Here is a 115,343-nt window from a genome sequence, read left to right on the forward strand (position 1 = left end):
CGGATTGAATTAGAAAATCAGATTGATTATGATGAATCGCAAATTAACGCTCTTAAAATGGCAATGAAATCATCGGTCTTTTTACTGACTGGTGGTCCTGGAACCGGAAAAACCACGATTATTAAGGGGATTTTATCTCTATATGCAAAAATAAATGACTTATCACTATCAATTAAGGATTATGATGAATCACCATACCCATTCTTATTAGCAGCGCCCACTGGACGTGCAGCCAAACGGATGCGAGAAACCACTGGTGCAGAAGCTAGCACGATTCATAAGTTATTAGGCCTTAACATTAATAACGAATCGCAGGATGATGATTTTGAAAGTCGTGAAGTCACTGGACAAATTTTAATTATTGATGAAATGTCAATGGTTGACACCTATTTATTTAGGACGCTAATTAAAGCGATTCCAGAGCATATGAAAGTGATTTTGGTTGGCGATCGAGATCAGTTACCTTCCGTTGGGCCTGGTCAAGTATTTAGTGACCTTCTGGAATCTCAGACATTACCTAGCTTAGAGTTAAATACCATTCACAGGCAAGATGATAAGTCTACAATTATTGAATTAGCACATGAAATCAAAAATGGTCGGTTACCAAGTGATTTTACCACTAATCAATCTGATCGCAGTTTTATTGAGTGCAATGCAAAACAAGTGCAATCAGTAATTAAGCAGGTAATTGGGCGTGCACATCAACGGGGATTTAAGTCGACTGAATTACAGGTGTTAGCACCGATGTATAAGGGCCCCATCGGCGTTAATAACTTAAACCAAATTGTCCAAGCAATTATGAATCCAAAGACCAGTCCGGATCAAAAGGAAGTAACGTTTAGGGATGTTAATTATCGAATTGGTGACAAAGTCTTACAACTAGTTAATAGTCCTGAAAATAACGTATTTAATGGTGATATTGGTTTAATTACTAGTATTATTACTGATGGTAAAAATAGTAGTCATGATAAGTTGGTGGTAGCATTTGATGATGCAGAAGTTACCTATCAAAGACGTGACTGGATCCAAATTACCCTGGCTTATTGTACAACCATTCATAAAGCCCAGGGAAGTGAATTTAAGATGGTTTTATTGCCAATTGTTCCGCAATATACAAGAATGTTAAGAAGGAATTTATTATATACAGCAATTACCCGAGCATCTAAATTACTGGTATTAGCAGGCGATATTAATTCGTTCAAACGATGTGTTCAAGATCCAGGAACTAGAAGAAATACTAGTTTAGCTGAACGCCTAATAGTGATAATTAAAGGGAGTCAACATGACCCAATTAGTAATCATCATGAAACTAAAGTTAATGAACAAGCAGATCGAAACAATCTAGATGTTAATAATGGGCAACTCCATAAAAACAATCAATCTGAACAGATGGTTTTGACGAACGAATTATTAAATAGTCATTCTATTGATCCAATGATTGGTATGACAGGAATTAGTCCAGATCAATTTAACTAATGATTGAAAAAATAAGTCGTGTGTTATATGATTATACTTGTTTATAATAAGTAATAAGGGATGAGAATACATGGATAAATTGAGTAATCGAATCAAGACGATTGCAATTAGTTTGACTATTCCATTAACGGCTGTTTTATTAACTGCTTGTGGTCAAAATAACTCAACTAATAACAATAGAACGACTTTAAACTTAAGTTATTCTACTCCGATTTCCACAATGGATAATTCAAAGGCAAACGATTCTGCTAGTTTGACAATGTTGAATCATACTGGGGATGGGTTGTATCGTAATGGCAAGAATGGTGAATCAATTCCTGCATTGGCAGTTAAGAAAACCGTTTCTAAGGATGGTTTAACTTATACATTTGATTTACGGAAGAATGTTGAATGGAGTGACGGAACCAAGGTCACTGCAAAGGACTTTGTTTATGCTTGGCGAAGGACAGCTAATCCAAAGACAGCAGCTCAGTATGGATATCTGTATAGTCAAATTCATAACTACAAGGCAATTCAAAGTGGTAAGTTAAATCCGGATTCATTAGGCGTTAAGGCAGATGGCGACTATAAGTTAGTGGTTAAGTTAGATAAACCAGTCCCTTACTTTACTAAGTTACTAGCCTTTCCTGTCTTTTTCCCACAGGAACAAAAAGTGGTTGAAAAATATGGAAGTAAGTATGGGACGAATAGTTCCACGATTACTTCTGATGGTCCATTTATATTAAAGGATTGGAATGGGACTGGAGATACCTGGAAATTAGTTAAAAATAATCGTTACTGGGATAAGAAGAATGTCCATTTAAAGGATATTAATATTCAAGTTAGCACTGATCCATCGACAACTTTGAAGTTATTCCAACAAAATAAATTGGATTCAACTCCATTGAATGGGACCCAGGTTGCTAACTATCGTCATAATAAGGCATTTAGATCATATATCGGTGGTTCTACCGTTTACATGCTAACGAATGAGAAAAAGCTTAGTATCTTTAAGAATGCTGATGCTAGAAGGGCGCTTTCACTAGCAATCAACCGAAAGAATTTGGTATCAAACGTATTACGGGATGGTTCCATTACACCAGCTGGATTTATTCCAAGTGTTTTAAATGATTTTAAGATCAAGGGCACAAATGAGAACTTTAAACAGGCTGCTGCATATCCACAGGGAGTTGCTTACGACCTACCAAAGGCGAAGGAACTATGGAAGCAAGCCCTTGCGCAAAGTGGTAAGAAGAAGCTAACCGTTAATTTAATGACTGATGATGATTACACTACAAAACAGGTTGCTGAGTTTTTACAAGCTCAACTACAGAAGTTACCTGGATTAAAGGTTAATTTAAATAACATCCCTAATAAAGTCCGGATGAGTCGTCAAGATAGTGGTAATTTTGATATTGTCCTTACTAAATGGGGAGCTGATTTCAATGACCCAACTAACTTCTTAGATTTACTGACATCTGATAGTACCTTTAACTTTGGTAAGTGGAGTAACTCAGAATATGATCAATTAATGAACAAGGCTAATAATCAAGATGCTAATAATCCTAAGCAACGGGCTTATGATATGGCAAATGCTGAAAAGATTCTAATGAAGGATCAAGGAGTTATTCCGGTGTACGAACCCGCTACTACTGAATTATGGAATCCAAACGTTAAGGGATACGTCTGGAGTCCAACTGGAATGAGTCGTAACTGGAAGGGAATTTCAATTAAATAGTTACTAAATTAAGGATTGTCAAACTGGCAGTCCTTTTTTAGTTTGAATTTCTTGACTGGTTTTATAAACCACCTTATCATTTATTTAGATAATTTAATTTCAAACTAGGAGTGAGTTTATGTATAAAGCAAGCGATAATCGTTACGATAATGTTCATGTAAGAAGAGCTGGTAATTCTGGACTACAGTTACCTGCATTATCATTTGGAATGTGGCATAGTTTTGGTGATGATGCTAATTTTAAAGATAGTGAAGCAGCAATGTTAGCTGCTTTTGATCGGGGCATTTTTAGTTTTGATTTGGCTAATAACTATGGACCAGGATCAGGTGCTGCTGAAAGAATGTTTGGGCAGGTCTATCGGGCAGATTTAAAACCATATCGAGATGAATTAATCATTACTACTAAAGCTGGTTATCATATGTGGCCAGGAGTATATGGTTCATTTTCATCTAAAAAAACGTTAGTTGCTGCTCTCGACCGTAGTTTAAAGCGGATGGGTCTTGACTACGTTGATATTTACTATAGCCATCGTTTTGACCCAAATACGAGCCTTGAGGAAACTGCTGAAGCGCTTGATGGAATCGTTAGAGCAGGAAAGGCACTATACATCGGAATCTCTAATTACTATAGTAAAGAGGAACAAGAAATTATGAAGTACTTTAAAGAACTTCATACTCCATTTGTAGTTAATCAAATGTCTTATAATCTTCTTAACCGTGAAATTGAAAACGATGGGACAATTGATGCACTTAGCAATGCTCAAAAGGGATTAGTTGCTTACGGTCCACTTGCCGAAGGATTACTAACTGATAAATACTTGAATGGCATTCCGGATTCGATTCACTTGCATAGCACGAATAACTTTTTAGTTAAAAATGGGACTGAAAGTGCCGTGAAGCGAATTAATGCTTTAAATGAAATTGCTAAAAATAGAAATCAAAGTTTAGCTCAAATGAGTTTAGCATGGTTATTAAATAATCCTAATGTTACTAGTGTAATTACTGGGGTATCTAAGATTAATCACTTGGAATCAAATTTAAAGGCATTGGATAATCTTTCATTTACTGCTGACGAATTAACAGCAATTGATAAAATTACTAAATAAAAAGATAATATTTGTATTATTACTTTCAAAGAACAGCGAATAGCTGTTCTTTTTTTATAAAACTCAAGTTTTTTACAATTCAATGCGTTATAATGGATAAATGTGTCTTATATACATGAAATCGAATAATTATAAATAATGATTAAGGAGCGATGTTATAATGCCACAGGGGCATAAGTTAAGTCTGCTTGAATTAGTCGGATTAGTGATTGGGGCGATTATCGGTGGCGGAGTTTTCAATATTATGCATGATATTGCAGTGGGAGCTGGTCCTGGTGCTGTCATCATTGGATGGATCATTACAGCAGTTGGAATGCTTTCGTTAGCGTTTACTTTTCAAAATCTTACTCAACAGCGTTCGGACTTAGATGCAGGAGTCTTTAGTTATGCAGAGGCTGGTTTTGGTAAGTATATGGGATTTAATTCTGCCTGGGGATATTGGCTTTCTACTCTTTTAGGAACCGTTGGTTATGCAACGCTATTAATGAGTGCAGTGGCTTATTTTTTACCAATTTTTGGAAACGGTCAAAATATTTGGTCCATTTTAGTGGCATCCGTAGTACTATGGGGATGCCATTTTATGATTTTACGAGGAATTGAATCTGCATCATTTATTAACGTGATTATTACAATTGCTAAGTTGATTCCTATTTTTTTATTTATTTTAATTATGATTATTTCATTTCGTTTAAACATTTTTACTGCTGATTTTTGGTTCACTAATAATGAACATTTTGAATTAAATGATGTTTTATCCCAGGTGAGAAGTACAATGCTAGTAACCGTTTGGGTTTTTATTGGCATTGAGGGCGCAGTGGTGTTTTCAAGTCGGGCTAAGAAACGTTCTGACGTTGGGAAAGCAACTGTTTTAGGACTTTCCATTGTGATTTTAATTTATATGTTGATTACGTTGCTTTCATTTGGAGTTATGAAACAATCAGGATTATCACATCTAAGTCAACCGGCAATGGCTGCATTATTAGAAAAAGTGGTTGGAAAGTGGGGAGCGATTGTGGTTAACTTGGGATTGATTATTTCTGTTGCTGGAGCATGGCTATCATTTACCATGTTTGCTGGTCAATTGCCATATGAAGCGGCCAAAGTGGGCACCTTTCCTAAATTTTTTACTAGGGATAATCAAAATGGGGCGCCAGTTAATTCACTGATAGTTACCAACGTCGTAGTTCAATTGTTTATGTTTACATTCTTATTTACTAGTAGTGCGTATAACTTATTTTATTCAATTGCTAGTTCGGCAATTTTGATTCCGTATGCTTTCTCTGCTTTTTACCAATTGAAGTATTCGATCCAAACCGATCGAAGTCCAAAGCAAATTAAAAATATAATCATTGGTGTAGTAGCTAGTGTTTATACTTGCTGGTTATTATTTTCTGCTGGAATTCATTTTATTCTTTTAATTTCGATTTTGTTTATGTTTGGAATTCCCGTTTTTTACTACTTACAAAAATATGATAATCATCATTCACACATATTCAAATGGTATGAAAAAATAATTGCACTGGCAATTTTAATTTTAGGGATCTACTCATTGTTGGGATTGTTTTTAGGATACACTAGTTTCTCTTATTAAGGAGTGATGTTAAATGAAAAAAGAAGTAAGACAAGCTGCAATCGAAAGAATTATTAATCAGTTTCCAATTTCAAAACAAGAACAGCTGATGCATAAATTGAAGGAAGCTGGCATTAACGCTACTCAAGCTACCATTTCAAGAGACATTAGAGAAATGAATATTATTAAGCAACAAGATGGTGATAAATGGCGGTATATGGTCTATAAAAATGATAATCCAAATGAATTAGCCCATTTATATGAATTAATTGAAGATTCAGTAACATCAGCAGAACAGATTCAATTTATTAATATTGTTCATACCATTCCCAGTTATGCTAATAATTTAGCTGCGGTAATTGATGATTTAAAATTAGATAGTATTTCTGGGACGGTTGCCGGTCATGACACTGTCGTTATTTTTTCTGCTAATAATAATTATGCTGAGTCTGTCAATAAGATGTTTATGGACCATTTGAACATCGAGCTTTAAATAAAATGAATTAAAACTATTAACAAACTTATGAATTAGTGTTATATTACCCTTACGCGACAATTTAAGTAACGAATTAATTAATAAATTAAATAATTGTTAGGAGTGTTCACGGTGAGTAATAGATTTGAACTTTTGGTAGAATATAGACAGGCATTCAGGGAATTAGAGAATCTTAAAAATAGCGAGGCAGCAAATGCTAAATTGCTATCAAATGGTCATAATACTATTACGATCGAACCTGAATACGGTAACAAAATGAAGACGCTAACTAAAAAATGTAATACATTGAAAATGATTTTAGCAGCAATGGATGCTTCTGAAGATTAATAAAACCCCTTAGGTATCAGTTAAATGACACCTAAGGGGTTTTTAAATTATTTAATGAATTTAAATGTTGTAATACCAAAATTGGCATTATAAAAATGACCACCAAGTTCTTCATTATCAATATTACCGTATTCAAGTGATGGAATACTAATCTTTAAATTATTACATTCAAATGAGTGCATAAATTTGAGCTTAGAACGTTTTCCAAGAAACATTAAAAGGATGCCCCAGGTAACTAGCAATATATTTTTATTTTCCATTATCATAACGTTTAGTGCTGATTTAGAAATACTGGCATTGGGCATTATTTTTTTATTATTATCGAAATAAGGACCGTTATAAATAGCAAGCCAGACAACCCTTGTAAAATGAGATTTTTCACCGTTAACTGATATGGATAGGGGAAATTCATGGATTGCGTATAAATTGACTAAAATCCGCCAAAAACGTCTAATTCTTTTGAAGTGATTCTGGAACCATTTCCAATGAAATCTAGATTTACTGCTTAGTAAATTGGATTCAAAACCAATTCCCATATTATTTAGAAAATAATGGTAGCGTTCATTAAAGTTATTGAAATAATAACCTATGTTAATTGAATTAACCTGAGTGCTATTTAAAATTTGTTGTAACGCTGCCTGCCAATTTTTAGGGATCTTCATTTCTATTGCAAAATTATTATTTTTACCAGCTGGAATCAAAGCAATTGGCAAATCAATTAATTTATGATTATTTAAAATAGCATTTTTTTGTCCACTAATGACCTGATTCAGCGTTCCATCACCACCAATTACCAACAAAACGTTGTTAAACTGTTTGTCATTAGAATAATCCTTAGTGTACTGTTCAGTAATCAACCTTGCATGATTATGATATTCAGTTATTCTATATTGATAATTAATATTGTTAGCATCTAAGGTATTTTTAATTAGTTGCCAAACATCCGCACTTTTACCATCATTAGCAGTGGGGTTAATAATTATCAGGTATCTGGCTTGCAATGGGTTTACGCTCCTTTATAAGTTATTTAAATCGATTATCTAAAAAAGCGAATTCATTCAGGAATTCGCTTTTCATTAGTGCTTGTTCATAATTAACATTGGTAAGATCAATGGGTGACGCTCAGTTTTGTTAAATAAGAATCTTTGCAAATCATTAATAATTGCACTTCTAATGGTTGCTTCAGTAGCATGTTTATTATGCATGGCTCTGCGAATTGTTCTAAATACTAGTTTTCGTCCTTCATCCAATAGTTTTCCAGACTCACGCATGTAAACAAAACCACGCGATAATAAATCTGGACCGGATTGAATTTCTTGCTTACTTAAATTAATGGTAGCAACAACAACAACAAGACCTTCTTCTGAAAGAATCTGACGATCATGAAGAACTACGTTACCAATATCACCAATTCCATTCCCATCAATATAAACATCACCAGCTGTAAAATGTCCAGCAATTCTAGCTGTATCCTTAGTAAGTGCTAGTACATCACCGTTAGCCATAATAAAACTATTTTTAAGTGGAACTCCACACTGTTCGGCTAGTTCAGTATGAATCTTTAACATCCGGTATTCACCATGAATAGGCATGAAGAATTTTGGTTTCATTAAACGTAACATTAACTTTTGTTCTTCTTGACCACCATGACCAGAGGTATGAATATTATTTACTTTACCATGAATTACTTTAGCTCCCGCTTCTTCTAATTCATTAATAACTTTATTAACACTCACTGTATTTCCAGGAATTGGGTTACTTGAAAATACGACCGTATCATTAGGCTGAATTGAAATTTGACGGTGGGTTCCATTGGCAATTCTTGATAGGGCTGCCATTGGTTCACCTTGTGATCCAGTACATAAAATCAATGTCTTATTTGCTGGTAGTGAAGAAAGTCCAGATGCATCAACAAATGCATCGTCAGGAATATCTAAATAACCTAATTCACGACCGTTTACGATTGCAGCTTCCATACTTCTTCCAAACACAGCAATCTTTCGATTATGAGCAAGTGCAGTATCACAGGCAGTCTTAATTCTGGAAATATTAGAAGCAAAAGTAGCGAAAATAATACGACCCTCAACTTCATCAAAGATATGACGAACAGATTTACCAACCCATTTTTCAGATTTGGTCCAAACGGGTCTTTCTGCATTAGTACTATCTGACATCAAACAAAGGACGCCTTCTTCACCTAACCGGGCCATCTCATGAAGACCAGGTGGCTGGTTGGTAACTGGAGTTAAGTCAAACTTATAATCACCAGTTTGGACAATTACACCAGAAGGCGTATGAACAGCAATCCCTAACGTATCAGGGATTGAGTGGGTCGTCCTAAAGAAAGTCACACTTGTTTTTCTAAATTTAAGGACTGAATTTTCATCAATTCTGTGCATTTCTGCACTTCTTAATAATCCATGTTCTTCTAGTTTATTCTTAATTAAAGCTAGCGCTAATGGTCCGGCATAAATTGGAACGTTTAAATCTCTTAATAAATACGGAACCCCACCAATATGATCCTCATGTCCGTGGGTAATTACTAGTGCCTTGATTTTATCGCGGTTTTCTATTAAGTAATTGTAATCTGGAATTACATAATCAACGCCCAAAAGATCATCTTCTGGAAATTTAATTCCTGCATCTATTAAAATAATTTCATCTTGGAATTGTACCCCGTAGGTATTCTTACCAATTTCGCCTAAACCACCAACGCCATAAATAGCTGTTTCGTTATTTTTGACGTTTAATTTCTTCATTATTTTTCAAACTCCGTAATCTTAAAATCAGGGCTCTTCTTTTCGTATTCAAGATGATTACCCTCTAGTGGTTCAACATATTCAATATTATAGTCCTTGACGGATTCAACCATTGATCTGGCTTCAACTTCTGTATTAGCCTCAACGTAAAGACTCTTAGTGGTTTCCCGTCTAGGAGTCCGTTTAACAGAATCTTGATATAAAACTTTAAAAATCATCCTTTGTAAGTCTCCTTTATTATTTTATGTAACTCTTTTGCATCGATCACGTGCAATCTGCACTAAGTTAATATAATTTTAGCATATTCAAAATAATAAGTATAGTATAGCCACATATAATTGAATGCATGTTAAAATTAAATTAACTAATTGGTGAGGGGGAATGATTAGGATTGTTTTGGGAAGCATTTTTAGGTATCATCATTGCAATTATAATTTATAATTTAATTCATCGCATTTTTGTAGTTAATCCCACTAAAAAAACACAGTTACTTGCTGAAAATCATTGTAAACAAATTTTGAATGATTTTTTAACGTCACTTTCTAAGGATAATGATAACTATAATCTTTCAATTGTTAATTCAAAAGTACTATCGGATGTTTGGGGGCGGGGAATTCAGGTCTTTGAATTCCAAATTGCAGTTGATGAACAAGATGTTACTAAGAAATTATCATTTTTAAAGCAAAATTTGAAGTTAATGTTCGAAGACCGTAATTCAGATCCTAAAATTAATGATCATCAAATTAAGATTACTGATCTATGGCAGTACGATCGATTTATTCACATTGAAATTGCCTATTTAGCAAATCAATCCACCCGTGAATACATTAATGACCTTGAAAGATTAACTGAATAAAAAAGACGCAGCATCTGCTGACGTCTACTTATTAACCAATGAATATTTCATCTTCAGAACGAGAAAATGGATTATCTTTGTCAATATGATCATAAAATAGTGTTCCATGAAGGTGATCAATTTCGTGTTGACAAACGATTGCAGGATAGTTTTTAAGTCTAACTTGATGCTCATTGCCATCTACGTCTTGATATTTAAGGGTAATTCTAGCTGAACGTGGTACGTATCCTGCAATATCTTTATCAACTGATAGACATCCTTCACCCTCGGTCAACGCGCATCTTTGAACTGCATTTGAAATAATTACCGGATTAATGATAACATCCTTAAAAATTGGATTATCAGGATCTTCTTCATTCGGAACTAGGACGGATGCCATCATTTCACTAACGCCAACTTGTGGAGCAGCTAGGCCGACTCCGGCACGTAGATGATACTTTTTGCACAGTTCATCGTTTTGGCTGACTTCCAAGTATTCCATTAGGTTATGAGCTAACTTTCGATCTTCATCGCTTAGTGGAAACTTAACTTTTTGAGCTTGCTTTCTTAGAACGGGATCTCCGTCTCTTACAATATTCTCCATTAAAAACAAAATAATTCCCTCCAAATCTTTACGTTTAATTTTAGCACATTTTCGTTTTTTAGTAATATAAATTAAGGAGTCTTTTGATTTATGAAGCCAAATTATCAATATCCGCTTTTTGAAGAGTGGAACCGTGATGAGTTAGTCAAGGTTTTTAAACTATACCAGTTAGTAGAAGATGCATATGAACTTAACAGTGGAACTAACTGTCAATCACTACTAGCTGCATATAATGACTTTAAAAAAATTATTCCAGCTAAGGGGGAACAGCGGACTCTTGAGCGGGAGTTTGAACATAATTCTGGATATAATATTTTTAAATGTGTCAAGGCGGCTCAAAATTCTAATAGAAAAATGTTTAAAATGAATAAGTAATTTTTGACTAGTGAAGTGATTTAAGTTACTATTAATAATGATAATTAAGATGGTACTATTATGCTGTGACTAATTTAGTTACAGTTTTTGTTATGGATTAATGCAAAACGACTTTTTTAAAACCGGTTTTTGTATTATACTGAATAGTATTACGTATATCTGTTACAATACTAATTTTTATTAGTGTGAAGGGAAGGAATAACTTGAAAACAAGAGACAACATTCGCAATATCGCTATTATTGCCCACGTTGACCACGGTAAAACTACGTTAGTTAACGAATTGCTAAAACAATCAGATACATTGGACCAACATACAGAAATTGGCGATCGTGCCATGGATACCAACGATATTGAAAAGGAACGTGGAATCACGATTCTTTCAAAGAATACTGCCGTTAAGTATGGTGACAAGCAAATCAATATCTTGGATACTCCAGGACATGCCGATTTCGGTGGTGAAGTTGAACGTATCATGCGGATGGTTGATGGTGTTCTTTTAGTTGTTGATGCATTTGAAGGAACGATGCCACAAACTCGTTTCGTTTTGAAAAAAGCACTAGAACAACATTTAACTCCAATCGTTGTTATTAACAAGGTTGACCGTGAAGGAGCTCGTCCTGCAGAAGTAGTTGACGAAGTTTTGGACCTTTTCATTGAACTAGGTGCAGATGAAGACCAACTTGAATTCCCAGTTCTATATGCTTCTGCAATGAATGGAACTTCAAGCTACAGTGATGATCTTGCATCACAAGAACACACTATGAAGCCAGTTTTTGATACCATTATCAAAACGATTCCAGCTCCAATTGATAACTCAGATGAACCATTACAATTCCAAGTTGCAATGCTTGATTATGATGATTTCTTGGGTCGAATTGGTGTTGGTCGAGTTTTCCGTGGTAAGATTAAAGTTGGGGATAACGTTACCGTTATGAAACTTGATGGTTCTACTCAAAACTTCCGGGTTACTAAGTTAATGGGATTCCTTGGATTAAATAAGGTTGATATTGATGAAGCTGAAGCAGGGGACTTGATTGCTGTTTCAGGGATGGAAGACATTAATGTTGGTGAAACCGTTGTTGATCCATCTAAAAAGGAACCGCTTCCAGTATTGAGAATTGATGAACCAACCCTTCAAATGACTTTTGGTTCTAATACTTCACCATTTGTGGGTAAAGATGGTGACTTCGTTACTGCTCGTCAATTGCTTGAAAGATTACAACGTGAATTGCACACTGATGTTTCCCTCCGGGTTGAAGACACTGGTGAACCAGGTTCATGGACTGTTTCAGGTCGTGGTGAATTACATTTATCCATTCTAGTTGAAACACTTAGACGTGAAGGATACGAATTACAAGTTTCCCGTCCAAAGGTTATTCTTCGTGAATTTGATGGTGAAATGTGTGAACCATTTGAATCTGTTCAAATTGATACGCCAGAAGAATATTCTGGATCAATTATCGATACCTTATCACAACGTAAGGGAACTATGGAAAATATGGAAAACACTGGAAACGGTCAACAACGTTTGACTTTCTTAGTTCCATCACGTGGTTTAATCGGATATCCAACTGAATTTCTTTCAATTACTCGTGGATACGGAATTATGAACCACAGTTTCTCCAAATACCTTCCAGTTATCAAGAAGTGGAACCCAGGTCGTAAGAACGGAGCGTTAGTTTCAATCAACGCTGGTAAGACTACTACCTACGCAATCATGGGAATTGAAAGTCGGGGGACTATCTTTGTTGATCCAGGAACTGAAGTATACGAAGGAATGATTGTTGGTAAAAATAGTCGTGATAATGATATTTCAGTTAATATCACTAAGGGTAAGAAGTTAACCAACGTTCGTGCTTCTGGTTCTGATGATATGGCTAAAATTAAAGAACCTGATCATTTAACGCTTGAAGAATCATTGGAATTCTTAAATGACGATGAACTTTGTGAAGTAACTCCTCATTTTGTTCGCCTTCGTAAGAAGACATTAAACACTAAGCAACGTGAAAAAGAAGCTAAGGTTGCTCGTCATAACTAATCATTAATTAAAAGGGTGGAGAATTTAATTCTTCATCCTTTTTTTAATCTCATTAATTGACAATAATAATGTATGATATAATTAATTTAATTACTAATTTTTGGAGCCTGATTTGAAATGAATTTAAAAAGTATATCTAGAAACGTAGATTATTACCTTTTAATCCCATACACCATTTTGTGTATATTAGGAATTATTATGGTCTTTTCTGCCAGTTCTAATATTGAAATGCAAAATGGTGGTAGTGCCATTAGTTATTTATTTAAACAAACTTCATATGTTTTTTTTGGAGTAGCAATTTTGTTAATTATATTTAGATTCAAAAACGGCTGGCTTAAGAATAAAAAGCTTTTAAATATTGTTGGAATTCTGTTTATTCTAATTTTTATCTATCTACGATATTTTGGAACTTCCATTAATGGTTCTCCTGGTTGGCTTAATATTCATGGATTTGGAATTCAACCAGCAGAGTTTGTTAAATTTTATTTTATTCTAAGATTCGCTAGGGTTTTGGGTGATGATGAGCAAAGACCCGATGTCTTTGATGGTTGGGGGACCTTTTTTAAGTCTCATTTAAAGTCAATGATTATTTTTATCTTTATTGTGGTGATGATTTTTCTGTTACCAGATTTAGGTGGGGCATTAATCAATGTAACCATCGTTGTGATCATGTTATTAGCATCTGGAATTAGTTATAAGCGATCATATCGATGGTTAGCTGGATTTCTTGCCATAGCGTTTGGCCTTTTATATTTTTTGGCTTATGGCCCTTTTCAGTCCTCTAATTTTATGAAAAGTAGCTACATGCTCCAAAGAGTGGTGGCTTTTGCTAACCCCTTTTCCCATGCTAATGGGGTCGGGCAGCAACTAGTGAATTCATACTACGCAATTAGTAACGGTGGATTCTTTGGGACCGGGATTGGAAACAGTATTCAAAAAACGGGGTATCTCCCAGAACCAAATACTGATTTTATCATGGCGATTATTGCAGAGGAACTGGGTTTAATTGGCGTTATTTTAATTATGGTTCTCCTGTTAGTATTAATATTAAGAATTATTGTAATTGGAATTCGCGATCGAAGTAACTACAATGCTTTAATTTGTTATGGAACTGCTACTTATATGGTAGTTCAATCTTACTTTAACGTTGGTGGAGTAATTGGAATTCTCCCGATTACTGGGGTAACATTTCCGTTTATTAGTTATGGGGGTTCCAGTATGTTTACACTATGTTTATGTTTAGGAATGGTGTTAAAAATTAGCTATAAACAAAATGAACGAAAGCTTGCAAATAAATAATTTAAGCTTGTGAAGGGTGACTATTAATTTTGAATGTTAAGAATCGAATTGGTTTAATCGTTTATGTCTATTCTGCGAAACAATCTCGTTTTTTAAAGAAGTATGGTATTTTAGATTATGTTTCTAAACGGATGCATTATGCAATTATTTACGTAGATGCTGATTTAGCTGATGATAAGGTTGCTGAATTAAAAAAGTTAAAATCAGTACGAAATGTAGAAAAATCGCCATTAATGGATCTCTCAACAAGTTTTGCAAACAACCAAAGTTTAGATGATGATGATGAATAGGGTGGTTCAATTTGAGAGTAATATCAGGTAAATTTGGGAAACGGTCATTAAGGGCCGTTCCGGGTCGACTAACTCGTCCAACTACTGATAAGGTAAAAGAATCTCTATTTAATATGATTGGGCCTTATTTTGATGGTGGAAATTTTTTGGACTTATTTGCTGGTTCTGGAGGAGTTGCGATTGAAGCTGTTTCACGTGGGTTTAATAGTGCAACTTTAGTTGATAAACAATATGCTGCAATTAAAACAATTAACGAAAATATTAAATTAACTCGCGAACCAGAGCGGTTTAATGTTTATAAAATGACTGCTGAAAGTGCATTGAATAAGCTTTCTAAAAACAGCATTTCTTTTGATATGGTTTTTTTGGATCCGCCTTACAAACAAGCTAAAATGATTAATGATTTAGCTAACCTTTCGAAATTAAAATTATTAAATCCAGGTGCATTAGTAATTTGTGAAACGGATAATAACACCGTTTTAGCTGATGATGTTCCAAATTATCAGTTAATTCGACAAAAGGAATATGGTTTAACGGTAGTTTCAATCTATAAATTTATGGAGGATGATTAATTGTGACTAAGGCTGTTTTTCCAGGTAGCTTTGATCCACTGACAAATGGTCATTTAGATATTATTAATCGGGCAAGTCGACTATTTGATCATTTAGTGGTGGTAGTTGGATATAATAATCAAAAAAAATCATGGATCGATGTTAATAAAAGAGTTGATCTAATTCAACGTTCAGTAGATAGGTTAACAAATGTATCCGTATTATCTACTACTGGATTAATTGTTGATTTAATGGAACAAATTGATGCGCAAGTAATTATCCGAGGGGTCCGTAATACTAATGATTTTGATGCAGAAAAATCACTTGCTAATTTTAACCGTCAATTAGGTAGTGATATCGATACGGTTTTAATCCCGACTACAACAAATTTTGAATCATTATCATCAACAAGGGTTCGTGAATTATACCATTTTAAAAAATCAGTAAAAAATTATGTTCCCCAACCAGTATTCGACTTTATAAATGAAAAGCGGGGATTGGATGAAAAATAAGAAAAAGCACCGTTACTTAAAATATGGAATATTAATTGGGGTGGTGCTGTTAATTGCAGCCTGCTTTTTGTTGCCAATTCCTCGATTTATTGAGGGTCCGGGTGGTGCTGATAATTTAAAACCAATTGTTAAAATTAAGGGCCATGCTGATAATAAGGGCGGAGAATTTATGCTAACTTCAGTAGGAATTGGTCAAGCGACCCCAGCCTCATATGTGTATGCTAAATTAAATCCGTACTACTCAATTGAAAAAATTCAAGATGTAACCGGCGGTCAGGATAATGCAACTTATGATCGATTACAGAATTTTTATATGCAAAGCGCAATTAATGAAGCAATTTATACCGCATATCATGCAGCACATCAGGATGTAACTAAGAAATATCGTGGGATTTATATTATTGATGTTTTAAACACTTCTAAGTTTAAAAATGTAATCCATGTTGGTGATACAATTGTAAGGGTGAATGGCCATCGCTTCAATTCAGCATTAGGGTACCAAAATTATATTCGAAAACAAAAAGTGGGAGCCCCACTTAAAATTGGTTATTACCATAATTCAAAATATAAAGAAGTTACTAAACCATTAACTAAATTGCCAAATACCAATCAACCTGGGATTGGAATTACTTTGACTGATAATTTAAAAGTAACGACTAAAATTCCAATTAAGGTTAATCCTGGTCAAATTGGAGGGCCATCTGGTGGTTTAATGTTTTCATTGCAAATTTATAGTCAACTAACTGGTAAGGATATCAGAAAAGGCCGTAAAATTGCTGGGACTGGAACCATTAATGCGGATGGATCAGTGGGTGAAATCGGTGGAATTGATAAGAAAATCATCGCTGCAAAGCGACAGGGAGCTACGATTTTCTTAGCTCCGTATGTGAAACCCACTAGGGCAGTTAAATCAATTGAGCCAGATCATTTAACTAACTATGAATTAGCAGTTAAAACAGCTAAGCGTTATGCACCTAATATGAAGGTAATTCCAGTTACTTCATTTAAAGATGCACTATCTAAATTGAAATAATTTAAAAACTAAGTAATTACAATAATTGCTTAGTTTTTTTCGTATTTAGTAATTAGATAGGAGGGTAGCAGATGAATAGGATGAAAGAGCTAATTGATAGCTATCGTTATTACATTATCGGTGGATGTGGCATAGTTGTGGTTATTTTAATCATTTTTTTATTAGTTGGAAATGGTGATAACAAAACACCAGAGACCAATCAATTTGAAAGTAGTTTTAATTCTGGAATTGAGAATAGTAATAGTACTAATACTGAATCTACATCAGTAGTTAGTGTTAGTTCATCAGCTAGTTCTGATGGGAAATTAGTCGTTGATATTAAGGGGGCCGTTAAACATCCTGGTATTTACAAGGTAGATGTTGATACACGGGTATCTAATTTAGTTGACTTAGCAGGTGGATTTAGTAAATCAGCTGATCACAAAAATGTTAATTTAGCACAGCGACTAAATGATCAACAAGTTATATATATTCCCATAAAAGGCGAGGTTAAGGGTAACCGACACCTAAATCAATCAATGGATTCCAATATAAGTAATGGGCAAAGCCAGCTGGATTCGAGTAGTAATTCTGGTGATAATAATGGTAAAATTAATATTAATACTGCAGATAAAGAACAATTACAAACAATAAATGGAATTGGTGAAAAGAAGGCAGAAAATATTATTAGTTATCGTCAAGAAAAGGGCAATTTTAAAAGTATCGATGATATTAAGAATACCGATGGAATTGGCGATAAAATGTTTGAAAACATTAAGAATAGCATTACTGTTTAGTGTTTATAGATAAGGAGGAATTTTCATGGCTAAGAAGCGAATTCCATGGGATCAATACTTTATGTTACAAGCTGTGCTAATATCTACTAGAAGTACCTGTAACCGACTATCAGTTGGGGCTAGTTTGGTTCGTGATAAGCGAATTATCGCTGGCGGATATAATGGATCGGTTGCGGGGGATGCCCATTGTACTGATGATGGTTGTTATATGGTCGATGGTCACTGTTTACGGACCATTCATGCTGAAATGAATGCAATCTTACAATGTGCTAAATTTGGCGAGCCTACTGATGGTGCTGAAATTTATGTAACTGATTTTCCCTGCTTACAATGTACGAAAATGTTATTGCAAGCTGGAATCGTTAAAATTAATTACTTGCGTAACTATAATAATGATGACTATGCAATGCATTTAATTAAATTAAAACAAATTGCGCTACAACAAGTTGAATTAGATCAACAAACTTTATCGATGTTACCATTTAATACCTATTTATCTGATAAATAATTTTAAAGAACAGTCTAATATTTATTGCGCTCTTATGGCTTTCCATTAGCGTTATTTTTTTCGGTAATTTAATTCTAGGCATTTTACTATGTGCCTATGTTTCGTTAAGAATCATTTGTCTTGGGGAGCTAAGGGTAATTTTAATTGCAATTATCTCCTCAACCTTATTTATATTGATTTGCACTTTAAACGTCCGTCAAGGAAATCAAAATCAGCTGGTCGTTGATGGACAACGAGTGGTTACCCTAAGGGTTCAACCGGATCAAATAACGATTCAACCTGACTATTATTATGGGAAGGCAACTATTTGGGGGTCTAAAAAACAGGTTTTATTCTCAGGATCGATTAATGAATCATCACTGCTTCACCATGGAGAGGCCAGTAAGCAATCTTTTTTGATGGTAGTTAATGCTGAAATTAAAGAAATTGATTCCGCAACGAACCGAAATCAATTTGATGCTCGTCGTTATTATGCGGTCCAAGGGATTCAAAATTCCATCAAAATTAAAAAAATTATTAATATTACTGATGCCCCTAATTTTAACCTAGTTGATGCAATTCATTCATTTCGATTTGGCCTAATTAATTATGCGGAAAAATTACCTAAACCACTTAATTTATACGCTTTAAGTTTAATTATTGGTGAAATGAATGCAGATGTTTATGATGAAATTGTTGGAATTAAGCAGCTGGGGTTAATTCATTTATTTAGCATCTCTGGATTGCATGTTTATTATTTTATTAGTATCTTGGAGCGAATCTTGATTTACTTAAGATTACGACGTGAGCATTATCAAATTTTAATTATGTTCATTTTGCCTCTTTATTTCATATTTTCGGGTTCCTCTGTGGGGCTATTACGTGCGGTATTAATGGTTGAATCGGGACTGATTGCTAGATATTTTAAATTAAGAGTTGCTGGAATTGATATTTGGAGCATTGCATTGATAATTAATTTAATACTAGTTCCTCAGATGACAATTCAATTTGGAAGCCAATTAAGTTATGCACTTTCGTTTGGATTGATTTTTACTAATAAAATGGGCTTTTTTAAGCAAACGGTTTTAATGAATATGCTGAGTATTCCATTTGTAATTTTTCATGTTTATGAGTGGCATATTTTAACCTTTATGGCAAACTTATTAATTTTACCATTATTTTCAATTATTATTTTCCCGGTAGTAATTATTGGAATGGCTGTCTTTCCCTTTATGCCACTTTTATCTATTTGGCTTGCTCAATTTTTATCTATTTTTGATTTAGTGGTTAATTGGATGGGTGCGCTCCCTGGAAATGTTTTATTTGGTAAACCACCGGTTTTAATTAGTGCTATATTATTTATTTTAACGTTAATATTAGTAAATAAACCGAATGTTAAATCATGGACAATCTTAATTAGTGTTTACTTATTTACATTTCTAATGATTCATTTTCCTATTACTGGTGAGGTGTCCTATTTTGATGTTGGACAGGGCGATAGTTTTTTGATTAGATCACCATTTAATAGATCAATTAATTTAATTGATACTGGTGGTAAGGTGATTTTCGGTAAACAACAAGTTCAAACTAAATTTAACGCTGAAAAGACATCAATTAATTACTTAAAGAGTATTGGAATTAATAGAATCGATAATCTATTTATTACCCATCAAGATGCTGATCATTGTGGGGATCTACCTGCTTTTTTGACTAAAATGAAGGTTAATAATTTGGTTATTCCAATCGGGATGCAGAATAATCGAAATTTTATGGCTAAAATTAGTGGTAAAATGGGTAAAACTAAGTTATTGTTAGCAAGTTCTGGAATGGAGTTTGCTAATCGAACAATTAAGGTATACCATCCGTTTGATTCTGGAATGGGGGCAAATGAAGATTCACTAGTTCTTGGTAGTAAGATTAATAATATTAATTGGATATTTACCGGAGACCTTGATCAAAATGGTGAAAAACAAGTTATTAGTAAATATCCGGAATTAAGGGCTGATGTTTTAAAAGCAGGTCATCATGGAAGTAAAACCTCGAGTGCTCCTGAATTCTTAAATCAATTGAGTCCAAAGGTTGCAATTATTTCCGCTGGTCGAAATAATCGGTATGGACATCCTAATTCTGACGTAATTAAATTATTTAACCAAAAACGAATTAAGATTTATAATACCCAAATTGACGGGATGATTTCATATCATTACGGTGGATTTAATGGTGGCGAATTTAAAACTTATATGGAGAGGTGAGCAAGTGAATTATTATGAAATAAGTGATCAAGTTAAAAATAGGAATCTAAAATCACTGTATTTAATTACTGGCAAGCAGGAGTATTTGATTGACCAACTAAAAAATCAATTTATTAATGTAATCCCAAAGGACGAACGAACAATGAATTTTGCAAGTTACGATATGGAAACCACTCCACTGGATGATGCAATGAATGATGCAATGTCTGCACCTTTTTTTGGTGAACACCGGTTGGTGATTATAAATAATCCATTATTTTTAACTGGTGAAAAAAGTAAAAATAAGATCGATCATGATATTGATTCTCTTTTAAAATACATTCAAAAACCAATGCCTTCAACTATTTTAGTGATAATTGCTCCTTATGAAAAATTAGATGCTAGAAAAAAGATTGTTAAACAATTAAAAAAAGCTGCTGTTCAAGTAGATTTACAGTCAGTAAATGAATTTGAAACTAAGCAATATGTAAATACTTTTTTAAATCAACATGGATATCAAATTGATTCGCGTGTTATGGACCAATTAATTCAAAGAACTGATGGTCAATTATCTGCTATTATGAGTGATTTACCTAAGGTGATGATATATTGCCATCAAGATAAACAAATAACTACTAATGCAGTTAATAGTCTGGTGACTAAGACTTTAAATCAAAATATTTTTACCCTTGTTGATATGGTATTAAGAAAACAAACAACATATGCGGTAAGTCTATATCAAGAACTAATAATGGAGGGCCAGTCCTCCATTCAAATCAATGCTGTTTTATTAGGTCAATTTAGATTATTATTGCAGGTATTGGTGCTTAGTAAATATGGATATAGTCAGGGAAAATTGGCAAGTGCACTAAAAGTACACCCATTTCGGGTTAAATTAGCGATGCAAACGATTCGTAAATATCATTTTACAGAGTTAAAACGTGCCTTTTTAGGATTAAGTGATATTGAAAAACAGTTAAAAAGTACTAATGAATCACCAGAACTACTTTTTGAAATGTTTATGTTAAAATTTGCATAATAAAAATGGGTTTTGATATAATATGGATCCTATTAAATAAACAGACCATAATAAGAGTTTTTACTTATTATGGCCTGTTTTACTTTGTGAAATATAAAAAATGATTCCAGGCAGAAGAGATTATTATTCTTCTACTCAGAACCATTGATTTTAAGGAGTTATGCTGTAATTCCTTAAAATAAAAAGCCCAGTCATGAGCTGAGCTTTTTATTACTTATTAAAAAGTCTAGTAAGACGAGACTTATCACGACTAGCCTTGTTAGCTTTGATTAAACCTTTTGATTTAACGTGGTCAATCTTGCTAATGGCAGCCTTGAAAGTTTCTTCAAGATTATCAGAACCAGTTGCTTGAGCTTTTTCAAACTTCTTGATAGCATTTCTCATTGCACTCTTTTGAACAATGTTTTCTTTTTCTGCTTTTTCATTAGTCTTAACACGCTTGATAGCGGATTTAATTACTGGCATGATTTCACCTCCAAATACGAAGTAATTGTCCATAATTCAACACTTTTTTATTATACATACTCATTATCCCAATTGCAATAGAATTAGATAAATCAGGGCTAATGATACAATTAAATAAAAAAATGGTTGAATAAAGTGTGATTATTTAGTATTATGTATAGGTAAAACAATTTTAACCTTAACTTAGTTTTCCACCGTCTCACTGGTGATTACTCAGTAATAGGTGTTTATAAATGAAAGGTGGGATTTTTTATGGCTCTTACACAAGAACATAAAAACGAAATTATCAAGAAATATGCTCGTCACGAAGGTGACACTGGTTCAGCAGAAGTACAAATCGCGGTTTTAACTGCTGATATTAATGAAATTAATAATCACATGAAAGCACACAAAAAAGACTTTCATTCACAACGTGGATTAATGAAAAAAATCGGGCATCGTCGTAATCTAATTGCTTATTTACGTAATAAGGATGTACAACGTTACCGTGAATTAATTAACAGCCTTGGCCTACGTCGTTAATACTGTTAAGAGGCGGATTGCATTAATGCAGTCCGCTTTTTTAATACATAATAATCCGTTCAGTTTTAAAGTATGATAAAATAATTCATAGATATTATGAACGTGATTAAAAAAGAAATAATTTCTGAGGTGAACTATGAAGGAAAAGGTAAAAATTATTCCACTTGGTGGGGTAAGAGAAGATGGTGAAAATTTGTACGCCGTTGATATTAATGACGGTATTTATGTGCTTGACTGTGGATTAAAGTATCCTGAAAATGAAATGTTAGGAATTGATTTTGTGATTCCTGATATGACCTATTTAAGGGAAAATCGTGATCGTATCGTAGGGGTCTTTTTAACTCATGGACATGCTGATGCAATTGGTGCATTACCATACTTCTTAGCTGATTTTGATGTTCCAGTTTTTGGTTCTGAGTTAACGATTGCTTTGGCAAAATTGTTAGTTAAGGATAATAAGGGAAGCAGTAAGTTCAATAATTTTAATGTCATTAATGAAGACAGTGAGATTATTTTTGATGATGCTACGGTTACATTTTTCAAAACGACCCACTCAATTCCTGAATCAATGGGAATTGTTCTTGATACTAAATTTGGTAAAATTGTCTATACTGGTGATTTTAAATTTGATCAAACTGCATCTGAGGACTATCAAACTGACTATGCAACCCTAGGTGATATTGGTCGTAGTGGTGTATTAGCATTATTAAGTGATTCTTCTAATGCTGAAAATCCAAATCAAAGTACGAATGAGCGCAAAATTGCTAATTACATTGATAGTACCTTTGCATACAACGATAGTAGAATTATTGTTGCTTGTGCCGCTTACAATATTTTACGAATTCAGCAGGTGTTTAATGCTGCTGCCAAAAGTGATCGTAAGGTATTTTTAACTAATCAAAATTTAGAGAAAATTGTCAATACAGCCATGAAATTAAAAAAGCTGCATCTTCCTAAAAAGGATTTATTGATTTCAAAAGTTTCTGAATTAGATAAATTGGATCCATCTGAAACTGTAATCTTACAAACTGGTAAGATGGGTGAACCAATCAAGGCATTGCAAAGAATGACTAGTAAACAATCTAATAATAATCCAATCAGCATTAAAAAGGGTGATTTAGTATTAATCGCAACTACTCCTGCACCCGCAATGGAAACAAATGTTGCTAGAACTCGTGATATGATTTATAAGGCCGATGCTGAAGTCAAAATGATTTCAGACGATATTAAGTCTTCGGGAGATGCTAGTCAAGAAGATTTACAGTTTATGTTAAATGTTCTTAAACCCAAGTATTTAATTCCAGTTCAGGGTGAGTACCGGATGCTAGAAGCGCATGCTGGTGTTGCTGAGGAAGTTGGTTTCCCAGAAAAGAATATTTTCATTCCAGCCAAGGGAGACGTTTTGGAATACGATGGCAATAAGATGATCAGGGCTAATGGTGTCGATGCCGGTGACGTCATGATTGATGGAATTGGTGTTGGTGATATTGGAAACATTGTCCTACGTGATCGTAAGGTATTATCAGAAGATGGTATTTTTGTGGTTGTAGTTACAATTAATAGAAAGAAAAAGACTGTAATTGCACAACCAAAGATTACTTCACGTGGGTTTATCTATGTTAAGGCTAATAAGTCACTTATGAACGAAGCTTCTAAGATTGTTTATGATGCTGTTCAGTACAATTTAGATAATAAGGAATTTGATTGGGGACACTTGAAACAAGACGTCCGTGATAAATTAAGCTCATTCTTATTTGATAAGACCAAGCGGCGTCCAGTTATTTTACCGGTCATTATGGAAGTTCATCAACATCATAAGGGACATAAAGGTAGTAAAAGAGGAACCAGTCCGAAGGGTAATAACTAAAAGGTGGAATTATTAGTTGGATAATCAAAGCCTGTGGCAATCAATTTATCAAAACTTGGATGCGCATCATTATTTATTAGCAATTAATGATTTAAAAAAAATTTATAAAGATGATCCGTCTTTAAAAGTAAATCAAATTTTGGTGAAAACGCTATTTAATAATGGAGATTATCTTGCTGCTAAGGAGTATTTACTAGAACGAATTAATGATTACCAAAATTCTGAAGAAGATTTTAAATTAATGATTAATATTTTTAAATTTAATCATAATTTTGTTCAGGCGCAAATTATAATTAATTCAATCAGAAACAAGTCGTTTAAATTAGATGTGCAAAATGATTTTAATCATTTTCAAGCTGACTATAAATCTGAAAATGATGAGCTGATTAATAAATTGGAAAATGATTTATTTCATATTGGTGGTAAAAAATTATCAAATCAGCAAATAATTATTACTGAATCAATGAATTTACCAGTCAGTAATTACTTTGATGGTGCTCAGGGAGCATTATTAGACCCATTTTTATATCCGGCAATTCGATTTAACATATTAGATATTCTTCGGGAGTTACAGATTAATCAATCCATTAACATTAAGTGGATTGATAAAAAAGCTCATTCGATTAATCCCATTGATTTATTACCACTTGCTAAAACTAAAAGCGCAGTAAACATTTTTTCGATTATTAATAGCATGTTTGGACAGCAATCACCGATTGTTTTTCAAAATATGCTAAAAACATTCAGTCTTTTCTTGGCTTACTTATATCCATTTAACGATGATGTTATTACTGATTATAGTCGATGGGTTGAAGTCGCTTATCAATTGCAAATCGGAAACCAGATTGATCTTCATCACTGTGATGAAGATTATCGATTAATATATGAATGGCAGTTAAGACTATTAAAGATGGTTGATTCAATAAAATAACTTGACAATTCATTGAAAAATTGATTTAATCTAAATTGTCGAAATATTTATTTATGTGTTTACAAACAACAATGGAATAGATATAATATTATAGGATATTCTTCTTGAGAGCGATACAACTTTGTATTTTTGAGAAGATGTAGTATAATAATACTAAAAGATGTATCGTGGTTTCGCGATACTAGTCTTTCGAAAATAACAGGAGGTTTCATTAATGGCAAAAGAACATTATGAAAGAACAAAACCCCATGTAAATATTGGTACTATTGGCCATATTGATCATGGTAAGACTACTTTAACTGCAGCTATCACTAAGGTTTTAGCTGACAGAGGTTTGGCAAAGGCAGAAGATTACGCTGATATCGATGCTGCGCCTGAAGAACGTGAACGTGGTATCACGATCAACACTGCTCACGTTGAATACGAAACTGAAAAGCGTCACTATGCTCACGTTGATGCTCCAGGACATGCTGATTACATTAAGAACATGATTACTGGTGCTGCTCAAATGGATGGTGCTATCTTGGTTGTTGCTGCAACTGATGGTCCTATGCCACAAACTCGTGAACACATCCTTCTTGCTCGCCAAGTTGGTGTTGAATACATCGTTGTATTCTTAAACAAGACTGATTTAGTTGATGATGACGAATTAGTTGACTTGGTTGAAATGGAAGTTCGTGAATTACTTTCAGAATACGATTACCCTGGTGATGATATTCCTGTTGTTCGTGGTTCAGCTCTTAAAGCTTTACAAGGTGACGAAGAACAAGAAAAAGTTATCTTGAAGTTAATGGACATCGTTGACGAATACATTCCAACTCCAGAACGTGATGACAGCAAGCCATTCTTAATGCCTGTTGAAGATGTATTCTCAATCACTGGTCGTGGTACTGTTGCTTCCGGTCGTATCGATCGTGGTAAGATTGGTGTTGGTGACCCTGTTGAAATCGTTGGTCTTACTGACGAAGCATTGAAGTCTACTGTTACTGGACTTGAAATGTTCCGTAAGACTCTTGACGAAGGGGAAGCCGGAGATAACGTTGGGGTATTACTTCGTGGTGTTGACCGTGACCAAGTTGTTCGTGGACAAGTTTTAGCTGCTCCAGGTTCAATTAAGACTCACAAGAAGTTTACTGGTCAAGTTTATATCTTGAGTAAAGAAGAAGGTGGACGTCATACTCCATTCTTCTCAAACTACCGTCCACAATTCTACTTCCATACTACCGATGTTACTGGTGTTATCGAACTAGAAGATGGTGTTGAAATGGTTATGCCTGGTGATAACGTTACTTTCCACGTTGATTTAACTAAGCCAGTTGCCATTGAAAACGGTACTAAGTTTACCATCCGTGAAGGTGGACATACTGTTGGTGCCGGTGTTGTTTCTGATATTGATGACTAATTTTTAGATAATAACACTAAAAAGTTCGGAGCTTTTGCTTCGAGCTTTTTTTTTACAAATGATTAATATTCAAATTCATTTAGATGCTTTAATTGCTTGATTTTAGCTAAGATGGTATACTTTTAGATGTAGTTATTAAGGACTTACTAATTATTTTAATTAGTATTTTAACGAAGTTACTTGATCAACAATCAAGTAAATTAATTTAATAATAAATTTTCATGTCGGAGGGAATAGAATGTCTGCAAAATGGGAAAAGAAAGGTACTAATGATGGAGAATTAACTTTCGAAATTGGTACTGATAAAATTAAGGAAGGTTTAGATAAGGCTTTCCAAAAGAACAAGAAGAACGTTAATATCCCGGGATTTCGTAAGGGTAAAGTTTCACGTCAAATTTTTAATGAAATGTATGGTGAAGAATCACTATACCAAGATGCTTTAAACATTTTACTTCCAGAAGCTTACAGCAATGCCGTTGAAGAAGCTGGAATTGAACCCGTTGCTCAACCACAAGTTGACGTTGAATCACTTGAAAAGGGTAAGCCTTGGGTATTAAAAGCAGTTGTTACTGTAAAGCCAGAAGTTAAACTTGGTGAATACAAGGGAATTTCAGTTGAAAAACAAAATACTCGTGTATACAAGAAGGATATTGATGAATCAATCGAAAAGAAGCGTCAATCACAAGCTGAATTGGTTCTTAAAGAAGACAAGCCAGCTGCAGAAGGCGATACAGTAATTATTGACTTTGATGGTTATGTTGACGGTAAGCAATTTGATGGTGGAAAAGCTAATAATTACTCTCTAGAATTAGGTTCACATTCATTCATCGATAACTTTGAAGACCAATTAGTTGGTCATAAAGCTGGAGACGACGTTGATGTTAATGTTACCTTCCCTGATGATTACCAAGCTAAGGAATTAGAAGGTAAGAAGGCTACCTTTAAGGTTAAGATTCATGAAGTTAAGGAAAAGCAATTACCAAAACTTGATGATGAATTTGCTAAGGATGTTGACGAAGATGTTGATAGCTTAGACGAATTAAAGGAAAAGGTAAAGGCTCAACTTAAGGATGAAAAGGAAACTGAAGCTAAAAACAACGTTGAAGATGAAGCAATTAGCGGCGCCGTTGATAATGCTGAAGTAAAAGAAATCCCTCAAGCAATGATTGATGAAGATACTGAACGTCAAATGGATCAATACCTTGCTAATATGCAACAACAAGGGATTAATGCTCAAATGTATTTCCAACTTACTGGAACTAGTAAGGAAGACCTTAAGAAGCAATTTGCTGATGGCGCTAGTCGTCGAGTAAAAACTAACTTGGTTCTTGAAGCGATTGTTGAAGCTGAAAACATTAAGCCAACTGAAGATGAAGTTAAAGAAGAAGTTGCTACTTTAGCTAAACAATATGGTATGAAAGAGTCTGCAATTAAGAGTGCATTATCAGAAGATATGCTTAAACATGATATTGCAATCCAAAGTGCTGTTAAATTAATTACTGATAGCGCAAAGCAAGATAAGCCTGCTAGCAAGACAAGTGATAGTGAAAAATAATATTTCTTGATAAAAAACCAGTTGGCATTGATTGCTAACTGGTTTTTTATTTCAAGCTAATTATTTCAACTGTGCAATAAATTATGATATAGTGTTGAAACTGATGTTTATAAATTAATGATGTGAGGTGGATTCATTTGTTTGATGATGATAATAAGGGACCAGTAATTTGTTCTTTCTGTGGTAAGTCACAGGATCAAGTTCAAAAAATTGTTGCTGGACCTGGTGTTTATATTTGTAATGAATGTATCGATTTATGTAAACAGATAGTTGACGAAGAATTATCACAAGATAAAAAGAGTGAGGGAATTAAATCGCTTACTCCAGTGGAAATTGTTGATAAACTAAATGAGTATGTAATTGGTCAAAGTGAAGCTAAGAAAACGTTAGCAGTTGCGGTTTACAACCATTACAAGCGGATTAAGAGTATGGCTGAAACTAAACCTGGTGATACCGAACTTCAAAAGAGTAATATTGCTATGATTGGGCCTACTGGTTCAGGGAAAACTTATTTAGCCCAAACCCTCGCCCGTATTTTGAATGTGCCATTTGCAATTGCAGATGCTACAACCCTTACCCAAGCTGGGTATGTTGGTGAAGATGTTGAAAACATTCTTTTAAAGTTATTGCAAAATGCTGACTTTGATGTTGATAGAGCCCAAAAGGGAATTATTTACATTGATGAAATTGATAAGATCGCTAAGAAATCTGAGAATGTTTCAATTACTCGTGATGTATCTGGTGAAGGGGTTCAACAATCCTTACTAAAAATTCTTGAAGGAACAATTGCTAACGTTCCACCAAAGGGTGGCCGTAAAAATCCACAACAAGAGTTTATTCAAGTTGATACCACTAATATTTTGTTTATCGTGGGTGGAGCCTTTGATGGAATTGAAAACATCGTAAAGGATCGACTAGGTAAGAAGACAATTGGATTTGGTTCTGATGATAGTGAACTTGCTGATTTAGATGATAATGACATTATGCAACATGTGATTACCAAAGACCTGCTTAAATTTGGATTAATTCCTGAATTTATTGGTCGGTTACCAATTCTAACTGCATTAAATAAGTTAACTGAATCTGACTTAGTTCGGGTTTTAACTGAACCTAAGAATGCATTGGTAAAACAATACCAAAAGCTACTTGAACTAGATGGGGTTAAGTTGGAATTTAATGAAGATGCACTGAAGGCAATGGCTAAATTAGCAATTGATCGTGATACTGGAGCTCGTGGATTGCGTTCAATTATTGAAGATGTCATGGAAAACATTATGTATGAAGTCCCAAGTCGTAATGATGTTGACGAGGTTATCGTAAATAAAGATTCAGTTACTGAGCATTCAGAGCCAAAGCTAGTATTAAAGAAGGAAAAAGAATCTAAATAAGCTAAAAAGCAGGTGCATACCTGCTTTTTTAAGGAGAAGTACTATGGATGTTCATAACGTAAATCTGTTAATTAGTGCCGTAAATCCAGCTCAATATCCAAAGACAGGATATCCTGAAATTGCATTAGTTGGTCGTTCAAATGTTGGAAAATCATCTTTAACGAATGTATTGATTAATCGTAAAAATTATGCTCATACTTCTAATCAACCTGGTAAAACCCAAACGCTTAATTTCTATGAGGTGGAAGATTCAATTTACTTTGTGGATGTTCCTGGATATGGATATGCACGAGTTTCTAAATCTGAGCGTGAAAAATGGGGAACCATGATTGAGACCTACTTAACTCAGCGGCAACAATTAAAGGGAGTAATTCTTTTGATTGATGGGAGGCATGATTTAACCCAAGATGATCGTCAAATGGCTGAATGGCTAGATTATTTTGACGTTCCACGGTTAGTGGTCGCTACTAAAATGGATAAAATTTCTAGTAGTAAATGGAATAAACAATCTAGTATGATTCATAAGGCAATTAAAGTCGATGATAATGATTTAATTATGTTTTCAGCTAAAACCAAACATGGTAAAGATCAGATTTGGCAATGGATTGAAAATCAAATTAACTAAAAAAATAGCTCTCACTTGTGAGGGCTATTAATGTGTTTATTTATTGGTCTTGTCTTGTGATAAAATTTTATTTTTGTTGTTTGCCTTATCCTTGCTTTTCTTTTCTGCTTTTTTCATAAATTTATCGCGGTCGTTATCTTTAGGATCCATTTGGGCAAACTTTCCGAACATTTTATCAAGATCATTTTGCATGTTAATTTTTAATCCCATCATTACATCTCCTGCCTTTATTTTCTTTTATAATAGCAGAAAGTTGATTATTTGTCATATTAAGGGAGTGATGAATTGGCTACTGAACATATTGAAAATAAATTAAAATTGTTACCGGATTTACCTGGTTGTTACCTGATGAAAGATAAAAATGGGCACATCATTTACGTTGGAAAGGCCAAAAATTTAAAAAACCGAGTGCGTTCTTATTTTAAAAGTAGTCATACGGGGAAAACTGCTAAGTTAGTCGCTACCATTAGGGATTTTGAAACCATTATTACCTCTACTGATAAAGAAGCATTTTTGCTTGAAATTACTTTAATTCAAAAGCACCGCCCATATTTTAACATCCAATTAAAACAGGGAAATAACGGGTATCCATATATTAAAATTACAAATGAACGTGACCCGAGACTGTTAATCGTTAATAATGTTAAAAATGATGGTGGCTATTATTTTGGCCCGTATCCAAATGTTTATGCTGCTGATGAAACGCTTAATTTTTTACAGAAAATGTATCCGTTAAGACGTTGTAATGGTTTTCAACATCGCCCCTGCCTTTATTACCACATGGGACAATGCTTAGGAGCATGTTTTAAAACGGTACCTAAGGCAACGTATGATTCTCAAATTAAAAAGATTAAATCCTTTTTGAATGGGAACGTTTCAGTTGCTAAAAAAACAATTACTAAGAAGATGCACCAAGCTGCTAATAATTTAGAATTTGAACGAGCAGCTGATTTAAGGGATCAGTTAAAGTACATTGAAGTTACTGTTGAAAAACAGAAAATCATTTCTAAAGATACTACACCACGCGATATTTTTAATTTTTATTTCAATAAAGGTTGGATTTCCATTCAAGTTTTTTTTATTCGGCAAGCTCGTTTAATGAAAAGAATTAAACGGGTATTCCCAGTCGTCAATTCTGCCGAAGAGGAAATGACTAGTTTTATTGTACAGTTTTATCAACAGCGTGACCAACCACTACCAAAGGAGATTTTAGTTCCTTCGGTATTGCCAAAGGATGTTTTGAGTAAGGTTTTAGATGTCAGCGTCAGAACCCCTCAACGTGGTCAGAAACGTGACCTATTAGAAATGGCTGGTAAAAATGCTAAGTTGGTTTTAGATGAGAAGTTTCGACTGATTGAATTAAATCAAATTAAAACAACTGGAGCAATGAATGATTTAATGGATTGCTTAAGATTACCGCATGGACATCGAATTGAAGCGTTCGATCATTCCCATATTCAGGGAGCAGACTTAGTTTCTGCAATGGTTGTTTTTGAGGATGGACATCCCAATCGGAAATTATATCGTAAATATAAGTTAACAACTGTTGATCACGCTGATGAGACTGCTAGTACTAAGGAAGTAATTAGAAGACGTTATTCACGGCTATTAAAAGAACATTCTGAGTTACCTGACCTTATATTAATGGATGGTGGTGTAATTCAAATGAACGCTGTTAAGGACGTATTAGTTAATGAATTAGGTCTATCAATTCCAGTTGCAGGAATGGTTAAAAATGATAAGCATAAGACCGCTGATTTATTATTTGGTGATTCTGATCAACCATTGAATTTAGATCCCAAGAGTCAGGCTTTTTATTTGGTTCAACGAGTTCAAGATGAAGTTCACCGATTTGCAATTAGCTTTCATCGACAGGTGCATACCAAGCATTCATTAAGTTCCAGACTTGATGGCATTAAGGGTGTTGGTCCTAAGACCCGTAATAAATTACTTCGCCACTTTGGTTCAATGAAACATATTGAAGATGCAAGCACTAGTGAAATTGAATCACTGGGAATTTCTAGTACGGTTGCTCAGACGATTAAGTTCAGTCTTAATAAAAGTGGCGCTGAATCCAATAAAAATTAGCCATCAGCATTAAGTTATAATATAATTAAATATACAATTAATAATGATTAGGAGAAATAAATTGTTTGTAGATCAAGTTAAAATTAAAGTCCAAGCTGGTAAGGGCGGCGACGGTGTTGTTGGTTGGCGTCGTGAAAAATACGTTCCAAACGGAGGCCCCGCTGGTGGTGATGGTGGCCATGGTGGCGACATTGTTTTTCAGGTAGATAGTGGAATGAGTACGTTAATGGATTTTCATTACAGTCAAAAATTCAAGGCTGCAAATGGCAATAATGGTGGTAGCAAAAAAATGACCGGAAGAAGTGGTGATGATTTAATCGTTAACGTTCCGGAAGGGACTAGTGTTTATAATGATGACACTAATCAATTAATTTGTGACCTTGTTAATCCTGGCGACAGCTTTATTGTAGCTAACGGTGGTCGTGGTGGTCGTGGAAACGTTCATTTTGCCACTGCGAAAAATTCAGCTCCAGAAATTGCTGAAAATGGTGAGCCGGGTGAAGCGTTTTCAGTACGACTGGAATTGAAATTACTTGCCGATGTTGGATTGGTTGGGTTTCCATCAGTTGGAAAATCCACCTTACTTGCGGCTGTTACTAGCTCTAAACCCAAGGTTGCCGATTACCACTTTACTACGTTAGTCCCTAATTTAGGGATGGTGCAGTTAAACGACGGGCGTGACTTTGTGATCGCCGATCTACCTGGGTTGATTGAAGGGGCCTCCACTGGAACTGGATTAGGATTTCAGTTTTTGCGTCACGTTGAACGGACTCGGGTAATATTACACTTAGTTGATATGAGTGGATTAGAGGGTCGTGATCCATTTGTTGATTATCAAAAAATTAATCAGGAATTAGCTAAATACGATGAAAATTTATTACTACGTCCGCAAATCATTGTGGCTACTAAAATGGATATGCCTGATTCAGATGATAATTTAAAGCGATTTACTGATCAAGTGAATTCAGAGGATAATAAGCATCAAATCATTCCAATTTCATCAGTAACGCATAGCGGATTAACTAAGTTAATTGGTGCAACCGCTGACTTACTTGAACAGACCCCTAGATTTCCAATTACTGATGTTGAGGATGTGGTTTCGATTACAAATGATGCTGATGAGGCACCATTTAAGATTGTTCATGAAGAAGATGGTAGCTGGACGTTATCTGGTGCCAGATTAGAAAAACTATTCTTAATGACTGATACGACTCATGAGCAGTCGATGCTTAGATTTGCTCGTCAATTGCGTGGAATGGGTGTTGACGATGCACTACGGGAAAGTGGGGCTAAGAATGGTGATACGGTAAATCTCTTAGACTTCTCATTTACCTACGAAGATTAGGGGAATTTAATATGCAAAATGAAAACCCTAATCAGTCAAAAAGACGTTATATTACTGGATTAGATGGAATTCGTGCAATCGCCGTATTTGCGGTAATTATTTATCACCTCCTCCCATTTAGCATTAAGGGAGGATACTTAGGGGTTTCAATCTTTTTTACCGTTTCTGGTTATTTAATTACTGATTTATTAATGCAGGAATGGGGACGCAGTGGGCATATTGATATTGTTGGTTTCTATTATCGTAGAATGCGAAGGTTATACCCAGCTCTTTTTGCAATGGTAATTGGTACTGGAACCTATATTACACTTTTTCAACAAACACTATTAAAGAACCTTGGGGTTTCGATTTGGACCAACTTGTTATATGTTTATAACTGGTGGGAAATTACTCACGGCCAAAGTTACTTTGATCGTTTCCAGGGTGAGTCACCGTTTACTCATTTATGGTCATTATCAATTGAAGCCCAATATTACCTAGTGTGGCCGCTCTTATTGCTTCTTTTACTAAGGGGGCTTAAAAAACGGGCTAAAATTTTTTGTTTATTGTTTGCGATTTCAATTGCTTCATCAATTTGGATGACAATTGTTTACCACCACGTTAACAATATCAATCGAATTTATTATGGAACTGATACTAGGATGTTTTCCATTCTATTCGGGGTTTCACTGGCAATTATTTGGCCATCTAATAAATTAAAACATCATCTAAGCAATGGATTAAAACAATTATTGAATGTGATTGGAATCGCTTCTATGGTTGGAATCATATGGTTATTATTTACCCTTTCTGGGCAAGCTGCTGCTACCTATAATTGGGGGATGTTGGTAATTACTTTATTAACAGTGCTCTTAATTGCTACTTGTGTTCATCCTGGAGCAAGTATTAATCACCTTTTAACGAACCCTGTTTTTAGGTGGATGGGAACCCGAAGTTATGGAATTTACCTTTATCAATTTCCAGTAATGATTTTCTATGAAATGCGTGTAATGTCGATTGGACAGGCTCCATTTTTAAATGCATTAATTGAAATTGCAATTATTTTAATAATTAGTGAAATTTCCTATCGATATGTAGAGCTTCCAATCCGTCGTTTTGATTTTAAGCGATTGAAAATTAATATAATTGAATTTTTTAAATTAAAGTCACGGTTTGGCTTTAAGCGACTATTGTTGATTCCAGTCATTTTAATGATGATAGTTTGTGGATATGGATCGGTGCACGGGAATGCTAGTTCTGATGATACTAATGCTTTGAAACAAGATATTACTAATAATCAAAAGGAAGTTCAAAGAAATAACCATAAGTTACTCAAAAAAAAGATTAGGAAAAACATTGCTAAGCCGACCAAGCCGTCTAAAATGACTACCGCTGATCGTAAAATTGCAAAAAAATATAATTTAAATGCTAATCAATTATTAGCAGCAAAGCAATATCCAGTTACCGTAGTGGGTGATTCAGTAATGGCGGATGCATCTACTGATTTACAGCTGGTTTTTCCAAACGCCTATATTTCTGCCCAAGTGGGTCGCCAAATTTGGCAAACGCCGGCGGTGATTGATCAGTTGAAAAATGATAATTTATTGGCACCAAATGTATTGTTAAATCTTGGGACCAATAGTCCGATGAATCCAGGTCAATTAAATCAAGTAATTAATGCAATTGGTCCTAATCATCAAATCTATTGGGTGAACGTTCATGTTCCCACTAGATATTGGGAAGAACAGGTAAATAGGGTAATTGCCGGTGCGGGTAAGAAATATCCTAATTTTCACGTAATTGATTGGTATGCAACTAGTAAGAATAAAAACAACTGGTTTTGGAATGACCACGTTCATCCAAATCCAACTGGAAATGTGCATTACGTTAGCTTAATTGCTAAAACCATTTTTTATAAAAGCGCTTAGGAATCCTCCTAAGCCTTTTTTACGTGAAATTCAAATTAAATGATGATATCAATATGTTACAATATAAATATTGCGATTTTGATAGATAAAGAGGAAATAATATGCAAATTGAATTTTTAGGAACTGGTTCTGGAGTCCCAGGAAAGTTTAGAAATGTATCTTGTACAGCGTTACGTTTACTTGATGAATGTAATTCTGTGTGGTTATTCGATGTTGGAGAAGGAACCCAACAACAAATTTTACGATCTAATTTAAAGCCACGTAAAATCAACAAAATTTTTATTACTCATCTTCATGGTGATCACATATTTGGATTGCCTGGTTTATTGAGTAGCCGTTCGTTTCAGGGCGGTAATACTCCTTTAACAATTTATGGACCTAAGGGGATTAAGGATTTTGTTCAAGTAAGTCTGGGGGTCTCTAAAACTAAATTGTCATATAAGATTATTTATCAAGAATTAACTACCCCTGGCAAAATATTTGAGGATCCAAAATTTACAGTCTATATGAATACTTTGGACCATCAAATCGAATCATTTGGTTACCGGGTCGAAGAACATGATCATCCAGGAGAATTAATGGTTGATAAGTTAAAGGCAGCTAAGATTCCATCTGGACCAATTTATGGTAGGATTAAAGCAGGTGAAAGCGTTCAATTAGATGATGGACGTGTAATTAATGGTGCTGACTTTATTGGTAAGGCTCAAAAGGGTCGTGTAGTTGCAATCTTAGGTGATACTAGAAAGAATCCTAATTCACTTTCGTTGGCTAAAAATGCTGATGTTTTAGTTCATGAAAGTACTTTTTCTAAGGATGAGGCTGGATTAGCCAGGAATTATTACCACTCTACAAATGCTCAAGCTGCTATTTTAGCTAAAAAAGCCAATGTTCATAAGCTGTTATTAACGCATATTTCATCTAGATACACTGGTAAAATGGCTAATGTTTTACAAAAGCAGGCCCGTGCTATCTTTAAAAATACTTCCGTTGTGAGGGACTTTGACGTTGTTGATGTTCCATTTGATAAAAACCAAACTGTATAGGATGATGATTAATAATGAAAAAACAAGTAAAAATGATTTTGATAGTTCTTTTGATTTTAATAATTGTAGTGTTCGCACTATTGAACATTCAATCTGTTGCAATTAACTTTGGGTTTGGTACCCTTAAATTACCAATGATCGTAATGTTGGTATTATGGATTTTAATCGGTGCTTTAATTAGCTTTTTAATGACTACGACATCATCAGTTACCAAGGGACGTGATTTCAAAAAACTTAATAAGCAGTATGATAGTAAGGTTAACCAACTTGAATCACAGGTTTCGACGTTACAATCAAGACTTAAGGATGCTCAAAAAAACACTCAAGTTGAAAATAAATTAGCTAACCAAGTGCAATCTAGTGACAATAAGGATGATCAAACCAAATAATAAAGAGGGATTAGATGATTGATTCAAAATACGAATGGCAACTCGTAGATTCTAACCAAGACCTAAGCTCAATTCAAGAACTTTCAACCCAGCTCAATTTAAATCCAATTGCATTGAAAATTCTTTTTCAAAGGGGAATTAAAACTACCTCTCAAATTAGAGCATTTTTAAACCCAGATCCAAATGATTTAGCGGATCCATTTCTATTTCATGATATGGATAAGGGGGTTGCTCGAATTACAGAAGCGGTCGAAAATGGAGAACAAATTACCGTTTATGGTGATTATGATGCCGATGGATTAACCAGTACTGCAATTATGTATGAAACCCTCACCGAAATGGGTGCGAATGTTGATTATTACATTCCAAATCGATTTAATGATGGCTATGGTCCAAATGTGGATGCGTTTTCCAGAATAATTGATGGGGGAACCACTTTAATTGTAACCGTTGATAACGGGGTAACTGGTTTCGAGCCCGTTACATTTGCTAATCAACATAATTGTGATGTGATTATTACTGATCATCATGAAATTCCAGAACAGGGTGTACCGGATGCATATGCAGTGATTCATGCTAGATATCCAGGTGCAGAGTACCCATTTGGTTACTTTTCTGGAGCAGGGGTTGCCTTTAAGGTTGCGACTGCACTATTAGATGAACTTCCACAGGAGTGCTTAGATTTAGTTACCATTGGAACGGTTGCTGACTTAGTTTCGTTAACTGGTGAAAATCGGATTTTAACCAAATTTGGTTGTCAAGCAATTCAAAATACCCAACGGCCTGGTCTAATTAAGCTATTGGAATTAGCTAGTTTAACTAATAAACCAATTAATGAACACAGTATTGGATTTGGGATTGCCCCTCGTTTAAATGCGCTTGGAAGAATGGGGGATGCTAACGCGGGGGTCGAATTATTAACGACCTTAGATGATGAACAGGCTAACGAATTATCACAGCAGACGGAGTTGTTAAACAAACAACGCCGGAAGTTAGTATCTGACATATTTAAGGCCGCATGTGAACAGGTCGATCATAATCATCAAGATGCGAAAAAAACACTGGTCGTAGCTGGTCCTAATTGGCATGAAGGAGTAGTTGGGATTGTTGCTAGTCGGCTAGTTGATAAGTACCATAAGCCAACGTTAGTGCTGAACATAGATCCTAAAACGGGGATTGCAAAGGGATCTGGCCGTAGTATTGAAGGATTTAATCTATTTAAAGCATTACAACCAGCCCGTGATGAAATGCTTAAGTTTGGTGGCCACGACATGGCCGTTGGATTATCAGTGAAGAAATCATTAATTGAACGGGTTGCATCAATATTAGAAAACAATTTTAAAGCACCGGTAGCGGGTAAAACGGCCAAACCAAACTTGATGGTTGACGCTAAAATTGATGTTGACCAAATTGATAAATCACTATCTGATTCGCTAACTCAAATGGCACCATTTGGAACTGATAATTCTCAGCCACTGTTTGAAGTTACTCCTAAAATGGTAAATAATGTCCAAACGATGGGCAATCGCAATGCCCACCTACGATTTACGATTAATGGTGAACAGCATCGAATCAATGCAGTGGCGTTTAGTAAGGGTAATCTGCTTTCTTCAATTCAAGCGACTCCGAATGCAATTGAAATGGTGGGAACGATTGAGGTTAATACTTGGAATAACCGAACTTCATTACAAATGATGGTTAAAGATTTAAAGTCAGATGGAATTGAGATTTTAGATCGCCGAACTAAACAGTTAAATCAACGCATGTTTAAAACTGAGGGAACTTATGTATTCTTTAATCGAAAACTACTTAATAAGTTAACTCCTTATATTAATGAAAAAAGTAATATAATTTGGTATAATGACTTGTCGACAGAAATTGATTCTGACGTGGTGACAATTGTTGATTGTCCCGATACAATTGATGATTTAAAACGGGTTGCGCATTTTATTGGTAACAGTAAGGTGGTTCTATACTTATTTAAGCCTCATTATATCTATTCCAGTGGACTGCCTACTAGAAGTCAATTTGGCCAATTGTTTAGAATCCTTGGGAGCCTTGCTCCGTTCAATATTAATCAACAATTACCATTGGTTGTTCAAAAATTGGGCCTTGATCGTAATTTAACTATTTTTATGATTAAGGTATTTCAAGAATTGAAATTCGTCCAAATTGATAATGGGCTGTTACAGATGAATCCAAATCCTAAAAAACAAGATTTGATATCAGCTAATTCGTATCATAATCGTCAAATTCAATTGGAATCAGAAAAACAATTACTATTACCAAATTCTGCCACTTTAGTTACACTATTTAATAGCTTATTAAGGTTATAAGTAACGAAAGGAAGATATTAATGGCATTAGATTTAAATGACTATATTGCTTCTTATAAAGATTTTCCTGAGAAGGGAATTATGTTTCGTGATATTTCACCGCTACTTGAAGATGGTCAAGCCTACAAGCAAGCAACTGATGAAATTGTTAACTATGCACGGGAACGCAAAGTAGATATGGTCGTCGGCCCTGAGGCACGGGGATTTATCGTTGGTTGTCCAGTAGCATATGACTTGGGAATTGGGTTCGCACCTGCTCGTAAGAAGGGGAAATTACCTGGCAAGACGGTTAAAGCATCTTATGGCTTAGAATATGGTGAATCATCACTATATCTTCATGAAGGAGCAGTGAAGCCTGGTCAACGGGTATTGGTCACTGATGATTTATTAGCAACTGGTGGAACCATTAGTGCAACGATTGAATTAGTCGAAGATCTTGGTGGCATCGTCGTTGGAACTGCGTTCCTAATTGAACTTGCTGATTTACATGGTCGTGATAAGATTAAGGGCTATGATATGCTAAGTTTGATGAAATATTAATAATTAGTGGTAATGGTGTTTACAATTTTTTATAGAATTGATATAATACCATTATGCGCTTTTGGAGAGTTGGCAGAGCGGTAATGCATCGGACTCGAAATCCGACGAACCGATTAATCTCGGCGGGCAGGTTCGACTCCTGTACTCTCCTTCTTAAAAACATGTCCGTTATGGGCATGTTTTTTTAGTTTGTTTTAATTATTATTAATTGCTGAATTAAAGAGATTACATTTGTGATATGGTAGTGATAGTTTAATTTTATAGAATGGGGTTTTAGTATGAATGTTGGAATTGATGCAATTAGTTTTTACACTCCTGAAATGTACTTATCAATGGAAGAATTAGCTTTAGCACGGGATGAAGATCCTAATAAGTATTTAATCGGAATTGGGCAGCAACAACAATCAGTAATTCCAAATACTCAAGATGTGGTTACGATGGCTGCCAATGCCGCTGATGGGATTATTAATGATGATAACCGTGAACACATTGATTTGGTAATTTTTGGAACTGAAACGGGAGTTGATAATTCTAAATCAGCAGCAATTTATTTACAAAATTTATTAGGACTTAACCCTAATACACGTGCTTTTGAAACTAAGCAAGCTTGCTATGGTGCGACTGCAGGACTACAAATGGCGCGTGACTATGTCCAGCTACATCCTGATAAACAGGCATTAGTAATTGGTGCTGATGTTGCTAGATATGGAATTAATACCCCTGGTGAAGTGACTCAAGGTGGTGGAGCGGTTGCAATGCTAGTAACTAGTAACCCTAGAATAATTTCATTTGATGGGGTCAGTTCATTTTATTCTAAGGATATTATGGATTTTTGGCGACCATTGTATACCACTGAAGCAATTGTGGATGGTCATTACTCAAACGATGTATACGTTAATTTTTTTAATGAAACCTGGCAGCAATATAAGAAACAAACCGGCCTTAGCATTAGTGATCTTAAAGCCATGATTTTCCATTTACCATATCCCAAAATGGGCATTAAGGGTCTTCGGTCAGTTTTGCCTGAGGCAAGTTCGGAGCAGAGCACTACTTTGAAAACAGCATTTAACTTCGGAAGTATGTATAATAAAAGAGTAGGCAATCTTTACTCTGGTTCACTTTATTTAAGCTTATTATCACTGATTGATAATGATGATGAACTGGTTCCCGGTGACTTAGTGGGGTTATTTAGTTATGGATCCGGAGCTCAGGGTGAATTTTTTACTGGTAAGTTAGAAGCGGGCTTTTTTAATGCAAAGCGTAGGGATCACATTATTGCGATGCTTGATCAGCGGAAGCAGGTTTCGGTTTCAAAATATGAAACCATTTTTAGTTCATGGCCACGACTTAAGCCGGGAGACTTATCGTTACCGATTGATGCTGATAACGCGAAGTATGTTTTTGCTGGAGTTAAGAATAATCAACGCCAATATTTAATTCGAAAGTAGGGATATAAAATGAAAAAAGTTTATTTAGCAGGTCCATTTTTTGATGATGATCAAATTGCACGAATTAGTCGTGCTGAAGAGGCCCTTTTTAATAATCCGACCATTAGTGATTTCTTTAGTCCTAGAAAGGTTAATTTTCCAGAGGAAAAGGAAGGAACCGTTAGTTGGGGTAAAAAAGTTTATCAAAAAGATATTGACGAATTGGAAGCTAGTGATGTTATCGTTGCAGTTTTAGATTTTAAAGATGGTTTTGTGGATAGTGGAACTGCCTTTGAAATTGGTTATGCGACTAATATTGGAAAACCAATTGTGATATTACATGAAAATAACGGAATTATTAATCTAATGATTTCAAATAGCATTGTCGCTTATTTTAAAGATGCTAACGATATATTGCAGTATGATTTTGACAAACTAAAAACGATCCCATACGAGGGACCGCTTATTTAGTTGATATTTGGTCGATAGAGACTAATGACCTTACCTAAAATAGTAACGTGATCTAGAATAATGGGGCTCATAGTATCATTTTCTGGTTGAAGGCGATAATGATTAGCTTCTTTATAGAACCGTTTACACGTAGCCTCATTGTCTTCATTCATTGCAATTACGACCTCGCCATTTAAAGCAGTTGATTGCCTTTTAACGATTACTTGATCGTTATTTAAAATGCCGATGTTAATCATACTAGTTCCCTTAATTGTAAGCATGAAGAGTGAATCAGAAATTGATTGGTACTCAGGTGGAATTGGGAAGTACTCGATAACGTTTTCAACTGCTAAAATGGGCTCACCAGCAGCGACCTGACCTAGTAGTGGGATTTCTTGCTTACGAACATTAACATCTAGTTCTTTACATCCAAGGTCTGTAATCTCCAAGGCCCTAGTTTTCGCGGGATTCTTTTTTAAGAATCCCTTTTTTTGTAACCTAGTAATATGTCCGTACACAGTTGAAGTTGATGATAAGTTAACCCCGTCACAAATTTCACGAACGGTTGGTGGATACCCCTGTTTCTTAATTGAATTCCAAATAAATCTTAAAATTGCAATTTGTCTTGATTCAACTTTTGCGATTATAGTTCACCCCCATTACCCTTTATTTACAAAGATATCTTAGCATAAAAAATATGGAGTGTAAAACAGATGTTCGGGTGCTTTTATTTGAATATAATGTTAAAAACAGTTAATCTTATTAGTAAAGAATTATTTAGGAGGTAAACCATGGCTGAAGATAAAGAATTAATGAAAATTATTCCGAGAATTAATGAATTAGCCCATAAGGCTAAAAAAGAAGGACTAAGCGAATTAGAAAAATTAGAACAAGGAAAGCTTAGAAAACAATATTTAAAGCGATTTAGAGCAAATTTTAAATCTCAAGTTGAAATGATGAAGGTTTACAATGACAAGGGGGAGGAAGTTACCCCTAGAAAAGTTCGTGATATTCAACGTGGGAAGGGTCTTCGTGATGATTAGTGATTAACCACTTTAAAAATCATTATTAATTGTGTAAAATTAATATGATGACTTTTAAAATGGGAGGTGTAATTAATGGGAACTGGACTTTGGATTTTAATTGTGATCGTCGCCTTATTGGCCGGTGCTGCAATTGGTTTCTTTGCTGCTCGTAAGTACATGGAATCTTACTTAAAGAGTAATCCACCAATTAGTGAAGATCAATTAAGTGCCATGATGCAACAAATGGGCCAAAAACCTTCACAAAAGAAATTAAGACAAATGATGAATTCGATGAAAAATCGAAGTTAACAAATAAGCAATAACGCCAAATTGGCATTATTGCTTATTTTTATTTTTTAGAAACATCTACGTATTTAAAATTAGGATCAATCTCATGGTCTAATTGATCAAAACTAGCTTGCATTTGTGCCTCTAACTTTGCTTGCTCCTCATCATTAATTTTTGATTTGCGATCAAATTGAATTGGGTCACCAAACGCCACCGAAACTGGTTTCCTAGTAAACAGTTGTTTAAATGAAAGGGGCCCCTGATATACCACTGGAACTAATGGTACTCCCGCTAACTTAGAAATTAGTGCGGCACCAGCTTTTAATTCATCTGAATGACGACTACCAGATGGGAAAATAATAATTGATAAATCAGTTGTACGTAATAATTTTACTGGTTTTTTAATTACTGATGGGCCCGGCTTTTGCCTATCAACTGGGATTGCGTTTACTTTGTTTAAAATATATCTTAAAATAAAATTATTAAATAATTCCTTTTTTGCTAAAAAGGTAAACTTCTTAGGGCTGGCAGCAAGGGCAAAAAATAGCATATCAAACCAAGCCCGGTGGGGACCAACTAGAATGTAGTTACCATCGGGCAGCTTGTTTTTATTCTTAACATTAACCCGCCCGTTGATTAATTGTGTGATTACTTTAAATATGAATCTTAAAAATGAATACATTAAGTGTTATCCTCCTAGACAGTTATCAATTCAATATTATTCTATATTTAGATTTAATTGCAAGTAGTTTTTGGAACTGGAGTTGAAAAAATGAAAGTTGAACTTAATGAATCAGAAAGAATTGACCAACTTTATAGTCAAAAAATAAAGGTAATTCAAAATCCCAATGTGTTTTCGTTTTCATTAGATGCAATTCTTTTGGCCAACTTTGCAGCTATTCCTAAGTCAGTAAATACTCGTGTGGTTGATTTATGCGCTGGAAATGGTGCGGTTGGTTTATTTGCAGCGCACAAAACTAATGGACAGTTTAGTGAAGTTGAAATCCAACCTAAGTTGGCTGATATGGCCCAAAGAAGCGTCGATTTAAATGACTTAAGTGATCGGTTTACCGTTTATAATACAGACATTAAAGATGTTTATAATTATATTAATCATGATTCAACGGATGTGGTGATTTGTAATCCACCGTACTTTGCAAATTCAGAAAATAGTCATAAAAACTCAAATCAGTATTTAGCAATTGCCAGGCATGAAATAAAAACTAATTTGAATATGGTATTGTCAATTACTAGTGGACTGCTTAAAACCAATGGTCGTTGTTATTTTGTTTATCGTCCGGATCGACTTTTGGAATTACTAGATAAAATGAGCTTAAATCGTTTGGTACCAAAGGAAATTCAATTCATTTATCCACGGATTGATCGTGACGCAAATATGATTTTGGTTTCAGGAATTAAGGATGGTCGACCTGGGGGACTTAAAGTTAAGGCTCCAATTACGGTTTATCAAGGTCATGGGAATCAATATACTGAGCAAATTAGTCGGGTGTTATATGGAAAATAATGCAGAGAAGTTCTATATGTACGTATTAAGATGTGGGGATGGCTCGTTTTACGGTGGCTATACAAATAACTTAGCCCATCGAATTGCTCAGCATCAAAATGGGACTGGAGCTAAGTATACCCGTTCGCATGAACCAGTGGAATTAATTTATTATGAGTCATTTTTAACAAAGAAAGCAGCACTGCAGGCTGAATATGCCTTTAAACACCAAAGTCGCGCTGCTAAGGAGCAATACTTAAAAAAACACAACGTTAAATTGAATTGATAGTTTGCTGATTAATTGAATGTTATAATGATTAGGTTAATATAATTTAGGAGGGTCCGCTTAATTATGAAAATTATTGTTTATGGTGTTCGTGATGATGAAAAACCATTTTTAAAGGAATGGGAAGCTCAAAATGAATCCGTTGATGTCCAAATTGAAAGTGTGCTTTTGGATGCAGATTCAGTAAAGCTAGCGAATGGTTTTGATGGGGTCGTTGCGTTCCAACAAAAGCCCTATACTGCAGAGATATTAGATCAATTAGGGACTTTTGGGACTAAGGTATTATCATTACGAAACGTTGGGGTCGATAATGTCGACTTTACTGCTGCTAATCGTAATCATATTAAAGTGACTAACGTTCCTGCATACTCACCACAAGCAATTGCGGAATTTACGGTTACTCAGTTAATGCAACTATTGCGTAATACTAAGGTGTTCAACCATAAAATTGTCAACGGTGATTTAAGATGGGCACCAAATATTGCAACTGAATTAAATCAATTGACGGTTGGGGTGTTTGCTACTGGCCGAATCGGTCGTGCTGCAATTCAAATTTATCGTGGATTTGGGGCTAAAGTAATTGCATACGATATCTTTAAAAATCCTGAATTGGATAAAGAGGGCATTTATGTTGATACCCCTGAGGAACTTTATCGTCAATCAGATGTTATTTCCCTTCATGCCCCAGCCGTAAAGGAAAATGAACACATGTTAAATGACAATACATTTGCTCAAATGAAGGACGGTGTGATCATTTTAAACCCAGCTCGGGGCACCTTAGTGGATACCGATGCGTTAATTCGTGCATTGGACAGTGGTAAAGTCGGTGGAGCTGCACTTGACGTTTATGAAGATGAAGTTGGCGTTTTCAATACTGACTTTGGCAGTTTTGATAAGATTCCAGATGCTCGAATCAAAAATCTTTTGGAACGCGATAACGTATTAGTTACTCCACATATCGCCTTTTATACTAAAACGGCTGTTAAAAGCATGGTAAATACTTCAATGGACGCCAGTCGAGATGTCATTAGTACCGGAGAATCAGATAAAATCGTTAAAAATTAAAATTATTGATTGCATTGGATAGTTATATTTTGTATAATTATATAGTTAATATTTCACACCTATTGTGATAATCTTGCCGGTGCTCATTTTATGAGTTGTAAGGTTAAATGATCAATGGGAAGGAAAAACTTATTTATTATGGAGGAAATATCATGGCTGTTATTTCAATGAAACAATTATTAGAAGCTGGTGTTCATTTTGGACACCAAACTCGTCGCTGGAACCCAAAGATGAAGGAATACATCTTTACTGAAAGAAATGGAATCTACATTATCGACTTACAAAAGACGGTTAAGTTAGTAGATGCTGCTTACAATTTCATGAAGGATGAAGCATCAAAGGGTGCAACGGTTCTGTTTGTAGGAACTAAGAAGCAAGCTCAAAATTCAATCGAAGAAGAAGCTACTCGTGCTGGTCAATTCTACGTTAACCACCGTTGGTTAGGTGGAACTTTAACTAACTGGGACACTATTCAAAAGCGGATTGCATACCTTAAGAAGCTAAAGAAGATGTCTACTGATGGAACCTTTGATTTACTTCCAAAGAAGGAAGTTTCACTTCTTAACAAGAAGATGGCTAAATTAGAATACTTCTTGGGCGGAATTGAAGATATGCCTAAGATTCCTGATGTTTTATTTGTTGTTGATCCTCGTAAGGAAGCAATTGCTGTTCACGAAGCTCACATCTTAAACATTCCAATCGTTGCAATGGTTGATACTAACTCTGATCCAGATGCTGTTGACGTTGTAATTCCATCTAACGATGACGCTATTCGTGCTGTTCGTTTAATCACCTCTAAGATGGCTGATGCAGTTATCGAAGGTAACCAAGGTGAAGAAGGCGTTAGCGAAAACGATTTTGAAAAGGCTCCAGAAGCTGATGCTGCTGAAGACGCAAAAGAAGATAATGAATAATTAAAAGCACTTGGGCTGACTCAATTTTGGACCGCTAAGGCCTAGGTTTGAGTCAGCTTTTATTATGAATTAAAAGGAGAAATAAATATGGCTGCTAAAATTACTGCTGCTCAAGTTAAACAATTACGTGAAAAAACTAGTGTTGGAATGATGGATGCTAAGAAGGCACTTGTTGCTTCCGATGGTGACGAAAAGAAGGCTTTAGATTACCTTCGTGAAAAGGGAATTGCTAAGGCTGAAAAGAAGAGTGGTAACGTTGCTGCTAATGGATTAGCACAAATTGCTGTTGATGGTAATGTTGCTGCAATCGTTGAAGTTAACGCTGAAACTGATTTCGTTGCAACTAATGATGATTTTAAGAAGTTAGTTGATTTAATTGCTAACACGATTGCCGCTAACAAGCCTGCTAATATGGATGAAGCTTTAGCTCTTAGTACTCCAGAGGGTAGTATTAAAGAAAGTATTATCCATACTACTCAAATTACTGGTGAAAAGGTTTCACTTCGTCGTTTCCAAGTATTTGAAAAGGACGACAATGGTCATTTCGGTGCTTATCTTCACAATGGTGGTTTAATTGCTGCATTGGTTTTAATTGAAGGTAGTGATGATGCTACTGCTAAGCAAGTTGCAATGCATATTGCTGCTGCTAAGCCTGAATTCTTGGATAGAAACGACGTTCCTAAGGACCGTTTGGACCATGAACGTGAAGTGCTTAAGAAGGAAGCTTTAAACGAAGGTAAGCCAGAAAAGATCGTTGAAAAAATGGTTGAAGGTCGTTTAAACAAGTTCCTTGCTGGAATTAGTTTAGCAGATCAAGAATTTGTTATGGACACTGACCAAACTGTTGGTAAATTTGTTGAAAGTAAGAATGCTCAATTAAAGGGCTTTGCTAGATACGAAGTTGGTGAAGGAATCGAAGTTGAAGAAACTAACTTCGCTGACGAAGTAAATAGTCAAATCAAATAGTTAAAACAATAAAAAGCGCACCTTAGGGGGCGCTTTTTTTGTGGAAAAAGTTATATTCGGTTTAAGAACGTTGATTGAAAGACTATATGCTCTATCACAATTTTAAATATTATGATAGAATTATCTTGATATAAAAGTTTGGGGAGGAAAAATGATGGCAGACCTAAAATATAAGCGAATAATCTTAAAGCTTAGTGGTGAGGCCCTCGCAGGAGAACAGGGGTTTGGAATTAATTTACCAGTAATGCGGTCAATGGCTAAGGAAATCAAGCAAATTTATGATCTAGGAATTCAAATTGCAATCGTTGTCGGTGGTGGCAATATGTGGCGAGGTGAGGCTGGATCTAAAATGGGAATGGAAAGAGCTCAGGCCGATTATATCGGAATGCTTGCAACCATTATGAACGGACTCTCATTACAAGATAATTTGGAGGCCGTCGGTGTACCGACCCGGGTTCAAACATCCATTGAGATGCGTCAGATTGCTGAACCATACATTCGTAGAAAGGCTGTTCGGCACCTTGAAAAAAACCGGGTAGTTATTTTTGCTGGTGGAACTGGTAATCCTTATTTTTCAACGGATACGACTTCTGTTCTTAGGGCTGCTGAAATTCATGCCGATGCCATCTTAATGGCTAAGAATGGAGTTGATGGTATTTATTCCGATGATCCAAATGTTAATCCAGATGCCGTTAAGTATGATACACTTACTTATATGGATATCATTAATGAAGGATTAAGTGTTATGGATACCACTGCTAGTTCGTTGGCAATGGATAATCAAATTCCACTGGTTGTCTTTAATTTAAACAAACCAGGAAATATTAAAAAAGTTGTGCTAGGCGAACAAATTGGCACAACGGTAAAGGAGAATTAATTAATGGCTAATTCTAATGATATTTTAAATAGTGCTAAGGATAAAATGAAAAAGGCTCAAGAAGCGCTTGAACGTGAATTATCAAGCATTCGAGCTGGTCGGGCTAATGCTAGTATTTTAAACCGAGTTAAGGTTAGTTATTATGGGAGCGTCGTTCCAGTTAACCAAGTGGCTTCTATTTCAGTACCTGAACCTCGAGTGATTATGGTCACTCCATATGACAAGAGTTCTCTTGATGATATTGAAAAGGGAATTTTAGAGGCTGATTTAGGATTAAATCCAGCTAATGACGGAAACGTAATTAGATTGGTGATTCCACAGTTAACTGAGGAAAGACGTCAAGAGCTTGCCAAGCAAGTTAAGGCCGTTGGTGAAGAAAGTAAGGTTGCCGTTCGAAACGTCCGTCGTGAAGCGATGGATGCGGTTAAGAAGGGTAATAAGAATGATGACTTCACTGATGATGAAACCCATAATTTGGAAGATAAAGTCCAAAAAATTACCGATACTTCAATTAGTGGTGTGGAAAAAATTGTTAGTGATAAGGAAAAGGAAATTACTAACAATTAATAATATTAATTAATTATAAAGGGGATATGCTTTATGGCTGAAGATAGCGTAGAAATTACACCAGGAACTAAAGAATTTAATAACATGGTTTTTAAGTTAAACCAACCAATCGTAAATGGAAACACTGAATTTTTAAATTACGGTGGAAATGCATTAGAAGCATTACAAGATGATATTTATGTAATGCCTGCATACGTTCAAGATGACTTTAACCTATTTATCGTTGTTTCTAAGTTGATTGCTGATGACTGGATCATTGCCTTTTCTAAGGCAAAGATTGAAAATGGAAATGAAATCACTGACTTATCAGAACCAATTCCAACTGGAGAAGGGCTTAATATGCTTGGTGAACGTGAAGCTGAAGAAGCTAATAAGCTATTACAGTACTTCAACACCTTAATCGAAAGCAACCGTGGTGAATGGAGACTAATTCAACGTCCCGAAGAAGACTAATTAGGTTAGCTTAATTTGGTGGTTAATTTTAATTAAATAATGTATTATATAAAGGATGGGGAGCTACTCATCCTTTATTTTAATTTTATAATGGAGTAGTTTTGAATGTTTAGAAAAAAAGAAATTAATGATGAACAAACATTGGATCTAAGTCGCATTCCTAATCACGTTGCAATTATTATGGATGGTAATGGCCGGTGGGCGCAAAAACGTCATTTACCTAGAATTGCTGGGCATAAAAGGGGAATGGAGACAGTTAAGACAATCACTAAGGCTGCAAGTCAATTAGGTGTCAAAGTCTTAACCCTATATGCATTTTCGACTGAAAATTGGAAACGACCAGAACAAGAGGTTAACTATTTAATGAGCCTACCTGGTAAGTTCTTTAGCAATTTTGTTCCTGAATTAGTTGCAAATAATGTAAGCGTTAACGTCATGGGAGAATTGGATCAATTACCGGAAGAAACCCAAAAAGTGGTTTTAAAGGCAATTGACGATACTGCTGATTGTGATGGGATGATTTTAAACTTTGCCCTAAATTATGGTTCCCGGCGTGAAATTATTCTAGCGACAAAGCAAATTGCAAATGAGGTGCAGAGTGGGAATCTAGCGACGGATGACATTGATAGTGCTGTCTTTTCGAACGCATTAATGACTAGTTCGCTTGGCGAAGATGCTGATCCAGACCTATTGATAAGAACCAGTGGTGAGCAACGAATCTCTAACTTTTTACTATGGCAGATTGCATATAGTGAGTTATATTTTACTGATGAGCTATGGCCGGACTTTAAAGCTAGTTCTTTAAAAAGGGCCATTTTAACTTTCCAACACCGCGATCGTAGATTTGGCGGAATTAAACAAAATAAATAAGGAGTTAATGATGAAACAAAGAGTTATTACTGCAGTAGTTGCACTATGTATTTTCATCCCATTGTTATTATTTGGGAACATTCCATTTGGTATTTTAACGCTTGTAATGGGAATGGTTGCAATTGGTGAAATTTTACTCATGAAGAAAATGATTATTATTTCACCGGAATCGATCATTACTTTTTTAGGAGGCTTATTTTTGATTGCTCCTCCTAGTCTATTTCAATCGCTACCCGGTTATTTAACACCTACATTTATTATTTACATATTTGTAATGTTGTTATTACTAAGAATGGTTTTTACCAAAAATCGCTTTAATTTTGATGACGTTGGGATTGCTACATTGGCAATGTTATATGTTGGAATCGGGTTTCATTATTTAATCGTAGCTCGTGCAACTGGAATTAACGTTGTACTCTACGCACTATTGATTGTATGGACTACTGATAGTGGGGCCTACATTTTTGGACGTAAATTTGGTAAACATAAATTAGCTCCCCACATTAGTCCAAATAAAACATGGGAAGGCTCAATTGGCGGTTCCTTATTAGCAACTGTGATTGGGACTTTAATCGTGATTTTATTCCCGCAACATTTTTACTCAATCGTACCGATGATCATTATTACAATCATTGCATCAATTGGCGGTCAATTTGGTGATTTAGTAGAATCCGCATTAAAACGGCATTATGGAGTTAAAGATTCTGGAAAAATTTTGCCGGGACATGGTGGGATCTTAGATCGGTTTGATAGTTTATTATTTGTATTACCAATTTTACACTTATTCAATATTTTTTAATGGAAGGGAGGAGCAATGATGTTTACAACCATAATCGCATTTATTATTGTTTTTGGAATCTTAGTTTCGGTTCATGAATTTGGGCACTTTATTGTTGCAAAAAAATGTGGCATCATGGTCCGCGAATTTTCAATTGGAATGGGGCCTAAGATATTTGCCCATCGATATAACGGAACGACATATACGATTAGAATTTTACCCCTAGGTGGCTACGTTAGAATGGCTGGTGGCTATGATGACGATGAAAGCTTACGGCCTGGGATGACGGTCGCTTTGAAATTGAATGATCAGGGTAAGGTAGTTAAAATCAACACTAGTAATAAGAATACATTATTCAATGGAATTCCATTGGTGGTCACTGATGCTGATTTACAAAAAGACCTTTGGATTCAAGGGTATGAAAACGGTGATGAATCACAAATTAAGCGATACTCAGTTGATCATGATGCAGTAGTGATTGAGGCTGACGGCACCGAATTACAGATTGCACCAATTGATGTTCAGATTCAATCAGCAACCGTATGGCATAGAATGGCAACTAATTTTGCAGGAGTTGTTTGTAACGTTTTACTAGCAGTCGTTGCTTATACGCTACTTTCATTCACGCAGGGTGGCGTATTGAATAACTCCAATCAAATTCGGTTGGCTGATAATGTCAATGTTGCTCGTGATGCTGGGATTAAAAATAATGATCGGATTACCAAGGTAAATGGAAATGATACTAATAATTGGCAATCACTAGCAACTGCAATCGCTGCAAATAATAGTGGAAAAGAAATGAACCTCACCGTTGAACGAGGAAATCAAACTAAAAACATTTTGCTACATCCAAAGGTAGTAACCACTGATGGGAAGAAGGGGTCTGAAATTGGAATTCAGCGTAGTATCAATACCAGTTTTGGTGCAATTATGCTATCTGGATTTACCCAGACCTATGATACTGCTAAATCATTGCTAGCTTCTATTTGGACCATGGTTACTGGTCACTTTTCGCTAAATGATTTAGGGGGACCAGTTGCTATTTTTGCAAATACCTCCCAGGCTGCTCAATTAGGAATTAGTGGAATTATTTGGTTTATTGCCTTTTTGTCAATTAATTTAGCAATTATGAATTTATTACCAATTCCAGCACTGGATGGTGGTAAAATTATTATGAATATTGTTGAGGTAATTCGGCGGAAACCACTCTCTGAAAAAGTTGAAGCAACGGTTACTTTTATTGGAGTTGCGTTTATGGTTATTTTAATGATTTTAGTTACATGGAATGATATAGAAAGATTCTTTATTCACTAAATTTTATCTTAGAGGTGTTTTGATAATGAAACAATCCGCAATTTTAATTCCAACCCTAAAGGAAACGCCAAATGGGGCGGAAGCGCTTAGCCATCAAATGATGCTCAGAGCAGGTTATATCAGACAAGTCTCGGCTGGAATGTACGCTTATTTGCCACTTGCATATCGGGTCATTACTAAAATTGAAAAGATTATTCGTAAGTATATGGATGAAACCAATGCTAACGAAATGTTAATGCCAGATGTTCTTCCCGCAAAATTATGGAAGGATTCTGGAAGGTACGAAACTTACGGTCCAGAATTATTTAAATTTAAAAATCGGCATGACACTGACTTTATTTTAGGGCCTACCCATGAGGAAACATTTACTGAATTGTTGAAGAATTCAGTGGACTCATATAAAAAATTACCACTAGTGCTTTATCAAATTCAGTCTAAATATCGTGATGAGGATCGGCCTAGATATGGATTACTTCGTGGACGTGAGTTTATTATGAAAGATGCATATTCATTTACGGTAGATGATGAAGGCTTAGATAAGGTTTATCATCAAATGGAAAAGGCATATTGTAAGATTTTTGATGAAATTGGCCTAAGCTATCGAATGATTATTGGTGATGGTGGTGCGATGGGGGGATCAGATTCCATTGAATTTTCTGCACCCGCTGCCGTGGGTGAGGACACCATTGTTTATTCAGATAATGGTGATTATGCTGCAAACATTGAAATGGCAAAATGTGCATACATTCCTAGTAAGTCTGATGAACATCCACTCGAATTAGCTAAAAAAGCGACTCCTGATACTAAAACAATTGAAAAATTAGCTCAATTTTTGGATGTTAAGGATAGCCAAATTATTAAGAGCGTGCTATTTATTGCGGATAAAAAACCGGTATTAGTAATGGTTCGTGGTGATCATGAAGTTAATGATGTTAAACTTAAAAACTATCTTGATGCTGATTTCTTAGATATTGCCACCGAAGAACAGGTCTTTCAGATAATGGGGGCCCCTGCTGGATACGTTGGCCCCATTAACCATGCTGATAACGTGATGGTCTTGGCTGATCAATATGTTAAAGACATGGTCAATACGGTTGTAGGCGCAAATGAAGATGGCTATGATTATGTGAATGTTAATCCAGACCGTGACTTTAAAGTCGATGACTATGGAGACTTTAGATTTGTCCAAAAGGGTGATTTATCACCTGATGGTTCTGAAAAACTACAATTTACCAAGGGAATTGAAATTGGGCATGTCTTTAAGTTAGGGACGCATTATTCTAAAATTTTAGGTGCTGATATCCTTGATGAAAATGGTCGTAAAAAGCCCATTATAATGGGATCATATGGAATTGGGGTTAGTCGTTTGTTATCGGCTGTTTCTGAACAACAGGCGGATGAAAATGGGTTAGTATGGCCAACTTCGATTGCACCATTTGATATCCATGTCATTCCAGTTAATGCCAAGAAGGCTGAACAAATGGATTTAGCTAACGATATTGAAACCGAATTAACCGCTGCTGGTTATGACGTGTTGAATGATGATCGAAAGGAAAGAGCTGGGGTTAAGTTCGCTGATTCTGATTTAATTGGCATTCCAATTCGGATTACCGTTGGTAAAAAGGCAAGTGATGGAATTGTTGAAATTAAAATTCGTAAAACGGGTGAAACATTAGAAGTTAAGCAAGCTGAACTAACTAACACCATTGCAATTTTACAAAAAGAATTAAATTAGAATATTAATGAGAGGGGGCTGGTATTTAATCAGTCCTTTTTTAATCATTCTAGGAAGGGGTATGGCCAATTGAATAAACATGAACTCTTTTTAAAGCTTCTCAATCAATTAGACTTATCAGACCAGCAAAATGCTGAATGCTTTAAGAATGCTGAAATTATGCAGTTGCAAGTGCATAAAAAAGCGAAGGAGTGGCACTTTAAATTTCGCTTTAATGCGCAGTTGCCATTTAACGTTTTTAACGATTTCATTCATCGACTAATGACTACCTTTGAGCCCATTGCTAAGGTTAGTTTTGAAATTAGTGTAAATCAACCGCAGTTGACAACATCCTTGGTTAATGAATATTGGGATTGGGTCGTTAACCATAGTGGATTAAATTCGATGATGGCTAAGCAGATTTGTGATGCTAGCTTACCATCAGTTGATGCTAACCGGGTGAATTTAGTTGCTGAAAATGAAATTGTCAAAGATTTTTTAGTCAATACAGCACTGGGGCGAATTGAGGAGCAATATCAATCATGTGGATTCCCGGCATTTACAATTCATACGTTTGTTGATCAAAGTGAGACGCAGGCTAAAATTAAGGCGTTTAAGGATAATAAAGCTCAAAATGATGCAGAAATTGCTAAAAAGGCTATTTCCGCAATTAAGCAAGCAAATGAAAAACGAGCTAATAATGCTAAGGGTGCTCCTAAGGCTAGTGGACCGGTTTTATTTGGAAAGTCCATTAGTACCGATGCGGAAATAACGAAGCTTATTGATATTAACCAAGAGGAACGCTCAGTCGTTTTGAATGGGTTTGTTTTTGATAAGGAAGTTCGCTCCCTACGTTCCGGACGTCAGCTGTTGATTTTTAAAATTACCGATTATAGTTCCTCAATCGTAGTTAAGAAGTTCTCCAGGAATGAGCAAGATGAAGCCCAATTTGAAGCAATTCAAAAGGGAACTTGGCTAAAATTACGAGGGAGTGTTCAAGAGGATAACTATACTCATGAATTGACAATGAATGCTTTTGATATTAACACCACTACCCATGCCCAACGAAAAGACACTGCTGATGATAAACGGGTGGAGTTACATTTACACACTAACATGAGTCAAATGGATGCAATTGATGGGATTGATGCATTTGCAAAGCGTGCCAAGCAATGGGGACATCGAGCAATCGCGATCACTGATCATTCAGCGCTTCAGGGGTTTCCGGCTGCTTATAGTGCTGCTCAGGCGAATGACCTAAAAATGATTTATGGAGTCGAAGCGAACGTGGTCGACGATGGAATGGAAATTGGGTTTAACAATGCCCATGAAGATTTAAAGAAAGCTACCTATGTTGTTTTTGATATTGAAACTACTGGTCTATCAGCGATTTATGATAAAATCATTGAAGTTTCTGCTGTTAAAATGGTTCATGATAATGTGGTGGATCAATTTGAAGAATTTATTGATCCTGGTTTTCGATTGAGTGAATTTACCAAAAATTTAACTTCAATTACCGATGAAATGGTCCATGGCTCCAAAAGTGAGGAGACCGTTTTAAAGTTATTCCGTGAATTTTGCGGTGATGCAATCGTTGTTGGCCATAATGTAACCTTTGATGTGGGCTTTATGAATGTTGGATATGAACGCTACGGGATGGCTAAAATTGCTAATCCAATTATTGATACGTTACCGTTAGCACGTTTTTTATACCCTAATTTAAAGAGTTATCGGTTAAATACCCTTGCCAAGAAATTCGATGTTAACCTAGAACACCATCACCGGGCGGTTTATGATGCTGAAAGTACCGGTCATTTAAACTACCTCTTTTTAAAGCAAGCTGAAGATCAGTATGGAATTAAGTATCATGATCAACTGAATGAGCATATGACTGAGCACAATGCTTATAAGCATGCTCGACCATTTCACGTTACTTTACTTGCACAGACCCAAGCAGGACTAAAGAATTTATTCAAATTAGTTTCACTATCAAACGTAAAGTACTTCTACCGGGTACCACGGATTCCCCGAAGTCAACTAGTTAAATATCGGGAAGGCATCTTAGTGGGTTCGGCTTGTGCTTCCGGTGAAGTATTTACCGCAATGGTCCAAAAGGGAATTGAAGAAGCCCGTCAGAAGGCTAATTTCTATGATTACCTAGAGGTGCAACCACAAGCTAACTACCAACCCTTGATTGATTCGCAGTTTATTCATGATCGAAACCACCTTCATGAAATCATTCAAAACATGGTGCAATTGGGAGCTGAAATGAATAAACCGGTCGTGGCCACTGGCGACGTTCACTATTTAGATCCACATGAGGCTATTTATCGTAAAATTTTAATCCATTCTCAGGGAGGGGCCAACCCACTCAGTAGACAAAAATTACCTGAAGTGCATTTTAGAACTACGGATGAAATGTTAGCTGATTTTAACTACCTAGGTGCGGATGTGGCCCATAAAATAGTAGTTGGTAATTCCAATCAAATTGCTGACATGATTGATGATGATATCAAGCCAGTTAAGGATAAGCTATATACGCCGCATATTGATGGTGCTGAAGATGAAATTAAGCATTTGACCTACTCAAAGGCGTTTGACTACTATGGCGATCCACTACCAGAACTAGTTAAAAATAGGGTTGATCGCGAATTGAAGAGTATTATTGGAAACGGATTCTCAGTAATTTATTTAATTGCCCAAAAACTAGTATTTAAGAGTAATAAGGATGGTTATTTAGTTGGCTCGCGGGGGTCAGTTGGCTCTAGTTTGGTTGCAACGATGGCTGGAATTACTGAAGTCAATCCATTGCCACCTCACTACCGGTGCCCAAAGTGTAAGTATTCTCATTTTTACACTAAGGGTGAGTATTCATCAGGATATGATTTACCACGGAAGGACTGCCCTAATTGTGGAACCGAGATGATCGGAGATGGGCAAAACATCCCATTTGAAACCTTCTTAGGCTTTAAGGGGAACAAGGTCCCTGATATTGATTTGAACTTTTCCGGGGATTATCAACCAATTGCTCATAACTACATGAAGGTATTGTTCGGTGAACAAAACGTTTATCGGGCTGGAACGATTGGAACCGTTGCTGATAAAACCGCATATGGCTATGTTAAGGCTTATGAACGGGATACCGAACAAAATATTCGTTCTGCTGAGGTCGATCGTTTAGCTCAAGGTGATGTTGGGGTTAAGCGTACGACCGGTCAGCATCCGGCTGGAATTATCATCGTGCCTAGTGATATGGATATCTATGATTTTACGCCAATTCAATATCCAGCCAATGATCAAAATGCAGAATGGGAAACCACGCATTTTGATTTCCATTCGATTCACGATAACATTTTAAAGATGGATATTTTAGGTCATGATGATCCGACCATGATCAGAACCTTGCAAGATTTATCGGGGATCGATCCACAAACGATTCCAATGGATGATCAAGGAGTCATGTCCATTTTTTCTGGAACTGATATTTTGGGAGTTACCCCTGAACAGATTCAATCTAAGACAGGGACGTTAGGGGTTCCTGAATTTGGGACTAAGTTCGTCCGGGGAATGTTGGAACAAACCCATCCTAAGAATTATTCACAACTATTACAAATTTCTGGATTATCCCATGGAACCGACGTGTGGTTGGGCAATGCCGATGAAATTATTAAGGATGGGACTGCAACCATTGCCAATGTAATTGGTTGTCGTGATAATATCATGACTGATTTGATCAATTGGGGACTGGATTCAGAAACGGCCTTTCAAATTATGGAATCAGTTAGAAAGGGTCGTGGAATCAAGGATGACTGGATGGCAGCAATGCATAAAGTGAAGGTCCCTGATTGGTATATCGAATCATGTTTAAAAATTAAGTACATGTTTCCAAGGGCCCATGCTGCAGCATATGTTTTAATGGCACTACGGGTAGCATATTTTAAGGTTTATTTTCCAATTGTTTACTATGCAGCCTACTTTTCAATTCGCGCCGATGATTTTGATGTGGTCGCAATGGCTAGTGGTAAAGAATCGGTCAAATCAGCAATGAAGGTCATTCAAGACCAGGGAAATGATGCCTCTGCAAAGGATAAGAATTTATTGACCGTCCTCGAATTAGCCAATGAGATGTTAGAACGTGGATTTGAATTTGAAATGATTGATTTGAATCGTTCGGATGCTAACAAGTGGTTAATTGAGGGGGATAAACTCCTAGCTCCATTTCGGGCAATTCCAGGATTAGGATTAAATGTTGCCAAACAAATCGTTGCTGCTCGTGAAGATAAGGCTTTTATTTCAAAGGAAGATCTGGCTAAACGTGGTAAGGTGTCTAAGAAAATAATTGATTTTATGGATGAAAATGGGGTCTTAAAGGGACTACCAGATGAGAATCAATTAAGCCTGTTTGATATGCTATGATTTGAGTTTAATTGCTACTTATGATATATTAATTGTAGTGATTAATACTCGTACAAGGGAGTGAGCAGGGATGCTCACTCTTTTTATTGGATTTATTAGGAGGTATGCATAAAAATTGAGTAACGTTCCCGAGATTGTGAAAGATGTCTTAACACCAATTCTAGATCAACATCAATTTGAACTGTTCGATGTTGAATACGTTAAAGAAAGCCAAAACTGGTATCTACGGGTTTATATTGATAAACCCGATGGAATTACGATTGAAGATTGTGCAATCATTAGCGATCAATTAGGTGAAAAATTAGATGCTATGGATCCTGATCCAATCCCACAAGCTTATTATCTGGAGGTATCATCTCCAGGGGCAGAACGCCCATTAAGAAATGAAAAAGAGATTAAAGATGCAATCGGTAGCTACATTAATGTTTCTTTGTATTACCCAATTAAGAAAAATAAGATATACCAAGGGACGTTAAAGGACGTTACCGCTGATAACAACTTAGTAATTGAATATAATGACATGAGTGTATTTAGAGAGCTAGAAATTCCCTCAAAAGCAATTGCTAAGGTAAGACTTGCAATTAAGTTTTAGTTCAAAGGAGAATTATAATGAGTAAAGAATTATTGGGTGCTTTTGATGCCTTAGAAAAAGAAAAAGGAATCAAAAAAGCAACGATTATTGATGCGTTAGAAGCCGCTTTGACTTCCGCTTACAAGCGTAATTATGGCCAATCACAAAATGTAGATGTAGAATTTGATGATAAGAAGGGTGACATTCATGTCTATGCCGTGAAAAAGATTGTTGACGTGGTTGAGGATGCTCAAACTGAATATAGCATCAAGGATGCGCTACAAATTAGTCATGGTTACGAAGTGGGGGATGATATTAAAATCGAAGTCACCCCTAAAAATTTTGGTCGAATTGCTGCCCAAACTGCCAAACAAGTAATTATGCAACGGGTGCGTGAAGCTGAACGTGAAATGGTTTATGATCAGTTCAGTCAATACCAGGATGAATTAATTATGGGTGAAGTGGAACGAGCTGATAATCGTTTCGTATACATTAACCTAGGTAAAGTCGAAGCCGTAATGCCACTTAGTAACCAAATGCCAAATGAGGAGTATCGGCCTCAAGAAAAAATCAAGGTCTATGTGACTAAGGTAGAAAATGCTGCCAAGGGTCCTCAGGTATTTGTTAGTCGGACTGCACCAGGATTGTTGAAGCGGTTATTTGAACAAGAGGTTCCTGAAATTTACGATGGCACCGTTGAAATCGTTTCAATTGCTCGGGAAGCTGGCGATCGTTCTAAGGTTGCCGTTCGTTCTAACAATCCAGATATTGATCCTGTGGGAACTACCGTGGGACCTAAGGGGCAACGAGTTCAAACCATCGTCAATGAACTTGGTGGCGAAAATATGGATATCGTTGAATGGACTGATGATAAGGCTAAGTTTATCGCCAATGCACTGAACCCTTCTGAAGTGGTGGATGTTGTTTTTGATCCGGAAAATGAACAAGCATGTACCGTGATTGTACCGGACTATCAATTATCACTTGCAATTGGAAAACGAGGGCAAAATGCACGGTTAGCTGCAAAACTAACTGGCTTTAAGATTGATATTAAGGCGGAATCAGAAGCTGACGAAAACATTTATGAAAATAATGCTGCAGCTGAAGATCCTGACAATGACGAAAATGATGAATAACTAGGACTGGAGGGATACAAATGCGACGGAGAAAAGTTCCAATGCGTAAGGACATTGTTACCGGCGAAATGGCACCTAAAAAGGAACTGATTAGGATTGTCCGCGATAAAGAAGGTAACGTCAGTATTGATAAAACTGGCAAAAAATCCGGTCGTGGTGCATACATCTCAATGGATGTAGAAATTGCTAAGCAGGCCAAAGCAAAGAAGACGTTTAATAAGGTCTTTGAAACTAATGTTGATGATCAATTTTACGATGATTTAATCGAATATACTGACCATGAACAAGCAAGAAAAAAATTATTTGAAAATGAATAATCAAAAGTATTTAAATCTAATTGGAATCGCTAAAAGAGCCGGCAAAGTAGTTACCGGCGAAGCAATTATTTTAAATGCAATTAGGAAACACCACGTTGCACTATTAATTATTGCAAGCGACACGGGACAGGCTACTACTAAAAAGTTTATTGACAAGGCGGGTTCTTATAATGTTACCTACCATCACTTGATTACCAGACAGCAGTTAAGTGATGCGATTGGAGCGCCACGCACCATGATTGGGATCACTGACCGCGGCTTTGCCAAAAAACTAACTGAAATAAAAAATAATTAAAGGATAGTGATCATATGGGTAAAAAGCGTATTTATGAATTAGCTAAAGAACTCAATGTGACTAGCAAGCAGTTGATTAGCAGTGCTAATAGTAAGGGAATATCAGTCCATAATCATATGTCTACGATTGATGATAATCAAGAAAGACAGATTAAAGCTGCGTTAAAGGGTAACTCCACTAAGGGTGCTCCTAAGAACAATTCCAAACCACAAGCTAATCATAATAATCATCAACACCGTAATAACGGTGCGCAAAGCTCAGCTAAGGGTGGCAATAATGGTAGAAAACCTGCTGAGCAAAGTGCTTCAAATAGTCGCCCTAATAATAACCATAATAATAATCAAAATAATGGGGCTCACCGGAATAATATGAATAACTCTAATCATTCGGGACAATCTAATTCTCGGAATAATAATTCAAACAATAACTCGAATCGGCCTAATTCTGCCAATTCAAATGGTTTTAACCGCAACAATAAAAAGAATAAGAAGAAATTCAATAAACGGCGTAATAACGCATTTAATAAGTACACTAAAAATCAACGAATTCGCCAAATTCATAAGCATAACGATGCTCCTAAGCGTAAGGATCATCCGCTTCCAGAAGTTTTGGAATACACTGATGGAATGAATGCCCAAGAGATTGGAAAAGTCCTTCACCGTGAACCAGCCGAAATCGTTAAGAAGCTATTCATGTTGGGCGTAATGGTTAACCAAAATAAGTCCTTGGATAAGGATACGATTGAGCTACTTGCTACCGATTACGGAATCGAAGCTAAAGAAAAGGAACAACTAAACGTTTCTGATCTTGATAAGTTATTTGATGAAGAAGAACACAATACCGCCTATCAAGAAAATAGACCACCAGTTGTTACCATCATGGGCCACGTTGACCATGGGAAAACTACCCTATTGGATTATCTAAGACATTCTCATATTACATCTGGTGAAGCTGGTGGGATTACCCAGGGAATTGGGGCGTACCAAGTTGAACACGATGATAAGATGATTACGTTCTTAGATACCCCAGGCCATGCTGCATTTACTGCAATGCGTGCTCGTGGTGCTGACATTACTGATATTACGATTTTAGTAGTTGCTGCTGATGATGGAGTAATGCCACAAACAGTGGAAGCAATTAACCATGCGAAAGCTGCAAAGACACCAATTATCGTTGCAATCAATAAAATTGATAAGCCCGGTGCTAATCCAGACCACGTTACTGAACAACTTAGTAACTATGGCTTGATTCCAGAAGACTGGGGTGGTGACACCATCTTCGTTAAGATTTCTGCTAAATTTGGAACTAACGTGGATGAATTATTGGACATGATTTTATTACAAGCAGATGTGATGGAATTAAAGGCTAATCCAAAGCAAAATGCTGCTGGTTCAGTAATTGAAGCACGACTAGATCGCGGAAAGGGAACCGTTGCGACTTTGCTAGTTCAACAAGGAACGATGCACGTTGGTGATCCCATCGTAGTTGGTGATACTTTTGGACGAGTTCGGACGATGGTTAATGAGCATAACCAAGAGCTAAAGGAAGCCACTCCTTCAACACCGGTTGGAATTACTGGGTTAAATGATGTTCCTGAAGCAGGGGATCGCTTCATTGTCTTTGATGATGAAAAGACTGCTCGAGCTGCCGGTGAAAAGCGGGCGCAAGAAGCTCAAGAAAACGACCGTCGCCAAACGAACCATGTTACACTTGATAACCTATTTGATTCACTTAAGGAAGGTGAAATGAAACAGGTTGATATTATTATCAAGGCTGATGTACAGGGTTCAGTTGAAGCCCTATCATCTAGTTTGCAAAAGATTGAAGTGGAGGGTGTTAAGGTGAACATCATCCATACCGGAGTCGGTGCAATCAATGAAAGTGATGTGGCGTTAGCTGAAGCAAGTAACGCTATTATCATTGGATTTAACGTTCGGCCAACACCACAAGCTAAGTCCCAAGCAGAAACCGATAATGTTGATATTCGTTTGCATCAAGTGATTTATGATGCAATTGATGAAGTGGAATCCGCAATGAAGGGATTACTAGAACCTACCTATAAGGAAGAAGTAACTGGTCAAGTGGAAGTCAGAGAAATCTATAAGGCTTCTAAGGTCGGTACGATTGCCGGTGGAATGGTTATTTCAGGCTATATTAATAGTGATAGTAAGGTTCGTTTAATTCGTGATAACGTCGTGGTTTACGATGGTGAATTAGGGAGCTTGAAGCGGTTCAAAAATGATGCTAAGAGTGTTAAGCAAGGATTTGAATGTGGGTTAACGATTGAGAACTATAATGATATTAAGGTAAATGATGTTATTGAAGCCTACGAGATGAAAGAAGTTCCAGTCGAATAATATCGATTAAGGAGTTATTATCAATGGCACAGTATAGAGTGGGTCGATTACAACAAGAGATTCAAAGAGAAGTGAACGACTTATTGTTAAAGGAAGTTCGTGATCCCCGGGTCAATGGCGTAACCATTACCGGAGTCGATGTAACGGGTGACCTGCAACAAGCAACTATTTTCTATAGCATTCTTTCAGATAAGAAGAGTGATGAAGAAAATACGCAAAAGGGATTGGATAAGGCAACCGGAATGATTAGAAGTGCATTAGGAGCACGCCTAAGAAACGTTTATCGGACTCCTGAAATTCATTTTGAATTAGATGATTCAATCCAATACGGTAGTAAGATTGATCAATTGATTAACAAGCTACAACGTGAAGATAAATAAGTTTAAAGAGTAGGTAATAATGATTTGTTATCTACTCTTTTTGTGTTTAAATGGAAATTAATTAAGAAATTGAGATGGGAGTCGTTGAATATGGATGGAATTATTCCATTGAATAAGGAGCGTGGGATGACCAGTTTTGACTGTGTTAGAAAGATGCGCGGAATTTTAAGAACTAAAAAAATTGGTCATAGTGGAACCCTTGATCCTAACGTTGATGGGGTGCTACCAATTTGTGTTGGGAGTGCCACTAAGGTGGTTGATTTTTTGATGAATTCTGGAAAAATTTACCGTGGTGAAATTACGTTAGGATTTTCCACGACGACCGAAGATTTAGATGGCGAAATCGTTAATCAAAAACCAATTATCACTCCCTTTAGCGAGGCACAAATTAATCAAGCCATGCAACAGCTTGTGCAACCACGGTTATTACAGATTCCACCAATGTATTCAGCCGTAAAGGTGAATGGACGGAGATTGTATGAATATGCCCGCGCAGGTGAAACGGTTAAACGTCCTGAACGACACGTTCGAATTGATTACTTTAAAATGACCGCCCCGGTTAAATATGATGCCACCCATCAACTTCAAAAAATCAAATTTGAAGTGGGTTGTGGGAAGGGCACCTATGTCAGAACCCTTTCGTTTATGGTGGGACAGCTACTGGGAGTGCCCGCAGTAATGTCTGATTTAACTAGGATTAAGAGTGGGGGCTTTACCCTTGATGAATCATATTCCATCAGTCAAATAGAAGCGGCTGTTCATGACGATTGCTTAGCGGATGTTATGTACCCGATTGACCATGCTTTAAATGATTTTCCAAGTTATGCTTTGAATCCTAATCAATGGAAGATTGTGCAAAATGGTGGATTTTTAGCCCCACAAGATATTAAGATGGATAGTGATCAAATAGCGGTGCAGTTTAATCATCAAATTAAGGCATTGTATTACTTAAATCATGATCAAGGTGTTTATAAGCCGCTTAAAATGTTTAGTGTAAAGTAGGGAGCAGTAATGGAAATCTTTAATATTCACCATCCAATGAATAATTTACAATTTAATGACCCGGTTGTTTTAGCAATGGGTTTTTTTGATGGAGTCCATTTAGGGCATCAGGGTGTGATTAAGCGCGCTCGTGAGATTGCTAAGGACCGTGGCGTTAAACTAGCAGTTTTGACTTATGATCATCACCCTTCGATCGTTTATCAACAACTAAGTTCACATGATAAGCGTTATCTGACGCTAGATAGTTATAAAATGGCTCTTTTTGAATCACTAGGGGTTGATGTGGTGTTTAAAATTAGTTATACCTATGCCTTTCAGGCCCAGTCCCCACAATCATTTGTTGATGATTATCTTTGTCGATTTAATGCGATTACCGTGGTGGCAGGATTTGACCATACCTATGGTAGTGATAATGCAAATATGCATTTACTTCCACAATACGTAAAGAATCGCTTTACAGTCGTTGAGGTACCTTCGCTTGATATTGACGGGAAGAAGGTCAGTTCAACCCGCATTCGTAAAAATTTAGATGATGGCCATATTGATACCGTTAATCGCTTATTAGATCGACCATACGTGACTTCTGGAACGGTGGTTCATGGTTTTGCGCGGGGACGGGAATTAGGCTTTCCCACTGCGAACGTTGAACATAGCGAGTACCAGTGGTTACCATCAATTGGTATTTACGTTGTGCAAATGCAGATTGGTGATCAGACGTATGGTGGGATGGCATCGATTGGTCGGAATGTAACCTTTGGAGATACCCATCCAATTACCGTTGAAATTAATTTGTTTGATTTTAATCAAAATATTTATGGGGAAGATGTTCAGATTAAATGGCTCCATTGGATGCGTGGTGAAGTTAAATTCACTGGAGTGGATGCATTGATCGACCAGTTAAAACAAGACCAAATCAATGCGCAAAACTTTTTAGGTAATTTGTGAGTGTCTTTCTTGACTTATAATTCACCCTTTGGTACATTATATATGTAGCTTAGCACTTGATACGTGTGAGTGCTAAAAAGGAGTGATGATTAATGCTAACTGAACGTCAGGAATTGATTCTATCTGGAATCGTTCAAGACTATACTCATTCTGGAGCACCAGTTGGTTCCAAACTATTGGTTAATCAGCTTCCAATTCATGTTAGTTCCGCTACGATTAGAAATGAAATGGCAGTTCTTGAAGAGATGGGATTGATTGAAAAGACTCATTTATCATCCGGACGAGTTCCATCAATTAATGGTTATCGTTACTATGTTGATCATTTAACTTTTTCCAAGGTTAATATGATGAATGACATCGCCCTAATTCATAAGGCATTGGATAGTAGCTACCATAAGATTGATGAATTAGTTCAAAAATCTGCTAATATTCTTTCTGACTTGACTAACTATACTGCTTTGACTTTACAGCCCGAACAGGCGACTAATCGATTACTTCAGGGCTTTCGATTAGTTGCATTGGGTGATCAGCGGGTAATGGCGATTCTAGTAACTGATAATGGGGATGCTGAAACGGAGTTGTTTCGAATCCCCAAGGGAGTTACTGGTCAGCAATTAGAATCGGTCGTTAATTTGATCAATGATCGGTTGGTCGGTTATCCATTATCCGTTGTATTGGAACAACTTAAATCGGTGATTCCTAATCGGGTTAATCAGTATCTTCATTCGACCAATGGATTTATTGGGATTTTGGATGAAGTAATTATGAAGGCAATGCGAGATCGACTATATGTCGGCGGTGAAATGAATTTATTGAGTTTTACTGACCAAAGCGACATTAGTTATCTGAAGCCACTTTACTCGATGCTAGGACAATCTGGTGAAATTGCTAAATTTATCGGTAATTCTGGTGATGGGGTCTCAGTTCAGATTGGTTCTGAAATGAGTAACGAGCTGTTAAAAAATTATAGTGTCATTACTGGCACCTACGATGTTGGCTCACATGGTAAGGGAATCATCGCTGTGTTAGGGCCCACTCGGATGCCATATTCTAAGGTAATTACCCTAGTGGATGCGTTTAGATCAGAGTTATCTAGTCGGCTATTAGGATATTATAAGGAAAATAAATAATTCAAAGGAGGGTTTTGTTTGGCATCTAACAAAAAGCAAGATGAAGAAAAGCAAAATTCTGCAGAAGCAACTGAATCACAAAAGCTTAAGGCGGATGATGAACAAGCTAAGGCTGAAGATAAGCACGCTGATAAGGAAATCATCGACTTAAAGCGTCAACTTGATGATATGGAAAATAAGTATTTACGTGCTGAAGCCGAGCTGCAAAACGTTCAAAATCGGGCTAAAAAGGATCAAGCAACGATCCTTAAGTATGATGGACAAAAACTTGCTACGAATATCTTACCAATTGTAGATAACTTGGACCGGGCGTTAGAAGTAAAGGTCGATGATAAAAGTGGTCAACAATTAAAGCAGGGTGTTGAAATGGTTGCTAAGCATCTTACTAAGGCGCTTAGCGATAGTAACATCGAAGTGCTTGACGTTGACGGAAAGAAGTTTGACCCTAACTTCTGTCAAGCTGTTCAGACGGTTCCGGCCGATGATGACCATCCAACTGATCATGTTGTTAAGGTTTTACAAAACGGCTATAAGTTAGCTGATCGAGTAATTCGACCAGCAATGGTTGTCGTGGCAAAATAAAAAATTAGATTATAATAAATAAAATAAAAAGTGAGGTAACAATTTATGGCTAGCAATAAAATTATTGGAATTGATTTAGGAACTACTAATTCAGCTGTTGCAGTTCTGGAAGGAAATGAACCTAAAATTATTCCAAATCCAGAAGGTTCCAGAACGACTCCTTCAGTCGTTGCATTCAAGGATGGGGAAATTCAAGTAGGTGAAGTTGCTAAGCGGCAAATGATTACTAACCCTAATACGATTTCTTCAATTAAGAGTCACATGGGGGATAGTAACTACAAGGTCGATGTTGATGGAAAGAGTTACACTCCTCAACAAATTTCAGCAATGATTTTACAATACATCAAGAAGTTTGCTGAAGACTACATTGGTGACACTGTTGACAAGGCAGTGATTACCGTTCCTGCATACTTTGATGATGCACAAAGACAAGCAACTAAGGATGCTGGTAAGATTGCTGGACTTGATGTTAAGCGGATTATCAACGAACCAACGGCTGCTGCATTAGCCTATGGATTGAACAAGAAGGATAACGACCAAAAGGTATTGGTATATGACCTTGGTGGTGGGACCTTTGATGTTTCCGTCCTTGAATTAGGTGACGGTGTGTTCCAAGTTCTTTCTACTAATGGTGATACTCATTTAGGTGGGGATGACTTTGATAAGAAGATCATGGACTGGTTAATTGATGGCTTCAAGAAGGACCATGGTGTTGATTTATCTAATGATAAGATGGCATTACAACGGTTAAAGGATGCTTCAGAAAAGGCTAAAAAGGACCTTTCCGGAGTTTCTGAAACTGAAATCAGTTTACCATTTATCGCCTCTGGTGATGAAGGCCCATTGCACTTAACTGCTAAGTTAAGCCGTTCTAAGTTCAACGAATTAACTGCTGACTTGGTTGAAAAGACTAAGGCACCATTTGATAATGCATTGAAGGATGCTGGATTATCAACTTCTGATATCGATAACGTGATTTTAAATGGTGGGTCAACTAGAATTCCTGCCGTTCAAGAAGCTGTTAAGCAATGGACTGGTAAGGAACCTAACCACTCCATCAACCCTGATGAAGCCGTTGCTGACGGTGCTGCTGTTCAAGGTGGGGTATTAACTGGTGACGTAAAGGATGTTGTTTTGCTTGATGTTACGCCCCTTTCACTTGGAATTGAAACCATGGGTGGGGTCTTCACTAAGTTGATTGATCGTAACACGACCATCCCAACTTCAAAGAGTCAAGTCTTCTCCACTGCTGCTGATAATCAACCTGCTGTTGACATTCATGTTCTTCAAGGTGAACGGCCAATGGCTGCTGACGATAAAACATTAGGTCAATTCCAATTGACTGACATTCCTGCAGCTCCTCGTGGAATCCCTCAAATTGAAGTTACCTTTGATATTGACAAGAACGGAATTGTTAACGTTTCTGCCAAGGATAAGGGTACTGGTAAGTCACAAAAGATTACCATTAAGGATTCTAACGGACTTTCTGATGATGAAATCAATAAGATGATGGATGAAGCAAAGGCTAACGCCGACGCTGATGAAAAGCGTAAGGATGAAGTTGACTTAAAGAACGAAGTTGACCAATTGATTTTCCAAACTGATAAGACTTTGAAGGACGTTGACGGTAAGGTATCCGAAGATGAAATTAAGGCTACCAAAGATGCTGAAGATGCTTTGAAGAAGGCCAAGGAAGAAAATAACCTTGATGATATGAAGGCTAAGAAGGATGATCTTCAAAAGAAGGTTCAAGAATTAGCTGTTAAGTTATATCAACAAAACCAAGAAGCTCAAGGTGGAGCTGATGCTGGTGCAAACGCTGGTTCAGGTTCTGCTAAGGGTGATGACAACACAGTTAACGGTGACTTCCATGAAGTTAACGATGATGATAAGAAAGACGGTAACAAATAGTAATCGTGATTAATTCGTTGTCATAAAAAGTCAAAGTCGCTGATTGGGCTTTGGCTTTTTATTGTATTAAGGGATTGAATCCTTTAAAATGAAATTATTAGAAATTGAGGAGGGTAATAATGGCTCAAGAAGATTATTACAAGGTGTTGGGCCTTGATCGGGATGCTAGTGAAAGCGAAATTAAGCGGGCTTACCGGAAATTAGCGGCTAAGTACCATCCAGATATTAATAAGGCCCCGGATGCTGAGGAAAAATTTAAACAAATTACTGAAGCCTATGAAGTATTAAGTGATAAGGATAAGAAAGCCAATTATGACCAGTATGGATCTGCTGATGGTCCGCAAGGCTTTGGTGGCGGCGGTGGTGCCGGCGCTGGCGGCTTTGGCGGCTTTGGTGGTTCCGGCGGCTTTGGCGGCGGTGGCTTTGACGACATCTTTAGCCAATTCTTTGGTGGTGGTGGCGGCCGTGCCCAAAATCCCAATGCACCTACACCAGGTCGTGACTTGCAATATCAAATGGGGCTGAATTTCGATGAAGCTGTTTTTGGAAAGCAGACGACCATTAAGTATAATCGGGAAGCAACTTGTCAAACTTGTGGTGGAAATGGTGCTAAACCCGGGACGAAGCCCCATACTTGTAGCCGTTGTAATGGAAATGGTTACATTTCGGTTGAACAAAACACGCCGCTTGGCCGGATGAGAAGCCAACAAGAATGTCCAGTTTGTCACGGAACTGGAAAGGAAATTAAGGAAAAATGTCCAACTTGTCATGGAGCAGGAAAGACGGAACAAGCCCATGAAATTGCTGTGACGGTTCCTGCCGGAGTTGATGATGGCCAACAAATGCGCTTGCAAAATCAAGGGGATGCCGGTAATAACGGTGGTCCTTACGGTGATCTTTACATTCTCTTCTCAGTCAAGCCAAGTAAGTACTTTAAACGTGATAATACTCGTTTAATCTATAACCAACCAATTTCATTTGCGCAGGCTGCATTAGGGTGTGAAATTAAAGTGCGCTCTTTGAACGATGAACAAAAGTCAGAGGAAGGGCAAGTTAGCTTGAAAATTCCTGCAGGAACGCAAACGGGAACTAACTTCCGACTAAGGGGGAAGGGAGTTCCAAATGTTAACGGATCTGGCCGTGGTGATGAAATTATCAACGTGAAGGTAATTACACCAAAGGGATTAAACAAACGGCAACGTGAAGCGCTAAAGGAATTTGCTGATGCAAGTGGTGAGGATATTAATACCACTAAGAACCAGTCGTTCTTTGATAAAATGCGTGATAAATTCGATAAAAAATAATATAATGCCAGCCACGGTGCTGGCTTTTATTATCTCTAAATTTGTTATCAGTGACCGTGATTGTTATAATTAAGAAAAATAGTTACCGAACTGAAAAGGGAAAAGGTAGGACTTATAAATGGATCTTAAAGAAATGAAGGAACACCAAAAGTACATTCGGAACTTTTCCATTGTCGCACATATTGATCACGGAAAATCTACGCTAGCTGATCGCATCTTAGAACTAACGGATACGGTTGCTAAGCGAGACATGCGAAATCAACTATTGGATAATATGGAATTGGAACGTGAACGGGGCATTACAATTAAATTAAACGCCGTTAAACTCACGTACCATGCTGAGGATGGTCATGATTATGAATTTCATTTAATTGATACCCCAGGGCACGTTGACTTTTCCTATGAAGTGTCACGGAGTTTAGCAGCTTGTGAAGGGGCTTTATTGGTCGTTGATGCGACTCAGGGAGTTGAAGCACAAACACTAGCCAATGTGTACCTTGCATTAGATGATGATTTAGAAATCTTGCCGGTCATTAATAAAGTTGATTTACCATCTGCACAGGTAGATGACGTTAAGGCCGAAATTGAGAATATGATTGGATTAGATACTTCTGATGCCGCATTGACTAGTGCTAAAACTGGATTAGGGGTACCAGAGTTACTTGAAAAAATTGTTCATGATATTCCAGCGCCCAGTGGTGATATTGATGCTCCGCTAAAGGCATTGGTATTTGACTCAATTTATGATGATTACCGTGGAGTGGTGTTAAGCGTTCGTCTCGAAGAGGGGGTCGTAAAACCGGGTGATCAGATTCTATTGATGAATAGTGGTACTAAGTACGATGTGACTGAAGTTGGTGTCAATTCCCCCCATCCAGTTAAACGGGATTACTTGATGGCAGGGGATGTCGGATACATTACCGCTAGTATTAAGGATATTACCCAAACCCGGGTTGGTGATACCGTTACCTTGGCCAATCGACCTGCTGAAAAGGCACTTCCTGGTTATCGTGAAATGAACCCAATGGTTTATGCGGGATTATATCCAACTGACAATGCTAAGTTTGGGGACCTAAGAGAGGCGCTAGAAAAACTCAAGTTAAACGATGCGTCGTTGGAATTTGAACCTGAAAATTCACAAGCCCTTGGATTTGGTTTTCGGTGTGGCTTTTTAGGTTTGTTGCACATGGATGTAGTTCAAGAACGACTGGAACGAGAATTTAATCTGGATTTGATTACCACAGCGCCTTCAGTTACCTACCATGCCTTTACTAATGATGGAAATGAAGTAGATGTTCATAATCCGTTTGAAATGCCAGATGCTTCAGCAATTAAGCGGATTGAAGAGCCGTTTGTTAAGGCCACCATTATGGTTCCAAATGATTATGTGGGAGCGGTGATGGAACTCTGTCAACATCGACGGGGGCAATTTGAGACGATGGATTATCTTGATGATACCCGGGTCAATGTAATTTATCATATGCCGTTATCTGAAATTATTTTTGATTTCTTTGATAAACTAAAGTCTGGCACCCATGGTTATGCATCCCTTGACTATGAAGTTGATGACTATCAACCTAGTGACCTGGTTAAAATTGATATTCTGTTGAACGGTGATCGTGTCGATGCACTGAGTTTTATTTCTCACCGTTCATTTGCTGCTAGTCGGGCTCGTGATATCGTTGGGAAATTAAAGACGATTATCCCACGACAAAATTTTGAGATTCCAATTCAAGCTGCAATCGGGGCAAAGGTAATTGCAAGAACCAACGTGAAGGCCTACCGAAAGGACGTTACTGCAAAGCTTTATGGTGGTGATCGGACGAGACGAATGAAGCTGTTGGAAAAGCAAAAAGCCGGTAAGAAGCGAATGAAAGCCGTTGGAAAGGTTGATATTCCACAGGAAGCGTTTATGGCGGTGCTTAAGACTGATGAAGATGAATCTGATGGCTCAAAGTAAACTGAATGTTGATGTAGCATTTAATGTTGAATAGTTTTAAATTGAAACTAACCACCACTTAGCAATTGATAAGTGGTGAAAATTTTGAACCCTCATTAACACAATTAAGTTAATGAGGGCTTTTTTGAAGGGAAGCTTTACGATGAATAATCTATTTCATAATGATGATGCTGTTTTAGATGTTAATGATAAACCCAAGTTCCTGCCTTGGATTGGGTTATCGCTTCAGCATATGTTTTCAATGTTTGGAAGTACTGTCATCGTTCCATTGCTAGTGGGCTTAAGCCCTAGTATTGCCCTTTTCTCATCCGGGGTGGGAACGTTATTACACATTTTAATTACTAAGCGTCAGATTCCGGCGTACATGGGGTCTAGCTTTGCGTTTATTGTACCAATGGCAGCCCTGATGAAAACGACCGGCTATCCTGGAATTGCCCAGGGGGTCGTGACCGTTGGAATTGTCTATTTAATCGTTGCGGGGTTGATTGCAATGATTGGTAAGGACTGGATTGATCATTTATTACCACCCATTGTAGTGGGACCCATTATTATTGTAATTGGCTTATCGCTTGCCGGAAGTGCTGCAAAGGATGCAATGATGAATAATAACCACTACGACATTAAATTTTTTATGATTGCGTTGTTAACGCTATGCTTAGCCGTATTTTTTAATATGTACCTAAAGGGCTTTCTGGGCTTAATTCCGATTCTATTAGCAATCGTTTGTGGGTACTTAGTTTCAATATTTGCTGGATTAGTTAACGTTAGTGCAATCGCTAAAGCCCCGTGGTTCGAAGTCCCACCATTTGAAGTTCCATTTATCAACTATGCATTTCACTTAAATATCGGTGCGATTATTGCAATTGCACCGATTGCATTCGTGACAATGACTGAACATATTGGGCATATTATGGTCTTGAATGAATTAACCCACCGGGATTATTTTAAATCACCGGGTCTGAACCGGACACTGGCTGGGGATGGGGCAGCGTCAATTGCTGCTGGATTATTAGGCGGTCCTGCTGTAACTAGTTATGGTGAAAACATTGGGGTAATGGCAATTACTAAGGTCCATAGCGTGTATGTTTTAATGGGAGCTGCAATGTTTGCAATTATTTTTGCATTCGTTAACAAATTAAATGTTCTAATCATGCAGATGCCGGCCCCCGTAATTGGTGGAATTAGTTTTTTATTGTTTGGAACCATTGCGGCTAGCGGAATTAAACTAATGATTGAGCAACACGTCGATTTGGATCGCAAGCGGAATTTAATGATTGCCTCGATTATTTTAGTAATTGGGGTTGGAAATGCCTATTTGCAAATTGGCAATCAATTTCAATTTACCGGACTCGCGCTTGCAACGGTATTTGGAATTATTTTAAATTTACTTTTACCACGTAAATAGTTAAAGCGATAAATTCATAGTGATGCCACTGTTTTAATAAAATTGCGGTTGCTTATGGATTCCTTTATAATTAAAAATAATCATTAAATTTAATAAATTTTAGGAGAATTCGGATGAAGTTTATAATCAATTTAATACCTAATGACACGTTAGACGAATCGAGCCTAACCAGCTTCATGGACAATATTACTAATCAATACCATAAAAGCGAATTAGAAATCGTAACTAAGGGCGCCGTTTTAAAAAATAGTGGGCTTAATGGCGTGGTAGCTGAACAACAACTGCCAATCACCCAGTACAATGACGTTAGTGAATTGGTATCCATAAGTGATGAAAGCACCTATTGGCTGAACTTACAAGTTGATGATGCCCTATTACCAAACGCCATTATGCAATGGGAAAATACGTTGAACCGTCATCCTAATGAGTTACTAATGCTTAACACCATTAATAACGATACTTCTATCACTGAGCAATTAGATTCAAGGCTTAATAGGATTTCAGAAGTGAAGTTAAATACGATTAGGCATATTTTTGACATTGATGAAAATACTGATTTATTTGAACTATCCCTCCGCGATAAATTAACCGTGTTACTGGGATTACAAAGCTATTACGTGAACGATCGGAATAACCGCTATCGGACCTTCTTTAGAAGAATCGATCTTAATTGCCGCAATGTTTTATATCGAATTAATCAACGGAAATTAGCAACACATAAATCTGAACTGGCTGAATTATTATATGATTTAATTGATAACGATGAGTATGTTTATTTAAATCAACCCACTTTAATTTTAAGTGCAATTGATATTCCTACTATGGTTAACGCATGTTCTCAGTTAATTGATAATTTAGCATTCATTTTTGATGAAAAGATTAAGAATGCTTATTTAGCGGCGCTTAATAGTCAATTGATTAGGACCGTTAAAATGATTTTTGAATCTAATTTAACTCCTGCTCACCGAGAAATGCAACTAGATGAACTAAGGTCTGCTGCATATGACGTGGACCCAGAACTAAGGGAACGAATTAAGTTAGTTCCTGATCGCAAGGGTTTATTACATTCAATTAAAAAACGATTTTAAGAGGAGGTTGCAACCATGAAGTTTAGCATTATTACACCATGTAAAGCTGATGATTTAGAGCGGCTATCACAACTGAAAGCTAATTTAGAATCACAGACTTTTAAACGATTTGAGTGGATCATTGCCTGCAATGATTTCAATAATTATTTTCAAGAAAGCGATTTTCCCACTCAAGTAGTGCCATATAAACCGGATACGATTGGGGCAGCTAGAAACGCTGCTTTAGATGCTGCAATTGGTGATTACATTGTGTTTATTGACGCGGATGATTTTTTAATGCCAAATGCATTTAAAAATTTAAACCATATGACGCCACGGAACGCCAGCACAATCATCGATTTAAATCATTATAAAACCTATGAGACTCAAGCAGCTTTTCTTAAGGATTTAGAAATTAATCAACGGCCCGCTGATTCGCTTCCTGATTGGGGTGGGAAAAAGAAGCGGAAGCCACGGACGCATAGTTTAAACCTAATGCCTGCTGACTTAAAACATTTAGGGTTATCTAAAAAGGCTGACCGCTGGTTGACTAATAAATACAATATCTATTCTGGAGAAACCCGCTATGATCAATTATCAGGACAATTAGTTCTGGCCGGTAAAGTGATTGAACGCCAATTCCTATTAGATACTGAAGTCCGCTTTGATACCGAGAATGATTTATATTCTGATATTCAATTCATGATGGGCATATTGAATTATAGTAAGCGAATGGTTAAGGTGAATGAACCTCAGTATATAACTGTATATCATAATGATCCGATCAATGACCCTTCGAACGCACAGTTAGTTAGAAATGATCGTTGGCAGTTAATGGTAGCAGCTTGGATTGACGGTTATCAGAATCTGACCAACGATCGTTTTAAATTGGCCTTTGCCGAGTATACGCTTAAACGTTTAAATCGGTATCTCTATAATTCAATTTTAAGCCAACGGGATTCAATTGGTGATGTTGATACAACGTTGCATGTGGTTAGTAACTACCTACAATTAATTGATAAGCGGGCGTTAAGCAGCGTTAATATTGTTAGCAGAAAAATCATTAATGCCTTGATAAATCAAAATTATAAGTTAGCAAAACGCCTAATGGTTTCATTAGTGTTCGAACGAAACGCACGAACACTATTACGCAGTCATGGACGTGGCATTACTAAACAACTCTATCAAAGCGTCTTTACCAGGATGCCAATCCAATCGAACGTTATTTTTTATGAGTCGTTTTTAGGTCGTAATTATTCCGATAACCCTAAATACATCTATGAGTACATTCAAAAACACTATCCTGGTAAATACCAACACGTTTGGAGTGCCTCGACACCAATGGTCAGCGAATCGTTGGATGGCCAACCCGATACTACGGTTGTGAAGCGCTTTGGTTTTAAGTACATGTATTACCTAGCTACTTCTAAATTCCAAGTCTTTAATTTAAGACAACCCCGCTGGTTCGTAAAGCGGCCAGGGACCAAGTTACTTTCCACTTGGCATGGGACTCCGTTAAAGCGGTTGGTATTTGATATTGATAATGTTGTTAATGCCACTCCAATGTATAAACGAAACTTCTATGAACAGTCACGCCAATGGGATTATTTAATTGCGCCTAATCAATTTTCTGCGGATGTCTTTAGCCATGCCTTTATGTATCCACAATCAAAGATGATTAAATCTGGTTATCCTAGAAATGATATTTTAAATGCTCCTGATCGTGACCAACGGGCAATTGAAATTAAGCAACGCTTAGGAATTCCATTGGATAAAAAAGTGATTTTATATGCACCCACTTGGCGGGATGATGAGCGGGCTAGTGGGAATGAATATAAATTCCAATTACGCTTGAACGTTGCAAAGCTGCGTGAGAATTTTGGTGATGATTATGTCATGATTTTAAGAACGCATTACTTTATTACCGATCGAATTGATACTACGACGTTTGGTGATTTTGTTTATAATGAATCTAATTATCAAGACGTATCAGAACTATACCTAGTTTCAGATATTTTAATTACCGATTATTCGAGCGTCTTTTTTGATTATTCAATTCTAAAACGACCAATTTTATACTTTGTATATGATTATGATAACTATGCTAAGGTCCTACATGGCTTTTATTTAGATATGCAAAAAGATCTCCCCGGACCATTGCTAAAAACGAATGATGAGCTAGTCGATGCAATTAAAAATATCGACCAAATCAAGCAAAAGTATGCACAGCGTTATCAAAAATTTGATCAACGCTTTGATGCATGGGAAAATGGAAATGCTTCCGAACAGGTAGTGAACGTCCTATTAAATGATTCTAATAATTAGTGAAAACGGTTACTTAAATAAAAAAAGTCTCTAAAAAGGCTTGATTTTTTGAGCAAATGTTATATAATTTATTTTGTTATGAATTTCACAATGCAAGTTTAAATTTCAGGTTTACTTTTAATTTGTTAAGTAAACATGTCTTTGTTAATTAGATTAAATATTCACAATTTAGGATAGGAGATTAAATTATGGCTTCTGGACGTTCGACTCGAACGATCTCAATGACTAGCGCGATTATTTATTTCGTGATTTCATTGATTATTAATTCCGCGGGAAATGTTTTGACCTTGGTTTCAAGTGCTAAGGTTCACCCAGCATTTTTAGGTTCAGCATATTGGACCGCTGCTGAAAGTAACTTAGGAAAGGCACTGTTAGGACCGGATAATCCCACTGCGTTATTTTGGGCATTCTTTGGATTAGGTTTGATTATTACTTTCTTGAACATGATTTTAGTAGGGAAGTGGAGTTGGAACCGGTTAATTGGAAATGTTTGTTTCTTGGGACCTTTCTCCCTCCTGATTCAATTATTCTCAAACGTTTTTATGAAGGTATTTCCCGAAGCGCATGGAATTGGAATGGTTATTTTCTATATCTTCCTAAACTTCTTAGGAGTTACTTTTATTGGGCTAGCAATTTCAATTTATCAACGTGTAAATATTGCATTACATCCAGCCGATGATTTAATGCAGATTTTACGATTTAAGTTCTGTAATGGTAGTGCTACTAAAGCGATGTGGTTATCTTACATTCCACCTACTATTATGGCTTTGATTGCTGCCTTTATTACGCCAGGGCCATTATTGATTAAGTTCGCTAACTTTGGTTTAGGAACGATCTTTGCATTCCTATTCCAAGGAAGTATTACTGGAATTTCTGATAAAAAGGTATTCCCATCACTTAAGCATCAAGCAATTGATGTTGGAACGGTTGGAGAATCAGATAAATAATTTGATACCTATGAAAAAAGACGCCATTTGGCGTCTTTTTTCATAGGTATGTTTTAACGGTGGTCTTCAACTTAAGGTGGCTAGTTGATTTGTGTTTGCCATTAATCTGATCAAATAACATCAGAAATGATTTGGCACCCATTTCTGATGCTGGCTGTTGGTTAGCTACGACCGGCAAATTCAATAGCGATAGGTAGGGGTTATCATCAAAGGTCCCAATTTGAATGGATGTAAGTTTTTGAACTTCAACTTCGTTTAAAATAGCACTTAAAATGGTGTTATCAGTTGCATAGATTCCATCGCAGGCCTGGTTAATGATTAATTGACTTGCTAGTTGTTTCGCATCATGATAGTCTCCATGACAAAATTTAACAATGTCAGCATCGAAGGTAATTTGATGTGCTAAGAGGGCTTTTCGGTAGCCACTTAGCCGTTGGGAGCGGTGTTCAAAGAGTTGATTACCAATGATTCCGATTCTTTCGACCCCGTTTTTAATTAGCTGACTGACAACGTTATAACTACCAGTACAATTATCGACTAGCACGCTATCAAAAAAATGTGCTTCCGTTCGATTAACCGGTCGATCAATAAAAACAACTGGTGTTTCACCAATTAAATGGCGGTAATGATTGATTTTTCCGGTGCTAGCAATAATAATTCCTTCCACCATTTGGGTACGCATGGCCTCAACTGCATTAATTTCATTACTGGATCGTTCGCCAGTGGTTGCAACGATGACTTGGTAATTAACCTTAGCAGCCCTGGTTTGAATGGTTTCTAATATTTTTGCAAAAAATTGATTTTCAAAAGTGGGAATAATGACGCCAATGATCTGGGTATGGTTGGTTTTAATACTTCTAGCGATTAAGTTTGGCCGATAATGATTATCACGTGCCACTGTGTGAATTAATGTATGGGTGGCTTGCGAAATTCTGGAATCGTTATTCAATGCCCTAGAGACTGTGGACTTAGAAAAGCCAGTTAAATTAGCGATATCTTGGATGGTAATTGCTTTTTTCATGGGTAGTGCCTCCTTGTTAGTTAATCTTATCACATTCAAATATTGGTTTGCCTTTTATTTAAATTTTGATTATCATTAATACAAATACTAACGACGATTAAAATGACGTGATTAATCACTACTTAAGCTTAATTACGGTGCATGGTAGAAATGAGGAACTAAGATGGAGTGGCAAGAATTAACGGTAAAAACAAATAATGAAGCCGTCGAGGCAATCAATAATATGCTAATGGAAGCAGGGGCAAGTGGAATTCAAGTGGATGATGACCAAATGGTCGTAGTGATTCACGCCTATTTTAATGAACAAATCAAAATTAATGAATTGATTCCTGAATTACAAGTCCGGATTGATCAATTAACTGACTTTGGATTAGACCCTAATCCGGCTCAAATTAGCTTAAAACCAGTTAATGATGATAGTTGGGCTTTGACCTGGGAAAAATATTACCATCCGACCCGGTTGACCCGCTTTTTAACCGTTGTTCCAGATTGGGAGAATTATCAGCCACAAAGTTCAAATGAACTAATCATCCGATTGAATCCTGGACGTGCATTTGGGACTGGGACCCATCCCACCACAATTTTAACCCTACAGGGATTAGAAACCGTTATTCGTGGTGGTGAATCGATGCTTGATGTTGGGACTGGTTCAGGCGTTTTGAGCATCGCAGCTAAATTAATGGGCGTTAAGTCGATCAAGGCGTTTGACTTGGATGAAGTCGCAGTGAAATCGGCGCTTGAAAATATTAACTTAAATCCGGTTGCTGATGATGTGATCGTAAAGGCCAACAATATGTTGGATGGAATTGACGATGTGGTGGATATCATTGCTGCAAACATGCTTAGCGATGTAATTGAGCCATTGATTCCACAAGCCCGTAAAAATTTGAAACGCGGTGGTAAGATGGTTATCTCGGGGATTATTAAACATAAGTTACCACTAATTATAACCACGTTATCCCAAAATGGATTTGTGGTAAGTGAAGTAATGGAAATTGATGATTGGCGTGGTATCATTGCCACTAAGCCAATGGAAGAGGCGTAAAAATGCAACATTATTTCTTGAATCAATCAATTAAAGTGGGACAGTTAATTTCAATTCCCACTGAAGTTAAAAAACATTGGATTAAGGTAATGCGAGCTAGTGATGGGACTAAGGCTGAGTTCGTTGATGATCATGAACGGGTATTTATTGGTGAGTTAGTTCAATCGTCCACCACTGCTTCAATTAAGGTACTTTGTGAAAAAGCTTTCAATGCAGAGCTACCGTTTTCAGTCACAATTGTTTGCGGAGTCTCTAAAAATGATAAGGCTGACTGGATAGTTAGAAAGGCTACCGAAATGGGGGTCGATCGGGTCATTTTTTTTGCTTCAGAATGGTCCATTGCTAAGTGGCCACTCAATCGGGTTCAAAAAAAATTATCAAGGCTGAATACCATTGCATTGAGTGCAGCTGAGCAATCGCACCGAAACCGGGTCCCATTAGTTGATTATCAACCCAAGTTGGAATCGATTATTGCTGCTGATTATAGTCAAAAAATCGTTGCGTATGAGGAATCAGCTAAGGCTGGTGAGGAATCAATGTTGCATCATTGCATTAATCAAATGCACCTAGGTGATTCACTGGTTGCGGTATTTGGTCCAGAAGGTGGAATTGCTCCTAGTGAAATTGCATTATTAGAATCATATGGCTTTAAAAAAGCGGGACTGGGTCCGCGAATTTTAAGAACTGAAACTGCACCGTTATACTTATTAGCAGCAATTTCAGCATTTTCAGAACTAAGTTAAGGGGTGATTTAATGTCGCAAACGAAAGTGTTAGAATCAAATGATGTTATCAACAAGGTGGCTACCTACATGAAGCCTGATGATGTAGCAATGGTTAAAAAGGCCCTTAAATTTGCTACAATTGCGCATTCCGGACAAAAGCGTCAGTCTGGTGAAGCATATATTGTTCATCCGGTTCAAGTTGCTGGAATTCTAGCTAATTTAAATATGGATGCTGAAACCGTTAGTGCCGGCTTTTTGCACGATGTAGTTGAGGATACCGGTGCTGAGTTAAGCGATATTCAGGAACTATTTGGCAGTGATGTTGCCTTAATCGTTGATGGGGTCACTAAACTTAGCAAGATTAAATATAAGTCCCATAAGGAACAACTGGCTGAAAATCACCGTAAATTACTGTTAGCAATGTGTAAGGATATTCGAGTGATGATCGTTAAATTAGCCGATCGGTTACACAACATGCGGACGTTAAGTCATTTAAAACCAGATAAGCAACGTCGAATTGCAGATGAAACGATTGAAATTTATGCCCCCCTAGCTGACCGGCTCGGAATTGGGACGATTAAATGGGAGCTAGAAGATCTATCACTGCGTTACATTAATCCCGGCCAATACTATCAAATTGTTAATTCAATGAATTCTAAGCGGAAGCAAAGAGTGGATTATATTAACGAAGCAATTGCCGAGGTAAGGGACTCCTTAAAGGGGATGGACATTAAAATTGATGCCATCTACGGTCGGCCTAAGCATCTCTATTCGATTTATAAAAAAATGCATAATAAGCATAAAAAATTTGAAGAAATTTATGATCTCTTCGCAATTCGAGTAATTGTGGAGTCGGTTAAGGACTGTTATGCAGTTTTAGGGGCGGTCCATTCTAAGTGGAAACCCATGCCTGGTCGATTTAAGGATTACATTGCAATGCCCAAGGCAAATATGTATCAATCATTGCATACAACGTTAATTGGACCTGAGGGGAAGCTATTAGAAATTCAAATTCGAACGGCAGAAATGCATCGGGTTGCTGAATATGGGGTAGCTGCCCACTGGGCTTACAAGGAAGGGATTAAGAGCGAGGTTAAGAGTAGTAATGATAACACCAAGTTAAATTGGTTTAAAAAAATCATTGAACTGCAAGAGGACACCGATGATGCATCTGATTTTATGCAAAGTGTTAAGGGCGAACTATTCGGCGATCACGTCTATGCATTCACTCCTAATGGGGATGTCTTAGAATTACCAAAGGGAGCAGGTCCATTAGACATGGCCTATACGATCCATACCGATATTGGGAACCACACTACTGGTGCACGGGTTAATGGTAAAATTGTGCCCTTGGATTACCGAATTAAAAATAGTGATTTAGTTGAAATTATGACGTCATCTGCCTCCACGGGACCGAGTCGCGATTGGATTAAATTGGTCTCAACTAGCAAAGCTCGGCATAAAATTAAGCAATACTTTCGAAAACGTGATCATGATAAGATGGTGGAAACTGGTCGTGAAATGCTTGCATCTAACATCAAAGAAGCTGGCTTTAACGTCAATGAAGTTTTGAATGATGCTAATGTTACTAAGAGTGCTAAGCGCCTGGATTATAAGAATGCTGATGATCTATACGCAGCAGTTGGCTTTGGTGACCAACAGGTCAATACGGTTGCACATCGTTTAACAAGCCACATTCGTGCGGCCCAGGAACTGCAAAGACAAGAAGCAGAGCAACGCGATATTTTAGAGGAACACCAAACGATTCAAAATGAAAAAAAGAAAAATAAAAAGAAAACCACTTCAATCGATGGCATTGTAGTCGAGGGAGTTTCTAACCTGCTAGTGCGGCTAAGTCACTGTTGTTCTCCAATTCCAGGGGATGAAATCGTTGGTTACATTACGCAGGGAAATGGGATTTCAGTTCATCGAATTGATTGCCCGAACGTTAAGAAATCAATTGCCACTGGGCAACGACTAATTAACGTTCATTGGGATGACGAATTGAACCAGCGTGAGGAGTATGCCTCTTACTTAGAAATTGATGGTTATAATCGGAACGGATTATTGAATGATATTATTAAATCCATTAATGGTATTTCTAAACACCTTTCTTCGGTTCAGGGTAAAATTCATAACGAAAAGACGGTTACCGTTTCCGTTGAAATTGGGGTGAAAAATTTAAATCAACTCAATTTAATCATCGATCATATTAAGAATATTCCAGATGTATACGTGGTTAAAAGACCGTTTAAATAGTTTTTAATGGGGGGGGGGCTTATTTATGAGAGTGGTATTACAACGAGTAACTAATGGACAAGTTTCAATTGATGGTCAGTTGCGCGGAAAAATTGGCGTTGGGTTCGTTTTACTAGTCGGGGTCGCTGATTCTGATGGAGAAGCAGAAATTGAATACTTAGCAAATAAAATTGCTAAAATTCGGTTGTTTACCGATGATGCTGGAAAGATGAACCTAAACTTAGCAGCTGTAAATGGTGCAATTCTTTCGATTTCGCAATTTACTCTATATGCTAATACTGCAAAGGGCAATCGGCCTTCATTTATTGGAGCCGGGAAACCTGACCATGCAAATCAAATTTATCAACAATTTAATGCCAAACTGGCTAGTTTAGGTTTTGATGTTCAAACCGGTGTGTTTGGTGCTGATATGCAAGTTGAATTGACAAACGATGGCCCAGTAACAATTCAATTTGATACTGATAATAAGTAGGGGTGATTAATTTGCGTAGTTTGTTTTGGGATTTCGATGGGACCCTTTTTAATACTTATCCCATGATGGTAAGGGCATTTGATGAGACCCTCCAGTTACTAGGGATTGATGAAATTGAAATGGATGATCAAGCTTACTATGAGGAAATGCGCCGTCATTCTGCTGGTAGTGCAATTAGTCGGTTTGCTGCCGAATTCAATCTTTCTGAATCTGAAATTAGACCACCGTTTAAAAAACTTCAAGACCGGTTGGTAATGGATAGTCAACCATTTCCTGGAGCAATTGAAGTCTTAAAATGGAACGTCGCAAATGATGGACAAAATTTTTTGCTTACCCATCGTGATAGTTTATCGCTTTCTATTTTGGACCGGTTTAAAATAAAAGGGCTGTTTACTGATTTTATCACCAGTGAACAGTCCTTTCCCAGAAAACCCAATCCGGGGGCTTTAAATTATTTAATTGATAAATATTCAATTAATCGTGACCATGCAGTAATGATTGGTGATCGAAAATTGGATATTGAGGCGGGACACAATGCCAATATTGATGGCTACTTATTTGATCCAGATGGCATTATCCGTACTACCGGGAATCCCGAGGCTCGGGTGCCGTTGCTTACGGAATTGCTACCAGCATTAAAACGGCTCTAAGACATTATCTAATGCTGGACCGTATGTTTCGCCAAATAATACTAAATGGACTAATAAGTAGTAACTACGATACCAACCAAGGCGTTTTTCAACGCCTTTTTTTAGTGGATAAATGGAATTATATCCTGAATAAAATTCCTGACTAAAACCACCAAAAACGGTGGTGACGGCAATATCGAATTCCCGGTTGCCAAAGAAAACATCCGGATCGATTAAATATGGTTTGCCATTTGAAAAGGTAAAGTTACCAGACCATAAATCACCGTGTAATAAGCTTGGAGTTACTGGTTGGTTAGCATAATATTCGTTAATTTGCTCAATCATATTACTCATATGCTGACTGCGATTTTTATTCCAACGTTGCTTTTGTTTAGCTAGTTCGATTAATGGTTTTAACCGTTGTTCAACGTAAAATGTCTGCCATTTGGATTGCCATTGATTATGCTTAGGAATTTTGCCTACTGTAAAATCATGGTCAAGGCCAAATTGATCACGATGAATCTGGTGGACCCGTGCTAACATTTGACCTAATTCAAACTGACTACCACTGGATTGATCTAACCATTTTAAAATTAGATATCCATCACCGTTAATTTCACCAAATGCGACTACCTCTGGCGTGTTTGCTGCTTGACTCAATAGCTTCAGTCCCTCGACCTCGTGGGCAAAGAACTGCTTACCGCGTCCTGGTTGCACCTTCATAAAGTATTTATGGGTACCATCTGAAATAGCGTATGATTCATTGATATCACCACCACTGACGGGTTCAAAATGATTAATATTTGCAACTGGTAACTGGGCTAACCAGTCTGAAGTTAAATGATACATTGAACGCACTTCCCTTTTAAATGATGTGTTCATTATAACTGATTTGAAATTAGGGGGTAAATTATCTTGACTTTTTAGTTCAATTCGATTAATCTTAACTTGAATTATAAATTAGACCGATGAAAAAGAAGAGTACGTTTTCACAATCGTTAGAGAGTATCTGGTTGGTGTAAGGATATGTTTTTGAAAGCGGAAGGACACTTTTGAGGTTAATAGCTCCGGCTATTCGTCGCATGGACGTTACCTATTAGCAATAAAAAAGGTGGTACCGCGCTCTTGCGCCCTTGTCAAATTATTTTGGCAGGGGCTTTTTTTATTGGTCTAATTGATTATGTAGGAGGATTCCGTATGAGATATCAAAAACCAAAGGGAACTGCGGATATTTTACCGGGTGAATCGGAAAAATGGCAATTTGTTGAAGAAACGGCACGAATGTTATTTGCTGATTATCGCTATCGGGAAATTAGAACGCCAATGTTTGAGAATTACGAAGTATTCTCCAGAACTTCAGGTGATACTTCAGATATCGTAACTAAGGAAATGTATGATTTTGATGATAAGGGCGATCGCCACATTGCACTACGTCCTGAGGGGACTGCAGGGGTGGTTCGGGCATTTATCGAAAACAAGTTGTATGGCCCTGAACATCAAAAGCCGGTTAAGGTATTTTACATGGGACCAATGTTTCGGTATGAACGGCCCCAATCAGGTCGACAACGGCAGTTCAATCAAATCGGGGTTGAAGCATTCGGCAGCGATGAACCTAGTTTGGATGTTGAAGTAATTGCAATGGCAATGGATCTTTTAAAGCACTTTGGAATTAGTGATTTAAAAGTTGCATTGAATACACTGGGTGACACAGAAAGTCGTGATGCTTATCGCAAGGCATTGATTGATTATTTGGAACCACATTTTGATGAATTAAGTGCTGATTCTAAACAACGGTTGCATAAGAATCCTTTACGGGTGTTAGATAGTAAGGATGCTAATGATCAAAAGATCGTTGCCGATGCTCCCCAGATTTTAGAATATTTAACTGATAATGCAAAAAAACATTTTGATCAAGTTAAAAGCCTCCTGGATAGTCTTGGAATTAAATACGAGGTTGATCCAGAAATTGTACGGGGACTAGATTACTATAACCACACTATCTTTGAAATCATGGCTAATTCTAAATCCCTGGGTAGTGGTTATACCACTATTTGTGCTGGTGGTCGGTACAATGGGTTAGTTGAGGAATTAGGTGGCCCTGAAGTTTCTGGAATTGGGTTTGGACTAGGTGTCGAACGACTATTATTGTTGATGGAATCAGAAGGCGTTCAATTTCCAAACTTAAATCAATTAGATGCTTACGTAGTTGGAATTGGATCAGACACTGATGCTGCCTCACTACAAGTGGTTCAAGCGTTACGTGCAAATGGTTTTTCTGCGGATCGTGATTACTTAGCTAGAAAACCCAAGGCGCAGTTCAAGTCGGCTGATAAGTTAGGTGCAGATTATACGCTTACGATTGGAAACCAAGAATTAGCTGATCGAACGATTCACGTTAAGCAAATGCAGACTGGGACGGAAGAGACCGTTTCGATTGAAGATGTTAAAAATGATTTTGGTGCAGTGATTGATAAGCACTTTAATAAATAAATTGGGATGGTGGAATAAATGAAGAACAGAACTACTTATGCTGGGTTAGTAAATGAAGATTTACTAGGCCAAAAGGTAATTTTAGATGGATGGGTTCAAAAACGACGGGACCTTGGAAAACTAATTTTTATTGATTTAAGAGACCGTGAAGGAATCGTTCAATTAGTGTTTAGTGAAGATAATAGCAAGGAAGCGTTAGCTGTTGCTGAAGATTTAAGAAGCGAATACGTAATCCAAGTAGAGGGAACCGTAGTTGCTCGGTCCGAAAATGAAATTAATCCTGATATGAAGACTGGAAAGGTTGAAGTAGAAGTTAATAACGTTACTTTATTCAACAAGGCTAAGACCCCTCCATTTTACATTCAAGATGACATTAATGTTTCTGAAGAATTAAAATTAAAGTATCGTTACTTAGACCTTAGAAGACCGGAAATGTTAAAGGGATTAAAGGTTCGAAACCGAATCTTACAGTCAGTTCACAGTTACTTTGATAGCCAAGGTTTCTTAGACATTGAAACTCCAGACCTTACAATTTCAACTCCTGAAGGGGCACGTGATTATTTGGTTCCATCGCGGGTTCATAAGGGTGGTTTCTATGCTTTACCACAATCACCACAGTTATTCAAACAACTGCTGATGGGCGCTGGACTAGACAAGTACTATCAAATTGCACGGTGTTTCCGTGATGAAGACCTTCGGGGAGATCGTCAGCCTGAATTTACCCAAATTGATATGGAAACCTCATTTAAATCCGCTGAGGAAATTCAAGACATTACTGAAGGCTTAATTAAGAAGGTAATGAAGGATACTTTAGACATTGATGTTAAAACTCCATTTAAACGAATCACTTGGCAAGAATCAATGGATCGCTTTGGAACCGACCAACCAGATGTTCGATTTGGAATGGAATTAAAGGATGTTTCAAGCGTAGTTAAAGATTCTGAATTTAAGGTCTTTGCAAATGCGGTTGCTGATGGTGATCAAGTTAAAGCAATTGCTGTTCCCGGTGGTGCTGATGCATATTCTAGAAAGGATATTGATAAATACACTGACTATGTCAAGCGATTTGGCGCTCAGGGGTTAGCATGGCTCAAGGTTACCGATGATGGATTTAGTGGGCCAATTGCTAAGTTCTTTAAGGATGATGGAATCTTTAAACAATTATTGGATGCCACTGGTGCAAAGAGCGGTGATTTGCTATTATTCGCAGCCGATCGGAGTAAGGTAGTTGCTGATACGTTGGGTTACCTAAGAACAGCGATTGCTGAGGAACAAAACATGATTCCAAGGGATGTCTTTGATTACCTTTGGGTGGTTGATTGGCCACTATTCGAATATGATGAAGGAATTGGTCGTTGGGTTCCTGCCCATCATCCATTTACCATGCCAAATGAGGGCGACGAACACTATTTGGATGAGGGTGAAGATCCACACAAAGCACATGCACAAAGTTACGATATTATCCTAAATGGTTTGGAATTAGGTGGGGGTTCAATTCGGATTCACACCCGTGAGTTACAATTGAAGATGCTACGTGCATTAGGCTTTAGTGAAGAACGGGCTCAAGCCCGGTTCGGGTACTTCTTAGATGCCTTAGAATATGGTTTCCCACCTCATGGTGGATTGGCAATCGGGTTGGACCGGTTTACTAGATTATTGGCTCAACGTGGTAACATCCGTGATGTAATTGCGTTCCCTAAGAACTCTAAGGCGGTTGAACCAATGACGGGGGCTCCTGCTGAAGTTGCACCTAAGCAATTACTGGACTTAGGAATTGAAGTTACTGAAAATGACAATGATCATTCAAAAGATTAATTAATAATTTCACTTATGAGGGGAGAATCTTTGATTCTTCCCTTTTTTGGGTTTTAAATCTAATTTTTGGTGTTATACTTATTTCATGATTTTTTTTCAAAGGGGTAATTTAAGAATGGATGATGTACGACAGCTGTTTGAAAGGCACGAGTATTTAGCCAAAGCATCAATGGCGTTTTGTTATGCAATTACTGTTTCCGTCGCAATGAACTTTTTTTGGACACCAGGCCACATTTATTCATCAGGTTATACAGGGATTTCTCAATTAATTGATACAATGTCAAGTCGGTATTTGCCGTTTACGATTCCTACGGCAATCGGATTATTCTTGTTAAATATCCCTACATTTATTCTTGCTTGGAAGCAAATTGGTCATCAATTTACTGTTTTTACAGTAATTGCTGTTTTTTTAGCCAGTTTTATGATTAAAACCCTTCAACCAGTATATTTAACCAAGGATCCGATTATTTGTGCGATTTTTGGTGGGGTTGTGAATGGATTTGGGACCGGACTTTCGTTGAAGAATGGGATTTCCACTGGTGGTTTGGATATCTTAGGAATTGTGATTCGGCGTAAAACTGGTCGCACGATTGGAAATGTAAATATTTTATTCAATGTTTTTATCGTGATTGCTGCTGGATTAGCATATGGTTGGCCCTATGCCTTTTACTCTGCAATTGGACTGGTCGTTAATGCAAAGGTGATTGATTTAACTTACACTAGGCAGCAACTGTTGCAAGTAATGATTGTAACTGAACGTCCTAAGAGTGTTACTGATAGTGTTCAAAACCATTTACGACGTGGAATTACCATTATTCACGGAGCAGAGGGTGCTTATAATCATGCTAAAAAAACAGTATTATTTACAGTTGTTTCACGTTATGAAATGGGTGAATTTGAGGAAGCAATGAATGAATCTGATCCAGATGCGTTTACCACCATTTCACCAATTACTAAAATTATTGGCCGGTTCTGGGAACCGAAGGTTAAATAATCACATTAAAATTGTAAATTTTGATTTTCCTTTAATTTTAATGTTTGTTAAATTGAATTATGTTATAATATCCACTTGTATTTGCTAAGGATTCTATTAATTTAAGGGAATGATGGTGACGTTGTTGTGAAGGGAATCTATTTATGGCTGATTCGGGTAGTTTCATTATGTTTTTATTTTAAAAAGAAAGATAAAGTTGTTTACATAATGAGTTTTGAAAATAACCTGCGTTTAATTAAACGGATGGCGTCTTCAATGCCTAGTGGTCAATCATTGATTGTATTTTACGAACCAGATACTGAGGCTAGTGCGACCGATTTGGCTGCATTTGGGGTTAGTACCTATCAATTTCAAGATGGGCTTTCGTTTGTGTTTAAATCACTTCCCATTATCATGGGAGCTCGACTGATATTTTGTGATAATTACTATGCCTTTTTGGGCGGATTGATTCATTCTGCTAAAATGCGGGTAATTCAATTATGGCATGCTAATGGGGCCATTAAAAAATTTGGTTGGGAGGATTCACAGACCAAACAGCGTAGTAAGTCTGATCAAAAACGGTTTCAATTAGTTTATAATCAATTTGATGAGTACGTCGTTGCTTCTAAAACGATGGGAACGGTTTTTAAAAATAGCTACCACGTTCCATTTGACCGCATGCAACTACTTGGTTATCCTCGTTCTGATCGGTTTTTTAAGGATGATTGGTTAGCGCACGCTCGTGATCGGGTATATGCAGTTGCTCCTGAATTGCGTGATAAGCGGGTCATTTTGTACGCACCGACTTATCGTGACGGAATAGAGTTTAATCCGCCAGCTGATTTGGCAGAAGCAATCACTGCTGATGCGCAAGCTGAAGTAGTGGTTAAACTCCATCCGTTATTGAAAAATCAAGAAGCAGTAATTGCTGATCAAAACATTCAATCGGGAAATAGTAAAATTCATTTTTATAATCAATTATCAACTGCCGATCTACTTTCGGTGACCGATACGTTAATTACGGATTATTCTTCAGTTGCATTTGATTTTACCCTGTTACCCAATGCCCATTCGATGTTGTTTTTTATGTTTGATTTGAAGGAATACCAACAAAAGCCTGGGATTCAATCGGATCTATTAAACTGGTTACCAAGTCAGCCCATTTTAAAAACAGCTGATTTAGCAGTCGCAATTAAAAAAAACCAACGCACTGATTTTACTAAATTTAACCAGCATTGGAATACTTACAATGATGGCTTTGCTACTAAGCGGGTCATTGATCGATACATTTAGAATTAGATAAGGAAGTGTCAACGACTTGAAAGAAGTTGTAACGTTAATTAAAGAGCAGTTAGGTAACCTAGGAATTATGTTTAGAATTTCACGTTACCAAGATAAATCTGATTATCAAAGTCACTATTTAGGACTTGTTTGGGAATATTTATATCCATTAATTCAAATTGCTATTTATTGGATGGTGTTTGGCATTGGTCTGAAGAAGGGAGCTTCTGAAGGGGTAGATTACCTTTCTTGGATGGTAATTGGAATTACTCCTTGGTTCTTCATGAATAGTGTGACTTTAGATGCTTCTAAGAGTATCTATCAACAGGTGGGAATGGTTTCTAAAATGAAATTTCCCGTTAGTATTTTGCCATCGATTAAAATTATTAGTAACCTCAGTTCATTTTGGACAATGCTAGTTTTTTCCATCATTATTGGTTTCTTTAAGGGTGGCATTACCCCTAGTATTTATTGGATTCAATGGATTTATTACTTTTTTGCAATGATTATGTGGCTAGTGGCGTTTGGAATCTTTAATTCTACGGTTTCGATTCTAGTACGTGATTATCGAATTTTATTACAATCAGTAATGCGGATGTTATTTTACATGTCCGGAGTCTTGTTCAACTTCCAAACCGATGCCTTTCCACCCGCATTTGTTCGGATCTTACAATTAAATCCATTTTTCTATATTGTTAATGGCTTTAGAGAATCAATGTTTTCTGAAGCTTGGTTTTGGCAGCACTCGACCCTGACGATTATTTTCTGGTTATTCGTCATCTTCTTTTTATTGGTCGGTTCACATTTACATTATAAATTTAGATCACACTTTGTTGATTTAATTTAATTAGGAGGAATCTGATGCTTAATTCATTCGTCAAAAAATTGATAAAAATGGTTAAGGTCGTGATTCGCTATGGGCTCATCGTTATTAACGATGGGCTTATTTGGTTACCAGTTAAAAAAGGAATCGTGATTTTTGATAGTTTTAATGGACGTGATATAAATGATAACCCAGCTGCAATTTATCGGCAGTTAATCCATGATGATCCAAGCTTTGCCCAAACTGCTTTTTTTGCTGTTAAGCCTGATAAATATCAAGCATTACATGCACAATATCCTGAAATAAAACTATTGAAGCGGTTTATGCCCAAGTGGATTTGGTACATGGCTAGGGCTGAATTTTGGGTTTTTAACTCCAGAATGCCAGCTTGGTGGAAAAAGAACTATCGAACGTGCTACATTCAAACTTGGCATGGGACGCCATTAAAGAAATTAGGAATTGACATTAATAATGTTGAGATGCCCGGAACGGATACTAACCGCTACCATCGTCGCTTTATTGCTGAAACGAAACGTTGGGACTACTTAATTGCACCAAATCAGTATTCAAAGGATATTTTTAAGCGTGCATTTCAGTTTCACAATCAGTTTTTGGATATTGGTTATCCTAGAAATGATATTTTATATGCTGATAATAATAAACAACAAATTAATAAACTAAAACAGCAATTAATTGGGAACGTAAATCAAACTGTAATCACCTATGCTCCAACTTGGCGTGATGATCAATATGTAACACGGGGCCAGTATAAATTTGATTTACCATTTGATTTAAAGCGGTTCTTCCAAGTGGTGCCAAACGATACGATGCTAATCATTCGGCCCCATTATTTGATTAAGGACCACATTAACATTGAGGGATTTGAGAATCGGGTGAAAATATTAGCTGATGAAGATATTAGCTCAATCTATTTAATTACTGATTTATTAATTACTGACTATTCTTCTGTTATGTTTGATTTTGCGAACTTAAATCGACCAATGCTCTTTTATAGTTATGATTTACAACACTACCGTGATCAACTTCGTGGCTTTTATTTTGATTACCAAAGTCAATTACCTGGGCCACTTACTATTAATCAACAACAATTTTTTAAGCAATTGGAATTATATTCACAAACTGGAACGTTTAAAAATGAATATGATAAAATGAAGATGTTTAGAAAAAGATTTTGCAGCTGGGAATCAGCAGATTCTGCTGAACAAGTTGTTAAAATAATAAGGGGCGGAATTTATGAATGATCAATTTTTAATTGGCTCACACGTTAGCATGAAGAGTCCAAACATGTTTTTGGGTTCTGCACAAGAGGCTTTTAGTTATGGTGAAAATGCTTTTATGGTTTACACCGGTGCACCTCAAAATACGAAAAGAAAACCGATTGATGAATTAAAAGCTGATGAAGGTAAGCAGTTTATGCGTGAGCATGGGATTGTCTCAACCGTTGTTCATGCACCATACATTATTAACTTGGCGAATAAAGCTAAATTGCATAATTTTGAGTTTGCAATTCAATTTCTCCAAGAAGAAATTAAACGATCCGAAGCAATTGGGGCGACGCAAATTGTCCTGCATCCCGGTTCACATGTTGGCGCTGGTGCCGAGGAAGGTATTCAAAACATTATCACTGGTTTGAATGAGGTGATTCAGCCAGACCAAAAAGCGCAAATTGCACTTGAAACGATGGCTGGCAAGGGGACTGAAGTTGGCAGAACGTTTGAGGAACTAGCTCAAATTATTGACGGAGTGCACTTAAACGAGAAATTATCAGTGACCTTTGATACTTGTCATACTAATGATGCTGGTTATGACGTTAAAAATGATTTCGATGGGGTATTGGAACATTTTGACCATGTCATTGGGATTGAACGGCTCAAGGTGGTTCATTTAAATGATTCTAAAAATGAAATGGGTAGTCATAAAGATCGGCATGCAATAATTGGATTGGGGACAATCGGATTTGATGCATTGAATTATATTGCCCACCATCCCCAATTGACATCCGTTCCAAAGATCATGGAAACCCCAATGGTAAAATCAGAAGATGGCAAACAAAAATTTTCACCCCATGGCTATGAGGTTAAAATGCTAACTGATCAACATTTTGATCAAAATTTAGTTGATGATATTTTAAATCAAAAACCATTTTAAATTAAAAACCGTCATTAATTGACGGTTTTTAATTTATTAATGACGGTTATTAGTATCCAAATTAAGGCTTTCCATGATAATGGTGGCAGTTTCTTCAATTGATTTATTAAAGACGTTAATCACTACACAACCAATTTTATTATATAAATTTTTAGCGTACTTTAATTCCTCTTTTATATGAACCGGATCTGAATATGGGGTGTCTGGGCTGAGCCCGTATGCAACCATTCGAGCTCTTCTGATTTTCTTCAATGCCTTAGGGGTATTTGTTAACCCAAAAATACGATTAGGGTCAACATCCCAAATTTCTTGCGGGAGTTGGGTGTTCGGAGCAATTGGTACGTTTGCGACATTTAAATTTTTATTAGCTAGGTATAATGAAAGTGGCGTTTTAGAGGTCCTAGAAACTCCTAAAATAACGATATCAGCCTTAGTTAGCCCACCGGGGTTCTTACCGTCATCATTTGCAACGGCAAATTCCATTGCTGCAATTCGATCAAAATACTTTTCATTTAAGTCATGAACTAATCCGGGGACACGGACTGGTCGATCACCAGTCCGTTCACTAATGACATTTAACGAATTTTGCAAACAGTCAGAATTATAGAGACCGTTTTGAGCCGTAAAAGTGCGAATCATGCTGCTTAATTCATCGTTTACGAGCGTATGGAAGATAATGGCGTTATCTGCCAGTGCCATTTTAAGAATGCCAGTTAATATTGATTTAGTTTGAATAAATGGAAAGCGCTGGTAGTTAACATCAACGTCTGGAAACTGGGAGACCGCAATTCTAGCAACTGAAAATGCAGTCTCGCCGCTTGAATCTGAGATAATGTAAACGTTTAATTTTTTCATGGAAAACCTCCTAATTTATAAATTAATTTTAGCATATTTGAATTTTTTTTCAGAGTTATTGACTGTAAATTAATAGTTAGGTATAATTATTAAGAACTGATTTGTTAGGGACTAATTTAGCAATGCAAATTAGTTGTATTTTGAGCTCGGAGGGAGGGATTTTCATATGTCAAAAACAGTCGTTCGTAAAAACGAATCTCTTGATGATGCTCTTCGTCGTTTCAAACGTACCGTTTCTAAGAGCGGTACTTTGCGTGAATACCGTAAGCGTGAATTCTACGAAAAACCAAGCGTAAAACGTAAATTAAAATCCGAAGCAGCAAGAAAACGCAATAGTAAAAAGCGTCGCTTCTAATTTATAAAAACGTTCCTGTTGTATCAGGAGCGTTTTTTAGTGCAGAAATGTTGAAGGGAAATGGTGAATTATGAGTTTGAACGATGAATTAACGGCAGACTTAAAGAGTGCAATGAAGGCCCATGATAAGGAAAGCCTTGGTGTAATTAGATTATTAAAGGCGGCCTTGACTAATGAAAAAGTTAAGGTAGGTCACGATTTAACTCCTGACGAAGAAACTACCGTTGTAATGAAGGAATATAAGCAACGTAAAGAATCGATTGAAGAATTTAAAAAGGGAAATCGTGATGATTTAGTTGCCGAACAAGAATCACAATTAAAGGTTTTAGATAAGTACGTTCCAGAGCAAATGTCACAAGAAGAAATTAACCAGGTCGTAAAGGATACGATTGCTGCAGTGGGCGCTAGCGGTAAAGCTGATTTTGGAAAAGTGATGGGAGCCGTAATGCCAAAAGTTAAGGGTAAGGCAGATGGTTCATTGGTTAACCAAGCCGTAAAGGAACTACTACAATAATTCAATGACTAGGGGGATTATCCCTTAGTTATACATAACTCTTTAGGCCATCTTCTTTTTTAATTCTGCTTTTTGTGCTAATATTTTAGTATCATAATATAGCAAAGTAAGGGAGCATTATAATTTGACTGACGATAACGTTATAACTGATAGTTTCGTTTTAAGTAATTTAGACGATGAACCCGCATTATTAGGATCGCAAAATAAGTTTGTTACCCTATTAGAAGAGGGAATGGACGTTTCCATTAATGCTTTTGGGACTAAAATTAAAGTAACTGGGAATCCTGAAGGGGTTGAACATACGCTTGCCATTCTAAAAAATATGGTTGATTTAATTCATAATGGAATTGGATTGAATGATAGTGATTTTGTTAGTGCCATGAAGATGGCTAATAATGGAACCTTAGAGTACTTTAAAGATCTCTATAAACAAGTATTAATTAAGGATATCAAGGGTAATCCAGTCAGAATTAAGAACTTTGGTCAACGTCAATACGTGCAGTCGGTTCAAAAGAATGACGTTACCTTTGGAATCGGTCCTGCCGGGACTGGAAAAACTTACCTAGCAGTTGTAATGGCCGTTGCTGCCTTAAAAAAGGGAACGGTTGAAAAAATTATTTTAACCCGACCAGCAGTTGAAGCCGGGGAAAGTTTAGGATTTCTACCAGGAGATTTAAAGGAAAAGGTGGATCCATATTTACGGCCAATTTACGATGCGCTTTACTCCATCTTAGGAGCAGAGCATACTAATCGATTATTAGAACGCGGAATTATTGAAGTTGCTCCACTAGCATATATGCGTGGTCGAACGTTAGACAATGCATTCGTTATTTTGGACGAAGCACAAAATACCACTAGTGCCCAAATGAAGATGTTTTTAACGCGGTTAGGGTTTGAATCTAAAATGATCGTTAATGGTGATATTTCTCAAATCGACTTACCTAGGCATACTGCTAGTGGATTGGTCGAAGCACAAAAGATTCTTCAAAATGTTAAGAGCATTCGCTTTGTTTCCTTTTCTGCTGATGATGTGGTTAGACATCCAGTGGTCGCTAGAATCATTAATGCCTACGAAAGTTTTGCTGATACCAAAAAATAGGGGTAGATTAAATGGACTTGGAAATTTATGACGAGACGAAATCCGGTGCGGACCCAAAGGACGTTCAATTGATTAAGAATGTATTGGAGTACGCCGGTAAATATCTAAAATTACGTGATGATACTGAAATGTCAGTGACGCTAGTCAACAACGACCGGATCAGGGAAATTAACCGTGAATATCGGGGTGTTGATCGAGCAACCGATGTAATTAGTTTTGCAATCGAAGACGGTGATGATGATATTAAAATGCCACCAGAAATGGCTGCAGAAATTCCCGAAAATTTGGGGGATATCTTTGTTTCAGTTGATAAGGTCGCTGAGCAAGCTGATTTTTTGGAACATTCCTACGATCGTGAATTAGGCTTTTTAGTGGTTCATGGTTTTCTCCACTTAAATGGCTATGACCATATGAAACCTGAAGATGAGCAGGTAATGTTCCCACTCCAAAGAAAGATTATGGATTCATATGGCCTCAAAAGATAAACGTCAAGTTGAAAAAAATCACAGTTTTATTCAATCGGTTGCCCATGCTTTAAATGGGCTACGGGTGATGTTAATTTCTGAACGAAATTTTAGAACCCACTTAATTAGTGCAGCACTTGTTTTGGGATGTGCCTTTTTATTAGGGGCGTCCATTAATGATTACCTTTGGTTGCTGATTGCCATTTTTATGGTTTTAGTAGCTGAAACTGTTAATTCATTGGTTGAACGAATTGTTGACCTATTGGTTGGAAATCATTATAACGAACTAGCTAAGCAGGCAAAAGATATTGCTGCTGGAGGGGTATTACTAACTGCTCTTTCAGCAGCGTTGATTGGGATGTTAGTTTTGGTCCCGCTTTTGATTAAATTGATGCCGTGGAGGTAATTTTAATGGATAATCCTAATTTTAAATCTGGCTTTGTTGCCATTGTTGGGCGTCCCAATGTGGGGAAATCAACATTTCTAAATCGCGTTATTGGTCAAAAAATTGCAATTATGAGTGATAAAGCTCAAACGACCCGTAATAAGATTCAGGGGGTCTATACTACTGATGACTCTCAAATTGTGTTCTTAGATACTCCTGGAGTTCAAAAACCAAAGAGTAAATTGGGTAGCTTTATGGAAGAATCAGCAATGTCAGCCCTAAAGGATATTGATGCGGTGTTATTCATGGTAAGCGCCGTGGAGAAACGGGGGGCGGGGGATAATTTTATTATTAACCGCTTAAAAACAGTTCAAAAACCCATTTACTTAGTAATTAATAAAATTGATCAAGTCCATCCAAATGACCTATTACCGATTATGGATACCTATAAGAAGGCGTTAGATTGGGCAGGGGTATTTCCCATTTCAGCTCTGCAGGGTAATAATGTGGACGAGTTGTTGGCTGATTTAACTAACCACTTACCAAATGGTCCCCAATACTATCCAGAAGATCAGGTTACTGATCATCCTGAACGTTTTATTGTTGCCGAATTAATTCGTGAAAAAATTTTCCGCTTGACTAGACAGGAAATTCCTTATTCGGTTGCCATTGATATTGAAAAAATTCGTAAAAATGAAAATGGTAAGGTACAGATCCAAGCTTCCATTATTTTAGATCATGACAGTCAAAAGGGGATTGTCATCGGTAAAAAGGGTGCAATGTTGAAAAAAATTGGGACGCTTGCCCGTAGGGATATTGAGGACTTACTAGGAAGTAAGGTGTTTTTGGAGCTATGGGTACGAGTTCAGCCGGGGTGGCGTGATAAAAACTCGATTTTAAAGGAACTGGGTTACAAGAAAAATGACTATTAATAATTAAGGTAGGGTGTGGTAATAATGGCCATTAAAAAAAACGTCGTGTTTAATGGGATTTTATTATATCGCCGTAACTACCGTGAAAACGATATGCTGGTTAAGTTTTTTACGAATGAGAACGGAACCAAGATGTTTTTGATTCGAAGAGGACGTAAACAGGGCTTTAAAATGAGTGCCGATATTTTACCATTCACCTATGGTAAGTATGAGGGAAGTATTTCTCAAGATGGGCTTTCATACATTAAAGAACCGATTGAGACTCATCACTATCAGCAAATTAGCGCTGATATCCTATTAAATGCATACGCAACTTATATTATGAGTTTAATTGATACTGCGTTACCAGAAGGGGTAGCTAATCATAAGTGGTTCAACCAATTATTTTATGCCTTGGAATTGATTAATCATGCCATCGATCCAGCAGTGGTAACTAACATTGTTGAAATTCAATTATTAGAATTATTTGGGGTGCAGCCATGGTTACGTGATTGTGTAATCTGTCACCGTAATGATTTACCGCTTGACTATTCAGCTGCGTATAATGGGCTGATTTGTAGTCAACATTGGCACATGGATCCATTAAGATTTGGTTTAAGCCAGCGCACCGTTTATTGGTTTAGGAAGTTTTCAGTAGTTGAATTAAAAAAAATTAGGACCATTGATTTGAATCAAACGACTAAAACCCAGTTGCGAAAGCTATTAGACAGTATTTATGATGATACGGTTGGAATTCACCCTAAAAGTAAACGCTTTTTAGAAGAAATGAGTCAAAATCGGTTTTAAAAATTGACTTTTTGATAACGGTAAATTATGATTAAGTTAAATCTATATCGGTAATGAAAAAAGAGGGTTATAATTAACTTCTTTCCAGTGAGACTAGGGAAGTGGAAACTAGTCAAGAATGATTATAATTGGCGCTTTTCGAACTGAAACCATTTAAGCAGCTAATCGTAAATGATTAGAAGTAGGGTGGAACCGCGAATAAATCGTCCCTATGCAGATAACAGTTGTTATTTGCATAGGCTTTTTTTATGCCGTCACTATATAGGAGGAGTATTCAATGACTAAGAAATTGTCAATGCAAGAAATTATTCTAAAGCTTCAGGCATACTGGTCAAACCAGGGATGTTTATTAATGCAGGCCTATGATACAGAAAAGGGTGCGGGAACGATGAGTCCCTACACATTTTTACGGGCAATTGGTCCGGAACCTTGGAATGCAGCCTATGTTGAACCATCTAGAAGACCAGCTGATGGTCGGTATGGTGAAAACCCTAACCGGTTGTACCAACACCACCAATTCCAGGTGCTAATGAAGCCATCTCCTGAAAACATTCAAGAATTATACTTAGATAGCTTAAAGGAACTGGGTATCAATCCAGTTGAACATGATATTCGATTCGTTGAAGATAACTGGGAAAACCCATCCATGGGTTGTGCCGGTGTTGGTTGGGAAATCTGGTTAGACGGAATGGAAGTTACCCAGTTTACCTATTTCCAAGTTGTTGGTGGCCAGGAAATGGATCCAGTTGCATCAGAAATTACCTACGGACTAGAACGATTGGCCTCATACATCCAAGATGTTAATAATGTTTTTGACTTGGAATGGGGTTATGGAGTTAAGTACGGTGACATTTTTAAGGAACCTGAATACGAACACTCTAAGTATAGTTTTGAAGAAAGCAATCAAGAAATGTTATTGAATCTTTTTAACACCTATGAAGAAGAAGCCCATAAGCAAATTAAAAACGGGTTAGTGCACCCTGCCTATGACTATATTTTAAAGTGTAGCCACACCTTTAATCTTTTGGATGCCCGGGGCGCGGTTTCAGTTACTGAACGGGCTGGCTACCTTTCTCGGATTAGAAAAATGGCTAGATCTGTTGCTAAGGCATTCATTGAAGAACGTCGGAAGCTTGGGTTCCCACTAATTAAAGACGAAAAGAAACGCCAAGAACTACTAAAAGATGATAAGGAGGATAAATAAGATGGCACATACTTACTTATTAGAAATCGGGTTGGAAGAAATGCCCGCACATGTTGTTACCCCTAGCATTGATCAACTAGTAAAGCGTGCAAGCAAGTTTTTGAAGGAACAGCGGATTACCTTTGATCAAATTAAGCCATTCTCGACTCCACGAAGATTAACCCTAGAAATTACAGGACTTGCGGATAAGCAAACCGATATCGATGAATCAGTGAAGGGCCCAGCTAAAAAGATTGCAAAGGATGCTGATGGAAACTGGACGAAAGCTGCAATCGGTTTTTCTAAGGGGCAAGGAGCCACTCCTGACGATATTCAATTTAAGGAAATCAAGGGCACTGAATACGTATTTATTGAAAAACACATTGCAGGAAAGCCCGTTGCTGACATATTGCCAGCCATTAAGGATGTTATTACTAGTATGACATTTCCAACTCGGATGAAGTGGAATGTTTATCATCTTGAATACATTCGACCAATTCGGTGGTTAGTATCCATTTTAGATAATCAAGTGGTGCCATTTTCAATCTTAGATGTTGAAGCCGGTAGAACTACCCGTGGTCACCGTTTCTTGGGTCATGATGTTGAAATTGAAAATGCTGCTGATTATGAGGAGCAATTAGAAAAACAATTTGTGATCGTAGATGCACAGAAACGTAAGGCTAAGATCCAATCTCAAGTTGCTCAAATTGCTAGTGATAAGGATTGGGACATTAAGGTGAGTGCCTCATTATTGGAAGAAGTTAATAACTTAGTTGAATGGCCAACTGCATTTGCTGGTAATTTTGATCCTAAATATTTATCGATTCCAGCAGAAGTGTTGATTACTTCAATGCGTGATAACCAAAGATTCTTCTACGTTGTTGACCATGCTGGTAAATTATTACCTCATTTTGTTGCCGTGCGAAATGGTGATTTAAATGATATTCAAAATGTGGTTAGTGGAAACGAAAAGGTTTTGACCGCACGGTTAGAAGATGCAATGTTCTTCTACCAAGAAGATCAAAAACATTCAATTGATTTCTTCGTTGACCGTCTGAAACGGGTAAGTTTCCATGATCGAATTTCAACGATGTATGAAAAAATGGAACGGGTTCAAATTATTGTGGCTCAAATTGCAAAGCAAGTCGGTTTAACTGCTGAACAAGCTGCTGATGCTAAGCGGGCGGCACAAATTTATAAGTTTGATTTAGTGACCGAGATGGTTGGTGAATTCGCTGAGCTTCAAGGGGTCATGGGTGAAAAGTATGCATTACTAAAGGGTGAAAAACCAGCGGTTGCGACTGCAATTCGTGAACATTATCTTCCAGATTCAGCAAGTGGTCAGTTACCTGAAACTGCAGTGGGAGCAGCATTAGCCCTTGCTGATAAATTTGATAGCATCATGACCTTCTTTGCTGCTGGAATGATTCCATCTGGTTCAAATGATCCATACGCACTAAGAAGACAGGCAATTGGAATTGTGCGGATTTTAAACCAATACGGTTGGACATTACCATTATCTGATTCGATGGAAGCGTTTATCATTGCTGAACAGCGTGAGGATAAGGCACCTGATTTAGATCAAAACGCTATAATTAATAGTGTAATTGACTTTATTAAGGATCGGATTATTAACGTAATGCAATCTGCAAAATACCGTCATGATATTATTGAAGCTACGGTCAATGCTACTAATAACGACGTTTTATACATGCTTGATAGTGCAAAGGTCCTCTCACAAAAGATGGATGGTGAACACTTTAAGGAAATTATTGAAGCATTGAGTCGGGTAGTAAAGATTGCCACAAAGGCTAACTTTGCAGATGATGATTTAGTAATTGATCCATCGTTATTCAATAATGATTCTGAAAAGGCACTCTATGACGTTGTTAATAACATTAAGCAGGATTACTTTAGCGCCACTCCATCATCAGCTTATGAACAATTAGCTGGATTAGCAGCACCGATCAACGACTACTTTGAACAGACGATGGTTATGGATAAGGATGAATCGATCAAGAATAATAATTTAAGACAAATGACCCTTCTCTCTAACTTAATTAATTGGTTCGCTGCTGTAGAACGATTAATTGTTAAATAAAACGCCATTATTCTTTTGATTTAAAATGAATTATGGTATCATAAATTCAATTGTTTATTGAATCGGATTAAAAGTCGCATCTGAGTTATTGGAGATGCGACTTTTGAATGTTAGATTGTTTTTTTAATGGGGTGGTTAAGTTGGCTAGAATCCCAGAAGCCGTAATTGAAAACGTTAAGAATAGTGTTAATATTACCGACGTGGTCAGCCAATATGTCCAACTTAAAAAGTCGGGTAAAAATTTATTTGGCAATTGTCCCTTTCATGAAGAGCGGACCCCATCTTTCTCAGTTTCTGAGGATAAGCAGATTTTCCACTGCTTTAGTTGCGGTCGTGGTGGAAACGTTTTTAAATTCTTGATGGAAATTAAAAATATTTCATTCCCGGAAGCCGTAATTGAAGTAGCTAAGATGCAAAATATCAAAATTTCTGATCAGTATCTGACCGGTCCTTCAAATCAGGCTCCGAAACAAAGTGAAGATCAAAAACGGTTAATTGATATTCATAATCAAGTAGCACGTTTGTACCATCACATCCTAGTTAATACTAAGTTAGGTGAACATGCGTTAAGCTATCTCCATTCAAGAGGATTGGATGATGAAACGATTGATGAGTTCCAATTGGGGTTTGCTCCGCAGGAGAATTTATTACAGCCCTTTTTGAAACAACGAGAAGTTGATCAGCAATTAATGCATGCTTCAGGTTTATTCATTGAACGTGATGATGGGACCCTTTCTGATCGTTTTTTTAACCGGGTCATGTATCCCATTCGCAATCAAGCTGGGCAGACAATTGCATTTTCCGGACGGGTATTGGATAAACAGGCTAGTCAGGCTAAATACTTGAATAGTCCTGAGACCACTATCTTTAGTAAACGTGACGTTCTATTTAATTTAGATAAGGCGAAAGCAGCCGTTAGAACGACTAAGGATGTTATCTTATTTGAAGGCTTTATGGATGTTATTTCAGCATTTCAGGCGGGCGTTAAGAATGGGATTGCTTCAATGGGCACTAGTTTTACTGACCAACAAATTCATCAAATTGAGCGAATCACTGATCACCTGGAAATTTGTTATGATGGTGATGAGCCTGGTCAAAAAGCAATTAACCGGGCTGTTGATACGCTTGCTCATGCACGACTAAAACTAGGGGTGATTCAATTACCTAGTGGTGTTGATCCCGATGAATATCGGAAGCAAAATGGTGATGAGCAGTTTCAAAAGATGATTCAAACGGCGCGGGAAAGTCCAGTAACGTTCAAACTGCGGTTTTTGAAGTTGCATCGCAATTTTAATCGTGATGAAGACCGGGTCGATTATTTAAACGATGCGCTAGCGGTGATTGCTACTGTTGATACTCCAGTGGGTCGGGATGTTTATGTTAATCAATTGGTCGATCAGTTTCAGGTTGATAAGCAACTACTTCTTGATCAAATTAATGGAATTATCTTAAATAACCGTCGGAAGCGACGTGATTATCAAAATTACAATCAGCATAAGCAAATCGACGATTCTCAAATGGATATGATTCAAAGTCAACCCCAACCAAAACGGGTTAATAAAATTGAAAGTGCTGAGCAGTTTTTACTATGTCGAATGTTACATGATCACGATGTCTGGTTACGGGTGGCTAGTATTGATGGCTTTTGTTTTGCAACCGATCAATACCAGATGTTGTATACGCTAGCTGAAGGTTACTTTCATCAACATCATGACTATCATGTCGATGAATTTATTGCCACGATTAACGAACCGAGCTTAAAGCACCTAGTGGTTAGTTTAGAAAACCTATCAATCTCTAAGCAAAGTTATAAGGGTGAGATTGATGATTATGTTAATATAATCATGAACGAAGCTCCGCTAGAAAATCAGATTAAAGCAAAACAAAAACAACTGGTTGAATCTACGCGAACCGGTAATCTTCAAGAACAGATTAAAATTGGGATGGATTTAATTAAACTTGAACAACAAAAGCAACAACAATCAGGTAGGAATCAATCTTAATTTAGGAGGCTTTTTAAATGGCTGATGACAAAAAAACAGTAGAATACAAAGAATCATTGAAAGCAATGGTTAAAAAGTATAAAAAAGTGGGACACATTACCTACGATGAATTAAATGACACGATTATTCTTCCATTTAAGTTGACTGAGGGTGCTACCGATAAGTTACTTGAAAAAATCGAAGATGTTGGGATTAGCGTAGTGGATAAGAACGGTGACCCTGATCCACGGGCATTGAAGGCTGCTAACAACGTTACCAAAAGTGAATTAAAAAATAGTGCTTCTGCACCTACTGGAGTTAAAATTAATGATCCAGTGCGGATGTACCTCAAGGAAATTGGTCGGGTCCCTCTTTTAAAGGGTGAACAAGAAATTCAATTGGCCAAGCGAATTGAAAACGGTGATGAAGAAGCTAAGCAGGAATTAGCTGAAGCTAATTTACGGTTAGTAGTTTCAATTGCTAAGCGTTATGTTGGTCGTGGAATGCAATTTCTTGATTTGATTCAAGAAGGGAACATGGGGTTAATGAAGGCTGTTGAAAAATTTGATTACCGAAAGGGATTTAAGTTTTCAACCTATGCTACCTGGTGGATTAGACAAGCAATCACGCGTGCCATTGCTGATCAAGCTCGGACGATTCGGATTCCGGTTCACATGGTCGAGACCATTAATAAGTTGATTCGGATTCAAAGACAATTGTTGCAAGATTTAGGCCGGGAACCAACTCCAGAAGAAATTGGCGCTGAAATGGATATGCCAACCTCTAAGGTTCGGGGAATTCTAAAGATTTCTCAAGAACCAGTTTCACTAGAGACCCCAATTGGAGAAGAAGACGATTCACATCTAGGTGACTTCATCAAGGATCAAGATGCGACTAGTCCAGCGGACCATGCTGCCTATGAACTATTAAAGGAACAATTGGAAGGGGTATTGGATACCCTGACTGATCGGGAAGAAAATGTGCTTAGATTGCGGTTTGGACTAGATGATGGTCGTACTCGGACCCTAGAAGAAGTGGGAAAGGTATTTGGCGTTACCCGTGAAAGAATTAGACAAATTGAAGCAAAGGCGCTTCGCAAATTAAGACATCCTTCAAGAAGTAAACAATTAAAGGATTTCCTATAATAAATACGTAAAAGAAGAACGTTTTGTTCTTCTTTTTTTATTTTGTTATAATTTAACTATTAAATTAATTGAACGAGGGATATCAATTTGGATGGAAATAATTTATCGCAACGTTTAATGACGGTTGCACAATATGTAAAATCCGGTAGTCGGTTAGCAGATATTGGATCAGATCATGGTTACTTACCAATTTATCTTGCTAAAACAGGGCAAGTATCGTTTGCGATTGCTGGGGAAGTGGCGCTTGGACCACTGAGTAATGCTGAACATGAGATTAAAGTGGCTGGATTAAGTGATATCATCATGCCAAGGTTAGCAGATGGGTTAGCTGCAATTGAGCCAACTGATAATATTGATACGATTACGATTGCTGGAATGGGTGGTGGTTTAATCACCAGAATTTTGGAACAGGGTCGGGCAAAATTAACTAATTTACCAGATTTGATTTTACAACCCAATGTGGATGCGATTGACCTAAGAAAGTGGTTGGTTAATAATCATTATCAAATTGCTAATGAGAACATCTTGAAAGAAGATGCCCATATCTATGAGGTAATTCATGCCACTAGGGCTGATCGACCGGTACAATATTCACCACTTGAATTAATGTTTGGGCCGCATTTAATTGTAAATCAAAATACTGCTTTTGTTGAAAAGTGGCAGGGTAAAATTAAACGGTTACGAACTGCAATTACCCAAATGCAATCTGCAAAGGTTCCACCAATACAAAGAATTGCCAATTTGAATGACGAAATTAATACAATTCAGGAGGTTTTAGATAATGCGCGGAATTGATTTAATAAAGCGATTTGAACGGTTTGCTCCACGCTCAATTGCAGTGGAGCACGATCCAATTGGACTACAAATTGGGGATTTGAACCGACCGGTCAAGCGCTTAATGACCACTTTGGACGTTCGACCGGAAGTGGTTGACGAAGCGATTGAAAATAACGTTGATTTTATTTTTGCTCACCATCCAGTTATGTTTAGGCCAGCTAAAAATCTGGATTTGACGGTACCACAAAATAAAATGTATGCAGAGATTATCAAACATGATATTACCGTATATGCAGCCCACACTAATTTAGATGATGCTGATGGTGGGATGAACGATTGGCTAGCTGCAGCCATTGGGTTACATGAAACGACTGGACTGGTGGATTTAGGAACTACTGAGCATCCATTTAGTATGGGTCGTATCGGTGATTTAAGCACTGCAACGACCGTCTTAGACTTTGCTAAGCGGTGTAAGCAAATTTTTAATGTGGCCGGCTTAAGGTTAGTGTCACACCATCCAGATCAACTAATTCAACGGGTTGCAATTTTAGGTGGTGACGGGGGCAAATTTTTCAATATTGCTCAGCAAAAGGGCTCTGATGTTTATATTACGGGAGATGTCTATTATCATACTGGCCATGACATGTTAGCAGCTGGATTGAACGTGATTGACCCGGGGCATAATATTGAAAAAATCTGTATTGCCCACTTAGCAAACTTGTTTATTAAATGGGCCAATGAAAATGATTGGTCAATTGAAGTAATCCAATCTAAGGTCAATACCGACCCATACACTTTTATTTAACTAGGGGTAATTATTATGACAAATATGAAGTATCAATCACTGATACCACGATTTTTAAAGTACGTTCAAGTTAACACCAGATCAAATGAAGATTCTACGAAGGTTCCATCCACACAAACGCAGGTTGATTTTTTAAATCAATTAAAGGTGGAATTAACTAACATTGGATTGAGTAACGTTAGAACTAATGAACAAAGTGGCTACGTTTTTGCGACCCTGCCAGCAAATGTCAATCATCCAGCCACTAAGGTGGGCTTTATTTCCCATGTTGATACTGCTGATTTTAATTCTGAACATGTAACTCCTCAGATAGTTAAAGATTATGATGGAAAATCGACCATTAACTTGGATTCAAATGGGCAATATCAACTATCACCCGCTGTATTTCCTAGTTTAAAAAATTACGCCAGACAGACATTGATTACAACTGATGGAACAACGCTGTTGGGGGCGGATGATAAATCAGGAGTTAGTGAGATTATGACTGCAATGGAATTTTTAATTAATCATCCAGAAGTTAAACATGGTGAAATTGAAGTCGGATTTGGTCCCGATGAGGAAATTGGAACTGGTGCCGATCATTTTGATGTTCATGATTTTGGCGCAGACATTGCCTACACCGTTGATGGAGGTCCCCTGGGTGACTTACAATATGAAACCTTTAATGCGGCATCTGCAACGGTTGAAATCACTGGAACCGACGTGCATCCCGGTGCGGCTAAGGGTGTGATGGTAAACGCATTGCAATTAGCAGTTGATTTTCAAAACAGTTTGCCAGAACATGATCGTCCTGAATTGACTGATGGTCGGGAAGGTTTCTTCTTTCTGCTAAAGATGAGTGGCACTCCGGATGCAGCTCGATTAGATTATATTATTCGTGACCATGACCATGATCAATTCGAGCAACGAAAACAGTTATTTGAACAGGTAGCTACTAAACTCAATCAACAATTCGCCGCTCCTCGGGTAAAGGTAACCGTTAAGGATCAGTACTATAATATGGCTGAGGTCTTAAAAAAGGACATGACGGCTGTTGAAATTGCTGAACAAGCGATGCAAATTCAAGGAATTAAGCCATTGATTTTTCCCGTTCGGGGTGGGACCGATGGTTCAAAGATTTCGTTTATGGGATTACCGACCCCAAACTTATTTGCAGGTGGGGAGAATATGCATGGCCGTTTTGAATACGTCTCTGAACAAACAATGGAACGGGCTGTGGATGTAATTATTGAGATTGTTCAATTAGTTGTTAAATAATTAGATTTGGTCAAGTTTGGTCAAATTATTTCAAATTTAAAATTAATTCTGATATGATACTTATGGACTCTTTATACGGGTTCATAGGTATTTTATTTTGAATGGAAATGAGTGATATTTTGAATCCAGATAATTTAACGGATGCCGTGTCACAAGCATTGGCACAGGCTCAAAAAATTACGATTACTAGAAAACAACAACAAATTGGGATTCCCCAACTATTTAAATTTTTAATTCAACCTGGTGAATTAGGCCGGCAAATTTTTGCTGATTTAGGGTTGGATGTTAAACAATTAGAACAAGAAATTGACACAGAAATTGATCAAATTGCCACCGTTGAGGGCGATGTCCAATATGGACAGGGCCTTAGTAGTGAGTTATATGATTTACTTCAGCGCGCTGATCAGATTAAGAGCGATTTAGGGGATGAATACGTCGCAATTGATACCCTAACGATTGCTTTGATGCAATTAAATGGGGAAAAATTATCTGACTACCTAAAGCAACAGGGCATCACTGAGCAAAAAGTAAGGAATGAAGTGGATAAAATTCGTGGGGGTGAAAAAGTGACATCTAAGGACCAAGAAGATAATTTTCAAGCGTTGAAAAAGTACGGGGTCGACTTAGTTGCGGAAGCACGGGCTGGTAAATTAGGCCCCATTATTGGTCGGGATGGAGAGATTTTAGATGTAATTAGAATTCTTTCCCGAATGACTAAGAATAACCCCATTTTAATTGGTGACCCTGGAGTGGGGAAAACCGCAATCGTTGAAGGATTAGCTAAACGAATTGCAGTGAATGATGTCCCAGATAATTTAAAAAATAAGACCTTATTTGAGCTAGATATGAGTTCTTTAATTGCTGGTGCTAAGTATCGGGGCCAATTTGAAGAACGCCTTAAGGCGGTTTTGAAGGAAGTTAAAAAATCAGATGGGCAGATCATTATGTTCATTGATGAAATCCATAACATCGTAGGGGCCGGTAAGTCCGAAGGTAGCATGGATGCTGGGAATATTTTAAAGCCAATGCTAGCTCGTGGTGAATTGCATTTAATCGGTGCGACGACCCTAGATGAATATCGTCAGTACATGGAAAAGGATAAAGCCCTCGAACGGCGTTTTCAACGGGTATTAGTGAAACAACCTAGTGTTGACGATACCATTACGATTTTGCGTGGAATTAAGGAACGTTTGGAAATCCACCACGGGGTGCGAATTCACGATAACGCCCTAGTGGCAGCTGCAAAGCTATCTGATCGCTACATTACTGACCGTTATCTTCCTGATAAGGCAATCGACTTGGTGGATGAAGCATCATCAACGATTGAAGTGGAAATGAACTCTAGCCCTACTGAACTGGACCAGTCCAATCGGCAGTTAATGCGTGAAGAAGTTGAATTAGCAGCATTAAAAAATGAAACTGATGATGCGTCTAAGAAACGGCTTGCGGAATTAAAACCACAGGTGGAAAACACCCGGGAAAAGGTTAACAGTTTAAATGCCCGTTGGCAGCGTGAAAAGGACTCGATCAATAAATTAGGAGATAAGAAGCGTCAATTAGATCAGGCTAAAAACGAATTAAAACAGGCTGAAAGCAATTATGATTACAGCAAGAGTGCTGAATTAAAGAACGGCACGATTCCCAAACTAGAAGCCGAATTGAAACGAATGGAATCAGAAGATCATTCTAAGGACTGGTTAGTTGAAGAATCAGTTACCAGCAATGAAATTGCCGACGTAGTTAGTCGGCAAACTGGGATTCCGGTTAATAAATTAGTCCGTGGAGAACGTGAAAAATTATTGCATTTAGCAGATAATTTACACCAACGAGTAATTGGTCAAGATGCTGCTGTTAATGCGGTTGCAGATGCAGTAATTCGTTCGCGTGCTGGGCTTCAAGATCCTAGTAAGCCCCTTGGATCATTTCTATTTTTGGGGCCCACTGGAGTTGGAAAGACCGAATTAGCGAAGGCCTTAGCTGAGGACCTGTTTGATTCTGAGGATCATATGGTCAGAATTGATATGTCTGAATACATGGAAAAGGAATCGGTTTCTAGGTTAGTAGGGGCTGCCCCTGGATACGTTGGTTATGAAGAGGGTGGTCAATTGACCGAAGCCGTTCGGCGCAACCCATATACGATTGTATTATTTGATGAGATTGAAAAGGCGCATCCAGACGTGTTTAATATTTTGTTGCAGGTATTAGATGATGGGCGGTTGACTGATAGTCAAGGCCGAACGGTCGACTTTAAGAACACCATTTTAATTATGACTTCTAACCTGGGCTCAGATATTTTACTGAATGGAACGGATCAAAATGGAACCATTAGTGATGATGCTCGTAAACAGGTTCAACAACTTTTGAAGAGTCACTTTAGACCTGAATTTTTGAACCGAATCGATGCTGAAATTATGTTCACGCCACTAACATTAAGGGATGTCGAACAGATTGTAGTTAAGGTGATTAATAGTCTTTCAAAGCGGCTCGCAGAACAAGAAATTAAACTTACGATTACTGAAGCTGCTAAGCAATGGATTGCAAAGCGTGGTTATGAACCGCAATACGGAGCTAGACCACTACAGCGGTTTATTACTAATAATGTTGAGACGCCACTAGCTAAGCAAATCATTGGGAATCAAATTGAACCGCATAGTACGGTTGCAATTGACTTAGTTGATGATCAACTTAGTTTTAAAACGACTACCAATAGTAAATAAAATAAAAGCTGCTGACTAAACGTCAGCAGCTTTTATTAATTTAAATGTTAAATTCTTTTATCCGAAAGTAAATTAATTCCGTTAACGGCAATTAATGCAACGACGGCGGCAACGATTCCAACTCCGACGTAGTTGACAGTAACGCTCGATAATGCTGAATTAATGTATCCTAAGACATCCCCAAAAATGAATGCCCAGAAAATAACAGTAATATTTGCAATTACAGTCCGCATATTATCCACCTCGCATTAACTAGAATTTTATCACAAATTATGAAAAAAACAATTTAAAACGAATAATAATGTTGAAATTTACTTGATTCGCAATTAATATGATTGAAGAGAAAGGATGGTTGCCATGGGATTCGTACCACTCCAAGTAATCAGTAGTTACAGCTTATTACAAAGTACCATTTCAATCAATGAACTAGTTACAAAAGCACAAGCACGGGGATACCAAAGCTTAGCACTTACCGATCAAGATGTAATGTATGGAGCGGTAGAATTCTATAACGCATGTAGAAATGCGGGGATAAAGGCGATTATTGGCATGACTGTATCAATCGCCGGTATTTTAGATCCAGAAACGGAATTTCCGGTGATACTACTTGCGAAGGATCAAATTGGCTATCAAAATTTAATGCGAATCGCAACGATTAAGCAAACTGGTGATAGTCATCAAATTTCATTTGAACAAATAAAAGCATGGATGAATCACCTATTCGTTATTTTACCACTCAATGGGGAATTAAATTCACTAGTTGATCAACAATCAACTAGTTGTGATGAATACATCCAGGTACTGCAAACATGGGTTGCTCCTGATGACTTGCACTTAGGGATTTCATCGAGTTTAGAGCCAACAATGTTGGCACGTTATCAAGAACTTAGTAGTCGTTATCATTCTGCACTGGTAGCAGTTGATCCGGTTGAATATATTAATGCTGAAGATTACTTTGCTAATCAGGTATTAAAATCAATTGAAAATAGTGATCAAATGAATGTGTCAGTTACGAACCGCAATCAAGTTGGTCGCAATTGGCTGAGGCCCGTTTCGACCGTTGAACGTGAATACGCTCGCAATCATCTCCAAATGGCACTGGAGCGCAATGTTTATATTGCCGAGCAATGTAATGTTAAAATTGAAAAGAAACCGACCCAGTTACCAGCATTTAAGACTCCCGATGGACAAACATCCAAACAATATTTAAAGTTGCTTTGTCAACAAGGCTTGAAAAGCCGGTTAATAAGGAACCACATTGCAGCTAATCAAGCACATCAATACCAAGCCCGCTTAGACCATGAACTAGATGTAATTGCTCGGATGGGGTTTGCTGATTACTTTTTAATTGTCTGGGATGTGATCAATTACGCCCATTCAATTAACATTACGACTGGACCTGGAAGGGGGTCTGCTGCTGGTTCGTTAGTGGCATACGTGCTTTCGATTACCGATGTCGATCCGATTGAATACGACCTGTTATTCGAACGGTTTTTAAATGAAGAACGGGCCCAGATGCCTGATATTGATTTGGATATTCCTGATGATCGACGTGATGAAGTTCTACGCTACGTTCACGATAAGTACGGCCATGACCGGGTGGCACAGATTATTACTTTTGATACTTTAGGGGCTAAGCAGGCACTGCGTGATATTAACCGGTCCTTTGGGGTTAGTAATGAGCGTGCTGACCAATGGAGTAAGGCGATTCCAGCTGGCATTCATGTTAGTTTACGGGATGCTTATGAACGCTCTTTGGCGTTACAACGGCTGGTAAACACCGATTCGTTGACCCAATTAGTCTATCAAACGGCATTGAAACTAGAGGGACTTCCTCGTCATTTTTCGACCCATGCTGCCGGAATTATATTGAGTAACCAACCGTTAGTCAATATGACACCGTTGCAAAACGGGAAGGATGAATTATTGATGACCCAGTACTCAAAAAACTACGCTGAAGAGGTAGGATTACTTAAAATTGATTTTTTGGGGCTGCGTAACTTATCATTATTAGCTGCAATTATTGAGTTAGTTCACCATAGTGGTAATCCTGATTTTGATATTCATCAGATTAACATTAACGACCAAGCAACGCTGCAATTATTTCAACGTGGTGATACCAATGGAATCTTTCAATTTGAGTCTAGTGGAATTAAAAATGTTTTAAGACAGGTGTTCCCAGATAACTTTAGTGAAGTGGCCGTTGTCGATGCACTGTATCGGCCGGGCCCAATGCAAAACATTGGCGTATTTATTAAGCGTAAGCATGGGCAATCCCCGGTTGATTTTCCAGATCAGGCCCTGGCGCCCATTTTAGCACCAACTTATGGAATTATTGTGTATCAAGAGCAGGTAATGCAGGTAGCATCTGTAATGGGTGGCTTTACGCTCGGACAATCTGACGTTTTAAGACGGGCCATGAGTAAGAAAAAGCAATCAGTTATGGATTCCATGCGGATTAAATTTATTGCTGGAGCGGAGCAACGGGGATTTTCCAAAGCGGTTGCAAACACTACTTTTGACTATATTGACCGGTTCGCTAGCTATGGGTTTAATAAATCCCATGCGGTTGCCTACAGCAAGATGGCTTTTCAATTGGCGTATTTAAAGACGCACTACCCACTCCAGTTCTTTACTGCCGTTTTTAATTCTGAATTGGGGAATAAACCCAAAGTGAGAACCTTTCTATTGGAAGCTAAACGCCGTCAACTTCAAATTACACCACCGAGTGTGAACGTTAGTTTTCGTTATTTTACCCTACAAAATAATGGGATTGTATTTGGTTTAGCAGCGATTCGCGGGGTGCGGAGCGATTTAATTACGGAGTTATTAACGACTCGGAAGTCAGTTGGCGTTTTTAAGGGGTTCGAAGATTTAATTCAAAGAATGGATGCTAAGTTTCGGAAGCCCGAGATTATCGAGCCGCTAATTTATTCCGGGGCATTAGATTGTTTCGGCTTTCATCGTTCTGAGTTAATTGCTTCGTTGCCAGAATTTTTGGAATCGATTAACTTGAGTGGTGGATCGATCGAATTATTACGATCATTACAACCGAAGCTGAAATTTCAAGATGAGTTTCCCACCAGTGTAATCTTAGAGAATGAACAAAAATACCTGGGGGTTTATCTTTCTAGCTATCCGACAGAACAATTTAGTGATGTGATCAATGCGTTTCATGCCAAGAGTGTTAGTGAACTCCCGCAATTAGTTAATCAACAGGTCAACATGGTGGTTTATACTAACCGTGTTAAATCCATTCGAACCAAGAAGGGTGATCAAATGGCATTTGTTGATGGTAGTGATTCAATCGGGGATGTTGATATTGTGGTCTTCCCAAGGGTTTATCAACAATGCCAAGCACTGCTTAAACCCCAACGGGTCCTAATGATAACTGGAAAGGTCGAAAACCGTGATGGAGATAAATTTCAATTAATTGCTAATCAAGTTCAAGCGGCCGCAAACGTACAGAATAAATTAAAAGCACGGGGAAAAGCTGCTGGAATTTGTTTTATTCAAATTACCGCTGAAAATAATCAGCCGGACCGTTTAAAGCGGTTGAATCAAATTATTATGGCTAATCCGGGCCCGTATCGTGTTTTATTATACTGGGCACAGCGGAAGCAAAAACAGTTGTTGAACCAACAAAGTTCGATTAGTCAATCCACTGAAGTTCAAACTGAATTGTTCAAATTGCTGGGACGGAAAAACGTTGTTTACCAAAAACGTTAAAAATATCCTAATGCCAATAAAAAACGGGTTTAAAAGCAGACAGCAAAGATTAAAAGTGATACAATTACTTGTGTAATCCAATATG

At 37.1% G+C, this 115,343-nt stretch carries 106 protein-coding genes and 1 tRNA gene (1 of these 107 running past the window's edge); 95 read left to right on the top strand and 12 right to left on the bottom strand.

The genetic code is table 11. From position 1 onward, the window contains the following. The 6 genes from recD2 to MOO44_RS06090 form a co-directional block, all read left to right on the top strand. Positions 1 to 1,476 carry the 3' portion of an SF1B family DNA helicase RecD2 gene (recD2, locus tag MOO44_RS06065; RefSeq protein ID WP_423802904.1) on the top strand. 1,032 nt of this gene lie to the left of the window's left edge, so only the last 1,476 of its 2,508 coding nucleotides appear in the window; its start codon lies off the left edge, out of view; its stop codon occupies positions 1,474 to 1,476. A 70-nt stretch (positions 1,477 to 1,546) separates the two neighbouring features. Then, positions 1,547 to 3,193, top strand: coding sequence for a peptide ABC transporter substrate-binding protein (locus MOO44_RS06070; protein ID WP_260116254.1), 1,647 nt, complete (start codon positions 1,547 to 1,549; stop codon positions 3,191 to 3,193). Positions 3,194 to 3,311: 118 nt separating this feature from the next. Further along, positions 3,312 to 4,298, top strand: coding sequence for an aldo/keto reductase (locus MOO44_RS06075; RefSeq protein ID WP_260116255.1), 987 nt, complete (start codon positions 3,312 to 3,314; stop codon positions 4,296 to 4,298). Positions 4,299 to 4,458: 160 nt separating this feature from the next. Continuing rightward, positions 4,459 to 5,889, top strand: a complete 1,431-nt coding sequence (gene arcD / locus MOO44_RS06080; protein ID WP_260116256.1) for an arginine-ornithine antiporter — start codon at positions 4,459 to 4,461, stop codon at positions 5,887 to 5,889. 13 nt (positions 5,890 to 5,902) lie between these two features. Further along, entirely contained in the window at positions 5,903 to 6,361 is a 459-nt protein-coding gene (locus tag MOO44_RS06085; RefSeq protein ID WP_260116257.1) for an arginine repressor, read from the top strand. A 114-nt stretch (positions 6,362 to 6,475) separates the two neighbouring features. Further along, entirely contained in the window at positions 6,476 to 6,691 is a 216-nt protein-coding gene (locus MOO44_RS06090) for a hypothetical protein (RefSeq protein WP_260116258.1), read from the top strand. A 47-nt stretch (positions 6,692 to 6,738) separates the two neighbouring features. On the opposite strand, the gene MOO44_RS06095 is transcribed toward MOO44_RS06090, so the two are convergent. The 3 genes from MOO44_RS06095 to MOO44_RS06105 all read right to left on the bottom strand — a co-directional run bounded on the left by MOO44_RS06095 (position 6,739) and on the right by MOO44_RS06105 (position 9,668). Beyond that, positions 6,739 to 7,692 carry a diacylglycerol/lipid kinase family protein gene (locus MOO44_RS06095; RefSeq protein WP_260116259.1) on the bottom strand — a complete coding sequence of 318 codons (954 nt, stop codon included), beginning with the start codon at positions 7,690 to 7,692 and terminating at the stop codon, positions 6,739 to 6,741. 75 nt (positions 7,693 to 7,767) lie between these two features. Next, positions 7,768 to 9,450, bottom strand: a complete 1,683-nt coding sequence (gene rnjA, locus MOO44_RS06100; protein WP_260116260.1) for a ribonuclease J1 — start codon at positions 9,448 to 9,450, stop codon at positions 7,768 to 7,770. Continuing rightward, a complete protein-coding gene (locus tag MOO44_RS06105) occupies positions 9,450 to 9,668 on the bottom strand; it encodes a DNA-directed RNA polymerase subunit epsilon (RefSeq protein WP_260116261.1) in 219 nt (72 codons plus the stop codon). The genes rnjA and MOO44_RS06105 overlap by 1 nt, the downstream gene beginning before the upstream one ends. A 173-nt stretch (positions 9,669 to 9,841) precedes the next feature. Between MOO44_RS06105 and MOO44_RS06110 the strand changes: the two genes are divergently transcribed. Then, positions 9,842 to 10,306 carry a hypothetical protein gene (locus tag MOO44_RS06110; RefSeq protein ID WP_260116262.1) on the top strand — a complete coding sequence of 155 codons (465 nt, stop codon included), beginning with the start codon at positions 9,842 to 9,844 and terminating at the stop codon, positions 10,304 to 10,306. Between the two features lie 31 nt (positions 10,307 to 10,337). On the opposite strand, the gene def is transcribed toward MOO44_RS06110, so the two are convergent. Beyond that, entirely contained in the window at positions 10,338 to 10,898 is a 561-nt protein-coding gene (def, locus tag MOO44_RS06115; RefSeq protein WP_260116263.1) for a peptide deformylase, read from the bottom strand. Between the two features lie 81 nt (positions 10,899 to 10,979). Between def and MOO44_RS06120 the strand changes: the two genes are divergently transcribed. The 11 genes from MOO44_RS06120 (at position 10,980) to holA (ending at position 21,521) form a co-directional block, all read left to right on the top strand. Next, positions 10,980 to 11,264 carry a UPF0223 family protein gene (locus MOO44_RS06120; protein WP_260116264.1) on the top strand — a complete coding sequence of 95 codons (285 nt, stop codon included), beginning with the start codon at positions 10,980 to 10,982 and terminating at the stop codon, positions 11,262 to 11,264. A 203-nt stretch (positions 11,265 to 11,467) separates the two neighbouring features. Continuing rightward, the gene (gene typA / locus MOO44_RS06125; RefSeq protein WP_260116265.1) at positions 11,468 to 13,303 is read left to right on the top strand and encodes a translational GTPase TypA; all 1,836 of its coding nucleotides are present in this window, start codon (positions 11,468 to 11,470) and stop codon (positions 13,301 to 13,303) included. Positions 13,304 to 13,420: 117 nt separating this feature from the next. Then, on the top strand, positions 13,421 to 14,602 hold the full coding sequence (locus tag MOO44_RS06130) for an FtsW/RodA/SpoVE family cell cycle protein (protein ID WP_260116266.1): 1,182 nt from the start codon (positions 13,421 to 13,423) through the stop codon (positions 14,600 to 14,602). A 29-nt stretch (positions 14,603 to 14,631) separates the two neighbouring features. Then, positions 14,632 to 14,892, top strand: a complete 261-nt coding sequence (locus MOO44_RS06135) for a YlbG family protein (RefSeq protein WP_260116267.1) — start codon at positions 14,632 to 14,634, stop codon at positions 14,890 to 14,892. A gap of 11 nt (positions 14,893 to 14,903) precedes the next feature. Next, positions 14,904 to 15,464, top strand: coding sequence for a 16S rRNA (guanine(966)-N(2))-methyltransferase RsmD (gene rsmD / locus MOO44_RS06140; RefSeq protein ID WP_260116268.1), 561 nt, complete (start codon positions 14,904 to 14,906; stop codon positions 15,462 to 15,464). 2 nt (positions 15,465 to 15,466) lie between these two features. Next, complete coding sequence (coaD, locus tag MOO44_RS06145; RefSeq protein ID WP_260116269.1) at positions 15,467 to 15,955, top strand: pantetheine-phosphate adenylyltransferase; 489 nt, start codon at positions 15,467 to 15,469, stop codon at positions 15,953 to 15,955. Continuing rightward, entirely contained in the window at positions 15,945 to 16,988 is a 1,044-nt protein-coding gene (locus tag MOO44_RS06150) for a SepM family pheromone-processing serine protease (RefSeq protein WP_260116270.1), read from the top strand. The genes coaD and MOO44_RS06150 overlap by 11 nt, the downstream gene beginning before the upstream one ends. A 71-nt stretch (positions 16,989 to 17,059) precedes the next feature. Then, positions 17,060 to 17,764: a helix-hairpin-helix domain-containing protein gene (locus MOO44_RS06155; protein ID WP_260116271.1), complete on the top strand. Its 705-nt coding sequence runs from the start codon at positions 17,060 to 17,062 to the stop codon at positions 17,762 to 17,764. A 25-nt stretch (positions 17,765 to 17,789) separates the two neighbouring features. Then, positions 17,790 to 18,272: a ComE operon protein 2 gene (locus MOO44_RS06160; RefSeq protein ID WP_260116272.1), complete on the top strand. Its 483-nt coding sequence runs from the start codon at positions 17,790 to 17,792 to the stop codon at positions 18,270 to 18,272. A 173-nt stretch (positions 18,273 to 18,445) separates the two neighbouring features. Continuing rightward, on the top strand, positions 18,446 to 20,503 hold the full coding sequence (locus MOO44_RS06165; protein ID WP_260116273.1) for a DNA internalization-related competence protein ComEC/Rec2: 2,058 nt from the start codon (positions 18,446 to 18,448) through the stop codon (positions 20,501 to 20,503). Then, positions 20,472 to 21,521: a DNA polymerase III subunit delta gene (gene holA, locus MOO44_RS06170; protein WP_423802905.1), complete on the top strand. Its 1,050-nt coding sequence runs from the start codon at positions 20,472 to 20,474 to the stop codon at positions 21,519 to 21,521. The genes MOO44_RS06165 and holA overlap by 32 nt, the downstream gene beginning before the upstream one ends. Before the next feature lie 210 nt (positions 21,522 to 21,731). On the opposite strand, the gene rpsT is transcribed toward holA, so the two are convergent. Beyond that, a complete protein-coding gene (gene rpsT, locus MOO44_RS06175) occupies positions 21,732 to 21,986 on the bottom strand; it encodes a 30S ribosomal protein S20 (protein WP_260116274.1) in 255 nt (84 codons plus the stop codon). Positions 21,987 to 22,238: 252 nt separating this feature from the next. Between rpsT and rpsO the strand changes: the two genes are divergently transcribed. From rpsO to yihA, 7 genes are all read left to right on the top strand, one after another. After that, positions 22,239 to 22,508, top strand: a complete 270-nt coding sequence (gene rpsO, locus MOO44_RS06180) for a 30S ribosomal protein S15 (RefSeq protein WP_260116275.1) — start codon at positions 22,239 to 22,241, stop codon at positions 22,506 to 22,508. A 136-nt stretch (positions 22,509 to 22,644) separates the two neighbouring features. Beyond that, positions 22,645 to 24,375 carry a ribonuclease J gene (locus MOO44_RS06185; protein WP_260116276.1) on the top strand — a complete coding sequence of 577 codons (1,731 nt, stop codon included), beginning with the start codon at positions 22,645 to 22,647 and terminating at the stop codon, positions 24,373 to 24,375. Between the two features lie 16 nt (positions 24,376 to 24,391). Next, the gene (locus MOO44_RS06190) at positions 24,392 to 25,306 is read left to right on the top strand and encodes a hypothetical protein (protein WP_260116277.1); all 915 of its coding nucleotides are present in this window, start codon (positions 24,392 to 24,394) and stop codon (positions 25,304 to 25,306) included. A 214-nt stretch (positions 25,307 to 25,520) separates the two neighbouring features. Then, complete coding sequence (gene tuf / locus MOO44_RS06195; RefSeq protein ID WP_260116278.1) at positions 25,521 to 26,708, top strand: elongation factor Tu; 1,188 nt, start codon at positions 25,521 to 25,523, stop codon at positions 26,706 to 26,708. Between the two features lie 238 nt (positions 26,709 to 26,946). Continuing rightward, the gene (tig, locus tag MOO44_RS06200; protein ID WP_260116279.1) at positions 26,947 to 28,263 is read left to right on the top strand and encodes a trigger factor; all 1,317 of its coding nucleotides are present in this window, start codon (positions 26,947 to 26,949) and stop codon (positions 28,261 to 28,263) included. Between the two features lie 137 nt (positions 28,264 to 28,400). After that, positions 28,401 to 29,651, top strand: coding sequence for an ATP-dependent Clp protease ATP-binding subunit ClpX (gene clpX, locus MOO44_RS06205; protein ID WP_260116280.1), 1,251 nt, complete (start codon positions 28,401 to 28,403; stop codon positions 29,649 to 29,651). 43 nt (positions 29,652 to 29,694) lie between these two features. Further along, complete coding sequence (yihA, locus tag MOO44_RS06210; RefSeq protein WP_260116281.1) at positions 29,695 to 30,276, top strand: ribosome biogenesis GTP-binding protein YihA/YsxC; 582 nt, start codon at positions 29,695 to 29,697, stop codon at positions 30,274 to 30,276. 36 nt (positions 30,277 to 30,312) lie between these two features. Here the strand turns inward: yihA and MOO44_RS06215 are convergent, their stop codons facing one another. Then, a complete protein-coding gene (locus tag MOO44_RS06215; protein ID WP_260116282.1) occupies positions 30,313 to 30,489 on the bottom strand; it encodes an SPJ_0845 family protein in 177 nt (58 codons plus the stop codon). A 72-nt stretch (positions 30,490 to 30,561) separates the two neighbouring features. Between MOO44_RS06215 and uvrC the strand changes: the two genes are divergently transcribed. The 10 genes from uvrC (at position 30,562) to MOO44_RS06265 (ending at position 41,821) form a co-directional block, all read left to right on the top strand. Then, the gene (uvrC, locus tag MOO44_RS06220) at positions 30,562 to 32,364 is read left to right on the top strand and encodes an excinuclease ABC subunit UvrC (RefSeq protein ID WP_260116283.1); all 1,803 of its coding nucleotides are present in this window, start codon (positions 30,562 to 30,564) and stop codon (positions 32,362 to 32,364) included. 61 nt (positions 32,365 to 32,425) lie between these two features. Then, a complete protein-coding gene (obgE, locus tag MOO44_RS06225; protein ID WP_260116284.1) occupies positions 32,426 to 33,709 on the top strand; it encodes a GTPase ObgE in 1,284 nt (427 codons plus the stop codon). A gap of 11 nt (positions 33,710 to 33,720) precedes the next feature. Further along, a complete protein-coding gene (locus tag MOO44_RS06230; RefSeq protein ID WP_260116285.1) occupies positions 33,721 to 35,616 on the top strand; it encodes an acyltransferase family protein in 1,896 nt (631 codons plus the stop codon). A 101-nt stretch (positions 35,617 to 35,717) separates the two neighbouring features. Next, complete coding sequence (rnz, locus tag MOO44_RS06235; protein WP_260116286.1) at positions 35,718 to 36,659, top strand: ribonuclease Z; 942 nt, start codon at positions 35,718 to 35,720, stop codon at positions 36,657 to 36,659. A 14-nt stretch (positions 36,660 to 36,673) separates the two neighbouring features. Then, complete coding sequence (locus tag MOO44_RS06240; protein ID WP_260116287.1) at positions 36,674 to 37,048, top strand: LapA family protein; 375 nt, start codon at positions 36,674 to 36,676, stop codon at positions 37,046 to 37,048. Positions 37,049 to 37,062: 14 nt separating this feature from the next. Further along, the gene (gene recJ / locus MOO44_RS06245; protein ID WP_260116288.1) at positions 37,063 to 39,384 is read left to right on the top strand and encodes a single-stranded-DNA-specific exonuclease RecJ; all 2,322 of its coding nucleotides are present in this window, start codon (positions 37,063 to 37,065) and stop codon (positions 39,382 to 39,384) included. A gap of 20 nt (positions 39,385 to 39,404) precedes the next feature. Further along, a complete protein-coding gene (locus MOO44_RS06250) occupies positions 39,405 to 39,923 on the top strand; it encodes an adenine phosphoribosyltransferase (RefSeq protein ID WP_260116289.1) in 519 nt (172 codons plus the stop codon). A 63-nt stretch (positions 39,924 to 39,986) separates the two neighbouring features. Next, positions 39,987 to 40,074 (top strand) — tRNA-Ser (locus tag MOO44_RS06255). A gap of 127 nt (positions 40,075 to 40,201) precedes the next feature. Next, positions 40,202 to 41,371: a hydroxymethylglutaryl-CoA synthase gene (locus MOO44_RS06260; protein ID WP_260116290.1), complete on the top strand. Its 1,170-nt coding sequence runs from the start codon at positions 40,202 to 40,204 to the stop codon at positions 41,369 to 41,371. A gap of 9 nt (positions 41,372 to 41,380) precedes the next feature. Beyond that, positions 41,381 to 41,821 (top strand): nucleoside 2-deoxyribosyltransferase, encoded by a 441-nt coding sequence (locus tag MOO44_RS06265; RefSeq protein ID WP_260116291.1) that lies wholly within the window; start codon positions 41,381 to 41,383, stop codon positions 41,819 to 41,821. Here the strand turns inward: MOO44_RS06265 and lexA are convergent. Further along, positions 41,818 to 42,444: a transcriptional repressor LexA gene (gene lexA, locus MOO44_RS06270; RefSeq protein WP_423802931.1), complete on the bottom strand. Its 627-nt coding sequence runs from the start codon at positions 42,442 to 42,444 to the stop codon at positions 41,818 to 41,820. The two genes, MOO44_RS06265 and lexA, sit on opposite strands and share 4 nt — an antisense overlap. A 147-nt stretch (positions 42,445 to 42,591) precedes the next feature. Between lexA and MOO44_RS06275 the strand changes: the two genes are divergently transcribed. Together MOO44_RS06275 and MOO44_RS06280 are read left to right on the top strand one after the other, a co-directional pair. Further along, positions 42,592 to 42,843 (top strand): DUF896 domain-containing protein, encoded by a 252-nt coding sequence (locus MOO44_RS06275; RefSeq protein ID WP_260116292.1) that lies wholly within the window; start codon positions 42,592 to 42,594, stop codon positions 42,841 to 42,843. A 75-nt stretch (positions 42,844 to 42,918) separates the two neighbouring features. Then, on the top strand, positions 42,919 to 43,134 hold the full coding sequence (locus MOO44_RS06280) for a YneF family protein (protein WP_260116293.1): 216 nt from the start codon (positions 42,919 to 42,921) through the stop codon (positions 43,132 to 43,134). A gap of 40 nt (positions 43,135 to 43,174) precedes the next feature. Here MOO44_RS06280 and MOO44_RS06285 read toward each other — a convergent pair whose 3' ends face one another. Next, entirely contained in the window at positions 43,175 to 43,795 is a 621-nt protein-coding gene (locus tag MOO44_RS06285) for a lysophospholipid acyltransferase family protein (protein WP_260116294.1), read from the bottom strand. A gap of 90 nt (positions 43,796 to 43,885) precedes the next feature. Between MOO44_RS06285 and MOO44_RS06290 the strand changes: the two genes are divergently transcribed. From MOO44_RS06290 to MOO44_RS06435, 30 genes are all read left to right on the top strand, one after another. After that, complete coding sequence (locus MOO44_RS06290) at positions 43,886 to 44,638, top strand: tRNA1(Val) (adenine(37)-N6)-methyltransferase (RefSeq protein WP_260116295.1); 753 nt, start codon at positions 43,886 to 43,888, stop codon at positions 44,636 to 44,638. Beyond that, positions 44,628 to 44,903 (top strand): GIY-YIG nuclease family protein, encoded by a 276-nt coding sequence (locus MOO44_RS06295; protein WP_260116296.1) that lies wholly within the window; start codon positions 44,628 to 44,630, stop codon positions 44,901 to 44,903. Before MOO44_RS06290 ends, MOO44_RS06295 begins: the two co-directional genes overlap by 11 nt. 66 nt (positions 44,904 to 44,969) lie before the next feature. Continuing rightward, positions 44,970 to 45,968: a D-2-hydroxyacid dehydrogenase gene (locus MOO44_RS06300; protein WP_260116297.1), complete on the top strand. Its 999-nt coding sequence runs from the start codon at positions 44,970 to 44,972 to the stop codon at positions 45,966 to 45,968. A gap of 152 nt (positions 45,969 to 46,120) precedes the next feature. Then, entirely contained in the window at positions 46,121 to 46,882 is a 762-nt protein-coding gene (gene rpsB / locus MOO44_RS06305; RefSeq protein ID WP_260116298.1) for a 30S ribosomal protein S2, read from the top strand. 87 nt (positions 46,883 to 46,969) lie between these two features. Further along, positions 46,970 to 47,848 (top strand): translation elongation factor Ts, encoded by an 879-nt coding sequence (gene tsf / locus MOO44_RS06310; RefSeq protein WP_260116299.1) that lies wholly within the window; start codon positions 46,970 to 46,972, stop codon positions 47,846 to 47,848. A 154-nt stretch (positions 47,849 to 48,002) separates the two neighbouring features. Next, a complete protein-coding gene (pyrH, locus tag MOO44_RS06315; RefSeq protein WP_260116300.1) occupies positions 48,003 to 48,725 on the top strand; it encodes a UMP kinase in 723 nt (240 codons plus the stop codon). 3 nt (positions 48,726 to 48,728) lie between these two features. Beyond that, the gene (gene frr, locus MOO44_RS06320) at positions 48,729 to 49,292 is read left to right on the top strand and encodes a ribosome recycling factor (RefSeq protein WP_260116301.1); all 564 of its coding nucleotides are present in this window, start codon (positions 48,729 to 48,731) and stop codon (positions 49,290 to 49,292) included. Positions 49,293 to 49,325: 33 nt separating this feature from the next. Beyond that, positions 49,326 to 49,745: a hypothetical protein gene (locus MOO44_RS06325; protein WP_260116302.1), complete on the top strand. Its 420-nt coding sequence runs from the start codon at positions 49,326 to 49,328 to the stop codon at positions 49,743 to 49,745. A 105-nt stretch (positions 49,746 to 49,850) separates the two neighbouring features. Continuing rightward, positions 49,851 to 50,615: an isoprenyl transferase gene (locus MOO44_RS06330; protein ID WP_260116303.1), complete on the top strand. Its 765-nt coding sequence runs from the start codon at positions 49,851 to 49,853 to the stop codon at positions 50,613 to 50,615. A gap of 10 nt (positions 50,616 to 50,625) precedes the next feature. Beyond that, positions 50,626 to 51,414 carry a phosphatidate cytidylyltransferase gene (locus tag MOO44_RS06335; RefSeq protein WP_260116304.1) on the top strand — a complete coding sequence of 263 codons (789 nt, stop codon included), beginning with the start codon at positions 50,626 to 50,628 and terminating at the stop codon, positions 51,412 to 51,414. An 18-nt stretch (positions 51,415 to 51,432) separates the two neighbouring features. Continuing rightward, positions 51,433 to 52,707: an RIP metalloprotease RseP gene (gene rseP, locus MOO44_RS06340; protein ID WP_260116305.1), complete on the top strand. Its 1,275-nt coding sequence runs from the start codon at positions 51,433 to 51,435 to the stop codon at positions 52,705 to 52,707. Between the two features lie 25 nt (positions 52,708 to 52,732). Beyond that, positions 52,733 to 54,442, top strand: a complete 1,710-nt coding sequence (locus MOO44_RS06345) for a proline--tRNA ligase (protein ID WP_260116306.1) — start codon at positions 52,733 to 52,735, stop codon at positions 54,440 to 54,442. 69 nt (positions 54,443 to 54,511) lie between these two features. Further along, positions 54,512 to 58,837 (top strand): PolC-type DNA polymerase III, encoded by a 4,326-nt coding sequence (locus MOO44_RS06350; protein ID WP_260116307.1) that lies wholly within the window; start codon positions 54,512 to 54,514, stop codon positions 58,835 to 58,837. Between the two features lie 115 nt (positions 58,838 to 58,952). Next, positions 58,953 to 59,429, top strand: a complete 477-nt coding sequence (rimP, locus tag MOO44_RS06355; protein ID WP_260116308.1) for a ribosome maturation factor RimP — start codon at positions 58,953 to 58,955, stop codon at positions 59,427 to 59,429. Between the two features lie 17 nt (positions 59,430 to 59,446). Continuing rightward, positions 59,447 to 60,544 (top strand): transcription termination factor NusA, encoded by a 1,098-nt coding sequence (nusA, locus tag MOO44_RS06360; RefSeq protein ID WP_260116309.1) that lies wholly within the window; start codon positions 59,447 to 59,449, stop codon positions 60,542 to 60,544. 20 nt (positions 60,545 to 60,564) lie between these two features. Then, on the top strand, positions 60,565 to 60,861 hold the full coding sequence (rnpM, locus tag MOO44_RS06365; RefSeq protein ID WP_260116310.1) for an RNase P modulator RnpM: 297 nt from the start codon (positions 60,565 to 60,567) through the stop codon (positions 60,859 to 60,861). Beyond that, positions 60,854 to 61,156: a L7Ae/L30e/S12e/Gadd45 family ribosomal protein gene (locus tag MOO44_RS06370; protein WP_260117315.1), complete on the top strand. Its 303-nt coding sequence runs from the start codon at positions 60,854 to 60,856 to the stop codon at positions 61,154 to 61,156. The genes rnpM and MOO44_RS06370 overlap by 8 nt, the downstream gene beginning before the upstream one ends. A 14-nt stretch (positions 61,157 to 61,170) precedes the next feature. Next, a complete protein-coding gene (infB, locus tag MOO44_RS06375; RefSeq protein ID WP_260116311.1) occupies positions 61,171 to 63,513 on the top strand; it encodes a translation initiation factor IF-2 in 2,343 nt (780 codons plus the stop codon). A gap of 23 nt (positions 63,514 to 63,536) precedes the next feature. Next, positions 63,537 to 63,893 (top strand): 30S ribosome-binding factor RbfA, encoded by a 357-nt coding sequence (rbfA, locus tag MOO44_RS06380; RefSeq protein ID WP_260116312.1) that lies wholly within the window; start codon positions 63,537 to 63,539, stop codon positions 63,891 to 63,893. 90 nt (positions 63,894 to 63,983) lie between these two features. Then, positions 63,984 to 64,895, top strand: a complete 912-nt coding sequence (truB, locus tag MOO44_RS06385; protein ID WP_260116313.1) for a tRNA pseudouridine(55) synthase TruB — start codon at positions 63,984 to 63,986, stop codon at positions 64,893 to 64,895. Between the two features lie 9 nt (positions 64,896 to 64,904). Then, positions 64,905 to 65,840, top strand: coding sequence for a riboflavin biosynthesis protein RibF (ribF, locus tag MOO44_RS06390; RefSeq protein ID WP_260116314.1), 936 nt, complete (start codon positions 64,905 to 64,907; stop codon positions 65,838 to 65,840). Positions 65,841 to 65,932: 92 nt separating this feature from the next. Next, entirely contained in the window at positions 65,933 to 66,970 is a 1,038-nt protein-coding gene (gene hrcA, locus MOO44_RS06395) for a heat-inducible transcriptional repressor HrcA (RefSeq protein ID WP_260116315.1), read from the top strand. 18 nt (positions 66,971 to 66,988) lie between these two features. Beyond that, on the top strand, positions 66,989 to 67,552 hold the full coding sequence (gene grpE, locus MOO44_RS06400; RefSeq protein ID WP_260116316.1) for a nucleotide exchange factor GrpE: 564 nt from the start codon (positions 66,989 to 66,991) through the stop codon (positions 67,550 to 67,552). A gap of 45 nt (positions 67,553 to 67,597) precedes the next feature. After that, positions 67,598 to 69,463: a molecular chaperone DnaK gene (dnaK, locus tag MOO44_RS06405; protein WP_260116317.1), complete on the top strand. Its 1,866-nt coding sequence runs from the start codon at positions 67,598 to 67,600 to the stop codon at positions 69,461 to 69,463. Positions 69,464 to 69,582: 119 nt separating this feature from the next. Beyond that, positions 69,583 to 70,767, top strand: a complete 1,185-nt coding sequence (dnaJ, locus tag MOO44_RS06410) for a molecular chaperone DnaJ (protein ID WP_260116318.1) — start codon at positions 69,583 to 69,585, stop codon at positions 70,765 to 70,767. 118 nt (positions 70,768 to 70,885) lie between these two features. After that, on the top strand, positions 70,886 to 72,727 hold the full coding sequence (gene lepA / locus MOO44_RS06415; RefSeq protein WP_260116319.1) for a translation elongation factor 4: 1,842 nt from the start codon (positions 70,886 to 70,888) through the stop codon (positions 72,725 to 72,727). A 142-nt stretch (positions 72,728 to 72,869) separates the two neighbouring features. Further along, the gene (locus MOO44_RS06420) at positions 72,870 to 74,132 is read left to right on the top strand and encodes a uracil-xanthine permease family protein (RefSeq protein WP_260116320.1); all 1,263 of its coding nucleotides are present in this window, start codon (positions 72,870 to 72,872) and stop codon (positions 74,130 to 74,132) included. 113 nt (positions 74,133 to 74,245) lie between these two features. Further along, entirely contained in the window at positions 74,246 to 75,220 is a 975-nt protein-coding gene (locus MOO44_RS06425) for a hypothetical protein (protein ID WP_260116321.1), read from the top strand. 15 nt (positions 75,221 to 75,235) lie between these two features. Next, on the top strand, positions 75,236 to 77,524 hold the full coding sequence (locus MOO44_RS06430) for a bifunctional glycosyltransferase family 2 protein/CDP-glycerol:glycerophosphate glycerophosphotransferase (protein WP_260116322.1): 2,289 nt from the start codon (positions 75,236 to 75,238) through the stop codon (positions 77,522 to 77,524). Between the two features lie 188 nt (positions 77,525 to 77,712). After that, positions 77,713 to 78,471 carry a DUF6198 family protein gene (locus MOO44_RS06435; RefSeq protein ID WP_260116323.1) on the top strand — a complete coding sequence of 253 codons (759 nt, stop codon included), beginning with the start codon at positions 77,713 to 77,715 and terminating at the stop codon, positions 78,469 to 78,471. Between the two features lie 40 nt (positions 78,472 to 78,511). Here MOO44_RS06435 and MOO44_RS06440 read toward each other — a convergent pair whose 3' ends face one another. Continuing rightward, a complete protein-coding gene (locus MOO44_RS06440) occupies positions 78,512 to 79,492 on the bottom strand; it encodes a LacI family DNA-binding transcriptional regulator (protein ID WP_260116324.1) in 981 nt (326 codons plus the stop codon). 163 nt (positions 79,493 to 79,655) lie between these two features. Here MOO44_RS06440 and prmA point away from each other — a divergent pair, with 163 nt between their 5' ends. From prmA to MOO44_RS06465, 5 genes are read left to right on the top strand one after another with little or no spacing between them, the layout of a single operon-like run. Then, positions 79,656 to 80,537, top strand: a complete 882-nt coding sequence (gene prmA, locus MOO44_RS06445; RefSeq protein WP_260116325.1) for a 50S ribosomal protein L11 methyltransferase — start codon at positions 79,656 to 79,658, stop codon at positions 80,535 to 80,537. 2 nt (positions 80,538 to 80,539) lie between these two features. Beyond that, the gene (locus MOO44_RS06450; RefSeq protein ID WP_260116326.1) at positions 80,540 to 81,280 is read left to right on the top strand and encodes an RsmE family RNA methyltransferase; all 741 of its coding nucleotides are present in this window, start codon (positions 80,540 to 80,542) and stop codon (positions 81,278 to 81,280) included. Between the two features lie 11 nt (positions 81,281 to 81,291). Then, positions 81,292 to 83,520, top strand: a complete 2,229-nt coding sequence (locus MOO44_RS06455) for a RelA/SpoT family protein (RefSeq protein ID WP_260116327.1) — start codon at positions 81,292 to 81,294, stop codon at positions 83,518 to 83,520. A gap of 25 nt (positions 83,521 to 83,545) precedes the next feature. Then, positions 83,546 to 83,992, top strand: a complete 447-nt coding sequence (gene dtd / locus MOO44_RS06460; protein WP_260116328.1) for a D-aminoacyl-tRNA deacylase — start codon at positions 83,546 to 83,548, stop codon at positions 83,990 to 83,992. Positions 83,993 to 84,003: 11 nt separating this feature from the next. Next, a complete protein-coding gene (locus MOO44_RS06465) occupies positions 84,004 to 84,642 on the top strand; it encodes an HAD-IA family hydrolase (protein WP_260116329.1) in 639 nt (212 codons plus the stop codon). On the opposite strand, the gene MOO44_RS06470 is transcribed toward MOO44_RS06465, so the two are convergent. Further along, a complete protein-coding gene (locus MOO44_RS06470; protein WP_260116330.1) occupies positions 84,628 to 85,470 on the bottom strand; it encodes a fructosamine kinase family protein in 843 nt (280 codons plus the stop codon). The genes MOO44_RS06465 and MOO44_RS06470 overlap by 15 nt on opposite strands. A gap of 348 nt (positions 85,471 to 85,818) precedes the next feature. On the opposite strand from MOO44_RS06470, the gene hisS reads away from it, so the two are divergent. The 7 genes from hisS to MOO44_RS06505 all read left to right on the top strand — a co-directional run bounded on the left by hisS (position 85,819) and on the right by MOO44_RS06505 (position 94,172). After that, positions 85,819 to 87,111 (top strand): histidine--tRNA ligase, encoded by a 1,293-nt coding sequence (gene hisS, locus MOO44_RS06475; protein ID WP_260116331.1) that lies wholly within the window; start codon positions 85,819 to 85,821, stop codon positions 87,109 to 87,111. 18 nt (positions 87,112 to 87,129) lie between these two features. Further along, a complete protein-coding gene (aspS, locus tag MOO44_RS06480; protein WP_260116332.1) occupies positions 87,130 to 88,926 on the top strand; it encodes an aspartate--tRNA ligase in 1,797 nt (598 codons plus the stop codon). A gap of 115 nt (positions 88,927 to 89,041) precedes the next feature. Then, the gene (locus MOO44_RS06485) at positions 89,042 to 89,920 is read left to right on the top strand and encodes a YitT family protein (protein WP_260116333.1); all 879 of its coding nucleotides are present in this window, start codon (positions 89,042 to 89,044) and stop codon (positions 89,918 to 89,920) included. Between the two features lie 207 nt (positions 89,921 to 90,127). Next, positions 90,128 to 91,192, top strand: a complete 1,065-nt coding sequence (locus MOO44_RS06490) for a CDP-glycerol glycerophosphotransferase family protein (RefSeq protein ID WP_260116334.1) — start codon at positions 90,128 to 90,130, stop codon at positions 91,190 to 91,192. A 25-nt stretch (positions 91,193 to 91,217) separates the two neighbouring features. Then, positions 91,218 to 92,027: an ABC transporter permease gene (locus tag MOO44_RS06495; RefSeq protein WP_260116335.1), complete on the top strand. Its 810-nt coding sequence runs from the start codon at positions 91,218 to 91,220 to the stop codon at positions 92,025 to 92,027. Positions 92,028 to 92,041: 14 nt separating this feature from the next. Beyond that, complete coding sequence (locus MOO44_RS06500) at positions 92,042 to 93,265, top strand: CDP-glycerol glycerophosphotransferase family protein (RefSeq protein WP_260116336.1); 1,224 nt, start codon at positions 92,042 to 92,044, stop codon at positions 93,263 to 93,265. Then, positions 93,258 to 94,172: a deoxyribonuclease IV gene (locus MOO44_RS06505; protein WP_260116337.1), complete on the top strand. Its 915-nt coding sequence runs from the start codon at positions 93,258 to 93,260 to the stop codon at positions 94,170 to 94,172. The genes MOO44_RS06500 and MOO44_RS06505 overlap by 8 nt, the downstream gene beginning before the upstream one ends. 36 nt (positions 94,173 to 94,208) lie before the next feature. Here MOO44_RS06505 and MOO44_RS06510 read toward each other — a convergent pair whose 3' ends face one another. Then, positions 94,209 to 95,027, bottom strand: coding sequence for a pyruvate, water dikinase regulatory protein (locus MOO44_RS06510; protein WP_260116338.1), 819 nt, complete (start codon positions 95,025 to 95,027; stop codon positions 94,209 to 94,211). Between the two features lie 166 nt (positions 95,028 to 95,193). Between MOO44_RS06510 and rpsU the strand changes: the two genes are divergently transcribed. The 15 genes from rpsU to MOO44_RS06585 all read left to right on the top strand — a co-directional run bounded on the left by rpsU (position 95,194) and on the right by MOO44_RS06585 (position 111,529). Further along, positions 95,194 to 95,382 carry a 30S ribosomal protein S21 gene (rpsU, locus tag MOO44_RS06515; RefSeq protein ID WP_260116339.1) on the top strand — a complete coding sequence of 63 codons (189 nt, stop codon included), beginning with the start codon at positions 95,194 to 95,196 and terminating at the stop codon, positions 95,380 to 95,382. Between the two features lie 70 nt (positions 95,383 to 95,452). Further along, positions 95,453 to 95,896 carry a GatB/YqeY domain-containing protein gene (locus tag MOO44_RS06520; protein WP_260116340.1) on the top strand — a complete coding sequence of 148 codons (444 nt, stop codon included), beginning with the start codon at positions 95,453 to 95,455 and terminating at the stop codon, positions 95,894 to 95,896. 124 nt (positions 95,897 to 96,020) lie between these two features. After that, positions 96,021 to 96,995 carry a PhoH family protein gene (locus tag MOO44_RS06525; protein ID WP_260116341.1) on the top strand — a complete coding sequence of 325 codons (975 nt, stop codon included), beginning with the start codon at positions 96,021 to 96,023 and terminating at the stop codon, positions 96,993 to 96,995. An 11-nt stretch (positions 96,996 to 97,006) separates the two neighbouring features. Next, positions 97,007 to 97,480 (top strand): rRNA maturation RNase YbeY, encoded by a 474-nt coding sequence (ybeY, locus tag MOO44_RS06530; protein ID WP_260116342.1) that lies wholly within the window; start codon positions 97,007 to 97,009, stop codon positions 97,478 to 97,480. Further along, positions 97,464 to 97,865 carry a diacylglycerol kinase family protein gene (locus MOO44_RS06535; protein ID WP_260116343.1) on the top strand — a complete coding sequence of 134 codons (402 nt, stop codon included), beginning with the start codon at positions 97,464 to 97,466 and terminating at the stop codon, positions 97,863 to 97,865. Before ybeY ends, MOO44_RS06535 begins: the two co-directional genes overlap by 17 nt. Before the next feature lie 5 nt (positions 97,866 to 97,870). Beyond that, positions 97,871 to 98,776: a GTPase Era gene (era, locus tag MOO44_RS06540; RefSeq protein ID WP_260116344.1), complete on the top strand. Its 906-nt coding sequence runs from the start codon at positions 97,871 to 97,873 to the stop codon at positions 98,774 to 98,776. Positions 98,777 to 98,800: 24 nt separating this feature from the next. Continuing rightward, a complete protein-coding gene (gene recO / locus MOO44_RS06545; protein ID WP_260116345.1) occupies positions 98,801 to 99,562 on the top strand; it encodes a DNA repair protein RecO in 762 nt (253 codons plus the stop codon). Positions 99,563 to 99,839: 277 nt separating this feature from the next. Continuing rightward, positions 99,840 to 100,766 carry a glycine--tRNA ligase subunit alpha gene (gene glyQ, locus MOO44_RS06550; RefSeq protein ID WP_260116346.1) on the top strand — a complete coding sequence of 309 codons (927 nt, stop codon included), beginning with the start codon at positions 99,840 to 99,842 and terminating at the stop codon, positions 100,764 to 100,766. Between the two features lies 1 nt (position 100,767). Continuing rightward, complete coding sequence (gene glyS, locus MOO44_RS06555) at positions 100,768 to 102,846, top strand: glycine--tRNA ligase subunit beta (protein WP_260116347.1); 2,079 nt, start codon at positions 100,768 to 100,770, stop codon at positions 102,844 to 102,846. A 140-nt stretch (positions 102,847 to 102,986) separates the two neighbouring features. Continuing rightward, complete coding sequence (gene dnaG, locus MOO44_RS06560; protein ID WP_260116348.1) at positions 102,987 to 104,849, top strand: DNA primase; 1,863 nt, start codon at positions 102,987 to 102,989, stop codon at positions 104,847 to 104,849. 17 nt (positions 104,850 to 104,866) lie between these two features. Continuing rightward, complete coding sequence (gene rpoD, locus MOO44_RS06565) at positions 104,867 to 105,973, top strand: RNA polymerase sigma factor RpoD (RefSeq protein WP_260116349.1); 1,107 nt, start codon at positions 104,867 to 104,869, stop codon at positions 105,971 to 105,973. Positions 105,974 to 106,060: 87 nt separating this feature from the next. Next, on the top strand, positions 106,061 to 106,768 hold the full coding sequence (locus tag MOO44_RS06570) for a tRNA (adenine(22)-N(1))-methyltransferase (protein ID WP_260116350.1): 708 nt from the start codon (positions 106,061 to 106,063) through the stop codon (positions 106,766 to 106,768). Then, entirely contained in the window at positions 106,755 to 107,555 is an 801-nt protein-coding gene (locus MOO44_RS06575; protein ID WP_260116351.1) for a Nif3-like dinuclear metal center hexameric protein, read from the top strand. The genes MOO44_RS06570 and MOO44_RS06575 overlap by 14 nt, the downstream gene beginning before the upstream one ends. 15 nt (positions 107,556 to 107,570) lie before the next feature. Continuing rightward, entirely contained in the window at positions 107,571 to 108,812 is a 1,242-nt protein-coding gene (pepT, locus tag MOO44_RS06580; protein ID WP_260116352.1) for a peptidase T, read from the top strand. A gap of 119 nt (positions 108,813 to 108,931) precedes the next feature. Continuing rightward, complete coding sequence (locus MOO44_RS06585; protein ID WP_260117316.1) at positions 108,932 to 111,529, top strand: ATP-dependent Clp protease ATP-binding subunit; 2,598 nt, start codon at positions 108,932 to 108,934, stop codon at positions 111,527 to 111,529. Positions 111,530 to 111,576: 47 nt separating this feature from the next. Here the strand turns inward: MOO44_RS06585 and MOO44_RS06590 are convergent, their stop codons facing one another. Then, complete coding sequence (locus MOO44_RS06590; RefSeq protein ID WP_260116353.1) at positions 111,577 to 111,762, bottom strand: YjzD family protein; 186 nt, start codon at positions 111,760 to 111,762, stop codon at positions 111,577 to 111,579. Between the two features lie 124 nt (positions 111,763 to 111,886). On the opposite strand from MOO44_RS06590, the gene dnaE reads away from it, so the two are divergent. Further along, complete coding sequence (gene dnaE / locus MOO44_RS06595) at positions 111,887 to 115,258, top strand: DNA polymerase III subunit alpha (protein ID WP_260116354.1); 3,372 nt, start codon at positions 111,887 to 111,889, stop codon at positions 115,256 to 115,258. Positions 115,259 to 115,343 lie beyond the last annotated feature (85 nt).

The organism is Nicoliella spurrieriana (genome assembly GCF_023380205.1).
In the GTDB taxonomy this organism is placed as follows: domain Bacteria; phylum Bacillota; class Bacilli; order Lactobacillales; family Lactobacillaceae; genus Nicoliella; species Nicoliella spurrieriana.

What these genes read in the sequence shown, in the direction of transcription:
- MOO44_RS06070 (WP_260116254.1), top strand. Translation starts at nt 1,547, where the DNA reads ATGGATAAATTGAGTAATCGAATCAAGACGATTGCAATTAGTTTGACT.
- MOO44_RS06075 (WP_260116255.1), top strand. Translation starts at nt 3,312, where the DNA reads ATGTATAAAGCAAGCGATAATCGTTACGATAATGTTCATGTAAGAAGA.
- arcD (WP_260116256.1), top strand. Translation starts at nt 4,459, where the DNA reads ATGCCACAGGGGCATAAGTTAAGTCTGCTTGAATTAGTCGGATTAGTG.
- MOO44_RS06085 (WP_260116257.1), top strand. Translation starts at nt 5,903, where the DNA reads ATGAAAAAAGAAGTAAGACAAGCTGCAATCGAAAGAATTATTAATCAG.
- rnjA (WP_260116260.1), bottom strand. Translation starts at nt 9,450, where the DNA reads ATGAAGAAATTAAACGTCAAAAATAACGAAACAGCTATTTATGGCGTT.
- MOO44_RS06105 (WP_260116261.1), bottom strand. Translation starts at nt 9,668, where the DNA reads ATGATTTTTAAAGTTTTATATCAAGATTCTGTTAAACGGACTCCTAGA.
- MOO44_RS06120 (WP_260116264.1), top strand. Translation starts at nt 10,980, where the DNA reads ATGAAGCCAAATTATCAATATCCGCTTTTTGAAGAGTGGAACCGTGAT.
- MOO44_RS06130 (WP_260116266.1), top strand. Translation starts at nt 13,421, where the DNA reads ATGAATTTAAAAAGTATATCTAGAAACGTAGATTATTACCTTTTAATC.
- MOO44_RS06150 (WP_260116270.1), top strand. Translation starts at nt 15,945, where the DNA reads ATGAAAAATAAGAAAAAGCACCGTTACTTAAAATATGGAATATTAATT.
- MOO44_RS06155 (WP_260116271.1), top strand. Translation starts at nt 17,060, where the DNA reads ATGAATAGGATGAAAGAGCTAATTGATAGCTATCGTTATTACATTATC.
- MOO44_RS06160 (WP_260116272.1), top strand. Translation starts at nt 17,790, where the DNA reads ATGGCTAAGAAGCGAATTCCATGGGATCAATACTTTATGTTACAAGCT.
- rpsT (WP_260116274.1), bottom strand. Translation starts at nt 21,986, where the DNA reads ATGCCAGTAATTAAATCCGCTATCAAGCGTGTTAAGACTAATGAAAAA.
- rpsO (WP_260116275.1), top strand. Translation starts at nt 22,239, where the DNA reads ATGGCTCTTACACAAGAACATAAAAACGAAATTATCAAGAAATATGCT.
- MOO44_RS06185 (WP_260116276.1), top strand. Translation starts at nt 22,645, where the DNA reads ATGAAGGAAAAGGTAAAAATTATTCCACTTGGTGGGGTAAGAGAAGAT.
- tuf (WP_260116278.1), top strand. Translation starts at nt 25,521, where the DNA reads ATGGCAAAAGAACATTATGAAAGAACAAAACCCCATGTAAATATTGGT.
- tig (WP_260116279.1), top strand. Translation starts at nt 26,947, where the DNA reads ATGTCTGCAAAATGGGAAAAGAAAGGTACTAATGATGGAGAATTAACT.
- yihA (WP_260116281.1), top strand. Translation starts at nt 29,695, where the DNA reads ATGGATGTTCATAACGTAAATCTGTTAATTAGTGCCGTAAATCCAGCT.
- MOO44_RS06215 (WP_260116282.1), bottom strand. Translation starts at nt 30,489, where the DNA reads ATGATGGGATTAAAAATTAACATGCAAAATGATCTTGATAAAATGTTC.
- MOO44_RS06230 (WP_260116285.1), top strand. Translation starts at nt 33,721, where the DNA reads ATGCAAAATGAAAACCCTAATCAGTCAAAAAGACGTTATATTACTGGA.
- rnz (WP_260116286.1), top strand. Translation starts at nt 35,718, where the DNA reads ATGCAAATTGAATTTTTAGGAACTGGTTCTGGAGTCCCAGGAAAGTTT.
- MOO44_RS06240 (WP_260116287.1), top strand. Translation starts at nt 36,674, where the DNA reads ATGAAAAAACAAGTAAAAATGATTTTGATAGTTCTTTTGATTTTAATA.
- recJ (WP_260116288.1), top strand. Translation starts at nt 37,063, where the DNA reads ATGATTGATTCAAAATACGAATGGCAACTCGTAGATTCTAACCAAGAC.
- MOO44_RS06250 (WP_260116289.1), top strand. Translation starts at nt 39,405, where the DNA reads ATGGCATTAGATTTAAATGACTATATTGCTTCTTATAAAGATTTTCCT.
- MOO44_RS06260 (WP_260116290.1), top strand. Translation starts at nt 40,202, where the DNA reads ATGAATGTTGGAATTGATGCAATTAGTTTTTACACTCCTGAAATGTAC.
- MOO44_RS06265 (WP_260116291.1), top strand. Translation starts at nt 41,381, where the DNA reads ATGAAAAAAGTTTATTTAGCAGGTCCATTTTTTGATGATGATCAAATT.
- MOO44_RS06275 (WP_260116292.1), top strand. Translation starts at nt 42,592, where the DNA reads ATGGCTGAAGATAAAGAATTAATGAAAATTATTCCGAGAATTAATGAA.
- MOO44_RS06280 (WP_260116293.1), top strand. Translation starts at nt 42,919, where the DNA reads ATGGGAACTGGACTTTGGATTTTAATTGTGATCGTCGCCTTATTGGCC.
- MOO44_RS06285 (WP_260116294.1), bottom strand. Translation starts at nt 43,795, where the DNA reads ATGTATTCATTTTTAAGATTCATATTTAAAGTAATCACACAATTAATC.
- MOO44_RS06290 (WP_260116295.1), top strand. Translation starts at nt 43,886, where the DNA reads ATGAAAGTTGAACTTAATGAATCAGAAAGAATTGACCAACTTTATAGT.
- MOO44_RS06295 (WP_260116296.1), top strand. Translation starts at nt 44,628, where the DNA reads ATGGAAAATAATGCAGAGAAGTTCTATATGTACGTATTAAGATGTGGG.
- MOO44_RS06300 (WP_260116297.1), top strand. Translation starts at nt 44,970, where the DNA reads ATGAAAATTATTGTTTATGGTGTTCGTGATGATGAAAAACCATTTTTA.
- rpsB (WP_260116298.1), top strand. Translation starts at nt 46,121, where the DNA reads ATGGCTGTTATTTCAATGAAACAATTATTAGAAGCTGGTGTTCATTTT.
- tsf (WP_260116299.1), top strand. Translation starts at nt 46,970, where the DNA reads ATGGCTGCTAAAATTACTGCTGCTCAAGTTAAACAATTACGTGAAAAA.
- pyrH (WP_260116300.1), top strand. Translation starts at nt 48,003, where the DNA reads ATGGCAGACCTAAAATATAAGCGAATAATCTTAAAGCTTAGTGGTGAG.
- frr (WP_260116301.1), top strand. Translation starts at nt 48,729, where the DNA reads ATGGCTAATTCTAATGATATTTTAAATAGTGCTAAGGATAAAATGAAA.
- MOO44_RS06325 (WP_260116302.1), top strand. Translation starts at nt 49,326, where the DNA reads ATGGCTGAAGATAGCGTAGAAATTACACCAGGAACTAAAGAATTTAAT.
- MOO44_RS06330 (WP_260116303.1), top strand. Translation starts at nt 49,851, where the DNA reads ATGTTTAGAAAAAAAGAAATTAATGATGAACAAACATTGGATCTAAGT.
- MOO44_RS06335 (WP_260116304.1), top strand. Translation starts at nt 50,626, where the DNA reads ATGAAACAAAGAGTTATTACTGCAGTAGTTGCACTATGTATTTTCATC.
- rseP (WP_260116305.1), top strand. Translation starts at nt 51,433, where the DNA reads ATGTTTACAACCATAATCGCATTTATTATTGTTTTTGGAATCTTAGTT.
- MOO44_RS06345 (WP_260116306.1), top strand. Translation starts at nt 52,733, where the DNA reads ATGAAACAATCCGCAATTTTAATTCCAACCCTAAAGGAAACGCCAAAT.
- nusA (WP_260116309.1), top strand. Translation starts at nt 59,447, where the DNA reads ATGAGTAAAGAATTATTGGGTGCTTTTGATGCCTTAGAAAAAGAAAAA.
- rnpM (WP_260116310.1), top strand. Translation starts at nt 60,565, where the DNA reads ATGCGACGGAGAAAAGTTCCAATGCGTAAGGACATTGTTACCGGCGAA.
- MOO44_RS06370 (WP_260117315.1), top strand. Translation starts at nt 60,854, where the DNA reads ATGAATAATCAAAAGTATTTAAATCTAATTGGAATCGCTAAAAGAGCC.
- infB (WP_260116311.1), top strand. Translation starts at nt 61,171, where the DNA reads ATGGGTAAAAAGCGTATTTATGAATTAGCTAAAGAACTCAATGTGACT.
- rbfA (WP_260116312.1), top strand. Translation starts at nt 63,537, where the DNA reads ATGGCACAGTATAGAGTGGGTCGATTACAACAAGAGATTCAAAGAGAA.
- truB (WP_260116313.1), top strand. Translation starts at nt 63,984, where the DNA reads ATGGATGGAATTATTCCATTGAATAAGGAGCGTGGGATGACCAGTTTT.
- ribF (WP_260116314.1), top strand. Translation starts at nt 64,905, where the DNA reads ATGGAAATCTTTAATATTCACCATCCAATGAATAATTTACAATTTAAT.
- hrcA (WP_260116315.1), top strand. Translation starts at nt 65,933, where the DNA reads ATGCTAACTGAACGTCAGGAATTGATTCTATCTGGAATCGTTCAAGAC.
- dnaK (WP_260116317.1), top strand. Translation starts at nt 67,598, where the DNA reads ATGGCTAGCAATAAAATTATTGGAATTGATTTAGGAACTACTAATTCA.
- dnaJ (WP_260116318.1), top strand. Translation starts at nt 69,583, where the DNA reads ATGGCTCAAGAAGATTATTACAAGGTGTTGGGCCTTGATCGGGATGCT.
- lepA (WP_260116319.1), top strand. Translation starts at nt 70,886, where the DNA reads ATGGATCTTAAAGAAATGAAGGAACACCAAAAGTACATTCGGAACTTT.
- MOO44_RS06420 (WP_260116320.1), top strand. Translation starts at nt 72,870, where the DNA reads ATGAATAATCTATTTCATAATGATGATGCTGTTTTAGATGTTAATGAT.
- MOO44_RS06425 (WP_260116321.1), top strand. Translation starts at nt 74,246, where the DNA reads ATGAAGTTTATAATCAATTTAATACCTAATGACACGTTAGACGAATCG.
- MOO44_RS06430 (WP_260116322.1), top strand. Translation starts at nt 75,236, where the DNA reads ATGAAGTTTAGCATTATTACACCATGTAAAGCTGATGATTTAGAGCGG.
- MOO44_RS06435 (WP_260116323.1), top strand. Translation starts at nt 77,713, where the DNA reads ATGGCTTCTGGACGTTCGACTCGAACGATCTCAATGACTAGCGCGATT.
- MOO44_RS06440 (WP_260116324.1), bottom strand. Translation starts at nt 79,492, where the DNA reads ATGAAAAAAGCAATTACCATCCAAGATATCGCTAATTTAACTGGCTTT.
- prmA (WP_260116325.1), top strand. Translation starts at nt 79,656, where the DNA reads ATGGAGTGGCAAGAATTAACGGTAAAAACAAATAATGAAGCCGTCGAG.
- MOO44_RS06450 (WP_260116326.1), top strand. Translation starts at nt 80,540, where the DNA reads ATGCAACATTATTTCTTGAATCAATCAATTAAAGTGGGACAGTTAATT.
- MOO44_RS06455 (WP_260116327.1), top strand. Translation starts at nt 81,292, where the DNA reads ATGTCGCAAACGAAAGTGTTAGAATCAAATGATGTTATCAACAAGGTG.
- dtd (WP_260116328.1), top strand. Translation starts at nt 83,546, where the DNA reads ATGAGAGTGGTATTACAACGAGTAACTAATGGACAAGTTTCAATTGAT.
- MOO44_RS06470 (WP_260116330.1), bottom strand. Translation starts at nt 85,470, where the DNA reads ATGTATCATTTAACTTCAGACTGGTTAGCCCAGTTACCAGTTGCAAAT.
- hisS (WP_260116331.1), top strand. Translation starts at nt 85,819, where the DNA reads ATGAGATATCAAAAACCAAAGGGAACTGCGGATATTTTACCGGGTGAA.
- aspS (WP_260116332.1), top strand. Translation starts at nt 87,130, where the DNA reads ATGAAGAACAGAACTACTTATGCTGGGTTAGTAAATGAAGATTTACTA.
- MOO44_RS06485 (WP_260116333.1), top strand. Translation starts at nt 89,042, where the DNA reads ATGGATGATGTACGACAGCTGTTTGAAAGGCACGAGTATTTAGCCAAA.
- MOO44_RS06490 (WP_260116334.1), top strand. Translation starts at nt 90,128, where the DNA reads ATGAGTTTTGAAAATAACCTGCGTTTAATTAAACGGATGGCGTCTTCA.
- MOO44_RS06500 (WP_260116336.1), top strand. Translation starts at nt 92,042, where the DNA reads ATGCTTAATTCATTCGTCAAAAAATTGATAAAAATGGTTAAGGTCGTG.
- MOO44_RS06505 (WP_260116337.1), top strand. Translation starts at nt 93,258, where the DNA reads ATGAATGATCAATTTTTAATTGGCTCACACGTTAGCATGAAGAGTCCA.
- MOO44_RS06510 (WP_260116338.1), bottom strand. Translation starts at nt 95,027, where the DNA reads ATGAAAAAATTAAACGTTTACATTATCTCAGATTCAAGCGGCGAGACT.
- rpsU (WP_260116339.1), top strand. Translation starts at nt 95,194, where the DNA reads ATGTCAAAAACAGTCGTTCGTAAAAACGAATCTCTTGATGATGCTCTT.
- MOO44_RS06520 (WP_260116340.1), top strand. Translation starts at nt 95,453, where the DNA reads ATGAGTTTGAACGATGAATTAACGGCAGACTTAAAGAGTGCAATGAAG.
- ybeY (WP_260116342.1), top strand. Translation starts at nt 97,007, where the DNA reads ATGGACTTGGAAATTTATGACGAGACGAAATCCGGTGCGGACCCAAAG.
- MOO44_RS06535 (WP_260116343.1), top strand. Translation starts at nt 97,464, where the DNA reads ATGGCCTCAAAAGATAAACGTCAAGTTGAAAAAAATCACAGTTTTATT.
- era (WP_260116344.1), top strand. Translation starts at nt 97,871, where the DNA reads ATGGATAATCCTAATTTTAAATCTGGCTTTGTTGCCATTGTTGGGCGT.
- recO (WP_260116345.1), top strand. Translation starts at nt 98,801, where the DNA reads ATGGCCATTAAAAAAAACGTCGTGTTTAATGGGATTTTATTATATCGC.
- glyQ (WP_260116346.1), top strand. Translation starts at nt 99,840, where the DNA reads ATGACTAAGAAATTGTCAATGCAAGAAATTATTCTAAAGCTTCAGGCA.
- glyS (WP_260116347.1), top strand. Translation starts at nt 100,768, where the DNA reads ATGGCACATACTTACTTATTAGAAATCGGGTTGGAAGAAATGCCCGCA.
- rpoD (WP_260116349.1), top strand. Translation starts at nt 104,867, where the DNA reads ATGGCTGATGACAAAAAAACAGTAGAATACAAAGAATCATTGAAAGCA.
- MOO44_RS06575 (WP_260116351.1), top strand. Translation starts at nt 106,755, where the DNA reads ATGCGCGGAATTGATTTAATAAAGCGATTTGAACGGTTTGCTCCACGC.
- pepT (WP_260116352.1), top strand. Translation starts at nt 107,571, where the DNA reads ATGACAAATATGAAGTATCAATCACTGATACCACGATTTTTAAAGTAC.
- MOO44_RS06590 (WP_260116353.1), bottom strand. Translation starts at nt 111,762, where the DNA reads ATGCGGACTGTAATTGCAAATATTACTGTTATTTTCTGGGCATTCATT.
- dnaE (WP_260116354.1), top strand. Translation starts at nt 111,887, where the DNA reads ATGGGATTCGTACCACTCCAAGTAATCAGTAGTTACAGCTTATTACAA.